The following is a 115343-nucleotide window of genomic DNA, read 5'->3' as shown; positions in this document are numbered from 1 at the left end:
GCCTTGACATAGCCTACTGTTTTAGAAAATACGCCTTTCACTATGGGGAAATATTTTTTCAGATTTTCGACTTCCACTAACGGTTCCCTCATGATATGTTCCCCTCCCCATACAGCCAGCAGGCTACCCGGTGGTTTTCACTGACCGTTATCAGCGGCGGTTCCTGTTCTTGGCATTTTGCACAAGCTTTCCCGCACCGGGGCGAGAAGTGGCAATCTGCGGGAAGATTGAGCGGATTGGGAACCTGTCCGGGAATCGAATACAGCCTCTCGGTATCCTGATGAATGGCCGGTTTGGACTCTAGCAGCCCGGTAGTATAGGGGTGCAGCGGCTGGGCGAAAAGTTCCCTGACCGGAGCCGCTTCGACCACCTTGCCGCAGTACATGACCACCACATAGTCCGCCATTTCGGCAATAACCCCCAAATCATGAGTTATCAGCATAATCGCGGAATTCAATTGTTCTTTTAAGCCGCGCATCAAATCGAGTATCTGGGCCTGAATCGTTACATCCAGCGCGGTAGTGGGTTCATCGGCAATTAACAGCTTCGGATTACAGGCTACCGCCATGGCAATCATCGCCCGCTGCCGCATGCCGCCGCTGAGTTCGTGAGGATAGCAATTCACGATTTCCTCCGCCCGGGGTATCCCAACAAGCTTCAGTATTTCCACGGCCTTCTGGGTAGCTGCCGCAGGACTCATGTTTTGATGCAGAATCAACACTTCGCCAATCTGCTCGCCAATCGTAAATACGGGATTGAGCGAGGTCATGGGTTCCTGAAATATCACCGAAATGTCATTGCCGCGAATTGAACGCATTTCCTCCTCACTTAGGTCCAGCACATTTTTTCCCTCAAATACGATTTGTCCGTCAATAATCTGGCCGGGAGGGTTGGGAATCAGCCGCAACAGCGACATAGCGGCGACACTTTTGCCACAGCCCGATTCACCAACTACGCCCAGGGTTTGTCCTTTTTGTATCGTAAAACTAACATCATCTACGGCTTTGACGGTGCCCTCTTCCGTAAAAAAATAGGTCTTTACATTTTTAAACTCCACTAAATTTTCAGCCATTGCCCTTCCCCCTACTTCTTCAACTTAGGATCAAGAGCGTCTCTTAACCCGTCACCGAACAGATTAATGGCCATTACCGTCAATAAGATACAGACTCCCGGCGGTATCCATAGCCAGGAATAATGCTGAATCGAATACAGGTCATTCACCACCTGGATCATATTGCCCCAGGATGCGGTCGGCGGCATAACTCCCAAACCCAGAAAGCTTAACGCGGATTCGGTGAGAATGGCTGAACCGATCCCTAACGTAGCGGCAACAATAATCGCCGGAAAGGTGTTGGGCAGCAAATGATGAAAAATTTTTCGCCTGTCCTTTAAGCCCACCGCCTCCGTTGCCTGCATAAATTCCTGTTCCCGCAGCGATAAAATCTGCCCGCGGACAACACGGCAGATGACCGGCCAGGCAACTAGCCCCAAAATTAACATGACCATATAGATCCGGTACTGGGGCGAAACCTTGAAATCGGAAAGTATGGCGCCTAATACAATGAGCAGCGGTAAAAACGGCAGACATAAGAATATATCAACAACACGCATAATCAGCCCATCAACTTTCCCGCCATAAAAACCGGCGACAGCCCCCAGGCCGCCGCCAATGATCACTTCGATGAGCACAGCGACAATGCCAATCGTTAAGGAGATTCTCCCGGCATACATCAGCCGGGTAAATACATCCCGTCCCAGGTGGTCGGTGCCCAGTAGATGCGCGCCGCTGGGTCCTGTAAGCCTGCTGGAAAAATCCATGGATTCCATGGTATAGGGCGAACACCAGGGCCCAGCCACAGATACGACAGCGATAGCCAGTAAAATAACCAGGCCGCTGACCGCTAATTTATTTTTCCTAAGACGGTTCCAGACAAGCCTGCCGGGACTTACCGCCTGTTCCTGCTTACAAGCCGGGTTGGACTGTACTCTAACTTCTACCTTTGCCTCCATCCTTCTCTCCCCTTACTTAAGCCTAATTCTTGGATCTGCCAGGGCATAAGCAACATCTGCCAGCAGGTTCCCTACCAGGGTCAACACCGCCAATAGCATGTTAATGCCCATCAGCAAGGGGTAATCCCGGTTATTCACTGCCAATAACGTGACCGGTCCGATGCCGGGCCAGGAAAAGATGGTTTCGGTGATGATCGCCCCCGCGAACAACACCGGCAACGAAATCCCCAACAGGGTAATGATGGGAATCAAGGCATTTTTCATCGCATGCTTATAGATAACAACCTTTTCCCCAAGTCCTTTGGCCCTTGCCGTCCGGATATAGTCCTGCCGGATAACTTCCAGCATGCTTGTCCGGGTGTAACGCATGAACATGGCGACCTCCATAAACGTCAGGACAAAGAAGGGCAGCGCCATATGATAGATAACATCGATAAATTTGGCAAACCCGGTCGCGCTGCTGCCGGTGGTAATCATGCCGCCGACCGGAAAAATCGGCAGATCAATCGCCAGCCATTTGATCAGCAGCATGGTCATGAAAAAGGAAGGGATGGATATCCCGACCATGGCCACTACCGTAAAAAAGTAATCAAAACCGGAATACTGCCTGGTCGCTGACAACACACCAATCGGAATCGCACATAGCACCGCCGCTACCAGCGACGCCAGTCCCAGATAGAAAGAATTCCAAATATAGCTGTTCATCACTTTGCCGACAGGCTGCTTATATTTATAAGAATCACCGAAATCGCCCTGAATTGCCCCCAGGGCCCAATAGCCGTATTGCACGATCTGAGGCTCGTCCAAATGGTATAAATGCCGTAGCTGCTCCTGTTTTTCTATCGACATCTTCGGATTGCTTTGCACCATATTGGTAACCACATCGCCTGGAGCCATCGTAAACAGAGTATACAGAATGATCGACACACCAAACAGTACAGGGATCATCTGCAGCACCCTGCGTATTATGTACTGCCGCACGTCCTCCCACCTTTCCTTACACGTATACCCAAAACCAGACTTACCGGCTTATAATAATTCAGCCTGCCATAAGTCATAAGTAAAGTTCCGGTATGGTGATATGCTGATCCCCTTCACCCTGGCATTAATCGGATACATATCCCGGCGCTGGTACATAAAAATGTACGGAAGGTCTTCATTCAGCTCCTTATACAGTTCCTGGTACACTTGCTTGCGCTCTGCCAGATTGGTGGTGGCTAAACCTTTTTCCAGCAAGGCATCCACCTTGGCATTGCTATAATGCAAATAATTCTGTGTGCCCCTGGTTTTGAATATCGTCGTGCTATCCGGGTCGGTATTCAGACCCCAGGCCATAAAGAACATTTCCGCCTCACCGGATTTTTGTTTCCTTACTACTCCGTTGAATTCCATCTGTTCCGGCACAAACTGAATCCCCAACTGTTCATAATTCTGCTTGGCAACAGGAATCAGCGCATCATTTACCGGATTGGGACTGGAAGCAGTGAAATGAATGATAAATTTCCTGCCATCCTTTTCCCGGATACCGTCTGCCCCTTTTATCCAGCCCGCTTCGTCCAGCATCCGGGCCGCTTTTTCCAGATTATATTCATAGGGATTGACATCAGGATTAAACGCCCAGCCAACCTTGGACTCCGGCTCGTTGGACACATCGGCATAGCCTTCGTACACGGCATCCACCACCTGTTTGCGGTTAAGGCCATACGCTAACGCCTGCCGTACCTTGCGGTCACTGAACATGGGATTGGCTATGTTCATGGCAATGTAGCCGTACCCATTGGTCGGATGCATCTGAATGGTAAGAAAACCGGCTGATTTTAACTGCGCAACATTTCTGGCATTTACCGTGACCTCGTCCAGATCGATTTCACCGCTGCTCAGCATCTGAATTCTGGTATTTTCATTGGTCGCTTTGTAAATAACATTCTTTATTTTGGGTTTGCCTCGCCAATAACTCTCATTCGCAGTCAGAATCGTTTCGATGCCTTCCTTATATTGAACAAACTTATACGGTCCGCTGCCCATGGGTGCGCGGTGCAATTTTTTTATCCCCTCGGTATTGCCTTGTTTGTAATCCTTGCCATAATAGGCTTTGGATAATATTGGGGAAAAGTACTCCGTGAAGCTGTATATAACAGAAGCATTCGGTTTCTCCAAAACAAACTTAATGGTATACGGATCAATAATTTGGATTCCTTCAATCGTCGTGGCCTTGCCGTCATGATAGGCCTTACATCCCTTGATGAAATAAGAAAACACATCCGCGGGTCCGTCATAACTGCTGTCAGACAATATGTAATAACTGAAGGCAACATCCTCCGCCGTCACCGGACTTCCATCGTGAAAGGCGGCATTTTTGCGCAGATGAAAGGTATATTCCAACCCGTCGGCGGAAACCTCCCACTTTTCGGCCACGCCAGGCACCGGCTGCCCCTGCGGGTCCTTGCCCAGAAGATAATCAAAGATAACGGTATTGATCCGGTTATCATAATCCGAGTCTGCATATAAGGGGTTTAGTACCCCATCCGGTGTATTTACCCCGATAATTAACGTATCCTTGCGGCTTTTCGCCAGGTCGGGATTCTTTTCCGGCTGTTCCGCCTGCATCACCTCGGTGAGCTTACTTGATAAATCACCTTTTTGCTGCACCGTTTTGGTGGTTTGGCTGCCGCCGCATCCGGTCATGGCTACCACCAGCGCCAGCATGGCTGCCAGTGCAATACTCAACTTTCCTCTTTTCATGTTTATAAACATTCCTTTCGCGGCTTTCAGGCACAACACGTTAGGAAACGGCGGCCTGAGCCTTTGACGCTCCCTGCCAAGTACGGCAACATTACAACAGATTTTCCGGATTTAACCCCGCTAGTTCCGGGATGACAAACAGGCCGTCTTTACGGATGAGCCGGTCGTCAAACCAGATTTCCCCGCCGCCGAACTCCGGTGTCTGGATACAGATCAGATCCCAGTGGATGGCGGAACGGTTGCCGTTATAGGCGTCCTGATAACAACTTCCCGCGGTGAAATGGAAGCTGCCCCGGATCTTTTCATCAAACAGCGTATCTTTCATGGGGGTGGTGATATAGGGATTGACGCCCAGCGCAAATTCGCCAATATAGCGGGCGCCCTCGTCGGTATCCAGTACTTTATTCAATTTTTCCGTATCATTCGCCGTGGCTTGTACAATTTTGCCATTGACGAACTCGAAGCGGACTTGTTCATAAGTAAACCCACCCTGCAGGGACGGCGTATTATAGGTGAGATACCCGTTGACGGAATCCTTTACCGGTGCCGTATACACTTCCCCGTCGGGAATATTCATCCGGCCAGCGCATTTCACCGCCGGAATGCCCTTGATCGAGAAATACAAATCGGTCCCCGGGCCGACAATATGAACCTTATCGGTTAGCGCCAGCAAATGGATTAACGGCTCCATGGCCTGGTCCATCCTGCCATAATCGAGATTGCACACGTTGAAATAGAAATTCTCAAACGCTTCCTGGCTGGTATTCGCAATCTGCGCCATCGAGCTATTGGGATAACGCAGCACGCACCACTTGGTTTTCGGCACGCGGATGTCGGTATGCACCGCCTTAGTCCAGTATTGCTTGTACCATTGCATCTGCTCGCCGGGTACATCGGACAGCTCGCAGATATTCGGAGCGGCGCGCACGCCAATATAGGCATCCATACTCTCCATCCGCCGCGCTTCCCACTCAGCGATCATTGTCAGTTGCTCAATGGTTGCCTCTCGTAATAGTTGACGAAGAATTCTGTCATTTTTAACGGTAACAAACGGCATCCCGCCGACCCGGTAGGCTTCTTTCACCAAGGCCTGCGCCAGCGGCAAGCCCTCATCAAATACTTCGATGAGGATTTTTTCCTGTGGTTGCAGGCGCACTGAATACCTAATCAGATTTTTCGCTAACTCGCGGACTCTTTGATCCATGGTTAACCCTCCTGTTTTTTATGGGAATCATGATATGGTTGCATTGATTTAGGCAGTTGTATTTACGGTTTGAAGTGGATAGGCTATAATATAATAGGTGTAAAATTTTTCTTGTGCGCTGTAATGCTTTACCGCATTTTGGGCGCACGAAATCGGCAGCATGTTGCTTGGTAGGCTTGTGATGCTGCTATTGGGGGTTGGGTGTCTCACCTCGCTTTTTATTTGGTTTTGAAGGACAAGTTAATTTGTATCACCTTTCTTTCTTGTTCCCAGATTAATAAATATCTGGGCATCTTAAATTTCAAAAAACTTTATTAGGGAATACTCAAGAAGCTTTCAGTTTTAGTGCAATAATATTGCACCCACATTGTTTATTATAGTGCAGTAAAATTGCACTGTCAATGATTTTTTATGAATTGGTGTGATTCTATGCCTTCTTTTGGTGAACGCTTAAACTACTTAAGAAAAACAAAAAACTTAAAAGCTGAAGACTTAGCCGAAATAGTTGGCGTAAAACGCCGAATTATATTTATGTATGAGAAAAACGAAGCAAAACCAAGTTTTGACGTTCTCATTGCACTTGCTGATTACTTTAACGTATCTCTTGATTATCTAGTAGGAAGATCAAATAAAGCTGAATGAATAAAAAATCCATGACAAGTCGTTCGTTTTTGCAGTTGGATTTACGTTTTAAAGTGGATAAGCTATAATAAATAGGTGTAAAATTCTTCTTTTGCTCTGTAATGCCACACCGCATTTTTGGCGCACGAAACCAGCAGTATGTGTGCTCGGCGACTTGCAATGCTGCTTTTTTGGGTAGATGGTTCACCTCTCTTTTTTAGTTTTGAAGGCCAAACTATTAGGGGGTAACTCCTTTCTTAATAATGTGATTTTAAGTCTAAAGTGTTTTAATAAAAACAAAGTATCACCTATAGGTTTTAATTATCTTTAATAATATCACCTTTAGGTAATATTATCAAGTATTTTTATATCTTATAGGTAATATTTTTTTGTTGTTTCATAACACATTTTATTAAAACCTTTAATTTTTGGGAGGATATAGTAAGATGATAAACATTGGTGAAAGAATTAGGGAATTACGAAAATCAAAAAATATAACTGCTAGTTCGCTTGCCAACCAAATTGGAGTAGCCCAAAGTTTTATATCATCAATAGAAAACGGAACCAAAAAATGCTCTTTAGAAACTTTAGACGCAATATGTACTGCTCTCAACGTTTCACTTGCCGATTTTTTTAAAGAAGATACATCTGAAATAAGTCCAGAGATGCAACGATTACTTGATGCTAGTAAGAACTTAACTCAAAAACAGCGTGACTTAATTACTGAGTTTTTAGAGGCATTAAAATAAATTTGAGTCAAAATAAGCGAAGAATTCCAGCATTAAGGAATTCTTCGCTTTTATAATATAAATATGAAGTTTTCTCATTTTCACAACGTGGAAACAGTGACACGTACTATAGCCGCAACTAAAAAATATGGGTTTGTTCTCTTCCCGCGCCTTGGCAAACGCTTCTTCGCCCCACGGATACCAATCTATCGGATTATGTACATGCTGCAATAAATTGAATATTCTTGTGCGATGAAATCGCAGTTCCGGAAACAAGGAAATCATGAGTCCGGAACTGGAAATCATACTTTGGTAGTCCAATGCCTTAATTTATTCGCTTAGTCGTTTATCTAATCCATAAACCTCTCTCATCGATAAATCTTTCGTTGGATCAATGCTTTCGATATTTATCTTGTACGAATCATGAACGATTCGATCAAGAATGGCATCAGCCAGAGGTGAAGCATCACCGCCAAGTTGATCATACCAACCTTCATGCCTGTATTGAGAACAAAAGATTGTAGATGAACGTTTTCTTCGTCGATGAAGGAGTTCGAAAATGTCCTTTGCTTCATTTTGAGTAGGTTTCAAAAGTAGCCATTCATCAATTATCAGAAGAACGGGATTAGAGTATTTCATCATTACTTTTTTATAAGTGCCTTCATCCCTTGCATGTTCGAGATCTAGAAGTAGATCCGGCAGACGAACATACTGTGTTTTGTAGTAATGCTTACAGGCTTCCATGCCAAAGGCATTGGCAAGATATGTTTTACCACAGCCTGTTGCACCAGTGATGAAAATATTTCTGAATTCTGCGATGTACTCGCAAGTCGCAAGGCGTTTGATCAAATCTTTGTTGATTTTTCGTCCTGATGAATAGTTGATTCCCATAATACTGGCATCCGGTTGCTCAAACTCAGCATTTTTAATGAGGCGATTCAAGCGATTGTTTTTTCTTCTGGTATATTCAATATCAACCACCATGCCCATACGGTCTTCGAAGTCAATCTCCTTCATCTTAGGATCAGAGACTTGTTGCAGATAAGCTTCGGCCATTGCAGTTAAACGCATTTCTATAAGTTTATCAATTGTTGGATTATTTATCATTGCCTTTACCTCCATAGTAATTTGCACCGCGTGTTACGCCATAATTGTTTTTCGGGGGATTCTCTGTGCCTGGTTTTAAGCTCTCTTTAATTCCTGTGGTAAGAATATTTTTGATACTCTTATAACTTGGACTTGCTGTGTAGCTCAAAACTTTCTCACAAGCCGATTCAAGACGTGATTCTGAATGTCTTTCGGCTAACTTGAGTAATCCCATGCAACTTTTATAGGTTTGTTGTTCCACGCGGCTGGAGGATAGGATGGCAATAATGACTTTATGAGTATTAGTCCCAATTTTTTTGGCCCAATGCTTAAAGCGATCTCCATTCCATTCTAGATACTTCTGATGATCCGGCGGCATATGTTCCAGAATAGTATTGTATTGCCCCTTGCGGCCGTAAAGGCGTTTATGAGATGCAATACGATTGTGATTGTAAAAGATTTCTAAGACTCTATCAGTTACCCTCACATCGACTTTGAGTTTGATGTATTCATATGGAACAGAATATAGCATTCCTTCGAGTGATATGTGATAATTAAACTGAACGGTGGCTTGTTTCCAGTCCGCCAGTTCGTAAAAGGTAGCTGGTAGGGGGCTTAGGAAAGGCAACTCTTCGTGGTGGAAGAGGCTCCATCTGCTACCTTCTTTCTTTTGAAAAGTTCTTAAGTTAAATGCTTCGAGTTTTTCTCGGATTGCAGCATTAAGTTCATCCAAAGAGAAGAATTGTTCATTTCTAAGCGCAGCGGTTATCCATGTGGAAATGTTGCCAACAGTACCTTCAACATTTGCTTTATCTTTAGGTTTTCTAATCCTAGCTGGAATAATGGCAGTGCCATAATGTTCAGCCATTTCATGATAAGTTACATTAAGTTTAGGTGTATACCAATCTTTTGTATGAACTACAGCAGTTTTGCAGTTATCTGGAACAAGAATTTTTGCAACACCGCCGAAGTAGTTGTACATATGGACATGAGCCGTAATCCAAGCACGCTGCTTTTCATTGATAAAAGCCTCCACATAGGCGTACTGGCTATATGTCATAACACCGACAAAAAGATAAGCTTCAGTAACCTCACCAGTATCAGGATCAATAATCTTTGCTGGATCTCCAGCCCAATCTACTTCGACCTGTTCAGCTGGTTTGCGGCTAATATGCATCGTAGCACGACGTTTTTGCTCATCTTGCAAAAGGTAATGGCAGAACTGCGAGTACATAAGCGGTTCATCGCCGTTTAGTCGGCAGTCTTCTAAATATTCAGTCCATAATAATTTTTTACTTACACCATTTTTAAGCAATTCCTTACGAGTGTGGACTAAATCGGGGAGTCGTTTATTCCCAAAGTTTTTCTGTTCTTTTGGAAACATCAAGTTTTCCAAAGATTTGTCGGTCATTGATTCGTCTAAAGGCCATGATATTCCTAGCTCTTTAGCACGGCGTTGAATCTTTACGACAGTTTTCTGAGCAACACCACAACTTTGCATGATATTACGTTGTGAGAATCCTAGGCTTGTCAGCCTAAGGATTTCTCTGTACTTGGTCATAAATTTGACCCTCCTAATAATGAATTTACATCATTCGATGTATAAATTCATTATAGGACAAGCAATTATTGATTTCTGTTTGCCGGTATGTTGATTTCCATTTAGTCGGTATACTGATTTCCAATCACCGGTCAGGTGATGACTTTGAGACCGGAATACTCATAAATACGAATTCTTCTCATTCGCCAGGTGGTTAACGTGCTTCTCAGACCTTCGCTTCACCTCGTTTGTTTGCTACCTTTTAGGATTCGCTTGGTTGAGGTTTTACATATGTTGGATAATAGATAATTGTTATTTATTAGGATTAATTTTATTGTAATTGGTGTGGGAAGTCAAGAAAAAAGAAAAATCAGCATCACATAATGCTGATAACAAAATCCAATATATAGCGCCATCGTTTTAACAGGATTAGCGCTAATCAGTAACTACCTACGGATGGGTGGTTACACATTTACCTTTGTCCATCCCTTCCAGCATGTTGGGCTTCACTAATACTCTATCGCCAAGCTATATAAACTGCGACATGCCGCCTAAATAGTCAAGTAATCTGCCTTGGCTTGCTCTACTACCTGTGTATCGTATGAATCCGCTTTTACGACTACTACTCTTGTCATAAGATTATAGCCTCCCAATCCTCTTTAAATTTAGAAAGAAGAAACTCTTTAACATATTTTCTATAACCTTCATTAGAAATTATTCTATCTATCTCAAAACTAATATTTTTTTCATACCCTTTTTCATAAAAATCCGATCTACATTTTTTAGTTTCTCGAATTTCTTTTGCACATACATTTTCTGTTAGTAAGTCAATATAATCTTCTGGATACCACACCTTTTTTTTCTGATTATCTATAATTTCCCCTGGAAACATAGCACCAAAAATCAGATTAGAAAGAACATTAGAATCCACATCGTAACCCAGGTTAGCAACTCCTACTTTTTCAAAAAAATAAATAATATGCTTAAATTCATATCTTGATTTCTCCCATCCCCAATTCCATTCACGTCCAATGGGGATATATCTATAAATTGGATGTTTGTCAACTGTTGCAATTTGATACCGTAAAAATAAAGTCAACCGTTGGGTTCTTTCTGAATTACAGTCAAGCTCTGTCGACTTAAGGAAATAGGCTTCCACATTCTTGTCTTTTATAAATTTTATTTCTATCACCAGATTAAATAATTCTTGTAGGCTGAGATAATTTTTACACCGATAAATGGATTTGGAAGTTCCATCTAACCAATCTATTTGTACGTTAAAAAAAGAGCTAGTCCATTTTAACAATTCTGGACTAATAACATCCATTATCGATTCATTATCACTAAAATTTTTCATTTTTAACCCAAATTCAGAGGGAATCACCTTTATAATTTTGGTTTTTGATATTCCATGAATTTTATAAATATTAATAAAATTATTAATCATTATATCAAATTCATTAATTGACCTTGATTCTTCTATAAGTCTATTAATTTCATGACTATGATCAGCAAACCACTTCTTTAATTCCCTAACAAATTGTTGCCTAATTCGTTCATCTATTTTATTAGTAGTTAAATTCTCAAATAATTTTATTATATCTTGATGAGGTTCCTTGGTATTTATAGATGATGATACACAAATTTGTTCAAAGTACTTCTGTGCTTCATCCTCATTGCTAAAAAAGGGTCGAATTTGAGAAACAAATGACGTTCCTAATTTTTTGAAAATATCGTATGTCGCTCCCTCGACAATTGTTTTTCCAATATCAAATATAAGATTAGGATCTTTAACCCATGTATAAAATGCCATAAAAGCCGAACTTGTATCCATGATTTTATTCCTCCTTCCGAAATTATCGACAGTATCCAATTTAAAACATTAGACAATGTTTTTTCAAAAGTGCTCTGTTGTAACAAGCAGCTATAAGATGCAATAATTAGAATCACACTGAACGCCTAGAAGCACCAAAACAGTATGGTTAATATAAATATATAAAACACCACAGATCAAGCCATTCTCCATTAGACGGATACCGCTTGCTCCATTACATGCAAGAATTTTGTTCCACTACATGTCTTAGAACTAAAATCTATATATCTTTAAATCTTACGTTTGTTTCCGTAAGACTAGGATATTAGCTTGACACTTTCTACCTTAATTTCTGTGCGTTTCAATCCACCAGCTTATCTTTTTACATCAGTTAAGAATTCATGGTAATCCAAGGTAATAAAAGTACCATGCTAAATATTGCGGTCTTCAATTGTTCCGGTAATTCCTCAAAGGGTTGTTGTGACTTTATGATGTCTTCAATAACTTCAGCTTTTTTCAAAGAAGCAATCACGAGATCAAAGAGTTCTGCTACATCAACTTCTTCCGTATTTGATAGAATACCTATACCCGGCTCCATAAATTTTGAAATACTTGTAATCGTATCAATAATATCCTTTAGAAATTCTTGCAAATAAATCACAAAACCTTGCTCACTAGTGTCAGACTCGTCAGATATATGCTTTACCACATCGTTATACTGAATGAGCAATAATCTTAATTTTCCCATATGGCTGACAGCCTTGAGCCATAGCTCTATCTTAGAAAAATCTATATCCAACTGATGATAAATTTCTACCGGGATTTCTGTTGGAAGCCAAGCTGTAACAATCTGATCTTCGTCAACATCCAGAATTTTATACAAAGGCATCTGAAACCCGACGGACATAGGTAACCCTTTATACAAAGGTACGAAAACCATCTTTGGCCATTGAGTCTCCAGATACCATCTCATACTTTGAAATCCTGTAGCATCTTTCCATTGCTCTCGGAATTTTAAACATACATTCTTAATCACATTTTCAATTGGAATTTGCTGAAACGGATCATAATCTTGCAACAAGTATACTGCTTTGCTATCTTTAACAGCAGATTTATCCACAATAACAGCCCTTCCCATTGTGGAAACACCTTTATCAAAGCCTTCTCTAACAAGATTAGCTGTTTTCCGATAATATTGCTTAGCATTATAGGAGACTGCATCTCCGCGGGGTGGGTTGCTTAATACATGATGCCATAAGTTTAGAAGCGTAAGCATCTTTTCTTGCTCATTTTGTTCAAATGAAAGATAGTCGTTTGTAGCATAGGACAGAAATAACCGGTTATATTCCTGTTGCATTTGAAAAAGAGCTCGGGAAGCATCGCACAAATTAATAAGCGTCTGTCTTGGATTTTTCGATTGATTAATTTCCTCTCTTTTAATTCGCGAAGCCAAGATATCTTGAAATTCATTCAAAAAATCATCAAAATAGCGGTATGTATCATTAAAGTTCTTTCTGAAATCCTCATATAAGTGTAGAGCAACCCCCGATATAGTAGGTAGCTTCGTATTCATTAACTTGTTAAGATCGTTATTGTTTGAGACCATATTTTCTCTATAAAGACAATAAGGATCAACTACATTTTTCGGAAGAAGGAGTTCATCGTGCATCAACCCTTTGAACGAGGAAATTGCTTTTTGTAATTTCCCAATTCGTTCTTGATCAATAAAGCTTTTTTTATATAAATAATCTATTGTCCTAATGATAATATAAACTAAATCCAATGCATTCTGGCGTATGGCGTCTACTCGTTGAACATACTCTTTCCAGTCTTCAGGTCTTTTCCTATAAACTAAACGAGACGATAACCAAGAATTCACTTCAATTATCCATGCATATGGCAAATAGGATCGATTAATTCTCTTACGATAATCCATTGCCGATATTCCCAAATCGCTTAATAAATCAACCCCAATTAGTTCGGCTCCAATATATTGTTTATCTGGATATAGCTTGCTCAAAATATCTACCATATTCATAACCCAAAAATGATTGAAATTTTCCGGCATAGGGCTATTCTTATTATCAACAAAATATGGTGATACAAATGCACAGGTTACTTCAGTTTCTGTCACTGTCATTTTAATTACACGGTAATGCTGTATAATACGTTCCCTTAAAACCGCCTCGCACATAACATAACAATCGAAATCCTGAAAATAAAGGCCTGCTGCCAAATCAGCCTTAGTCTGTATGTCACCAATTTCAGTTGCTTCCCGTATTGTCTCGAGTAGAAATGACAACTGAATTATTCGTTTTCTTTTGGCTAACCAAAATAATGAGTATCCAAGATCAGACCATTCTGTATCCGATTTTGGCACATTGCGCGGAATATCAGAATTTTTCACCCACAAGTCCGTAGCTTCATAGGTAATAACCGCACTGGTTAGTGAATTTCTCATCCAGTTAATATCTTTTCGTATTGCTTCCGCCATTTTAGGAAATTTTTCTTTAAGGGTTTCAAAAATAAATTCATTTGGTCTTAACTCACCAGAAATATCAAGAGGTGAAAAAGTCAGCCATCCATTGCCTTTCTTTGTAATAAGTTCGTCATAAACCTCGTGATTACGTTCCGCATACAATTTCACGTCAAGCCAAAGCATTGTGTTTAGCATACAGGCATACATTGTCCAATTACGGCAAAAAACAGAAGCAAGTTTACTTATTACTAATGGATCAAATGAGTAGTGCGTAAAATAATCCAATAAGATTAACTGTGGATAGCGATTTTCAACACATCTTATAACCATTATTAGTAAATCGTTAGGATTGTAAACAATTTTTTCTTGAAGAATATTATAAATAATCGCTGCCCTCAAAGGATGCAGTGCTTCAATATAGCGACCATCATCAGAATTTCTTAATAAATACTCCTTACTCATTCTATCCAAAGCAGCAATCGCTGTATCGCAACTACATTCCCGTTTAGCATCCTCATATAGAACGGGACACCCTATTTTACCGGCATAACAAACCAGGTTTAAGAGCATAAACCAGGAATCAGGATTTTTCTCACTGATTAATCGTTCTAGCTGTACAAGCAGTCGTTGACGTAGGGTCTGGTTATGATTGAGAAGATAAACAAATTCTAGAAAGGGGCCTCCTTCTCCAAACCGCTGCCATGCTTCCTCAAAACTCCGAAAATTTGGATGCGGATTTTCCAATGTCAACGCCTTATAAATATTTTCTGCTTCCATTTGAGAAAAATATAATTCAATTACATCTATAGATATTGCGCTTCGATCTACTTTCGATAATTTGAAATCTTCTTCTCGAATAGATACTAAAATAGGGACTGAAACCCCTCTCGCCTGCAGTTCTTGGAGCAGTAGGGTCCAATTGCCTTCTCCTGAATTAACATCAATATATAAAATGATATCCCGGGTATGCTTGACAATCCCTTGCAAGGCACTTACTAGGTTTTCAGCCTGCTGGGTGGATTGTACATGCCGAACGCAAAACACAAGTTGCTCAGGATAATTATCCAAAAGAAATCTGTGACATAAGGCAGTTTTCCCTTGACCGGACACGCCCACGATGATTACGGCTTTATGATTGTTCAGTGCCACACCGATTTTTTCAAACCATTCATTACGAACAAAGTCCAAATTATTGCGGATATGTGCAGGATGAGTAGAAACCCCCTGAGAAAATTCTTGTCGGAGTATATCTATCGACTTATCTGAAGTCATGTCACACAACCGAATGAGCGATTTTTGATATTCTTTATAATAGCCGTCCATAGCAGCAATATCTGTACCAATTTTATATATTTTTTCCTGCCAGAGGGCTAATGAGGTATGACCTTTAGTTTTAGACAGTTCAGAAATATATTGAACCAAAAGAGTTCGTGCCAACTCAGGTGCAGCCATTGTAGGGATATATAATTGTAACTGTTTTAATATTTTTTCTTCCAGCAATTGGGTGTCAACCTTTTGAAAATCGATTCTGGTTAAAATCCATAATGCCTCATCGTTTGATAGTCCATGGTCTTTTATGAGCTTATCTTTGATTTTATTTTGGACAAAAATATTCCCAGATGAAAGTTCTTGTAACTCCTGCCCCAATTCCCCAAAATACACAATGCGCAGTGTTTGAAGCATGGGTTCGGAATTACGCAAACTGCATGTTCTCTTGAAGAAACCCTCTTCACTTCTTGATGCTTTGGTTGAGGCTAGGTCCGATATAGTAAGTGTATCTGATAAATCCTTCACTTGTACAACTTCAATAACTTGTCCAGCGCGCTTAATCAACAAATCTTCCAAGTGTTCTGGATAGTACTCATCGGTTGCAGTTGCACCCATTATCCTTGAAGCAATATATAAGGTCTGAGATGAATATCCCTTCCAAGCCGATTGTGCGCCAATATCCGATTTTGTAAAGGACATGTATAATCAACCTCCATAATGAACCTTAGCCAAAGTTCAAAACATTTTATTCCATTCTTGTCCACAACTACAATATCTTTACAAATTCCTCTGAAACCCACAAAACCATATTTTCGGCGCAACGAACAATTAATCGATAATTTAGTCACTTGTGTACGACTTAATTCTCGGATAGAATAGCTAAAATTTGAGAACGAAGTTACACATTTATCCTTTGTCCACCCTTCCAGCATGTTGGGCTTCACTAATACTCTATCACCAGGCTGTATAACCTGCGACATGCCGCCTAAATGGTTAAGTATTCCTGCATCGCTTGTTCTACGATTGTATCGTATGAATCGGCTTTTATAATTACTACTTTCGCCATAGTATAAGTACCTCATCCTCTATAGGCATTTATGCATATCGAAAATCATTTATCCCAGCATTCTGGGCTGCAAGCATCAAAAAACAAAATCTCAATTGATCTTTTATTATGTTTGTTATACTTTTCTATTTTCTTAATAAATTCCAATTGCGTCGATTTTGAATCTATCTCATTCGAACTAAAGATTGAAATTGCAATTGTTTTGAGACATTTATTCATTTTACAAATATGCTCTAGAATATATTCATCTTGTTTTGCTATGCTCCATCCATAAATCACAATATTTTCCGTTAAACTTCTAAGAACTTCATTAAAAACTACACTTAAATAAAGACTTCTTTTAATCGCATTCCTCTTCTGATTAGAATCTCCTTCGCTAGCAAAGAGAGGAATCCAATAGGTCGGCGCTTCGCTTCTACCCCTTCAACAGTTTCAGAAGGGACAAAGATTTTGGGACTGCAGTATTCGTTAATTCCTTCTGACCTCTAGGTTTGCTTGCTACCCAGACTGTTCCGACCGAATGTTCTCTGTGTAACACTGGCCGCTGTGGCGTTTACATCCAGGCACACCGTGATTCGTCACCTCCTCACGTTCTGGATATACTAGTCGTCCGAATCGGTCAATTGACGACAGGAGACTTCCACTCCATAAGATTCCCAGCCTTGACGGCTGCTCCGCAGGTTCATTGTCCCACACAAAACAAATCACCTAACCCAAAATCGCTTTGATAATTAAAAACTTTTCCAGCGGTCTTGCCGGATCTCATCGAGTCCAATACACTACTCTATTCCCTATTTTGAAATATTTGTTCCACAAACCCAAACTCGTGCCAAATTAATACAAATTTAACAGGAGTTTCTCTTTAGTTACTTCTATTCGATTTATTGCAAAATATCGGGGACTATAGGCACGTTAGAAATTCATGGCTTTATCAGTAACCTCAACTATTTCGTTCTTAGAATCCTAGGTTGTCGAGAATTTTTTTAGCCATCAAGCTATAATCTAAGCTCAACATAAGTTCATGATTAAATGCTGGAGGTAGATGATTCGGCTTTATTTCCCAGTTTCTAGCATCTAATTCTGAAGCAAGTTCTGCAGATCGTCCTCCTACGGATCCTATGAGAAAAACAGGTAAACCTATGGCTTTCGCCAATTCAATTTCTTCATCTACACCTGGAGAAATTCCTGGCCGTGCTGACTTCCCTCCCATAACAATCATACATATAGCTTCCGTATCTTGAATCATAGCTTTTCTCATTAACGTTAAACTTTTCGCTCGATCCTTTTCTGCCTCGGTCGCGATTGTTAAAGCATGCGCTCTGAACTCATCAACAGCAGCATCGGTAACAAAATACTTTGAAGCATATAAGTGAACAGACTGTACAAAGTCATCCGGCCTTCTTTGTTTAGCCATATCAAAAATAAGATGTTGAAATGTTGGATGAGCCCCGAAAATAACAATTCCCTCCCGATCCATAATCGCCTGTGTAAAGGAATAAACAGCATCTGTTAAATGCTGTTGGTGTTCCGGTTCACAATCAGGGAATGCACCTGAAATAATAATTCCCCGCTTAGAAGTAGTTGACTGCTGGGATAATGAGCGCAGATAGTTTTCTAAGCTACTCACATATTCAGCACAAGAATCTACTAAATGCGGTTCCCGCACCAAATGTTGATCATTCTGTAATGATACTGGTGCTAGCATCAGAGCAGTATCATAAAAGTACCCCCAAACTGGGTGTGGCTTACATCCAAGTTGCTCCAAATTATTTAAAAAGACTCGCTGGTCCTCATCCTTGGGAGCACGACCATAAAAACCGACCACATGTGTCATAGGCCTCTGAAAATATCGGAACTTCCGCCTTGGAATCTGGATTTGATATGTCAAATAGTTATTATTTAACTCTCTCAATTCAATACAACCTTCGTTAGCCAGAGCTCGAAGCTGTCGTAAATGTCCAAACACACTTTTGGCGTACTCCCTTGAAATTTCAAATGCTTTTTGAATAACATTATCAACAAACAAAGATTCCACATTGCGGGTTCTCATGTCAATATCCGGTTGATTGAAGTGAGGTTCACCAACTGGAAGAATCGCCAACTTTTCACGTTTATCATCAGGACCTATTTTGATCCATATTATTGGTATATGAAGTGTAAGTGCAGTCCTCAATTCAAGTTCCACCCATTTTGATGCTCCACAGCTAGGGGTATCAAAAAAAATAACCGCATCACTTTTGCGAAGATTACGCTCGATTATCTCTTGTGCTTCTTGTCCAACTAGCACCGCATTAATATCACGAAATGCATTCTGCATCCTAATTTGTAACTGATCATGAAAAGCTCCGGCAATTTTTTCCCCGTCAGAACGACGATAGCTCAAAAAAAGTTGCAAATTATCCTTTGTCAATGATGGCTGCAGATAAGAGATAACTGTTCTTGCCAATGCAACGGCTACTGTTTCAATCTGCAAACTAGTAAGTTTACGTTGTTGAAGTTGTTCGGCAACATCGTAACTTTGGGACGAGGAAACACTCTCCGGAGGATACCGATGATTCTCCGATATTGCGATTGGATAAACACCGCATCCTTTCCGCAAGACATCCTGTAAAAAAGAAATAAAGTAGTCTGGATAAGTTTGATCCGTACGATTAAAAAATATCAGAACATCCTGATCTGTTGGATTAGTAGTTTCCATAACTATTCGATTTATAATGGACGTCATTTCAACATGTTGCTCGAGTTCAGTTCGACACGCATTATAAAATTTTGAAGCAACTACATCATTTCCAAGTATTATATTTGGATCTACTATATACGCTTTCACAAAATTCATCTCCACACATATCGTTAATAGAAGCATGACACTCTATCTAACTTTTATTGTTTCATATCATTAAATTTTCGACTTTTTTCAAAGCCATTGTCTATATACTTCTTCGAAGTGTTTTCGCTCATATGAGGTGAGATAATGACTATGATTTACAGAAGTTTCCCTAAACATATCCTTTAGCTTCTTTTTTTATATTTTCAATAGAGTATCAGCTAAATTTGGATAACCGCTAGTTTCCCCTATATAAAAGTGCGTCGACTCCAAGAGCGTTTATGATACCATCACGCTTTTACTTAGTATTTTTAGTCAACTACCCATAACATAATTTCTAAATGTTATGGGTAGTTGACTATTCATATATATTTTAATATGAATTTTTATTCGTAATAGCGTCCTCAATTAGCTGCTCAAGGTTTTCTTTTATATCATCATATACATACTTACTAGAATTATACGAAGAATCGAAACAAGTTACATATTTTGATAATCGTTCTCTATCTTTACCAATAAAAATATTGTAGAAAGGATTACTACCTTTTGTAGTTTGTTTTCCTTCACTATTTTCCAGCTTATGTATATATATCCCAACAATACCTTTATTTAATTCATACGCTTTTTCTATCTCATAATTAATCCACTTTCTTCCACTTGTTGTTGCACCTATCAAAACAACTAAACAAGATCGCATTTTCAGCTGCGAATCAATCCATTCTTTAATTTTACTATCACTTTTTTCTTTTACTTCTTCCCAATCATTATCAGAAAAAGTGGAGCTACTATCTACCTTTCCCATATTTCGTACTTGTCCTGCTCGCCAGTTGTCCTTATTATACTCAAAACTGAAAAAAACTTGTCTTTTTGACATAATTTATCTCCCCTTCAACTATTAATACTCTTGTTAATTCTTCGCTTACATTAGTCAATTTAGCGGTAGTATTTTACCTCATAAACGCCCAATAAATATAAATTAACAAAGCTATTAGTCCATAAAAAGGCAGAAGAGTTTTTGAAACAGCCACCTTCCAGAAATTCGGCACTTCATTTTCAAAGCGACTGGTCGAAAAATCAAACAAATATTCACTCGTGTTTAAACGGTGTTTAATAATCCAACAATGCAATCTACGAAACAATTTTTCTTGGCGTAAATAATAAGTATCAAGAAACCAAAACATAACAAGTGGAATGCAGGCGAGAGGAACCTGATTTACGACTTTATGATCAACCTTAAATAATAATGCTGCTACAACTAATGTCAATGTCCAACCTTTAATCAGAAATGAATTCCCACTCATTCTTTTCGTAATATCCTGAACTAATTTTATCTCTTCAATCATAACCCTCTCGAGGTTGTCTTTATCCATAATTATTCCTCACTAAATTGACTTTAAAATTCAACGTTTAACATGAAAACCGCAAAATCAATAAGAATTATATCTATCTCTTATTAAGTTTTAAAAACTAATGAAAAAACAAACGATTTAAGAGGAAAACCGCTCGGAACACTGTAAAAAAATGTAATCTTTTTTTACAGTTTATCTAACTACTTAAAGCAATACTCATTTAGACGATCTCAAGGTTTTAAAAGTGTTTAATATTGTCTAGTTAGTAATCCATTTTTCAAAATTATCATATCCATTGTCATTTACCCAATCATATACCTTGTAATATTTCGATAACTTATAAGATTTTCCCCAGTCCTTCTTATCAACATTGGAAATATTCCATCCATCTAAATCACTATAATTAACCCATTTATTATTTTTGTATTCAATAAGACTCACTCTCTTACCATCATCACTAAAACTTACACCTAAATAGTCAAATGGGTTAGCCCCATTATCTTTTGTTTTTTTATCTTTACATTTTATCGAATTCACATGAATACCTAATAAATAATTTCCTTTTTCTAAACTTTTCATAATTTCATATCTAACCCATCTTCTTGCATAAGTTTCACTTCCAATAAGCACTGCCGTAACAGAAGTATTTTTCAACTCACTGTTTATTAGTCGCTTCAACGCAAGATCGCTTTCTTTCTTTGCATCTTCCCAAATAGAGGCATCAAAATATCCTGCACCTTCATACTTTGTCATTTTGTGATTCCTAACAACGTTTGCCCTAAAATCAATAACATCTTGATAATGGAAACTGAAAAAAACTCTTTTTGCCATCACAAACCCCTCCTAGTTTCTTACCCAAAATTGCTTCGATAATTAAAAAACTTTTCCAGCGGTCTTGCCGTTGGATCTTATCGAGTCCAATACACAACTCTATTCCCTATTGTAAAATATTTGCTACACAAACCCAAACTCCTGCCAAATTAATACAAATTTAGCAGGAGTTTGGGGTTAATTACTTCTATTCGATTAATTGCAATCAAAATATCGGGGACGATAGACACGTTTCAAATTTCTTGGTTTTGAAAGAGGGACAAGGGGACAGGTTCATTGTCCCTCCCAAAACAAATCACCTGACCATCCATCGCTTTTATAATAAGTACTTTTCCAGCATGGTTTACATACGTCGAATAACGGATAGCAATCATTATTTAAATATTGTTTTGTTTTAATTGGAATATTGTGGTGAGTCAATGTGAATTTATAAAAAAGAATCGGACTAGGGGACGGTGGTGCTGTCTTAATTTATTTTTTCAATAAACCCTTTCCTCAAGACATGCCATCTCTTATCGTGTACGACTGCAATTTTAAATCTCGATTCTTACAAGATCCAAAAGGAACAGTTCTACTGTTTCCTACGCCTTCTAGTACTCGGGATGGTGGTACTCCACAAGACACAACCACTGTCCCTGTGCTGTTCCTAAACACCTTTTACCCAGCAACCACCGCCAGATAATAGCGGCAACTAAGGCGAAACAGTTATGTTTTAGTTAAATTCCTTACCACAGTTATGACAAAATTGATGCGACCTTTTGCATGTGATTGTCAAACAACGCGAGCAAGATTTATACAGTAACCGTGTAAGCAAACATGCCAGGATCGCCATAAAACATACGATGAAAAATGAAGTCTTGCCCATAACAGCTGTCACAAGTAAGGCCCATGTAAAATACAACAACTCCAAGGACCATTTATATATAAAGCCATGTGTTTCAGTTCTCATGTTCGGGCGATTATCCGTTCCGCAATGGGGGCAATGCTTGTATATAATTTCTATTCGACCAAAGTTTCCTACAAGTTTGTTATTACACTTATGGCATACTGCACGTAAATTCAACAATGTCTAACCTCTCAACTAAATCCTTATTTGTTTTCTAATTTTCGGTATATATCTTATTAATACAATTCAAGCAGGAGTTTTTCCTTTACTCTGGGAAAATGAACCTGTCCCCTCTATCCATTTAATAAATGGAAAAAGAGCTACTTTTCAGCAACCATCTTGATTATCTTCTTTGAATATAAAGAAACACTATTAACTGGTGTTAGTTTAGCTCTTTTTGTTTTCTCTATTCCATACTATTTATGACATCCTGAGTTACATCAATTCCACCAAAGGCAACAGAACCTTTATAAAGTATTATTATTAGATTCTTTTCTCTAGTAACCTTAAACATTGCTTCTTTTACTTTTACTTCTAATTGTTCTTCTAAATCACGCTTTAACTTCAAAAAAGTTCCATAGGCCTCATCATGCTTTTTTTGATATTCATCCTTTGAGAGATTAGCTTTATCAGCTTCCAATTGATCACCTAACTCTTTACCTTTTTCTTTTAGTTGCCTCTGACATTCCCTTCCTAGCGGACTTTGCATCATTACAGTATTTATATCAATAACTCCAATTCGATTCATTTCCATTGAAGGTTCTGCTGCTAATGCTGTTCCAATAGCCATGAGGGTAACTACTATAAAGCTTACTATTATTTTTTTCATTTAAATCTCCTTTTCTTGTATTGAATAGAACGAATCGCGGGGACGGTTCCGTCGAACCAAATACACAACCCTATTCCTTATTTTGAAATATTTGCTACACAAACCCAAACTCCTGCCAAATTAATACAAATTTAGCAGGAGCTTCTCTTTCGTTACTTCAACGAATCGCGGGGACGGTTCCATCGAACCAAACAAACAACCCTATTATAGTATCTACACAAGCTATAATTATCTAGATTTTAAAAAAGTATGATATCTCCTATTTTATAAGCATCGTTGTTTCCCAACGTGCTTATATCAATTATTTTTTTCGCATAAGAATCATATCAATCAAATATCCAATAAAAATCCACAATATAGACCATATCACAAAATGAATTACGCTCCTGTTAAAACTGATCACTGCATAGTCAATTTGAATACAATCCTCAACATTTATTGATATGATAGATACAACAACAGCTTGTATTAAAGTTTTTGTGAACATTCTTTTACTCATAATTTCACACCAATTCTTTCACAACATTTATCGCTATTAAATTTTTTTCGAATTAACGTGCTCGAAAACTTCGGAAGCTGTTTATTTTTGGTTTACCCTTAAAGGTTGTTTATAATCAACTTATTTAATTGTTTTTCAGTAGAAATAATTAGCACGCTCCGCTCTCCCAATCACCGCAAGAACTGGGGTCATAAGTACCAGGATCTAGATATTGTACATCAGTCACTATACCAATAAAAACTCCAACTGCAGTGAACGAATCGCGCGAATCGCGGGGACGGTTCCATCGAACCAAACAAACAACCCTATTCCATATTTTGAAATATTTGCTACACAAGCCCAAACTCCTGCCAAATTAATACAAATTTAGCAGGAGTTTCTCTTTAATTACTTCTATTCGATTAATTGCAACCAAAATATCAGGGACGATAGAAACGTTTGAAATTCTTGGTTTTGGGAGAATTCCTCCTCAGATATTTTCCCTTACTCCCGGGACAAGCAACCTGTCCCCTCTGTCCCTCCTAAAAGACCGCAATCTCATCTATTGTTATCTCCGGATGATGATACCGAGTTTTTCCGATTGTATGTTCATCCATTTCCACCGCTCGTTGAGGACACCAGTGAAAACAAGCCAAACAAAATATACAATGACTTCCCCAAAAACGATACAACGGGACGGTTCTACTGTTTCCTACGCAGAACAAACCCTTATGACATTACTCAATAAGCTTCACCTTTATCATTAAAATGAACTGACGCTCCGGCTCTATAGGTTTTAACGCTTCCGTCGATAGAACATAGATTAGTGTCATTTAGTAATGTACCTTCAATTACTTCACCTTTCATGTTAAATCTAATATATGTATTACCTTTAAAAGAGATATAGCCAGCTTGATCATTAATAGCGTTGTTAATTGAATATCCTACAGGGCGAAAATCTGAATTGTTGACCAACGTACCTAATGACCCACCATCTTTAAATGTTACTACTGTATTGGACTTATACTTTACCGTTCCCTCTTTACCATCAACCAGTAAGAATTCAGTATCATTTGCTAAAGTTCCCACAGTTACTTTACCCTTTTCATCAAAGGAAACCTCGCTACCGCCCTTAAAAAGTACAAATCCATCACTTGTCCCATAGAATATAGCTTCACCAACAGGACGTAATGCTGTAAAACCTTCAAGTGTACCTGAAATCACTTCATTTCTCTCATTAAAAGTAACAGGTCTATTTCCCCTAAATAAAATATATCCAGCTGACCAACCAACGGGGTGTAACTTTATCATTCCATCGTATGTTTTTATTACCGCAGCCTCTACAGGAATTATAGAATATAAAAAAATAAATTGGCTTAATATTAATAAGACTATAAAGTTTTTAAAATTTAAATTAGCCATTTAATATCCTCCTCCCCTGTGATAAATGATCTCGCAATTATTACCATACTATTTCTCAAGAGAATATTATGGGACAAGGTGGGACAGGTTCATTGTCCCATGCAGAACAAATCACCTGACCGAATTCCCTATTTTGAAATATTTGCCACACAAACCTAAACTCCTGCCAAATTAATACAAATTTAGCAGGAGTTTCTCTTTTCGTTACTTCTATTCGATTTGTTGCAAAAAAGGGACAGGGGGGCAGGATTCAGACACAAGGGACGTACTCCAGGAAAGTCTGAATTATAATCCCTGTCCTACTGTTAGTTTTTATACAGGAATATATTGGATTTTGTCGAATATTACCTTTGAGAGGAAGTGACAGATATGTCAGCTTATGATGAAGCGGTAAATCTATTAAAGCAAATGCATTCAATTATTTGTAAGAATAATTTGAGATCTTATAACATTAGTCGTGACACTTTTATGGCATTAGATAATAATGTTCGCACAGAGCTAGAAAGAAACATTAAGTTCATGCGGGAAGAAGGATGGATAGTTCCTTTTACCATTTGTTCCGGGCTTCCTGTTAGCTATACTTTAACTTCACAAGGAATTAAAGTCGCAGAAGATATTGTTCAAAATCAAGTTATTCAGCACACCAATTACAATATTGGTGTGGCAAATAACAGTATTGTTGGAGATAACGCACACGATAACATAATCAATATTGGAATTTCTTTCGATGAATTGAAGTCGCTGATTGAACAAAATTTCCCTGATCAGTTTGTGAGAAATGAAATTTTAGATGTCATTAAAAGTTTACAAGATAAAATGACATCTAATCAGCCACTTGAGAAGGGATTTCTGTCTAAAATCAATGATAAATTTGAAAGCTGCTCATGGCTTAGTTCAGGGGTAGCCTCACTAGTGCTTCAATATCTATCTACGCTTGCCAAAGGATAATTTTTTAGTTCTATAAATAGCCATTATATTGAGGTAATACTTCTATCGTATTAATCTAGGGGGTATTCATGCTTAACTTAAAAGCTTTAGAGTATTTAATCTCTCTTAGAAAAAAGATTACAACGTATTCAGATATCTTGCAATTTACTAATCTAACGCTATTTGACCTTGATCTTTTTAGCACAATATCTGAAATTAAGATTCAACTTGAACTATTACAAACCCATGACCTAGTCAAGATAAGCCAACAAAATGACATAATGTTTATAAATCTAACTAGTCAAGCGTTTAACGAGCTTGCAAATCTAAATACACCATACCCTGAACCAGCATTACTCCAACAGCTTCAAGATATTTATAGATTCCAAACATTAGGACATAACTTTGTCTCAATCGACATTGGCAATAATGAAACAGACTTTTACTTTATGATCCTTAAACCGTATTGGCAGCTCCAGCTACGTGGCCTTGGCGTACTTACGCAAAATGATAGTAGTTTATCCATCTGCCTCACTAATGAAGGAATGAAAGTAGCTAAGAAAAATGATCCTCTTACAGCCGAAGGAAGTGCCTTACCTACAACATTACAGTTTAATAACTGTGATATTGGTGTAGCTACTACAACGGCTTCCAATTTTACAGTTTCAGTTGGGATGAACTTTACTGATATTGAAAAACTTATAAAACAGAACCTGCAAAATGTTACAGAAAAAGAAACTTTGATGGATGCAATTAATGTTTTAAAAAATATGATAGAATGTCAGAAGCCTATTGAAAAGGGCGGTTTAGCGGCAATTAGTCCGTTTTTGGAAAAGCACTCGTGGCTATCCAGTCCTATAGCCTCTATTCTTTTGCAATATGCATTGACTCTGTCGAAGTAACACTTTACGAGGGACTTCAGGACAGTAGCATATAGACAAAACGAAGTACCACCTCGAAGGACTTTGAGTATTACCAGAATATGGAAATAAGGATTAGGGCAAAAAGCACTAGCTTTTTTATCTGGAGTCAGAGGACGGTTCGAAACCACTGAAAAAGTCAGTCTTCAAAAATTTATAAACAAAGCAAAGGCTTTTGAGTCATAAAACGGCATATAACGATCGTTTTGCTTCGTTATACATTTTATTACCCCAGAAAAATTATGATTTAAAAAAACAGGTACTTTTTCGCGACTCACGTGTCTTCTTTGAACTATATTCTACTAACGACAAATATCTCTGCTCTTTGACGCACAGATAAATTTGACTTGCCTTTAAGACGATACACCGGGACGGTTCCGCTGTTTCCTAAGCTTTAGCAACAACATTAAACGTGAGACCAGTTATTCTCGCTACTTGTCTAATTGATATTCCCTCATTTTCTTTAAGTTTCCTTAAATAACCATCTCTCTTTTCTTTTTCCATAGTTAGTAGTTCATTCCACTCTAAATTACCCAATATTTGCTTCATTATTTGTTTTGCTTCTTCATCGGTTAGCCTGTATTTGGTTTTCAATTCAAAAACATTGTCCCCGCTTTCATCCATATACTCCATAAATAATTTTCTTGCTTTTTCAGCGTTGGGCGAAAATATCTCAAGAACAACAGTTGTATCTGCTATACCGCTTTGCCCTATATATTCGGCATAACTGCTCCATTGATATTCTCCCATGGCAGTTGTGATATTTGCTTTAATAGGATTTTGGTGTATGTATCGTATTACCGACAATAAATAGCTATCATCTTCAATAACTTGACTTTTATATCTATCTTGAAATAAATGGCCAATTCGCTTGTATTTCAAATTATACCAATATACGTAGCTTACTCCTATTCGCTTCATTATGTTCTCTAATGGCTCATTATTTTCTTTTATCATAAGGTGGACATGATTATCCATAAGACAATAAGCAAAAATGCTAAATCCACATTTTTGCTTATAATTCCTTAAGGTCTCGATAAATTTAATTCTATCCTCATCATCTTCAAATATAGTTTGTCTGTTTATTCCTCTTAGCATTATATGATATATTCCGCTATTACTTTTCTTCCGGGCAGTTCTTGGCATTTTGTCACCTTCTTTAACACTTTACCCATATTATAACATGTTATTGAGGAAACATAAGAACCGTCCCTTTGTTTCTAGAACCGTCCCTTTGTTTCTTTGGGTTGTCGCGGGGACAGTTCATGCGATTCAGCAACATCAGCTTTATTCCTTGCTTTAAATATTTGCCACAAAATACAAAACCCCTGCCAAATTAATACAAAATTGGCAGGGGTTTCTCTTTAGTTTACTTCTATTCCATCTATTGGAACAAAATATCGTGGACTATAAGCATGTTAGAAATTCATAGTTTTGGGCGGATTCCTTCTCAGAAATTGTCCCTTTCTTCTGGGACAAGCAACCTGTCCCCTCTGTCCCGCTTCCAGGTCCACCTCGGCGGGGTTAAACGTTTCCCAAATTTCATTCAATATCGCGCAAATCTTAAGCAATGCCGGATCGTTCTTTTTTTCCTTGGGGCACCCAAAACACAGATCAATGCTTAAATCAACGCCCCGCCATATTTTCAGCATGCTCTTCTCGGCAAATTGCTCCGCGATAGGCTCGGCTAACAGCGAGCAGCCAACTTCCTCCTGAACCAGTTTCCCTATCAGCGATTCGTCATCAACATACATGATCTTTTGCAGATCAATACCCTTTTTTCTAAAAAAATCAATCGATTGCTTGTAAAATGGGCAGCCTTTTGTCGACCAGATCCATGGATGTTTTGCAAAAAACTCAAGCGACAGTTCGTCATCATTCACATCCCAGCTTTGAGGATAAACGACAACCATTTTAAATGAATGCAGTTTTACCGCGCTGACAGAAGGATGCACGATTTTTCCGTAAAAAAACCCGGCATCAATTTTCGAATGCTCCAGCGCCTGGGTAAAATCTTCGCTTTTAAGATCTATGAAGTGCAATTCAAGCTGCGGCATGGAATCTGTAATTCGACTAACCATTTGTTTGATGCGGAGCACTTCGTTGTCCGTATTCAAGCCGATTTGAATGGTATCGATCGAGTTTTCATGCAACGCATCGGCCGTGTAATGAAATTCGTCAATGGAATCCAATATACGCACCGCATTTATCAACAGTTTCGATCCTTTCTCGGTCATTGACATGCCTTTTGCATTTCTATGAAAAAGGGCAAACCCCACTTCTTCTTCTAATGCTTTTATTTGAGCGCTTATGGCAGGCTGACTGGCATTAAGCTGCGCAGCGGCTTCTGTAAGGTTTCCGGTTCGGGCAATTTCGATAAACGCTTTTAATTGACGGATTTCCAAGAGAGTCACCATCCTTGTTACAGTATTATTCCGATCCATTTCACTGTAATCAGTTTTATGGATGAACTTAATCCAAACATGCAATTGGACTGATTTATCTTGCTATTTTATACTAAATTTAACAAAGTAAAGAATAATAACTCACGGAGGGTTACAATATGTCTGTTGCATTTGCCATGTTTCTATTTTCGCTATCTATGTCGATTTCTCCTGGACCAGTCAATATGACGTCGCTTTCTTCGGGCGTAAATTACGGGTTTCAAAAAACATTTCCTTTCGTATCCGGCGCAACAATCGGCTTTACAATTCTGCTGGTTGCCGTTGGACTAGGATTAGCGAATATGATCTCACATATCAGTGCGTTTCAAGTGGTATTGGAGTATGTCGGAGCAGGGTATATCGGATACATGGGCTATCAGATCATGTCTTCCAATACCGAAATTGAGGTACAAGATAAAAACTTACCGCGTTTCCATCATGGATTTCTAATGCAATGGCTTAACCCCAAAGCATGGATTGCATGCCTCTCAGGCGTCGTCGCCTTCAATCTGCAGGATTCCTACACGATGCTGTTGGTATTTGTAAGCATATATTTTCCGATCTGCTATCTTTCACTCGTCGCCTGGGCTCTACTTGGATCTAAACTGCAATTTCTAAATGAAATAAAAAACGGCATCAGAACTTTTAATGTGCTTACCGGAGGCTTGCTGATTTTAGTAGCTGTGTATTTATTATACACGACACATACTTGAAAAACCAAGAAAGGATACAACTGGAATCTGATACCGAGCAAGAAATTTGGAAATTATAGCGGCAAGGCAGCTGATAAAAACGTTTATTCGTTTTCATCCTTCAATCCCTCCCGAGATTATTATCTCAGGGTAGTGCGTCAGCACTATGTGGGGACTGATTGACGCTTACGTTTAACAGTCCCGATGCTTCTGGCAAAAAAAATTAAGGGCGTGTCGCAAAACAATTTTTCAATAATTGTTTTGCGACACGTTTTTTTGAACAATAAAAAAGGAAAACGCGATTAAATCGAATTTAAAAGGCAAGCTGTAGCCGAATTACGAGCATAACAAAACAGAGGAAGTACCTTCCCCTAAAAAAAATCTGCATGCGGTTATCAGGATGCTTTTGGCATATGCAAATAGTTTCCACAGCGACCGCTTTGGATTTTGTTGTGGAATTTATTTAGGTTGTATCCCATGCACAGTAGTAGGAATTCGGTTTGCACTTTTATTTGCCCCCGCAACAAAAATCTACGGAAGCCCATGTCCTCTTTAAGGACGCCAAAAGCTCCCTCAACTTGAATTGAACGGTTCACGCGCAATACGATTCCTTCTTCGCTTTGAATACGTTTCTCCATTTCTTCACGCTGTCTGAGAAAAACTTTGAAGGATACAACGGGACGGTTCTACTGTTTCCTCACGCTTTAGCTACAACATTAAAAGTAAGACCGGTTATTCTTGCTATTTGTCTAATTGGTATCCGTCCATTTTTCTTTAAGCTGCCTTAGATAACCGTCTCTTTTTTCTTTTTCCATAGTTAGTAGTTGATTAGCTGCTAAATTACCCAACAATTGCCTTACTGTTTGTTTTGCCTCATCATCGCTTAATCTGTCTTTGCTTTTCAATTCATGAACTTCTTCTCCATTCTCATCCATATACTCCACAAATAGTTCTCTTGCTTTCTCAGGGCTGGGGGAGAATATCTCAAGCACAAAGTTTATATCTGTTATGCTGGAATGCCCTACATATTCGACATAGCTGCTCCATGGGTACTCTCCCATGGCAGTTGTGATATTTGCTTTAATAGGATTTTGGTGTAGATAGGACTAGGGGACGGTGGTACTGTCTTGCTTTATCTTTTCAATAAATCCTTCCTTAGACGAAACCACCGCCCTGGAAGCAAAGGGACGTTCTGAAACCAATGATATATCCATGTTTTTTTAGCTTATCTGCATAAATAGCGGAGTCAATCTGCAATATGCTATAAAATTGGCCATCTGTTTCCCAAACACATGGCCACAAAAGGATAGTAGTGCTGCTATCCTTTTAAGATTTACGGCTAAAGCCGTTAGCTTGGCTTGCATTGACATGCTTTTTAGACCGTACCCTCGGGCACGATCTAATCCGTGAAAACGCTTCATTTCCCCGTTTTTCCACTCATGACTGGCGCGTTTTTTGTACTTGAGTTTAAACTGATTAGTCTTAGCAAATTGACTATGTTCATAATATATTACCCATTTCACAAAACCATTGATCACTGTCTTTATTGTAAGTAAATCTGCTTTCGTCTATTTTGTAGACGCAAGAATTTACTGGAATGATAGCTTCCACTGAGTCTGTTTGTAGGGTATCTAAAATTGGTTTTCGAAAATAAGCTTTATCTCCATACACCTCTTGTATGGTCAATCCGCATGCTTTACTTCGCTGATAGAGCTCATCAAATTTGCTACCATCTACATAGGCACCGTTATCAACTGTCACTGCGGTAATAATCCTCGTTTCTGGGATCATTGCAAATTCTACTTTATATCCGTAAAAGCTGTCTGTTTGAGATTTGTACCCCACACGGGCATCTTTATCTACAAGTGACCGAATTCCTTTTTGTGCGATAAATTTAGGATCTTGTAATACTTCCTTTGCTTCGTCAACAGCTTTTTGGCTGCTAGGCAGAATGGAGAGATCTACATGGTTTTCAGCTTTACTGATTATGGTTTCTAAATATGTCTTCATAATCTGCTTCGCTTCGTTGTGGTCCTCTATGAGCTTGTAGTTAGGAACTTCGCCAATTAGCTCAGATGGGATTTCTCCGTTTTCTTCCTCAATAGCTTTTATGATTCTTCTGGCTAGATGCTTCATGATTCTTTCTGGCACTTTTTTTATTGTATTTTCATTGGCATGAGTGGCGTCAATGCTCAGGCCGGTCCCATTAATAATACCTTTTTCTATACACTGGCGGACTACTTCCTGAATAATATCATCGACACTTGTTTCTTTTAATCTATGTCTCCTAAACTTGGTAAGTAGACTGGCTTCTGGCAAATCATCTTCGGGATTTAGTCCCAAAAACCACATATAAGCTAAGTTTAGTCTAGCTTCTTCAATGACTTTGACATCGGATAAGTTATATAGATATTGCAAGATAAGTAACTTTGCTAGCATTTCCGGCTCTTTAGCAGGCCGCCCCAGGTGCTTACAATATGAATCCTTCAGTAAATCGTTAATGAAACTAAAATCAACATTGGCTGCGATAGTCTTCAGAATATGGTCGTTGGGAATTCTGTCATATAGCACGCTATATATACTTAATTGGTGAGGCACATGTCTAAGCAAAGCAAATCCCTCCATTCCGGCAAACATCTACAGTTATATTTTACCATAATAGAGGGATGGTTGTTTATTTATTGACTTTTTCAGTGGTTTCGGACGTACATTTTGCTTCTGTCGTGCCAGAACCCGTCCCCCTCCAGAAAGCATTAAATCATGTTATGAAGCAGATTTTGCGCCCCCTTGCTTCATGACCCTCTGGAACGCCCCGAGTGTGGTACAATAAAACTTATCAATTAGAGAACTTATCCTGAAAAGAGAATACAACGGGACGGTTCTACTGTTTCCTCAAGCTACAACCCAAAAATCATACAATAGCGTCTAATCAAAGAACCTCATTCATCTCCTAACCTCTGTTAATTATTCAAGCTCGCTCGTTTCAAACCTTTATAAACCCTTCAGTCCACCATTTTTGGTTGAGTTTATATTTGGAAACGTGGAAGCCATTAGGATATTCCTTGAAGCCTTGAATACTTTTACCAGGACTAGGGGACGGTGGTACTGTCTTACTTTATTTTTTCAATAAATCCTTTCCTCAAGACATAACCACCGGCCCTGCGTCTTTAGTACTTAGAAACTCAAATTAAATTCATCAATTAAATCCATAATTACGTCTGCAGGATCCTCATCACGATATTTTTTCATTAGCATTTCTTTAATATGATCGCTAGTTATAAAAATGATCATTTTTCCATCTTCAATGAAAGAATCTTTTCGCTTTTCAAGAGCGCTTCGCACTGGTTCTTTTCTACTACATATTATCCCGAACTTGCCTATAGTTTTCTTTAGATAATCCCTAATCTGGTTCACTACTTCTTTATCAACTTCATTTCCATCCAAAGAAAAGTTTTTAAACTCAAATAGAATATATTTTGCATCATAATCGTTTCTGATAAATTTCCAATTTTCATTTTCACACCTATTAGGATACAAAGCATCCCGAATATCAATCCCCGACTCTCTTCTCGATTGGATCTTAGGTAAACTTAACGGTGGTACAAATAAATAATTGAAAATCTCAATACAAATATCCTCATAATTCTTCCAACCCTCAAAGCCTGCAGGGCACTTTTCTAACTTTTTTATAAAGTTCTGTATTTCTTCCAACTTAGAGTCTATTATATGTACACACGCATTATCTGGGATTGGCGTAATATTAAAATACTTTTTAAATAATTTAGAGTGTTTATATAATAACTCAACTAAATAAGCTTCATCCCAAACATGAATTTTAATATCAGTTATCTTATCAGAAATAAATTCCTTAGCTAATTTAGATAAACTTGAATTAGTAATAAGTAATAAATAATCCGCTTCAGCAATTTTTGTATAACCATACAATTCAGTTATTTGGCCTAACGATATTTTAGACTCTCTATAAAATTTTGCTTCAATTATCCATTTTTTCTCAATTATTGTATTATCTTGTTCTTCTTTTTTTCTTGCTACGAAATCCAGTTCATGTTTTTTTCTTCCAACTTTTGTTGCCACAAATCCTTCTAATAGAAGTAATTCATAAACTAGATTTTCAAAGTCCTCGCGATTTATAGTATTCCAATTAGGTACAGGATAATTAATCTTTTGAATTCTCATGATTTCAGATATTAATTTCTTCAATGAATAATCTTTATTATCCCTAAAATCTGCATACTTGATAGAGTTTAAAAATAGAGGTAACTCAGCTTCATCAATTTTTATCGGCACTATTCTGACACCATGGTTACTTGCAGCTCTAATTAATGCTGAATTTAACTCATAATTAACCCATACCGATTTTAACGAATTTTTACTTATGATAATTAAAAAAATACTACTAGTTTCTAATCCTTCATTTATTTTTTCAGTAATAGACTCTCCAGCGTATATTTCATTCTGGTCATACCAAACATTAATTCCACTAATAGCTAATTTATGTGACAACCAATCGGCAAATTGTTTGTCCTGGTAAGAATAGCTCAAAAAAACTTTACTGTTCATATAGGCCCCTCTCCAATGGGTTGTATTGTCATGTCACGGGGACGTGGTTTCTGACACACACCTCATGTTTCCAGAACAATTCCTCTATTAATTCCTGCCGTGACACCCCATCTGGGATAGTCTTAACGAATCGCGGGGACGGTTCCGTCGAACCAATAAACAACCCTATTCCCTATTTTGAATATTTGCTACACAAATCCAAACTCCTGCCAAATTAATACAAATTTAGCAGGAGTTTCTCTTTCGTTACTTCTATTCGATTTATTGCAAAATATCAGGGACTATAGGCACGTTAGAAATTCATGGCTTGAGGCAGATTCCGGTATTTTCCCTTACTCCGGGACAAGAAAGCTGTCCCCTCTGTCCCTTAAAGCGGTTTGGACAGGGCGGCGATCCACGACCTTGCAAATCCGCCTTTTTAAAAGGATGCAGAAGAACCGTCACCTTGTATCCTTTTTTTGTTTTCTCTATTCCATACTATTTATAACATCCTGAGTTACATCAATTCCACCAAAGGCAACAGAACCTTTATAAAGTATTATTATTAGATTCTTTTCTCTAGTAACCTTAACCATTGCTTCTTTTACTTTTACTTCTAATTGTTCTTCTACATCACGCTTTAACTTCAAAAAAGTTCCATAAGCCTCATCATTCTTTTTTTGATATTCATCCGTTGAGAGATTAGCTTTATCAACTTGCAATTGATCACCTAACTCTTTACCTTTTTCTTTTAGTTGCCTCTGAAATTCCTTTCCTAGCGGACTTTGCATCATTACAGTGTTCATATCAATAACTCCAATTCGATTCATTTCCATTGAAGGTTCTGCTGCTAATGCTGTTCCAATTGTCATAAGAGTAATTAGTATAAAATTAACTATTATTTTTTTCATTTAAATCCCCTTTACTTGTATTGAATAAATAAATTAGTTATAAATAAATGATACCGTAAAATCCTTCTTATTAATTCTAATAGGTATAGGCTTTTCAACTTCAACGCCACACCCAAGAACTCGGTAAACACCACCGTAGTTCTTTTTTGCTTTTATCGCATTTATTATTTTTCCTTGTACATCTTGATCAGTTATACCTAACTCCGCAACTTTCTTAATTATCTCTTGACAGGCATTCTCTACTCCTAATTTGCTACTAATTCTAATTTTAGAATCTATATCTTCAAAACTTTCATAAAAACCATATCCTACCGCAATTATTTCCCAATAATAATTGTTTTCCTTAAACTCTCTAATAAAGCTGTTTTTGTTGTTATGATTTTTCTCTATAAATGGATTTACATCTCGGATTTTTTGTTTGTCACATTCAAACTTAAATCTAAAAGTCACATTTAAAATATTTATATTATCTTTTTCAACTTCATATGGTCTTCCATAGTTTCCCGATGTATCCTCTTCTGTAACTTTAGCCAAATCAGTGAAATCAATCATATCCTTAGTAAGTTTAAGTTCTTCAGTTTTAACTATCCTATCTCTAAACATTTGCCTAACCATTATCTTAGAAGACAATATGGCAATGTCTCTGGCCTTGTCTAGAGTTCTACCCGTTAGGTTTACTGTTGTTTCATGCCAGATCGGTATAGCCATTACTTCGTTAAAGATTTCTGCTTTTTCGTTATTACTCAGTTCGCTAGGATTTGCGTAAACAGGAAAACTAAAAAATAATAATACGGAAAACAGCAATAGTATCATATTATTTTTTTTCATATAGTCCCTCCAATTAGTATACAACTCATATACAATATTTCCCTAAATGTTTCCTATTCCCTTGTATATAACAAATGTAGCCCGTATACAAGAAAAACCAGAGGATTACTCCTCTGCTGCCATTCTTTCACATTCCTTCACGCGCTTATAGAATGTTACCTTCTTCATGCCAACTAACTCCATAGCCTTCAAATCGCGGGAACGGTTCCGTCGAACCAAAAGGGTGTCACGGGGATGGGATGCAACGGTGGGATACAACGGGACGGTTCTACTGTTTCCTCACGCTTTAGCTACAACATTAAAAGTAAGACCGGTTATTCTTGCTATTTGTCTAATTGGTATCCGTCCATTTCTCTTTAAGCTGCCTTAGATAACCGTCTCTTTTTTCTTTTTCCATAGTTAGTAGTTGATTAGCTGCTAAATTACCCAACAATTGCCTTACTGTTTGCCTCATCATCGCTTAATCTGTCTTTGCCTTTCAATTCATGAACTTCTTCTCCATTCTCATCCATATACTCCACAAATAGTTCTCTTGCTTTCTCAGGGCTGGGGGAGAATATCTCAAGCACAAAGTTTATATCTGTTATGCTGGAATGCCCTACATATTCGACATAGCTGCTCCATGGGTACTCTCCCATGGCAGTTGTGATATTTGCTTTAATAGGATTTTGGTGTATATATCGTATTACCGACAATAAATAGCTATCGTCTTCAATAACTTGACTTTTATATCTATCCTGAAATAAATGGCCAATTCGTTTGTATTTCAGATTATACCAATAAACATAGCTTACTCCTATTCGCTTCATTAGCTTCTCTATTGGCTCATTATTTTCTTTTAAAATTAGATGGACGTGATTATCCATAAGGCAATAAGCAAAAATGTTAAATCCACATTTTTGCTTATAATGCGTTAAAGTATCAATAAATTTAATTCTATCCTCATCGTCTTCAAATATAGTTTGTCTGTTTATTCCTCTTAGCATTATATGATATATTCCGTTTTTACTTTTCTTCCGGGCAGTTCGTGGCATTTTGCTCACCTCTTTAACACTTTACCCATATTATAACATTTTTTAAGGAAACACAAGAACCGTCCCTTTGTTTCCCCTGCTGTCTTTAGCATTTATCTTGACAATTTGATCGGGTTTTACTTTGCGAAAATAACTTGCATATTTAATTACTTGCCAATGCACGCCTGCGCCCGTATTGAATAATCCGGAGCTGATTACCCTGCCTGTCCGGTCACTGGAAACCGTCATTCCGGTTTAAAAGAAACCAACCCTCCGGTGTTGGAAACCGTTTAAATATATCTTCCTTATAATGTAACCATGCACCAGATGGTGTAAATACATTATAAGGAGGTCATGATATATGACCAAGTATCGTGAAATTCTTAGGCTACATAGCTTAGGATTCAGTCAGCAGAACATTGCATACAGTTGCAGTGTCTCTAAGAAGACGGTGAACATCGTCCTGAAAAAGGCAAAAGAAAATAATATCTCTTGGCCACTTGATGATGGCCAAACAGATGAAGTGCTTGCCGGGATTCTGTTTCCGGCAAAAGGCAAACATTCAGACACATCCAGAAAGCGGATGCCCGACTTCGCCTACATTCGCAAGGAGCTTCTCCGCAATGGTGTAAGCAAAAAACTTCTGTGGACGGAATACATGGAAGACTGTCGCCAGTCAGGCGAAGATCCCCTTATGTATTCACAATTCTGCTATTATATCCAACAAGATGAGCAGAAACGCCGTGCTACCATGCATATCAACCGTAAGCCTGGAGAGCAGATTGAGGTCGACTGGGCTGGCGACCCGGCACAAATCACTGATCCGGATACCGGCGAGATCATTAATGCCTACCTCTTTGTCGGTGTAATGACTTACAGCCAGTATGCCTTTGTCGCAGCATTTATTAATGAGAAGCAGCGGGCATGGATTACAGCCCATGTTCACATGTATGAATTTTTCGGCGGTGTGGCTAAGATTCTGGTACCGGACAACTGTAAAACTGCCGTAATGCATAACAGTAGCTGGTACAATCAGCAGGTCAATGCTGTTTACCATGAGATGGCAGAACACTATGGAACCGCTATTATCCCTGCCCGTGTCAGGACTCCCAAGGATAAGCCTAATGCAGAGGGAACGGTTGGGAATATCTCCACCTGGATTACCGCTGCACTCAGAAATGAGCAGTTTTTCTCCCTTGCCGAACTGAACATAGCAATCAAGGAAAAACTGAAAGCGTTTAATGCACGCCCCTTTCAAAAGAAAGAGGGCAGCCGGCTCAGCGTATTTCTTGGGGAAGAAATGCCCTTGTTGGCACCGTTGCCTGCTACCCGATATGAACTGGCGGAATGGAAACAAGCCACCGTTCAGTTCAATTATCACATATCTGTCGATGCAATGCTGTACTCTGTTCCATTTGAGTACATAAAACGCAAAGTCGACGTCAGGGTAACAGACAAAACAATAGAAATCTTTTACAACCATACTCGTATCGCTTCCCATCCACGTCTTCACGGACGTAAGGGGCAGTATGATACGATTGTGGAGCATATGCCGGAAGACCACCAAAAATATCTGGAGTGGAACGGCAATCGTTTCCGCCAGTGGGCAGAACGGATTGGCAGCAATACGTACAAGGCTGTCGATGCAATCCTTACCTCGAAACCTGTGGAACAGCAGACTTACCGGAGTTGTATGGGACTTCTAAAGCTTATGGACAAGTATTCTGTAGAAGCATTGGAGGCGTCTTGTGCAAAAGCTTTAAGCTATACAGCCTCGCCCAGCTACAAAAGTATCAAAAACATACTCACAACCGGTAGCTACAAGTCTGAGTCGGAAGATAAAAAATCCGAATCCACAAACAGCAATCAGCATGGCATCACCCGTGGTGCCAGCTATTACAGGAGGTAAGCGCATATGACAAACCAGAGTACGATGGATAAGCTAATTGAAATGCGTCTGACCTCAATGGCAGATGCATTCCGCAACCAGATTAATGATCCTAAGATGAAGGAAGTTCCTTTCGATGATCGTGTAGGAATGCTAGTGGACATCGAATACAGCAGCCGCAAGAGCAACCGCCTTAAAAGACTGATTAAGCTTGCTGAATTCGACCAGCCTGAAGCAAGCATGATGGATATCAACTATACTTCAGGCCGCAAGCTGAACAGATCGCTGATTCAGAGATTGTCAACTTGCGAATATATCTCGGAACACCGGAATTTATTCATTACCGGCGCAACAGGCAGTGGGAAGAGCTACATGGCTTGTGCCTTTGGAATGGAAGCCTGCAAGCAGTATCTTAATACCAAGTATGTACGTCTCCCAGATTTGCTCATTGATCTTGAGATGGCCAGAGATGAGGGTACCTACAAAAAGGTCATGGCAAAGTATGCGAACCCGGTTCTACTTATTATTGATGAATGGCTTCTGCTGAAACCATCGGAAAATGAGCAAAAGGATATCTTTGAATTGCTTCATAGAAGACGCAGGAAATCCTCTACAATCTTCTGCTCCCAGTACCGTCCTGATGGATGGTATGAGCAGCTTGGTGGTGATGCCAGCCCTCTGGCTGATGCCATTCTGGATCGTATTGCGCATGATGCCTACAGAATCAACATTGAAAGCATTGATCCTGCAAAGGATGTATCCATGCGTGAGGTATATGGACTAGATAAGTCACAAAGCGAATAAACTCGCACAAAGCGGTTTCCCAGTTCCGGACACTCGGTTTCCGCCTTTCCGGAACTGCGGTTTCACCGCACAAGAATATTCACCCGTATTGAGTATTCCGGTCTCAAAGTCATCACCTGACCGGTGATTGGAAATCAGTATACCGACTAAATGGAAATCAACATACCGGCAAACAGAAATCAATAATTGCTTGTCCTATAATGAATTTATACATCGAATGATGTAAATTCATTATTAGGAGGGTCAAATTTATGACCAAGTACAGAGAAATCCTTAGGCTGACAAGCCTAGGATTCTCACAACGTAATATCATGCAAAGTTGTGGTGTTGCTCAGAAAACTGTCGTAAAGATTCAACGCCGTGCTAAAGAGCTAGGAATATCATGGCCTTTAGACGAATCAATGACCGACAAATCTTTGGAAAACTTGATGTTTCCAAAAGAACAGAAAAACTTTGGGAATAAACGACTCCCCGATTTAGTCCACACTCGTAAGGAATTGCTTAAAAATGGTGTAAGTAAAAAATTATTATGGACTGAATATTTAGAAGACTGCCGACTAAACGGCGATGAACCGCTTATGTACTCGCAGTTCTGCCATTACCTTTTGCAAGATGAGCAAAAACGTCGTGCTACGATGCATATTAGCCGCAAACCAGCTGAACAGGTCGAAGTAGATTGGGCTGGAGATCCAGCAAAGATTATTGATCCTGATACTGGTGAGGTTACTGAAGCTTATCTTTTTGTCGGTGTTATGACATATAGCCAGTACGCCTATGTGGAGGCTTTTATCAATGAAAAGCAGCGTGCTTGGATTACGGCTCATGTCCATATGTACAACTACTTCGGCGGTGTTGCAAAAATTCTTGTTCCAGATAACTGCAAAACTGCTGTAGTTCATACAAAAGATTGGTATACACCTAAACTTAATGTAACTTATCATGAAATGGCTGAACATTATGGCACTGCCATTATTCCAGCTAGGATTAGAAAACCTAAAGATAAAGCAAATGTTGAAGGTACTGTTGGCAACATTTCCACATGGATAACCGCTGCGCTTAGAAATGAACAATTCTTCTCTTTGGATGAACTTAATGCTGCAATCCGAGAAAAACTCGAAGCATTTAACTTAAGAACTTTTCAAAAGAAAGAAGGTAGCAGATGGAGCCTCTTCCACCACGAAGAGTTGCCTTTCCTAAGCCCCCTACCAGCTACCTTTTACGAACTGGCGGACTGGAAACAAGCCACCGTTCAGTTTAATTATCACATATCACTCGAAGGAATGCTATATTCTGTTCCATATGAATACATCAAACTCAAAGTCGATGTGAGGGTAACTGATAGAGTCTTAGAAATCTTTTACAATCACAATCGTATTGCATCTCATAAACGCCTTTACGGCCGCAAGGGGCAATACAATACTATTCTGGAACATATGCCGCCGGATCATCAGAAGTATCTAGAATGGAATGGAGATCGCTTTAAGCATTGGGCCAAAAAAATTGGGACTAATACTCATAAAGTCATTATTGCCATCCTATCCTCCAGCCGCGTGGAACAACAAACCTATAAAAGTTGCATGGGATTACTCAAGTTAGCCGAAAGACATTCAGAATCACGTCTTGAATCGGCTTGTGAGAAAGTTTTGAGCTACACAGCAAGTCCAAGTTATAAGAGTATCAAAAATATTCTTACCACAGGAATTAAAGAGAGCTTAAAACCAGGCACAGAGAATCCCCCGAAAAACAATTATGGCGTAACACGCGGTGCAAATTACTATGGAGGTAAAGGCAATGATAAATAATCCAACAATTGATAAACTTATAGAAATGCGTTTAACTGCAATGGCCGAAGCTTATCTGCAACAAGTCTCTGATCCTAAGATGAAGGAGATTGACTTCGAAGACCGTATGGGCATGGTGGTTGATATTGAATATACCAGAAGAAAAAACAATCGCTTGAATCGCCTCATTAAAAATGCTGAGTTTGAGCAACCGGATGCCAGTATTATGGGAATCAACTATTCATCAGGACGAAAAATCAACAAAGATTTGATCAAACGCCTTGCGACTTGCGAGTACATCGCAGAATTCAGAAATATTTTCATCACTGGTGCAACAGGCTGTGGTAAAACATATCTTGCCAATGCCTTTGGCATGGAAGCCTGTAAGCATTACTACAAAACACAGTATGTTCGTCTGCCGGATCTACTTCTAGATCTCGAACATGCAAGGGATGAAGGCACTTATAAAAAAGTAATGATGAAATACTCTAATCCCGTTCTTCTGATAATTGATGAATGGCTACTTTTGAAACCTACTCAAAATGAAGCAAAGGACATTTTCGAACTCCTTCATCGACGAAGAAAACGTTCATCTACAATCTTTTGTTCTCAATACAGGCATGAAGGTTGGTATGATCAACTTGGCGGTGATGCTTCACCTCTGGCTGATGCCATTCTTGATCGAATCGTTCATGATTCGTACAAGATAAATATCGAAAGCATTGATCCAACGAAAGATTTATCGATGAGAGAGGTTTATGGATTAGATAAACGACTAAGCGAATAAATTAAGGCATTGGACTACCAAAGTATGATTTCCAGTTCCGGACTCATGATTTCCTTGTTTCCGGAACTGCGATTTCATCGCACAAGAATATTCACCCGTATCATCTCTTTTTAGCTCAATGACTACCAAATTCCCTTCACGGTCGAGGGCTAAAAGATCGGTTCTTTCCCTAGTCTTATCAAACTCATTGAACTCTTTGGCAATAATGAAAAGCTCCTCGCCCAGTATATTGGGGTTATCAGCAATCCATTCCTGAATATCATAACGTTCCTTAAAGCCTTCGATACTAAATTCTGTTTCATGTATCACTTCAACTTTTTTTCCGATTCTTTAACTTTATACAATTGACTTGTGCTCATATAATATTACTTTTCCATATTATTCGTGTTCGACAAGGTGATACGCACTCTCTTCCTACCAAAATATTGCAAATTACCATTAGTTCATCAAACAACGCTAATTGGGGTACTGAAGTGAGCGTCAAAGTACCATGCTGTTTTAGTGGAGAAAGAGTTTTATTCATATCGGAATAAAACAACTTGGCTCGCCTGTCTATGAAAGTTTTTTATCGTTCCATGAGCGACCAAAAAGTTCATTTCCAACTGATAGTTCTAAAACTTTAGTTGCCTTCAATATTTCTTGACTTTGCAAAGTATACGCAGATATTTTATCAAAAGAAATAAATATCTGTTTATCAACAGAATTATAAATTAAAAAGATTTTTTCAATAGCTATGTCAGAGATTTGTTTTAATACTATAGAATCATGTATCAAAATTGGTAACTGAGTTAATTCTAAGATACTTAAATCATATACAATCATACTTTTATACGAAGTTCCCGTTCCAGTATCATCCGCAGTAAAAAATATGTATTGATTGTTATTAAATATTATAGTAGGAGGCTTTTTCGTTTCAGAATATATTAGATCATTAATTTCTAACATCTTCGCATTAATTAAAGTCTGGAGATTTTGTAATTGTTCTAATTTCATATTATCCCTGCGCTGCTTCGCATCAATTTTTGCTTCAGTTAATGATCCTAACTTTTCAAAAGATTTATTCTCATTTTCTAAGGTTTCAATTTGTTTTTGAATGTTTGAATATTTCATCAATACCACCTTAGATAAATTTGAAGATTGTGAAACTGCCTTGACCGATTCTTCTAAATTATCTATATGGCTTTGTGCAATTGATATTAATCGCTCCAATTCAGATTTTTTCTGTTTTAATTCAGACTTTAAGACTAACCCAATTTCTTTATGAAACTGTTCAATTTCAGATATTCTTTTAATGGATACATTAGGAAAGAATATCTGTAAATCATCAAATTTCTCTGATTTTAAATTCATATTTTCATCAATATTTAAACTAATCATTCGTAATTGAGAATAAAGTCTGCTACGATGTCTCTTTGCAATTGATATTTCGTTTTTCAGCTTTAATAATTCATCAGTTTTTATAGAATCTAAATCCAACAAATTTTCGTCTAAGTCTTTTGCTAACTGCTCTTTCCCATTAAATAATAATTCCAATTCTTTTATATTTTGTATGTATTTTCTTTTACCAATAGAAGATACATATTGATATCTTTGTGCTTTTTTATATGTATCAAGTTCCGATTCTTTTCTTTTTAAGAGCTTATCTAACTCTTCAATAAATCTATATAAATCAAATAATTTTAGTAATGCGTTAGTTGGATCACCTGCTTTTTCATTATGAACTCTATGCAATGGGTGCTTCTCATCTAAGTTTTCTTTTCCATATACTCTTGAATAACGTCCAACAATATCACGAAAACTAATATTCTCCAACGAAATTTTATACATATTTTTTAAAAATGCACAATAGCTGTCCCGCGAAGTAACCATTTTAACTCTATATTTTTCATCACAATTATTGACATTCTCAAAATCATCAGTACTTCTTGAAAAAAAATACTTGACTCCATTAAAAATAAAACAATATTTTATTAAATGATTTCCAATATTTTTCTGCACATCTGATGATAACATAACATAATCTTTTCCACCAAATACAAAATCAATAATCATTAAAAAAGTTGATTTGCCAATCGAATTGCTACCAAAATTATCACCCAAAACAGTATTGAGTCCTGCATGAAATTCTACACGTTTTTGTTTAAATTCATCACATATAATTTCATACAGCATATCTTAGTCTCCTCAATTTATAGTCATAATCAATCTTTCCTAATGAATAAAGACAATCTAACGTATAAAAAAATTCAGTAATATCATCAAATTGATCGATTACACATATATATAATTGATAAATTGTGATGTCCTTTTTTTTACTTATTACTCCTAAAACCATAGGAAATTTACTAATAATACTTTGATTATATGAAAATAATTTATTAGGTAATTTCATGAAACACCTCGCAATTTTGTACAAAAAAACAAACGACAATTTCACAAGATTCTAAAGAAACTCTTGCCTTTATTTTTGATCGCAACCAATTTACTAACGTATTAAATATGTCACTTTTATCGATCTTTTCGTTTTCACACTTTAAAAAACTTGTCTTTATTTCATTTGCAATAATATTAAAATTAATTTGATCATTTTGCTCTAATTGTTGAAAAATTTCTCTTATGAAAAAATAATAACTACAAACATATGATTCAATTTTACTTTTCAATATTGTATAGTTGCTTTCAAATTTATCTGCTATTTTTACACCATTATATTTCAAATTTACTTCTTTTAATGTATTCATATCTACTGTACTAAGAGAATTTATTACTAAGATAATTTCATCCTCTAAAGGTTGATGCGAAATAACTTCTTTTGCATTAGCTATACTCAATAGTTCTCTTTTTATTTTCACCAAATTCAGATATTCATCTTTAGTTACATCATCATCATACAGACCATGACAATCTTTACATAATGCAATTTTATTTTCAAAATCTTCACAATTCGTTCCTAGTCGCTCTAGTCCATATAATTCTTTTACTTGCTTTGAAGAAGGGCTATTGGGATAAATATGAGCTATTTGGTAAAGTTTACTCTTGTTTCTTCCTTTAGTAGCCAATAAATTTTTTCCACATAGCGGACATAGCCCCTCTACTTCCAATAAATATGCATGATCCATATTTTTAGCAATAGGGATTCTGTCTATTAAATAAGGATCGACCTCTTTCGCTTGTTGCAAATAGGCCTCCTCCCTTCAAACATATATTAACTAAATGAAGGAATTTTATTTATTATATTTGCTCGCAGATTCTTTAGGCTTAGCATCTATAATTATTACTTCCGGAACGTTTTCTTTGTTTTCTTTCTTCAATTCATATATTTTTATAACTTCTTCAATTCTAGTTTTAGGACCACCATTATCAATTATCAAAAATATCTTATTTTCCGTCTTTTCGGCTTTTGCATATTCTTCAATCTGAACCTTAAATCCATGCACAACATTAGGGTTAGATGTTAGTTTTATTTCTACAATGGTTTTATCTAAACCATTGCTCATTTTAAAATCTACTGGTCCCCTCCCAGCATCAGATTCAGGGCTTACATCTAGATTATTGGCTTCACAATAACTCTCTGCCACGCATAAAAAAGCTCGTTGAACAATTTTTTCTCCACGGGGTTTTTCGTCAGAATATAACAGTTCATAAACTTTATTATTTTCAACCAAATCTTTAAATTTATTAACTATCAACATTGAAATTTCTTTAGAATTTTTTGGTATACTTGCAATTTCTAAAGGATATTCTGCAGGTAATTTTCTAGCTCTCTTTGCTACTAAATAATCACCACCGCTATCTTTATTAAAATCATATGCCTCCACTTTAGTCTTTCTATAATCTTCTAAAAAGCGATTTAAAGTGTCAGACCTTTTAAATATATATTTTTTTATATATTCTTTTTTTACATGCGTTGCAAGTTTTCCCCATTGTTCGCCAACCATTTCATTTATTTCAGCTCTTATTACTGCGTTTTCACGACAAACTCTATCAATGTCATCCCAATCCCTAGCAATCGGCAGTTCATGCAAAACATCTTTTGGTAAAAGTAATATCTTACATTTTTTATAAGGATTATATATTATACCTTCATTATCGAATTTCAAATATGGGTACTGTGAAGGGATTATATTTAATGCTTTATTAATTCTAATTGTATATTCAAAAATGTTGGGATAAATAATACGGGCTATCATATCACTTAATCTGTCAGGCCCTACATTATTCTCAAACAAACCTATTAAATGGAAAATTTCCGGCTGATTAGATGCTATTGTAATAATTTCCTTTGCATCATGTATTATGATCCTCTTCAGCTCATCCCCAAAACCTGATCCATGTTTTCCTTTAGAGAAACCCAGTCCTATTCCATTTACTTCCGGAAAATTAAATTTTTGTAGCGCTGTTTTATAAGCTCTATCTGTTTCACTCTTTGATGCTAGAAGTAAAATACCTATTTGCCTAAAATACTCATTAATTTCATTGTACGAGTTAACGAATTCTGGTATATTCGTTTCTTTTAAACGTTTTATATTTATAAAATAATTACTATCAATATCTAGTAAAAGATCAAAGGCTCCAATATCATCAATTTCATTTTGCAACCCTAATTCAGTTGATAAAAATCTAGGCATATCTACACCTTCCATAATATAAATCTAGAATTTTCAAATTCAAAGAGGACAACGGGGACGGCAGACTGTTTGAAAACTAACTTGCCTATTTTTCATTCCCCACTTTGCTCTTGAAAATCATCTAATTAATGTCTTGCGAAAGCTAGGAATGAAGGAACAAGGGGACAGGTTCATTGTCCCACACATAACAAATCACCTGGCCGACAATCGCGTCTTACTCAAAATCATTTTAATAATCCAATTACTATTCCAGCGTTCTACCGGATCTCATCGAGTCCAATACACAACTCTATTCCCTATTTGAAATATTTGCTAGACAAACCCAAACTCCTGCCAAATTAATACAAATTTAGCAGGAGTTTCTCTTTTATTATATCTATTCGATTAATTGCAATCAAAATATCGGGGACTATAGGCGCGTTTGAAAAGCGGTTTGGAAATATGAAACTCTCAATCGTTAAAAATAAAGCAATTATTATTACTATCCGATAAAGCTGATTTTTGATAAGTCCGGCTCGTGAGGCGTCCCTGCTTCATTCGCGTGCCCCAGCAATACGCCTATCCCGATTTCATATCCTTCTGGGAAACCAAGTCTGCGCTTAAACTCTACGCCCTTTGCGCCGGCAAACGGCAAAGCCGCGAGGCCGCATATCAGGTTATCTACGCCTATTGAAGTAGCGGCAAGCGCAGCAGTCTGGGCAAGGATGGCGCAGTCAAAAATCTCAGCGCCGGCCGGTTCTACTTTTGTGACAGCCACGACCAATAAGGCGGGTGCACGATAGAAAATCCCACCAAGTGACTTGATATGCTCGCAAAATGATTTGTCCGGGAAACCCGAGAGGACTTCCATTCCGGCATCGTTCATTTCCTGAATGAGCGTCCTGTCCTTTATGACTATAACCCTATACGGCTGTCGGTTTCTGCCGCTCGGGGCTGCAAGGGACGCTTCGGCAATCAGCCTCAAATCGTCATCGGATACCTGCTTTTCGCCAAAACTCCGACACGACTACCGCGCGCGTATTGTCTGTAAAACTTGATTGTCTTTCATTTTGCTACTCCCCGTTTTTGAATTTTTGTGCTGGGATCACCACACTAGGGATGAGTCACAGTGCTAACGCATGGCCTGCCCCTTTCCTGCCAAACACACATATAACCCTAATGGAAATACAGATCAATCTTTATTTAGGATAGCCAAATACAGGGTTGCTTATGAAGCTCTGGTGGAGGCGAACGCTATGTTCCTTGGTGTAGGCTTGAACTTTTATTAGCGCAAAGGCTCTAGCGAATTACTTTAATCCATCCTTCTGGTGCTGTAATTCGTCCCATTTGGATGCCTGTCAAAGTTTCATAGAGCTTTTTGGTTACAGTACCCATTTCGTTCATACCGCTTGGGAAGCAAATTTCTTCTCCATGATTCACAATCTTTCCGACGGGTGAGATAACTGCTGCCGTACCGCATAAGCCGCATTCAGCAAAGTCTTTCAGTTCATCCACAAGTACTTCTCTTTCTTCTACTTCCATTCCAAGATATTCCTTTGCAACATATAGCAAAGAACGTCTGGTAATAGAAGGCAGGATACTTTCTGATTTAGGTGTTACAACCTTGTTATCCTTTGTTACAAAAACAAAATTTGCACCGCCCGTCTCTTCGACTTTTGTTCTTGTTGCCGGATCCAGAAACATATTTTCGTCATACCCTTCTGCATGGGCTGTGACGGAAGCATGAAGGCTCATAGCATAGTTTAATCCGGCTTTAACATGACCTGTACCATGCGGAGCGGCCCGGTCAAAATTAGTTATGCGAAGAGTAAGCGGCCTTACACCTCCTTTGAAGTATGGACCAACTGGAGTCGTGAAAATTCTAAACTGGTACTCATTGGCTGGTTTTACACCGATTACAGGATTTGTTCCCATCATATAGGGGCGAATATATAACGTAGCCCCCGAGCCGTAAGGCGGTACATATGCCGCGTTCGCTTCGACAGTTTTTACAACAGCGTCTACGAAACGTTCCACTGGAAATATTGGCATTTCCAATGCTCTGGCAGATTCCTCCATCCGCTTTCCATTTAAATCAGGACGGAAAATTACGATATGACCATCCATAGTAGTATAAGCCTTCAGACCTTCAAAACATGTCTGTGCATATTGGAAAACGCACGCACATTCATTTAGTACAATATTTGCATCTGAAGTAAGCGTGCCCGCATCCCATGCACCATTCTTGAAATTGGATACATATCTCTTATCTGTAGAAATGTATCCAAAGCCAAGATTTTCCCAATCCAATTGTTTCTTTTCCATAAGAATGACTCCCTTCAATTGTATGTAGAAGTATTTTTTACAAATAAAACCTCTTGCCCCTACGTAAAGGGGCAAGAGGTTAATCTCGCGGTACCACCCTTGTTGTACCTAGCAATTAATAAAAAATAATATTGCATAGATACATCTCATCATCTAACAACTTTGCATATAACGGTGCACTCACAAGAAGTCGTTACCGGCGCAGCCTACTAAATCGTTCAGCTTTGCAGTTCAGGAATGACACTTGCATCGTTCTGTACCGGTTCACACCACCCACCGACTCTCTGAAGCATACTACATGCAAACATTTCCGTCATTACTTTTCAAGTTACTATATTAACTTTCTTGATAAATACATTAATATCTAAATTGATTTTAGTATAAGTCTAAAAAGACTACATGTCAAACCTAATGCTACCCCAAAATGCAATACCTGGGGAGCATGCCACAGTACAAGGCGGTTTAAGCTGTTAGTTGCTACTGCTGCCACTAGTTAGCCGCCACTTCCTATAGCCATACTTGCCGTTTATCTTTACGGCAGCCAGTCCTTCGCTGAAGTAATCCACACCATCAAACTGTGCCGGAATAAGTTTCTCAAGTATCTTGGTTAAAATTTCTATTTATGCCATTTGTGGCGAAGTTTAGGCTTCTTGTTGTGAAACGTTCCTCTCCCACCGCCGTCTTTATAAATAAGCCAACCGATAAAAGCCAACGACAAGACATTAGCAAACATCCCGCTGATAAGACCAATATCAGCTAGTATGCTGATGACTGTGATGACACTTAAAAATATCATGGACTGCCTCATATCAACCCAATATCTGCGGCGAAGAATCAGATAGCACACAGCAAGCACCGCAAGGTCAATCGATACCCAAATAATTTGGCCAAATACGAATCCTTTGACAATGCTACCAACAATCATAACGGCCATTAAGTAAAGCCAGGTAGTACTAAGCAAAATCATCACCCCACTATTTCATATATCCGATTAAACGATACAACGGCAACGATAACCTTTTACTGCTACTTTTGGAAGGAGCGGAAAATAAAATAGATCAGGGGCAGACGACCCTAGCCCAAAGTAAGGCTTGTACTTGTCCCACCAATTAACCCAATGTTCTTTTGGTATTGCACGCCTAGTTACCAGATAATGAGTTGCAGGTTGCGGAATAATAAATCCCCCCATTTCCTAAGTTATCAAAGATGTCTGTCCGAGGTTATTGACATCTTTCCAGCAAGTTCGATTCTTTTACTCTATAAATATACATTTCCTAAAAACCGCAAAACTCCTGCCAAATTCATACAAATTTAGCAGGAGTTTCTCTTTCAAGACTAGGTTGTTTTATTTTTTCAATAAAACTTCTTACATCTTGGAAAGATTAAGAACACAGGCGGCAAGTAGTTTGGCACGCTCGAACAATGTCTCCACAATAGCGAACTCTTCCGGGCTATGATTGCGGCCGCCTTTTACCCCCATCGCGCAGACGGTGGGCACCCCAGCGACAACCGTATAGGCCGAGTCCGACCCTCCGCCCACCAATTTTTCATATGGCTCGCCGAAACCATTTTCGGCGCAAGTCTCCTTGACTAGGGCAAACAGCCGCTTTACCCCCTCGGTAGTCCGCATCGCCTCGAGATTGGCACCGCATGTCAGCGTGGTCGTTGTGCCAGGCACATATGTCTTGGCGGCAATAGCTTCAATATCTTTGGTAAATTTGGCTCTGGCGCTCTCAGCCACGAACCGGACGTCAATCTTGATCTTGGCGTAGTCAGGCGTGGCGTTTGGCACAGTGCCACCTTCTATAACACCGACATTAAATGTGGTGCCTTCCTGCCAATCGGTGAGTTTATCGATCTCCAGCAGTTTGTGAGCAATCTCCACTATGGCGCTACGCCCATTTTCCGGGTCGTTGCCCACATGGGCGGCAACTCCCCGCACCGTCAGCTCAAACTGGGAGACTCCCTTGCGGCCGACAATAATTGCATCGTCAACAAACCCGGTCTCACAGTTGAACGCCGCGACGGCACCAGTAGCTTCGTCGACAATAATTTCGGCCGCGTTCGATTTAGCGTGAGCGACCTCCTCGTCGCCAGCAAGTAGTACTTTAATAGGCCGCTCCGCGAAGCCTGCGGCGTTTAAAGCTTTGATGGCGTAGAGAAAAGCTACCACGCCGCCCTTCATATCCAGCACACCCGGCCCGTAGGCCTTATCGCCCTTGATAGTGAACGGCCGCTCCCGCGCGGCGCCGGTCTTGAACACCGTATCAACGTGGCCCAGAAAAATCACCGGCGGTTTCGCCCGCTCGCCGCCGATCTCGGTGATAAGCATATTCCCCGCCTGTTCATACTTAACCATCCGGACAGTTGCTCCCTCGGCTTCCAGGACACCTTTGACCACAACCTGGAGTTCATCGACCCCGGCCTTGTCGGCCGGGCCGCTGTCCCGATTGACCAAATCGCGCCACAAAGCCAGCATCTCATTCCGATGGGCGTCAATATAGGAAAATACCTTTTCTTTCTGCATCTTCAACATCACCTCGATTCATTGGGTAATCGTGGTCATTTAATTACACCCCGGCGATCAAATCACCGCAGAAGTTCTTTCTTCTCATAAGTAAACTTATCCACCATCTCCGGAATAAGGTCAAATCCGATACCCGGCCTGGCCGGGACTTCAACCATGGCGTTCTTATCGATAGTGATCGGAGGCGTAATAATGTCTTGATGCCAGTAGCGGGTCGAAGCGGGCAAATCACCGGGGAATTTGTAGTTCGGCAAAGAAGCTATGGCTATATTATGCGCCCGGGCAAGCCCAGTGTCCAGCATCCCGCCGCACCATACCGGAATATTATGGGCCTCGCACAGGTCATGGATTCTCTTGGCCTGAGTCAGTCCGCCGACCCGCCCGACTTTAATATTGATGGTCTTGGTGCTGCCCAGCTCGATCGCGTGGCGAGCATCATCCACCGAATGAATGCTCTCATCCAGGCAAATTCTGGTCTTCATGACCGCCTGCAGCTTGGCGTGATCGACAATATCGTCATGGGACAATGGCTGTTCAATCATGATCATGCCCAAGTCGTCCATTTCCTTGAACACGTCTATATCCTTCAGTGTATAGGCGGAATTGGCGTCGGCCATGAGCATGATGTCGCCGAAGCGCTTGCGGACGGCTTCCAGGTATTTAATGTCCTTTCCAGGTTTTATTTTTACTTTGACCCGGCGATAGCCTTCGGCCATAAACTGCTCCACAACCCGCAGCAGGTCATCGGGGCTTTTTTGGATTCCAATGCTTATTCCAGTTTCAACCTTATCCCGCATCCCGCCCAAAGCCTGGGACAGAGTGATATTTCTTTCCTTGGCGTACAAATCCCACAGCGCACAGTCCAAAGCAGACTTGGCCATATTGTTCCGCCGGATTTGGGAAAAAGGCTCGGTAAGTTCCGACGGATGGCTAATATCACCTAGGTCAAAAAGTATGGGAATGAGAAAATCATTGAGCATGTGCCAGCCAGTGGTGATCGTCTCTTCGCTGTACCACGGGCTACCAAAAGCGGGACAGTCAGCATAGCCGACATGATCCTTGGTATGGAGCGCGGCCAGAATGAAATGCTTTTCCGCCATCGCCCCAAAGCTGGTTTCAAAAGGGGTTTTAAAAGTAATCTTCATTTTGCGTAAAACTATTTTTTCTACTTTCACTGCAATCCCTCCATTATTTACTATCTCACCTGTGCTAAATGCTTAGCTCCTGTCCGGTTTTTAATACCTTATCTATCGTGATACCCGGAGAAGCCATTTCATTTACCTTTTATTTAATAACTTCCCTACTGACCATCAAGCGGTCAATAGCTTTTTCATCTACCTCATAATGAATACCGTTGGTATCGTCCGGAACGATGAGCGTACATCTGGAAGTAATATTAACGACAGGGATCGTAATATCTTCAGCAAAATACCGGTTGCTTGCGGCAATGTCGTGGGCAAGAAGGGCAAAATTCGGTAAACTGGCAAAAGATATGTTCTGTACCCGGCCAATACCTAGCTCGGTCATACCTCCAACCCAAATGGGAATATTATGTTTCATGCAAAGATTATGAATCCTGATTGATTCACATAACCCGCCGCACCGGCTGGATTTGATATTAATAATTTTACAACTACCGAGTTCAATGGCATGACGGGCAGTGTCAACAGAAACAATGCTTTCATCCAAGCAAATGGGGGTTTTTATCGCTTTCTGCAGTACCGCGTGATCGACAATATCATCTTCCGCCAACGGTTGTTCAATATATTGCAGGTTTAGATCGTCCATCGCCCGAAACAGTTCAATATCCGCCAGGGTATAATCAGAATTGGCGTCCACCGTCAATACAATATCGGGATAATGCCGGCGGATTTCCCTTAGAACATCGATATCCCAACCGGGCTTGATCTTAACTTTGGTCCGGTGATATCCTTCAGCCAAGTATTTTTCGATTTTGCCCAGCAGTACCTGAATATTAGGCTCGATTCCTAGACTGACGCCCACCTTGACTTCGTCCTGCGTTCCGCCGATCAAGGTTTTAAGTGACTTTCCATCTCGCTGGGATTTGATTTCCCATAGAGCATTTTCCACACTGGCTATGGCCAGTCGGTTGCCGCGGATGAAGGACACCAGCCGCATAAATTCTTCCGGTCCCTCTATATCCTTGTGCAGTATAACTGGCGCAATTATGTTTTTGATGATATGAAAACATGTTCCGTTATCCTCGGGATTGTACAGTGGCCCGTAAAAGGCTTTGCATTCTCCATAACCAATCAATCCTTCAGAATAGACCTTGACGATCAGAGCATCTCGCTCCTCAAAGCGGGTGAAGCTTGTTTCAAAGGGATGTACAAAGGGAACTTTCACCCGGATAATGTCGATGCGGTCAATTTTCATCTTTTACACCATCCTTAGTCGGCATTAGCCGCTATCTGATATTACTTTTCTTCTCGTAAGCGAGGACTGCGCTCAGTTTGGGAAGCGACTCAAAGCCAATGCCCGGTACTTAAAAATACCGATAGCCATCAGGCTCCATTTCGGTATTCCCAACTTGGGCGCGAAGGCGACCACCGCGGTATTTCAATAATTGCAATTATTTTAACTAATGTTATTATATAATTAAATCTCTTGACTAAAAATCGACTAAAATATGTCCAAAATACCTTTTGAATAGTGAGGTTAAGTTATGAAATTAGGTGTTGTCGGGCCACTAGAAATCGTCGAAAAAATTAACCAGATCATTAAAAGTGAATTTCATCAAATCAAACCCAAAATATATAGTTACACTTCAGTTCCAGAAATACCTAAATTGCTTTGTGATGAACAGCCGTTCCTTGATGCTATCCTGTTTGCTGGTGAAACCCTTCTTTCCTATACTGAAAAGCACAGCAAACCGATAATACCTTGGGAGTTCATTCCTCGAAGCGGAAGCTCCCTTCTTCAGGTATTGCTAAAGATCGCTCTTTCGCAACATAGCATTTATCGAATCAGTTCTGACTTATACGACGAAAGCACATTATTGGAAACCTATAGGGAAATTGGTATTAAAGAAGATCAGTATCAAATATACACAGTTAATAAACGGCCGTTCGACGACGACTTTATAAATCATGTATGTTATTTTCATGAATACAATTATCTAAATAACCGCGTAACTTGTTGTATTACGGCGTTACACAATGTATATGAAAAACTGACATCTAAAAACATCCCGTGTTTTAGAGTCGATCCTACATCCAACGTTATTCGCCAAACACTAAATAAGATGCAGCTATATCATCTTATGCAAGTCTCTCAAGGAAGCCAAATTGTCGCCATTTCAATCAAAATAGACTCCCCTAGTGAATACTCAGTCTTTACTGATGATGAGTATCAGTACATCATAGATACGACGAATGTTGCCAAACAAATATATTGGTTTGCAAAACGGATACAAGCCGCTGTTATCGAATTGGGGAAGCAAGAATTTCTTCTTTTCTCAACGAAAAAAATATTGGAAAATGCAACCGCAAATTTTGAAAACATTGATTTACTTTTGGCGGTGAAAAAAAATACTTCAAGTACAGTAAGCATTGGAATCGGTTACGGCTCAACTGCTCAAGGGGCAAAGTATAGCGCCATCCTCGGCATGGAAAAAGCAAGTAGATTGGGCGGTAACTCAGCGTTTATTGTATATGACCATAATAAAATAATTGGCCCAATCCATGCGGCCGATAGTAAAAGGCAAGTAAATTTGGATCAAAAGATAGACAAAAAATTCCTTATTATCTCTGAAAAAGCTGGCATCAGCATCAATACCGTATTTAATTTATATAGCATTTTAGAGCAACAAGGAAAAACACGTTTCACCACTGCCGAGTTGGCTAACTTGGCTGGAGTATCTGTGAGAACCATGAACAGGCTACTGACAAAACTGGAAAGGCACGGCTTTTGTTTTGAAGTAGGAAAGAGGGTAATGACTGGGGCCGGCAGGCCGAGCAGGATAGTAGAGATTATTATTCATAATCATTAGGCTTGGTTACATGAAAGAGCTGTCTCAAAATAAGTGACCCTCTTTTTTGCCTAAAATGCAAAAGCTAGGTTCCGAAGAACCCAGCTTTTGGTGTAAAAAAATCGCTTTTATAATTAAAAACTTTTTCCAGCGGTCTTACCGAGTCTCATCAAGTCTACTACACCGCTATTCCCTATCTTGACTTTACCCAGATTTGATGGACATGGAGAATACCCCCTAAACGAATCGCGGGGACGATAGGCACGTTAGAGATTCATGGTTTTGGGCGGATTCCGGTATTTTTCCTTACTCCGGAACAAGAAACCTGTCCCCGGACATGCCGATACCCCGTCAGCTCCGGCTTTTATAATGCAATTTTTACCGCCTGTTGTCGCCGGACTTGTTTAGGTACATTGCAGATTGCAGTAATTGTTTTGGGGATTTCTATATGCTGTTAGTCGGCGCGGCTACACTTCTTGTATTGGGCCTGATTACCAATAAAAAAACCTCTGAGCGCAGAAACCTGATAGCGGCGCTCAGAGGTTGTCACTGGCTGGCGTTTTCTTAAAAGATATTCAGCCGTTCATAATCTTTTTCCAGTTCTTCCATGCCTTGCCGGTAAAGTTGATGATAGTCAGTGGTAAGTTGCGTTAACAGAATATCGCATAATGCCATGGCTGCGCTAAGCGACTGATTAAAGTATAAGGATTTGGAAGCTGCCAGTAACACTATATCGGCTGGTTTGGCAATGGGAGATGACAAACAATCGGTAATGGCGACAATCGGACATTGCTGTTCTTTGGCTAGGTATACGGCCGTTTTCGTCAGCTGCGTATAGCGGGGAAAACTGATGGCGATTAGTAAGTCCTGTTTGTCCAAAGACCGAATATCTTCTAACAGCGAGTAATCGTTCGTGATTTGCTTGATCTTTTTCGTCATCATATTAAGATTAAAGCCAAGGTAATGAACAAGGGTTGCTGACGAACGCATACCGACAACGTAAACTTTTCTGGCGTTGACGATGTATTCAATGGTCTGCCGGATGTGCTTAGGGTTAGAAGCATTGATCGTTTGTCGCAAATTCATTTCTTGCAAGTGACGAATCTTCAGTAGTGTCGTTTCAATATTAGGGTTTACAACTTCTGTTTGTTCTAATCGATCTACGAAAGATAATTGGCGCTGTATGATCAAGTGTAAAGCATTCTGTAATTCCGGGAAACTATTGAATCCCAACGTTTTAGTAGTACGGATAACACTAGACTGACTAATTTCTAGATTTTTGGCAATTTCAACAGATGACTGGTGAGGTATATTCTTCCAGTTTTCTAAAATATACTTGGCAACAACTTTTTGCTTCTTGCTTAGATTTGATATGTTTTTGCTGATTTGTTCGAGTATATCCATAGAAGCTCCTTATTTAAGTCTTATAAAGTAGACTTAGCTTCAGATGGGGCTTTAACCCCACCTGAAGGTTAGTCGCCCAACTTCCAGGGAATCCGCTCTAAAACTCCCGCTTGGAGAAGAGGGAGTCTTAGAGCGGGTTAGTCATCGGATAAATAGTAACGCGGAGAGCATCATTAAATTTAGCTTAATAGTTAATTATACTATGTTTTTACATATTGAAAAAGTTGCCTGCCTTTACAGGGATGAAAAGTATTTAAAATAATTGCCTGGGCATGCAGGAATCAAAATTTGCAAAAAGAAATATAACTAGTATACGCTATTTTTATATTAAAATGACTTGTTTTAGTTATTCAGTAGAAAAGGGTGAATTGTCTATGGATAAAGTTGATATCATTATTGTTGGCGCAGGTGTTATTGGTCTCGCCGTCGCCGAGGCGGTCAGCCGTACCTATCCGGATAAAGATATTATTTTATTGGAAAAACATGAAAAATTCGGGCAGGAAACCTCCAGTCGTAACAGTGAAGTAATCCATGCCGGCATGTACTATCCAACCGGCTCGTTAAAAGCAAGATTGTGTGTTGAAGGAAATAAACTGCTTTATGATTTCTGTAATGAAAACAAGGTCCCCCATCAACGGATTGGCAAAATCATTATTACCAGAAACGCCGACGAAGAAGCTGCCGTCAAGGATATTTATGAGCAGGGTACGAAAAATAATGTACCCGGCCTGCGCTATTTGACGCAAGCCGAAGTAAACGAAATGGAACCGCATGTTTTGGCTACCGGCGCCCTCTATTCCGAAACAACCGGTATTATCGACACGCATACCCTTATGGCCAAACTTGAAAGCCTGGCCAAGGAAAACGGCGTCATGTTTGCTTATAAACACGAGGTCAAAAAAGCAGAGAAAAGTGCCGATGGCTATGCCGTATATTTTACCAATTCGAGCGGCGAAGACGATGCCTTAGAAACCACCTATATTTTTAACTGTGCCGGTCTGTACAGTGACTTCATTCCCGAACAGCTTGGCATTGCGGTAGATCAGGAAGGATACCGGATTTATCCGGTAAAAGGAGAATATTTCTCCGTTTGTGGCGGCAAATCCAAACTTACATCACACCTCATCTATCCACCGCCGCTTAAAGATTTAAAAGGCCTGGGCACTCATACAACGAAAAGTCTGGACGGCATGGCTAAGTTAGGGCCCAGCGCCTTCTATGTTGATCGCAAAGACGATTATGATGTTGAGCCGGATCATTTGGAGGAATTCTATCAGGCAGCACACAGTTTTCTGCCCTTTATTGAACGCGAAGACCTGCAACCCGATATGGCCGGTATCAGGGCTAAAAACCAAGCCCCCGGCGCTCCGTGGGCCGATTTTATTATTTGCAATGAATTAGCTAAAGGACTCCCTGGACTTATCAATTTAGTGGGAATCGAATCACCAGGTGTTACCGCTTGCCTTTCCATCGCCAAATATGCTGTATCCTTAATGAAATAACATTTTAACATAGGAAAACCAAGAACTAGCCTTTAAGCCAAGGCTAGTTCTTGGTTTTTCCGGAAAGGGTCAAGGGGACAGGCCCACACAAGCGATTCCCAACCCAATTCTTGGGTCACCTTATTTATCCTTATCCAGGAGACAAAATTACGCTTTTAAAATATCAATCTTGTAAATATTTATTATTTTGTTGACAAATCCTTTATTAATGTAATAATATAATAATTACTTCGTCCTGCAGGCGTGTAGTGTTTACAAAAAATTTAATTTGATTTAAAAATAATGATTGGGAAAAAGCAACTATTGTTCTGTTTCAGAGATCCGGTGGCAGGTGAAAACCGGTACAGATATGGTTTGCAAAACTCACCCATGAATTCTTTTGCTGAACGAAAGGAATTCTTTAGGCAAAAGCGTGTGTCCACGTTAAAGGATACCAGCCATTCTATTTAGTATGGCTGAATTACGAGCCTAATGTAGGGTGGTACCGCGATATTGTCGCCCCTATTGACATGTGTCAATAGGGGCTTTTCTATATCCAAATATCCTTTGGCGAATATCATTTTTCCGTTCACAAAATTGAAAATAATAAAGGGAGGACAATCCTTATGGAAACTCAGAAATCCAGTCCGCTAAGTATATCGTTTGCTATGGCCGCCGTATGGTTTGCAACACATAGCGGCGGAGGCTTTGCTACCGGCAACCAGGAAGTTAATTATTTTGTAAAGTACGGCTGGTACTCCGTTTTCCTCCCATTAGTTGCTATGCTGCTCTTAGGCTGGGGCCATCGGAATGCACTTGTCCTGGCTAAAGATTATAAGACCTACGATTATAAAAGCTTCGGCGATGCTCTTTTTCATCCTTATGAAAAATATTTCTCCCTTGTCTTTGAATTGGGCTTTATCATGCTGATTATCTGTGGCGTAAGCACATCCATAGCAGGTTCGGGAGCCCTATTAAAAAGTTCCCTGGGAATTCCGTATGGAATGGGCATTGTAGTTGTCGGAACAGCTCTGCTGCTGCTAACCATATTTGGCAGTGAGCTAATTGTTAAGGTTTTAAATCTCAAAACTTATTTTATAATCATTACCCTCCTCATCCTCTGCGTATTAGGCATTCAAATGGGAGCTTTTAATTTTCAACGTGTGCTGGCTACGCAAGAAACCTTTGGCACCGGTTTGTCAGATGCGATTTGGTATATGCTGATCTATATTGGTTTTCAAGCCTTTACGGTACTGCCTATCATCTCCGTCTCACAAAATATTAAGACCACTAAGGACTGCAATCGTTTTATGCTGTTTGGCACGCTTCTCAACGGCGCTTTTCTGGCAATCATCTGTATCATGCTGTTAGGTTTTTCCCCGGAAGTTCTTAACGAAACGCTGCCGGTATATTTTGTCACTACCAAGCTTGCCCTGCCTTGGTTAAAGATCTTATACAGTGTCATCCTATTTGTGGCATTGTTAGGCACAGCGATATCATTGATCTTTTCTACAGTTGCACGTTTTGAGCCTGTGCTGATTAAAAAAAATATCTTTAAGAGCCTGAAAACCCGCAGAATTGCCATTTCTCTCGCTACTATCATAGTATGCACAAGCATTTCAGTATTCGGGCTAACGAATATTGTTGTTAAGGGATATGGTTCTGTCGGCTATATCGGCTTATTCTTTGTTTTGCTTCCGGAGATTGTTATCGGTACTATTAAGATCAGAAAAAATGCTCAGCTACGAAAAGAGCAGATACTCGATAAAGCCGTCTAACAGAACAAAAAAAGACTTACCAGCTTTTAAACTATGTAAAGGAGTGACCTTCTAGAAGGCCACTCCTTTACGGTATTTTCCCTTATTCCGGGACAAGAAACCTGTCCCCTCTGTCCCAAAAGGAACGGTTCTACTGCAATAAAAAATTAATAGTCAATCGCGACCAAGCTAAGCGTCTGTCCGTAAATCGCGAAGATGAATTAAGTCATCAACGGTAAGGGCAAATGAAAACTGATATCCAGCGATAACTTCTGTCGGGCGCAAATCCGGAAGTTCAATATATGGGTGATCAAATATTTTAATTGCTGCATCCCCTTTCCAAATAGGAGATACCTTAACATCACGCGATTTAAGCTGAACAATTTCATGCACAGCAGGTTTATCATGCTTTCCTAAAGCAAGCTCCGGGAAATATCTAACATTGACGGCTTTTGCAAAATTAGGAGATGGTAATGAGTCGCTTATTTCACTAAGAGTAATTTGTGCTTCGACTAAACGATGGTCTCTGACGGCTAAAGTCGCCCCAAACTTTCCACCCGGTCCTACAACCGGACTAGCCTTTGATGGCAAATCATACGCTCGGGTAATCCACGTTGATCCAAATTGTTTAGGCCACCCCTGCACAAGACCTCGCATCAGGGAAACATCTTGGTCAACCCAAATAAATGGGCAATAAGCCACAGGTTGTTCTTCAAATTTCGCCGACAATAGGATAATGGTTTCGTGATATTGACTGCGAACCGGGTCTAAGTACTCTTCGGCGTTCTCACTGGAATACTGCCATTCAATAAAATATGCAGCGCATTGATTTGAAGCTAACTCTAGGCCATCAGGCAAAAAAGCGGCTGCCGCTGCTGGATCCACCTCATATTCAACAGCAAGAGCATTACCGACATAATGCCACGGCGGGTTCGGCGCAAGACTTGATGTACCACGAGGTGTTCGGGGAAGTGTATACCCTTTTAGCATTATAAAAAGCCTCCTTTCATATTTATTAAATGGTAACAAATCAAAACTACTTTGCATTGTAAAAAATTGACGACGCCTAATAATAGTGTCGTCAATCAAGTAGATTTTTGAACTCAACCGCCAAGATATGCTTTGCTTGGGAAATACTTACCCAGGATTTTGTCTTTTCGATAAATGCTTCAACCACAGGAAGCTTGTCTTGATTGCGTCTATTAGCCAATGCAAGCTTGCGATACACCGGTGAACGGAAGAACGGCAATTTGCAAAATGACCAAGTGTACGAAAAAATTTGGGCATTGAGAATGACCGTTACCGTCAATATCACAGCACATTTTCATACCTCCTCATTTTACACAGAATGAATAATTCTTCAGTTAAAGATCCTCAAGCCCGCTCTACAATTTCAGATTTTACCTGCCTATTTTTACTCACCACGGAAATAATAACATGGGAGGTGAGTTAATTTGGAAGAAACAGTTTTTAGCGGCAGTAAGTTATCCCGCCTGATAGCCTTAAAACGCGGCCCGGCAAATACTCCCCAAAACGATAAAAGGGTAAAACGCGATATTCGCAATGCCCGCGCACGAACCAAATAAGCCAAATCCTTTCTTGGGAGTAATCTCTTTGGCTGAAAGATCAAGGTTATTTACCAAAATATTGAAATAGAGGTTGTCCATAGGTTTGAGCACTTATGGACAACCTCTATTTTTGCATATTCACTGAAAGACTAGGGGACGATGGTTTTGTCTTATCTCACTCTTTCAAGGGACAGGTTCCTCGCCCACAGGCACCTACACTCTATCTACTGGGGCAAGGTACCTGTCCCTTTATTCCACCTAACCGCTACTAAAAAACACTGGCTTATCACCTGTGGACACAAATTCTTCTGTAGAATATCTAATCTCTAACTGATAACGCCGGTATTGGCACCTATATTCACAAAGCATGCCGCCTTACCTATATGATCAAATTTATTCCCTGTGCTATTCTGCTGCCAAATTCACTATCTGTCCTCAAAAAATGTTCAATCATTCTCCTTTGAATAGGCTCATAAGCTTGACTTAAACTTTCTACGATATTGGAAATCAAATGTTTCTTTTCCAGCACAGACATAGTTCGATATCTACACCTGGCTTGATAATAATTGTCGCCTTCTATTTCTTTCCGAGCTACACTACCTGAAACAAAGTTCTCAGCAGGTCTCCCTTTTTCAGGTGCCGGCGCGGGCATCCCCCCACCTAATGTATTGGGGTAATAATTAACACTACCTTCGCTATACATGGTTCGCATAGCTCCGTCCTGCATATTATTATCAACCCGTTTCTTAGGCATATTGGTAGGAAGTTCTAAATAATTGACTCCTATACGATATCTTTGCGTATCTCCATAGGGAAAGATACGGCCTTGCAGTATTCTATCATTTGAAAAATCTATACCTGGTACAATAGCCGCAGGAGAAAATGCAGACTGCTCAACTTCAACAAAAAAATTCTCAGGATTTTCATTTAATACCATTCTGCCTACCGGCATTAATGGAAATAACTCTTCCGGCCAAATTTTAGTGGGGTCCAAGGGATCAAATGGCTGCTCACATTCATCTTCAACGTTCATGATTTGTACGAACATCTCATATTCAACAGTATGCCCTGCAGCAATGGTATCAAACAAATCTCTAGATGCTATGTCAGGGTCCATACCTGCAAGTTGAGCGGCTGTCTTGCTATCTATGTATTCAATACCTGCACAGGGTTCCCAATGATACCTGACATATACCTCTTCTCCGCAGAAATTAACCCACTTATATGTGTTAACTCCAAAGCCTTGAATTGTTCTATAGCTTTTGACAGTCCCATTATCTGCAAACAGATAGGTAAGAAAATTCATAGACTCCGGTCTTAAAGACATGAAATCCCAGAAACGACTAGCTGCTACCGGCCCCCCTCGGGCATTAGTAACCGGGTCCGGTTTCAAGGCATGAAACAAATCCGGAAACTGAAGCGGATCTCTAAGCGGAAACACTGGAATATGGTTGCCAACAAGATCGTAGTTACCTTCATCTGTATAAAATTTCACAGCAAATCCTCTAATATCCCGCACGGTGTCCGCACTGCCCACGGAGCTGCCTGCTATCGAAAATCTAACAAAAACAGGTGTTTTCTTCTCGGGATCTTCTAGAAAATTTGCCTTGGTCAATGAAGCCATTGATTGATAGGGTATAAAAAAACCAAAAGCTCCGGCTCCTTTAGCATGTACTACTCTTTCAGGAATTCTCTCCCTATCAAAATGTGAAATCTTTTCGAGAAAAACTATGTCCTCAAGTAATATTGGTCCCCTTTCACCTACACTTAATGAATTTTGATCATCGATAACAGGAGCTCCCTGGTTGCTGGTAAGATAGCGTTTCGCCATAATCCGTCTCCTCCTAAATCATAAATCCTATTATGATTTATATTAATTTAAGGAGTATTTATGAACTGCCTTCGCAAAAGCTTCTTCACCTCAGGGATACCAGTCTACAAGAAAATCCGCCGTTATCCCTAAAATACGAAAACGGCGGATTTTTTGTGTCCAATATAACATCTTCACTCTGCATGGTGTCACGGTGACGGGGTTGTCACCACCAGGATTCCCCTGGAGAACTTAGAACTTACATGAGTCAAGGAACCGTCCCCCGACTCACTTCTTGCCTGCCAGCTGCCGATAGGTGGCCAGCCGTTCTTTAGCATCTTGCTCGGTTTTATCAAATAACTGATCGGCCGTTTCGGGGAATTGCTTTTTCAGAGCCGAGTAGCGAACTTCGCCCATCAGGAATTCTTTGAAGTCGGCAGTTGGTTCTTTGGAATCCAGGGTGAAGGCATTTTTGCCTGCCTCTTTGGCCTCTGGATTATACCGGTATAGAGCCCAGTAACCACTGTCCACAGCACGTTTCGCCTCTTGTTGGCTTGCGCCCATCCCGGCTTTCAGACCATGATTAATGCACGGCGCGTAGGCAATGATCAGGGATGGCCCCGGATAGGCCTCGGCTTCGGCAATCGCCTTCAAGGTTTGATTTTTGTCAGCCCCCATGGCAATTTGCGCGACATAGACATACCCATAACTCATAGCAATCATGCCCAGGTCTTTTTTCTTAACCCGTTTGCCACTGGCCGCAAATTTGGCAATGGCTGCGGTCGGCGTAGCTTTGGAGGACTGACCGCCGGTATTGGAATAGACTTCGGTATCAAATACCAGTACATTGACATTTTCGCCGGAGGCTAAGACATGGTCTAACCCGCCAAAGCCAATGTCGTAGGCCCAGCCGTCGCCGCCAAATATCCATTGAGACCGTTTGACCAGGAAATCCCGGTTTTGATAGATTTCTTTGAGTAGGTCATCCTGGTCTTTTATTGGTTCTAGCGCGGCTATCAGACGATCGGCTCGCTCCCGTGATCCTTCGCCGGTATCCTGATGCGCTAACCACTCTTGACAGGCCAGTTGCCATTCTTGTCCTAAGTTAAGTTTGGCTGCTTTTTCTATATCCATGGCTAATTTTTTCCGTACTTGTTTGACAGCTAAAAGCATGCCCAAACCGAATTCGGCGTTGTCTTCGAATAGGGAGTTGGCCCAGGCCGGGCCATGGCCGCGGTGGTTGGTGGTATAAGGTACGGAGGGTGTGCTGCCGGCCCACACGGAGGAGCAGCCGGTAGCATTGGCGATCATCATTCTGTCACCATATAGTTGGGTGACTAGTTTGGCATACGGAGTTTCACCGCAACCGGCACAGGCGCCGGAGAATTCTAACAGCGGTTGTTCGAATTGGCTGCCTTTGACGGTGGTTTTGCTTGCCGGATTGGCTTTGGGGCTGAGCGTCAGGGCATACTCCCATAGTTTATCCTGGGCAAGCTGGGTATCGAGGGGTTTCATTATGAGCGCTGGTTGTTTGGCCGGACAGATCTGGGCACAGTTGCCACAGCCGGTGCAGTCCAGCGGGGATATGGCGATGCGGAAGTTTAGTTGTTTGGCCCCGGTAGCTTGTTTCGTGGTAAAACCTGCCGGTGCTTGTTTGATTTCGTCTTGATCGGCAAGTACGGGCCGAATGGCGGCGTGCGGGCACACATAGGCGCACTGGTTACACTGAATGCAGGCCTCGGCTTGCCATTCTGGTACGTTAATGGCAATACCCCGTTTTTCATAGGCAGCCGTGCCTAAGGGATAGGTACCGTCTTCGACACTGAGGAAGGCGCTTACGGGCAGTTTGTCGCCTTCTTGGCGGTTCATAGGCGCAAGTATGTTGTTGATAAAGGCCGGGACGTTTTTGGCCGTATCCGGTTCTGTCTGGGTATTGGCCCAGGCAGCAGGTACAGTTATTTTGACGCTGGCGGCTACGCCGGCATCGATGGCGGCATGGTTCATGGCGACCACTTTTTCGCCTTTTTTGCCGTAGGATTGGACAACGGCTTGTTTGAGGTAGTGGGTAGCTTCTTCTAGCGGAATGATAGCGGCGATTTTGAAGAAGGCCGCTTGCATAATCATGTTGATCCGGCCGCCAAGACCTATTTTCTGCGCAATACCAACCGCATCGATGGTATAGAGGTTGATTTTGTTTTCGAAAATATAGTGTTTCAGCGCCGCCGGCAGATTTTTGCCCAGTTCTTCTTGGTTCCAGGTGCAGTTGAGGAGGAAGCTGCCGCCCGGCTTTAGGCCTTCTACTAGGTCGTATTTGTCTACATAGGACTGGTTGTGGCAGGCGATGAAATCAGCGCTGTTAATGAGGTACGGGGCTTTTATCGGCTGTTTGCCAAATCGTAGGTGGGAGATGGTGACACCGCCGGATTTTTTGGAGTCGTAGGCAAAGTAGGCTTGTGCGTACATGTCGGTATGGTCACCGATGATTTTGATGGCACTTTTGTTGGCGCCTACGGTTCCGTCAGAACCAAGTCCCCAGAATTTGCAGGCTTTGGTTCCTGCCGGCGTGGTGTCAATGTCTTTACCGAATGGCAATGAGGTATTGGTGACGTCATCTATGATGCCCACGGTAAAGTTGTCTTGGGGTTGCTCCTGCTTGAGGCTTTGATATACGGCCTGTATATGTCTTGGCATGACGTCTTTGCCGCCAACACCACAGCGTCCGCCGACAATAACGGGACGCCAGTCGGTGTTATAGAAGGCTGTTTTTACGTCAAGGTATAAGGGTTCGGCTAAGGAACCCATTTCTTTGGTTCTGTCTAAGACGGCGATTTTTTTGACTGTTTTGGGTATGTATTTAAAGAAGTGTTTTATGGAGAAGGGCCGGTAGAGATGAACGGTCAATAGGCCCACTTTTTCGCCCTGCGAGTTGAGATGATCAACTACTTCTTCGATGGCCCCGCACATGGAACCCATGGCAATAATGATTCTGTCGGCGTCGGCCGCACCATGGTAGTTGAAGAGATGATATTCCCGGCCGGTGAGTTTGCTGATTTGGCCCATGTATTCTTCGACGATATCGGGCAGGGCCTGATAGTAGCGGTTGGTTACTTCGCGTTGCTGGAAGTGGATGTCGGAGTTCTGAACGGTTCCCCGTAATACGGGGTGATCAGGGTTCAAACCCCGCCGTCTAAATTGGTTCAGTGCCTCCCAGTCTATTAGGTTGGCCAGTTCCTCATATTCTAGGAGCTCAATTTTTTGGATTTCGTGCGAGGTCCGGAAACCATCAAAGAAGTTAAGGAAGGGCACTCTGCCTTTGATGGCCGACAGATGGGCGACGGCCGCCAGATCCATCACTTGTTGCACGCTGCTTTCGGCGAGTAGGGCAAAGCCGGTTTGTCTTGTGGCCATAACATCGGAATGGTCACCGAAGATGCTGATGGCATTGGCCCCGACCACGCGGGCACTTACGTGAAAGACACCCGGCAAGAGTTCACCGGCAATTTTATACATGTTGGGAATCATCAGTAGTAAGCCCTGGGATGCGGTGTAGGTAGTGGTCAGCGCACCGGCCTGTAAGGAGCCGTGTACTGCGCCGGCGGCACCGCCTTCGGACTGCATTTCTACTACTTCTACTGTCTGCCCGAAGATGTTCTTTCTTCCCTGGGCTACCCATTCATCGACGCTTTCCGCCATGTTCGATGATGGTGTGATCGGGAAGATTGCCGCTACATCGGTGAAGGCATACGAAATGTGTGCGGCGGCCGTGTTTCCGTCCATTGTCTTCATTTTTCTCTTGGTGTTGTTCATATAAATTCCCTTCTTCCCTTATCACAATTATTTAACAAGAAATACAAGGCGCTCATTCGAATTTATTTTACTATTAAATCAAGAGCCTCTTTTAAATCATCTATTATATCTTCTGCATTCTCCAGACCAACAGATAACCTTACCAGGCCATCACTTATGTTAGCAGCCTGTCTTTCTTCCGGTGTATAGGGTGAGTGAGTCATAGAGGCAGGATGCTCAATAAGTGTTTCGGCATCGCCTAAGCTTACTGCCAGTGTTGCTAATTTTAAAGTGTTCATAACTAATGCGCCTTCAGCTACCCCGCCTTTTAATTCAAAAGAAATCATAGCCCCTGGAAGTTTCATTTGCGCTTTAGCAAGGTCATGATATTCGGAACTTTTAAGACCAGGATAATATACTTTGGAAACAGCAGGATGTGCTTCTAAAAATTCAGCAACTTTCATAGCATTTTCACAATGTTTTTCCATTCTTATCGGTAAGGTTTTCATTCCTCTTATAATAAGGTAGGCATTAAAAGGACTCAGTACTGCACCAGTCATATCTTTCAGTCCAAAAAATTTAACTTGATCTATAAATTCTTTTTTACCAACAGCAAATCCGGCAATAACATCGCCATGTCCATTTAAGTATTTAGTTGCCGAGTAAACAACTACATCAGCACCTAATTCCAGCGGTTTTTGAATATAAGGAGTACAGAAGGTATTGTCTACAAATACAAGACAATCCTTATTGTTTTCATGAGCTACAGTTGATATTTTTTTAATATCATTCACTTTTAATGTCGGGTTTGCCGGAGTTTCAAGATAGACAACCTTTGTGTTTGGTTTTAAAGCTTTTTTTACACATTCCATGTTTGTTGCATCAACAAAGGTTACCTCAATACCAAATCTTGTAAGACCATGATTTAAAAGAGCGAAAGTGCATCCATATAAAGTATCTGATGCAACTACATGGTCGCCCGCTTTAAGTGCAGTCCAAAATGCAGCAGAAATTGCTCCCATACCGGATGCAGTAGCTACAGCAGCTTCGCCACCGTCCAGCAAAGCCAATTTTTCTTCAGCTTCTGAACAAGTTGGATTTCCCAGTCTAGAGTATATATATCCATTTTCTTCACCAGCAAATCTTTTTCCACCTTGTTCCGCTGAGTCAAATATGAAAGTTGATGTTTGATAGATTGGAGTTGCTAAAGAACCAAATTGTTTATCACCAACATGACCTCCGTGTATTGCTAACGTGTCAAAACCCATTTTTTTATTATTTTTCATAAAAGTTAGCCTCCCTAAAAAGTTTTTTTATTTACACCAGGAGTATATTGCAAATTTTATGCCAATTGTCTAACATCCAGCTTTCGCCATAATGTGTAAATGTTTTCAACCGTTTTTAAAAAGAAAAATGTAAAGTTTTATTTACACCGTAAATAAAACTTTACATTTTTTTCTGAAAGCTGGCAAAAGAGCTTATTATAAATTAGTGAAAATTTATTCCATACTTGTTCAATTTATTTACTATAGTAGTATGAGATACACCAAGAGCTTTTGCAGCTTTTCTATAGCTTTTATAGTTTTGCATAGCAGAAATAAGCATTTTCTTTTCAGCAGCTTCTACTACATCTTTTAATTTAAAATTAAAGCCGTGGTTTTCTGAATCTATTTCATGGTTTGCAGCCTTTTGAAAATCCATAAGCAAATTTTCTTTTGTAAGAAAATATCCATGACACAAATTCATAGCTCTTTCGACAACATTTTTTAATTCACGTATATTGCCAGGCCAACTTAATTTTACAAGTTCTTCTATAAATTCCATTTCTGTGCCTTTTATATTTTTACCCATTTGTTTATTCAGTATTTTTATAAAAAAGTTAACTAACATTGATATATCTTCAATTCTTTCTCTAAGACTCGGAATATATATAGGTATTACATTTAGTCTATAATATAAATCTTCTCTAAACGTATTTTTTTTAATCATATCTTCTAAATTTCTATTAGTTGCTGCAATGATTCTTACATCTACTTTTTCCTCTACAGTACTACCTATCTTTCTTATAGTGCCTTCCTGTAAAATTCTTAAAAGCTTTGCCTGAAGAGGAAGAGATAGTTCTCCTATTTCATCTAAAAATAAAGTGCCATTATCTGCTGCTTTAAATAAACCATCTTTACCATTTTTTGTTGCACCAGTAAAACTTCCTTCTACATATCCAAAGAGTTCACTTTCTATAAGATTATCTGGAAGAGCAGCACAGTTTATCGCTATAAAATTTCTATCTGCTCTTGAGCTTAATTTATGTATAGCCCTTGCAAATAATTCCTTACCCGTGCCGCTTTCGCCGCGCAGCAGTATGGTTGAGTTGCTTTTGGCCACAGAGCTACATATGTTCTTAGTCTTTACAATAGAGGAACTATTACCTATAATATCTTTGAATACAAATTCCTCTTTTGAAGTAATTGCATTTGACATTTCTATGGCTTCATTGATGTCTTTGAGTGAAGCAACAGCAGCGATAGTTTTTCCTTTATCATCTTTTACAGAACGTCCTGAAGTAATATAGTGAAAACTATTATTGTTATCGTTATTTCTTTTAAAAACTTCTATGTTATTATAGTTTTCCCCCGTTTTTAGAAGGTTAATAATCGGACCATCGAAGCCTAGAAGTTCTTTTATATTTTTCCCAACTATATTTTCTCTTTTGGTATGGAATATTGTTTCGCAGTAATTATTAAAAAGCTCCACTTCCCCCTTTTGGTTTATAGCTAGGATACCATCTTGTACAGCATCTATAATCGCTCGAAGTCTTCTTTCATTTTTTTCACAGGAAAGCAATTCAATATCACGAACTTTCAAAACTCCATTTATACTAAGTAGATTTTTAACAATATTTAATTTTTTCTCTGCTTCTTCTAAAGTTTCTACCTTGATATATACTTTGTTGGGGAAAACTTCAAGAGAATGAATACTTATGTTGTTTTCATAAACCTTTTTTAAAATATCTAACACGATTCCCATGCGATCATGTGAGAGTATTTCAAGTCTTAAGTAAGTTTTCATAAATATCACTTTCCTTTTGAATACAGTAGTGAATTAATTGAAAAATAAATACTTTGCGAAAAAATTGTCTTTTTAGAGTACACTTTTTATAATAGCATTAACTGCAATCGTTTCAAGTAAAATTTTTTTATCTACTCTACATTGATATTGATTGGTAAGTTAAAGCCGTTACCGATTGACATGTGTCATGGTAACGGCTTTTTGAATGACATAATCTGCAGTCAAAAACACAATAATGCTAAAATTAAGTAACAAATTGCCAGATTGTGTATTGTCATAACAGATTTTGTAAATATATTTTTACAGTTGTAAATATATTTTTACGCTTTAATTGGTAAAGCGGTTCAAAAGATTTACATTCTCCGTCTGTTTTTTTCTAAAATTCAAGCTATTTCAACTTTTAAATCTTTTGGCATAATACGTGCATATTCAATATTTTGAAATTTATATAAATTACTTGAGGAGGTTTTCAGATTAATGAATGAAAAAAAGGGCAATGCTATAGCCTTACTACCGTTAGTGGTATTCATGGTACTATTTCTTGGTGTTTCACTTGTAATGAAGGACTTTTATAAAATGCCCGTGGTTGTAGCGCTAATCATTGCATCCACCATAGCCATACTGCAAAACAAAAAAATACCTATCGATCTAAAAGTCGAAAGATTTTGCAAAGGTGCTGGAGATTCTAGTATCATACTTATGTGTTTAATTTTTATTTTGGCAGGTGCTTTTGCTGAAGTCAGCAAAGCTATGGGAGCTGTAGATTCTACTGTAAATTTAGGACTGACTATTTTTCCACATAGCTTTATAGTAGCCGGTATATTTGTAATTGGTTCTTTTTTATCCATGTCACTGGGAACTTCTGTTGGCACAATAGTAACGCTAGCACCTATTGCAGTTGGAATAGCAGAAAAAACAGGTTTGCCTATAGGATTTTTAATTGCTGCTGTAGTTAGTGGCGCTATGTTTGGTGATGGTCTATCCATGATATCAAATTCTACTGTAGCTGCTACTAAAACCCAAGATTGCGAAATGGTAGATAAATTTAAAGCTAATTTAAAGATAGTATCGCCTGCAGCTATCATAACATTATTTATATATGCATTTCTAACTTTAGGTATGGAAGTCAATTCCACAGGAACTTATGACTTTCAATTTATTAAAATATTACCTTACATTGCTGTACTTGCAGTAGCTTTAACAGGCTTAAACGTAGTCTTAGTCTTAGTTGGCGGTATCGTATTAGCATCTATCATAGGTATTATTTATGGTTCCTTTGATATATTTACAGTATTTCAACTTTGTTTAAAAGGTATTGCCAATATGGAGGACATATCTATCATATCCATACTAATAGGTGGTATAGGTGAATTAATAAAATTCAATGGTGGTATAGACTTTATATTAAATGCAATACGAAAAAGAATTCGCTCCAAGAAAGGGGCTGAATTTGGTATTGGTGTATTAGTTAGTTTAGTAGATTTATGTACTGCTAATAACACTGTTTCTATAATTATAGTTGGTTCACTAGCTAAAGATTTATCTGAAAACTATGGTGTAGATAGAAGAAAAACTGCCAGCCTTTTAGATACTTTTGCTTGCTTTATACAAGGATGTATACCTTATGGTGCCCAACTTTTGGTTGCTTCCAGTCTTGCAGCCATTTCACCATTTTTAATAATGAAATATCTTTGTTATCCATATCTGCTAGGCGTTGCCTCAGTAGTGGCGATAATATTTGGAATACCAACGTTTAAAACGCCAGCTAAAGGTTCATTAAAACTAGAAGAAGACGGGGCTTATACTAATGCTTAAAAGCATATCCCTTTATAGTTCATCAATTTACGCTCTTTAACAAAGAATTAAAATAAAAAAAATAAGCAAACTACCTTTGCAGTTTGCTTCAGACCGTAGAAAATAACCTCTGTTGTTATCCAAAACAGAGGTTATTTTCTTCTACTAGTCTTTATCTCTCGAAGACAACGATTAATCTATCGGGTGTTACGCAGCATAGCTCAGTAAAATCAAACTTCTGAAGATGCAGGTACTTCTTTTAGCCAATCCTCACCATTTGTATATCGTTCTATAATCATTGCACCACTTAAATCGCCAGTAACATTAATTGCGGTAGCAGGTGCATCAGTAATTGTACCGATTAAGACCATGACTGGAATGGATACAGCTGGAAAGCCGAACATTGAAATGATGAACAATTCTCCGACATACCCACCAGCAGGAATTGCCCCCATAACCATAGAAGCAAGCGTAGCACAAACAACTGCTTTAAATATAAGCGCTGGATCCATGAAGTTAATACCTAACACACTGCACATAAAGGAAATTTTGAGTATAGTAATCAAACATGCGCCATCTTTATGCAAGTTTGCTCCTAACGGAATTACCAAATCCCTTACATCGTTAGAAATACCACATTTAGTAGCTGCTGTTAAATTGACCGGAATAGAAGCTGCTGATGAACACGTCCCTAATGATGTCAATGTGGGAGGTATACAATATCTGTAATATCTTCTTACACCTTCTGTTCCGCCTCCGATATACGCAAACAGAGTATTGGATATAAAATAATAAGCAACTGCTGCTGCAAAATATACAATCAAGGTTTTAGCCAGAGAACCGGTAAATTCACTACCATACTGCCCTACTAATGTAGCAAAAAGTGCGCCCAGACCTAGCGGAGCGATCTTCATTACATATCCGACCACTTTCATAATCAACTGTGTACCTTCGTCAAACAAAGCAACCAGATTCTTACCTTTTTCGCCCAGTGCCAGAAGTGCAATACCAACCATCATACTAAATACAATCAGTGCCATTAGATTCTTACGTGACCAGAGAAGTGAAAAATCATTTACTGTAAACATAGCAAGAATATTGGTACTGCTGCTCATATCCTTTACTTCCTCAGTCATATTGATCACAGCACCTTTACCCGGCTCAAAGACAGCACATACGCCAACCATGTACACCGAAGCAAACACCTGGGTAATGATGAATAAAATCATCATTATGCTTAACACTTTGCCTAGCTTCTGCAAACTTTTCATGTTAGCAATAGATGAAACTAAGCTGATAAAAATCATAGGAACCACAACGCAGTACAACAAATTCAAAAACAAGTCGGCTAGAGGCTGCAATAGCGCAGCACCTGGTCCCCAGACAGCACCTATCACAGCACCTATAACCATACTTCCCAATAAGAAAAACGATGATTTATTGTTTTTTAAAAATGTCATCTTATATAATTCCTCTCTGTAAATTAATCTTTTAATTACAGTCTTTTGATTTCATCTATAATATTGGCAACTGCTTTTTTTACATATTTAGGGTCTGTTGCCAGATTTAATCTTACGAATCCTTGATAATTCGCTCCAAACCATTCTCCAAAATCGACTGCTAGACGGCATTTGTCCTGGATAAAGATTTTAGTATCTTCCGGATTAATATATTTACGTAAATCCAACAGAACCAGATACGTCCCCTCCAAGGTAGTTACCACAATTTCAGGAGCTTTTTTACCTAGTTCTTCTTTTAAATACTGGTAATTGCCTTTAACTATCTCTAATACACGTTCCAACCATTCTTCGCCATAAGTATAAGCAGCCTGAGTAGCTGTAGCGCCCATGACATTCACTTCTGACTGATTTACCGTTTTTGCATATTCATCATATCTTTCTCTTATTTTTTCATCGCATATTACGATATGGTTATGAAGCAATCCAGCCAGATTAAATGTCTTAGACGCCGAAGAAACAGTTACAAGATTATTCCGGTACTTCCCGTTACCTACAATTCCCGCCGGAATAAACTTTTTATCTCCAATGATAATGTCCTGATGAATTTCATCACTAACAACAAGTACATTATGCTTTTTACAAATACCCATGATTTTATCCAGTTCTTCTTCTGTCCATACTCTTCCCGCAGGGTTATGTGGCGAACACTGAATAAACAACTTCACTTCATTTTCTATAATTGCTTTTTCAACTGCGGCAAAGTCAATTGTGAAATAGCCATTATTATTTACCAAATCTACAGTAATCAGTTTTCTTTTGGTGTCTTTTACCGCATTATGAAATGGATAGTATACTGGAGTAAGAATCATGCAGGCATCTCCCGGCTTCGTAAAAGCATTTATCATCCAGTACAATGTAGTTACTACACCTGTGGAAAATCTGACCCATTCTTTCTCGATGGGAAATCCATGTCTTTTTTCCATCCAATGTGAGAATGCTTTAAAATAATCATCCGGAATATAGGAATATCCAAATACCCCGTGTCTGCAGCGTTCTACCATAGCCTCAATGACTTTTTCACTAGTTTGGAATTCCATATCTGCTACCCACATAGAAAGCAAATCTGGATCACCGAAACGTACATCCAAGGCATCCCATTTTAAGGAATTTGTTTTGTAACGATCAACCGCATACTTTTTCACAAATTCATTCATTTTTATAAACAGCCTCCTTTTTATTGTTAAGCAGCTTAACTATATTTATATTTATATCACATAAAATTATCATTTTCAACAAAAAAACGCTATGTTTTTTAATTTTTTCAACATTTTTTGTTAAGTTGCTTAACTAAAAATAATTTATTTTATTTTCTTTATAAAACAACTTCATAAAATAAATTCTTGTCTAGTTTTCATTAACCATGCTATACTGCTTGATGATATAGGGAGGTTGTACAATATGGAGCGTCAATCAATACAGAAAGACTTAGAATCCTTAGATTTTTTATATAAAACTTTAAACGTGCGTGCTGAAAAATTATATGATTTTGTATACTACTATAACAAATACATGCAGGAAGCTAAGGATTATGGCACTGGTATTTTTATCAGTATGCCAGAAGTTCATATCCTGACTTCGATTGAACACGAACCTGGAGTCACTATTTCTCAACTTTCAAAAAAACGTAACCGCACCCGGTCTGCTATATCTCAGACAGTAAAATCTCTAGAAAAAGCTGGGTATATTTACAAAGCAAAACGAGAAAAAAACAATAAAGAATTGCTATTGTATCCTACTGAACAAGGTAAAGCTTTATCAAGAGCCCATAAACTTTATGATATTGCTGATATTAGCAGTACTACTGATGCTTTGTTAAAAAAATGTACTGTTGAAGATTTAGATACATTTTATCGTGTTTTAGAAATTTACCTGGAACTTTTCCCGAAAGAATAGGCGTATTAATAACAATGTCTGTTAATTCGTAGTTTGCTTACATTTAAAGGAGCTATCGCACTAAAAAAATTAGTACGGCGGTTCCTTTTTTGTATAAAAATAATCCCCGGACTTCAAAAAGTCCGGGGATTGGAATATGGCTCCTTTTATTTTAATAATCCCATTCGGTGCAGGAAAAGGATAATAAATATGCCTTCTCCAATATGATAATACCACTTGGTTTTTTTTATAATCAAGGGTTACTGCGAAATATTTGAGGAAATTATATCCTATAAGGCCTTCAATTGGCACACCATACTCTGTCTTAAGAAACTTCATGTCCAAAGCCAATATTGGCAGCTTATGAACAGTCATCTTACTACTGATAAAAAGTCTGCTTGATAAATCTTTACCTTATCCGTATTGCCGCTTGAGTCAATCCCATCAACCTCTAATTAACGTGAGTCAGGTGAGTCAGGGGACGGTTCCTTGACTCACCATTTTCCGTATTTTTCGGGACAAACGACCTCTCCCCTGTCCCCTATCTATTATATTTCATGCCTTCTTGGTCTTTTTCCACTTTTAAAACTATACAGATAGGCAAAAATAAATGTGATCATGGGTGAAAGATAGCATAACACCGTATATGGCGCATATTCCATAGTTGAAATTCCCGTTATTGTAAAAATAAATAAGGAATTAGCATTCCATGGAATAAGTGGTGCGATAATTGTTCCTGTATCTGCTATAGTTCTAGTCAAAGTAGTATTTTCAATTCCTAATTCTCTATACTTATCACTTAAAAGTTTCCCTGGTAGTATTATACCAACACTTTGGTCACTTATTGTTGTCAATACACCACTTATTAATCCTGTCTTTAAAATTAGGTCTTCACGTAATTTAATTTTTTGCGTTATTCTTCTAATTATAGGTATTATAAGACCGGTTTCTTGAAATATGCTGCTTAGGCTGATTGCACCTGCTATTATAAGCAATATCGATATCATGGACACAATACCGCCACTAACTAATATTTTATTTAATTCAATAGAATTAGTAGTTACACTAAAACCAGTAAACATGGCAAGAATAATATCATTAAAGTTCGCGTTCTGCAAACTAATAGAAACAATTATTCCAGCAACTAATGCTAAAGCTACTGCTTCTACCATTTTCATTCCTAAAAAGGACATAATTATAATGCTTAAGGGCAAAAGTAATAATAATGGTGAAATAACAAAGTTACTATCAATAGCCGATACAAAATTAAATATATTATCATTTGAAAGAACCAAATTATATTGTTCCCCGATAAAATAATATAGTAATCCTGATATAAAAAATGCTGGCAGTAATGTCTTTAGTATGGATATTAAAGCTTCTTTATAACTTATTTTTACAGTTTCAAGTGCAAGATTAAAAAGACCTGATAACGGAGAACTTTTATCTGCTATAAAGGCTCCTGAAACTATAGCCCCTAAAAGGATATAATTAGGTATTCCAAATATATTTGCTAAGCCTAATAATGCAATTCCAACACTGCTTATAGTTCCAAGTGCTGTACCCATAAATATTGAAACTATTGATATAAGAACAAAAGCCGCAAATAAAAAATTCGTGTTCTGCATATATTTCAGTCCATAGTATAGCATTGTTGGTATAACTCCTGAAGCCATCCATATAGAAATCATAGCACCAATTAATGCTATTAAAATAAACAGAGCTTTGCATTCATAGAGCCCACTTTTGATCATATGTAAAAGTTCAATTAGGGAAAATCCACTTTTTATAAGCAGGCCAAAAGCAATAATTATACTTATAAGAAAACCGTAAAATAAAAATATTTTTAGTGTAACACATCCAATAATTGAAATAAGTGCAGAAATTAAAATAATATAAGTATTTTTTTCAGAAACTTTATTTTCTTTCACACATAATTCCCCCTATCGAATGTTAAATCCAATTTTTTAGAATTTAGTCATTCAATAAACCATTCCAATATATTTCCCAGGAGTCAATGCCGCCATATATAATGCCCGCAAATAGTCCATCGAGCAAGGTCATATAAGAAAGGGTAGCTCTTTCGGCCTTTGCTGAAAAAGCCTTTGTATTTAAAAATAATTTATTTAGTAAGTTTTCAAGTTCTAAGAAATATAATTTAAAATTCTGAATAATTTCTTCTCTTAAATGAGCCGGAGGCATATAAGCCAGTAAAAAAGAAATCAAGGCTGAGAATGCACTTAGCTATATTTATGAATATCTTACTTTTTATGTGTTACTATTTATATTTGTTATATAATGGATATAGTAAAACTTAGTTTTATCTATCCGCGATAACGGCGTCGGCCGGTTCCCTGGACGGGCTTCCCTACTGGAAATTATGCTATCCAGTGGATTTAATACTATTATATGAGGAGGTATACTATTGAAGAGAGAGTTAGTCGCCTACTGCGGACTATATTGCGGGGCGTGCAGCTTCAAGTTGGCGGTTGATGATGCTGATTTTGACCATGTACTGAAAATGCCGACAGGATATGATCAGTATAAAAATAAGTCGTTTGATTTATCTTGCCCTGGGTGTAAGTTGGAAAACATATGTGGTCAATGCAATATTCGCGATTGTGCACAGAAAAACCAAATAAACCATTGTGGGCTTTGTAACGAATTTCCTTGCCCCAAAGTGAAGCAACTTAACAATGACGGAGTGCCGCATCATAGTACAGTGATAGACAATCTTTTATTGTTACAAAAAGTGGGCGAGGAACAATGGCTTGAAATTCAACGACAACAATGGACATGTTCCTGTGGTCGGCGGCTCTCATGGTATTATACCGAATGTCCGACCTGTACACGATGAATTCAGAGCTTCACGGAAAAAACAGGGGAAACACTCAAATGACGAAGAGGGACACTCACGAGGAGGTTTTCATATAATATATCGAGTAATTAAAGCTCACAGGACGGAATATCCTGATCCGATTACATTGACCAAGGGACAACAAATCAGCATTGGCGAAAAATACAATGGACCCGAAAACTGGGATAATTGGTATCTTTGCACATCTTTAGATAACAAGCAAGGATGGGTTCCGAAGCAACTTACCGGCTTGAAAAACGAAACAGGATTGGGGTTAGCACTAGATGACTATACTGCTAAAGAATTAAATGTTGATCTAAACGAAACTGTAATTGGTATCAAACAAATTAATGGTTGGATCTGGTGTATAAGAACACTGAATTCTGATGAGGGATGGATTCCCCTAGAGAACTTAGAACCTGCATGAGTCACGGAACAGTCCCCTACATATTACAGGGATGTTCCGTGACTCATCTATATTCTTTGATTTACATTCTGGGAGAAGGGGCGATCCGCGCCTCGACAAATCCACCCTGATCTTGCTATTGAATGATACATTATTTGGCACTATAGATTATATCGATATCCCCATCCACAAAACCAATGCCTATTGCACATGCACTTCTGAGGATGTCAGCATTTCTTCCCTCTATGAGATATTGTTCAACTAACTTTGTGATAAAGCTTAAGCCCTGTTCCCACTGCTCAATTTCCTTAGTTCTTTTGATATAACAAATATCTTCTCCTGATGTATAATAATCAGAACAAGCCCAATCCTCATCATTTTCTCGAATTCATCTGAACCAGTTAATTGTACATCGTAAGTTCCATTCGAGCCTTCATATATATTAAAATTAAATGCTATTATTCCCTTGGGGAGTTCTTGAGATAATATTTTATCCAGCCATTTGGAAACTATCGAAAAATCATTCATATGTATCCTCCATATTATCTAAGAAATAAGTCAGGGGACGTTCGAAACCACTGATATATCCATGTTTTTTTAGCTTATCTGCATAAATAGCGGAGTCAATCTGCAATATGCTATAAAATTGGCCATCTGTTTCCCAAACACATGGCCACAAAAGGATAGTAGTGCTGCTATCTGAGCTTGTAGTTAGGAACTTCGCCAATTAGCTCAGATGGGATTTCTCCGTTTTCTTCCTCAATAGCTTTTATGATTCTTCTGGCTAGATGCTTCATGATTCTTTCTGGCACTTTTTTTATTGTATTTGCATTGGCATGAGTGGCGTCAATGCTCAGGCCGGTCCCATTAATAATACCTTTTTCTATACACTGGCGGACTACTTCCTGAATAATATCATCGACACTTGTTTCTTTTAATCTATGTCTCCTAAACTTGGTAAGTAGACTGGCTTCTGGCAAATCATCTTCGGGATTTAGTCCCAAAAACCACATATAAGCTAAGTTTAGTCTAGCTTCTTCAATGACTTTGACATCGGATAAGTTATATAGATATTGCAAGATAAGTAACTTTGCTAGCATTTCCGGCTCTTTAGCAGGCCGCCCCAGGTGCTTACAATATGAATCCTTCAGTAAATCGTTAATGAAACTAAAATCAACATTGGCTGCGATAGTCTTCAGAATATGGTCGTTGGGAATTTTGTCATAGAGCACGCTATATATACTTAATTGTTGAGGCACATGTCTAAGCAAAGCAAATCCCTCCATTCCGGCAAACATCTACAGTTATATTTTACCATAATGGAGGGAAGATTGCTTATTTATTGACTTTTTCAGTGGTTTCAGAACGGTAACTAACTCCTTCGCCAAAAGGAATCCCAAAAATAACGATATCTGCATCCTTTTCATTTATTTCTGGCTTGTTTAAATTACACCATGCTCCGCTATTTTTAGCAAATTTATCTCTATTTAACATTTCTTTTCCTCCATCCAATTTCTTTAACAGAATTGGAACTATAAATAATCAAAATCAGGTCCATCTAATGTGTTTTCTTATTATTTACCTTTTGTTTTTTTTATAGATTTTTTTTACATTTTTTGATGCAGTCAAATAAAGCATTGGCGGATACTGCATCATAAATTCCAAAACATCTCCTACTTTGATGTTTTGCTTACAATCTTGTATATCTACTATCATATGGTCACTGCTGCTTCCTATTATCTGAATACCATTAAGCATCGGTATTAGCTTATCATGATCTCCTATATCCTGCTTTCCTACAGCTAGGATCGCCCTTTTTCTTATACCACGATCAGTATATACAGGCTTGTTTCCAAAAGCATCGAAAAATATTTCACCTATAGGATAACTGGGCTTATCCTTTACTTCAACTATTTGCGCATTCAAAATAAAATTATCCTGATGTAAGCCTTCAATATTGAACTTCCTTAAATCCTGTAAATCCCGATTCACAAGTATAGCTTCTCCGATCCTTAAATTATTGATTTTTGTAGGCATTTTTCCTTCCAATAGTAAAGTTAGCGAGGTAGTAGCTCCGCCTGAAACAAGTTCCAGGTTTCTGCCTATTTTTTTCTCTATTTCCTCAGCTACAAGACAAAGTTGACTAAGGTTTTCTACGCTTGGGTTAATTGACCCGTAGCAACCTATATTTGTACCTATTCCATAAAGTTTTACATATTGAAGACTATTCTCAATATATAGTGCAAGATTAATAAGCTCTTCAGTATTAAAAAATCCTTCACGTAAGTCTCCAACATCACACATTAAAACTACCTTATGGATCACCTTTTTCTTTTTGCATATTATTTCAATGTTTTCTACGGTTTCCCACTCCGAATTAAGACTAATATCTACATTGCCTACCATATCTTCAAGTTCACTGAGCATTGGAATCCTAACAAGCATTGTTTGCTTGGCTATACCATGCTTTTTGAGTTTAATTAGCTGTTCCAGCCGAGCACTGGCTATATGTTCACAGCCTGCTTTTACAAGTTCTTCTGCTATTTTAGGATCACCATTAAAACCTTTTACAACTCCTGATATACAAATTCCATTTTGATTACACAAATCAACAAGCTTTTTTGAATTATCGTAGATATAATCTAAATTAATCTGAAGTATCGGATATTTATATTTTTTAGCCATATAACTCCTCCTTAAGGCACACTATTACTGATAATTAGCCACTGCCTGCAGAAGACGGATACTGCGGTGAAAAGAAGGCGCATTCTAGGCGGGAACGTCTTTATGTAGGACGTTCGTTTGTTTCAACACCGATAATTTCTTCTTCTTCGCGATGAGGAACAACCAGCTGGCGCAGACCACAGCAACGGCCGCCGTAGTCACGCCGAATATAAAGATATATTTGTAACCGGCATTTTCATAAATATCAAGCCACTTGCCGTACATGGCGAACATGAAAACGTCCGGGCAATAACCGATGACTGAGGCCACACCGATGCAAGTGCCGGCAACCCGCCTTTCCATTCCGATTTCTTCTATCGCCGCGAAACCAATGGAATAGATGCCTACGCTGATGGCTGATACTGCAGCATCAATGGCGATGGCTTCGGTTAGGGTCAGAGTATCGACGAAGACCATGACGAGCAATAGCACCAGCGTCAGCAGCGTCACCCAGACAATAGCTTTGAGCGTTGAGCCGAACCAGTCGGCAATCGTACCCATGATCGGTCCGCAAAAAGCGCCGAGCGGCCCGGTTACCGTAAAAATAATTGCCGCCGACGCGACGCTGAGATTCATCACATCACTAAAATAAGGGGTAAAGTAAGTTACAATGTTTGTCATTCCATACAGACAAAACATAACGAATGCGAACAGCCAGGTTTCTTTGCGCGTCAAAACATATTTCAGATCTTTCAAGCATATTTTTCCATCGTCATTTTCGTCCGCGTCCGTTTTTACTTTTGAGATTTGATGCAGGGGCACCCATTTCCAGACGATGATAGCGGCAACGAAGTTAAGTGCACCGAGGAAAATTATGTAATACTTGAAGCCAAGCAACACGCTTGCACTGAAGGCTACCAACAGAGCCGAACCGACGGCATTGGCGCCGGCCGTGCACAAATTGTTGACGCAATAAAAATAACCGTATGCCTTGCCCTGCTCATCAGGATCAGTATTCACTCTTACGATTTTCATTCCCGCCGACCAGTACAGCAAAGCGCCGGCGATGCTCATGATTATCCACATGGCGCAATATACGGTATAGTTGACAAAAATAGTGCAAACGAAGACACAAATGCCGGTTATCACCAAGCCGGATATTATCAGTTTTTTAGGATTGACTCTATCGGCGACCCAACCGCCTGGTAAAAAGCATAATACTGCCATGATACCCATTAAAGACATGAGAAAACCAAGCTGTTCATTGGTGCACTGCAACGAATCCTGCAGCGGTTTATAAAAACCAAAGGTTACATATGGAAACATAAAGATGGCGCACTGCGCGAATCCCACAATGGAGGCGATTAGCATTTTATCGAAACTGAGAACTATCTTGCTTTTCTTCAATTTCATCATTCCTTCTTTTTTTATAAGAGGTATGCCCAATCCAGGGATACCCAGCTTAATTGGTCGCCGGAAAAGCCTTGGCGTAGGTTGAGCCCTAGCCCGTCATACTCACCCGCAAAATTCCCCCTGGCTGGTCATATCCCAGCATGGCTGCAGTCGTCGCCAATCGACGCTCTAGCGCCGGCTCACCGCACAATTTGTGCGTCTTATTTTCTAATGGTTTTCCCTAGTTTTCCATTAACTATCGCAGACTGTCTTAGGGCTACTTTGCCCCCCATCAATACAAGGTCTATCCCTTCTGGTTCTCTTAGCGGGTTTTGGTAGGTGGCTTGATCTTTAATTTTATTCAAATCAAATATTGTAATATCGGCGTCTGATCCAACTTTCAGAGTTCCCTTAGGAAGACCGTATCTTTGAGCCGGAAGGAATGTCATTTTTTCAAGCGCTTGTTCAATGCTTAATAACTTTTTATTTTTTACATGCTCACTAATAAATCTAGGGAAAGTTCCAATCCCCCTCGGATGACCCTGTCCGTTAATAAAATCCACGTCACTTCCGATAATACAGGCCGGATGGGATAGTGCCATGTCTACTTCATTCTCATTCATCAGATGGCCTATTAATAAGGTGTTCGGCTCAGATTCTCTCAGTTTCATAAAAAGTTCTTTGGTGCATCGAGTTCCGGCATATTTTCCGATAGCGACTTCAAGCCTAAAATAGCCATCATCTGAAAGTTCATAGCCTTCCATAAAACCATCATCAAAGGCAGCAGAGCCTATATCAGTGCAATATGCAGCGTAAGGATAGCAATCAAATGATATATTTAGTCCCTTTGCTCTGCTTGCGTCAATTATTGCAAGAGCTCTTTCCATTTGTCCATAACCACACATACTACCAATATGAGAAATTTGCAGTGTTGCATTTTCCAATTCTGCAGCCTTAATCATCTCATAAAGAGATGAAATTGACTTCTTCGCACCGTCTCTCATATGAATCGCCGTTACGCATCCAAAGCGGGATGCAACCTTCATCATCGCTTCAATTTCTTCGGAACTAGTCCCTGGCATATATTCAATCCCCATCGAAACTCCATAGCAGCCATGCTTTAAATGGTCTTCCAAAACGTTAGCCATCGTACTAATTTCTTCTTTACTGGCAGTTTGATATTCATCAACTATCCCAACTGCTTTTCTTAAGGAGTACTGAGGAGAAAGCATTGCCAGATTTATTGGAAATCTTATCCTGTCAACTACTTCCAGATATTTGACAGGATCGTCACAGCCTGTCGGAATTCCGCAATTTCCTGCAATGGCAGTCGTGACACCCATTTTCAGCAAAGCATTTGAGTTTTCTAATGTGCATTCATCTTTGGATTCGTTATATTCATCTTCATGTATATGGATATCAATAAATCCGGGAGAAACAATCCTCCCTTTAGCGTCAATTTCATTGATGCCAGCTAAAAGTTCATCAGAGATATGTACGATTTTCCCTCCCGCTATCCCGATATTAAGTTTAGCACTGATTTTACTAGCAGGGTCAATTACGTGTCCATTATTGATTACAGTCTCAAACATTTCTTTACCCTCTCCCCATATTCTGTAAGGCGTGGTTTGGTGAGGCCCTTTAAGTGCATATTACCGGCCGTACCTGAAGAGGCATGTCTATACGGGCTTCCTTATTGAAGGCCTTTATGCCAGAACAGTCGTTTCGTATAGCGCAGACCCTACGCTGTAGCCACGCCGAATATAAAGATATATTTATACCGAGGTTTTTATAAGTATAAAGCTCCTTGCCGGAATTGAACAGGCGTTAACGATTAAAGACAATATTGCCTTTTTAGTCCGGCCAAACATATGGCAAAATAACTTGCAGATTCTGGTAATGCGCTCCAGGAGTTCGTCCACGGCCGCATTTGGTGGTGGGCCACCTTCCTTTTAACGGCCGGCAACATGTTTCCTATTTAATCAAGCTTGTTATATATCGATGGTGTCAAACTTCTCCAACTTACGATCATCTTTTGGCCATCCAGGGTGATACTGCAGCCCTCTTCCGTAATGAAGCCTCCCTCAATTGAAGGAAAAAGCTCCTCTGTTTCACCGAATTCCCTCCCGGCGACATACAGTTTACCGTCCTTCAGAATTATCTCGTTGTCATTCTCGTACTTTCCGCAAAAAGCTGGGTATTTTGAGGTATCAAGATCATTATGATCCACAAGTTCATCAAATGTTTTGATTGGCCTCGGCGTCTGTCCTTTTACAATATCCTGAAGCCCCTCTTCGAAGGTAGCCCTACCCCACGCATCTAAAGGATCTTTGTTCATCAGATAAATCAAAGTCAGGTCTTTGTCCGTATAGCGGAAGATTCTCGTAGAATATCCCGGCCATCCGCCCGAATGAGTAAGAATTCGTCCCATTTGCACGTCATTACCGATAACCCATCCATAACCATAACTGCATTCTTCTCCGTGGCCGTATCGTGTGGGCTTATACATCTCTTCCTGGCTTTTTTGACTTAAGAATTTGTACTGTTGTAATGCCAGGCTCCATTTGAGCAGGTCATAAACATTGGAATTAACGCAGCCGTCCCCTTCAATCCCGTCCACGACGATAACAAAATTGTTGTTTTTAGAATTATCAGGCAATATGTACTGCCCGTTGTCCAAGACATAGCCATATGCGTAGTTTTGAATCTTATCTCCGTCAAGATGTCTGTGGTATACGCATGTTTTATCCATCCCGGCAGGTTCGAATATCTTTTTTTCTAGAAATTCTCCATAAGATCTCCCCGTTACTTTTTCCACGATGCGCGCAAGCAGTGCATATCCCGTATTGCAATAGCTCCATTCTGCATTAGGGGCAAAAAGCGCCGGTGTTCCTGACTTCACGACGAATTCATCCATAATCGTATTATTGGGAATACCGCCGCGCTCACTGGCCTTTTGCACTACCCAGTCCGAATAGTCGGGAAGCCCGCTGGTATGATTTAAAAGATTTTGAATCGTTATCCCCTTATAGGGAGTTCCCGGAAAATATTTTTCCAGCTTATCCGAAAGCGATAGCTGGCCCCGGTCGTGTAACATCATAATTGCCTCTGCCGTGAACTGTTTGCTGACAGATGCGAGTTCACAAACAGTGCCGATATCGAGCTTTCTTCCTGTCTCCATGTCTGCCACGCCCATTGCGTTTTCATACAAAATCTTATCGCCCTGGGCCAAAAGAATGCATCCGTTGAAAAATCCGCGCGTATAAGCTTTGTTTACATATCTATCCATCATTTTTTTTACATTTGATTGGTCTACGTTATAAGAACCGGTAGTCGCTGGAGCGGATCCCGCCGTGCCGCCGGCGAATGCGGTTGTAATAAGGGACACTACGAGAACGGGAACAAAAACTGACAACTTAAAGAGTCTTTCCATTTACTATCCTCCTTCATTTTATCCAAGCTGTTTTAATATCGTCGGACCAAAACTAACTCTTTACAATTATCGAGAATCCATTAAATCCGTATTCCCTCAATTTAGTTCCATCCTCAAGATAGGTATGAGCCGCTTTTGTCTCAGCTGCGGTATCTGCATAGTTACTCATTATATTTTTCAAAGCCACTGCCGTTTCATAAATTTTAATCGGATCTACGATAAAATCATTGTGTGAGCAATAAAGGGCTTTAACATCAGGGCATCTTTCCAAGAGACCATTCATTGTTTTATAAAATTCCTCTATATTTGATTTTCCAAACTCTTTACAGTCGAAATGAGCGTATAAAGCTCCTAAATAAAAGGTATCTCCTGTAAAAAGGATTTTATTTCTGCCATCAAATAGCATAATGCTGTCATTGGTGTGTCCCGGCGTATGAATAACCTCCAGGCTCCTATTTCCTAAGTCAAATCTGTGCCCACCAGTAATCAACTTTGTTTTATAAGGTAGAATTTTAAATTTATTAGGCTCAAAGCCCTTTGGATAATCGTACAAAAACATATCCTGATCCAATTGATTTCCTAAGCCTTCTTTTCCTAGTCCAGTTTCAGCTATTGCCTTTGCATAAGGATCATCAAAAATATGCACTTCATCGAATTTATAATTATCCCCGATATGGTCAAAGTGAAAATGACTATTCACCACCTCAACCTCCCCCTGATAAAGTTCCCTGACAACTGCCCTAATGTCACAGATTCCCATACCAGTATCAAATAGCAGGCTCCGATCCTGTCCTATGATTAAGTAAGCGTTAACTTCTTGAAAATGTTGCGGCTCAGAGATTGCAAATACATCTCCCGGCAGCCGGTAAACATCAAACCATCCTTGATGATTTTCTATGTTTACCTTTTCATATTTGCTGTAATATTCCCTCAAAGTTTCATCTCTCCACTTCATTTAACTCTCCCCTTCAAAGCTTATTACCATTTTTTTTAGCTGCAGCTATCTCATATATAAGCAAATATAATGCCAACTAAAAAAAGCAATAAAATAAGTATTTTTTCTAAATATTTGGATATTTTTGTTCAAATTCTATTTACAAGAAGTAAAATTCTATTTACAATTTTGTAAATAGAATTTTACTTTTTTTCAAAATAGTAATAATATCCTAAGTAAATAAGCAAATTTTATATTCCGTTATCCCGTTCCCCAAGAGTGAGTCAATGACTTCCGGCCACTTGCCCGGTAAAAATTAGTCAAGAGGAGGAGATCTTTGTGACAACTCCGGAAGATGTGCCCTCCAAACGATGTACAGTCCAGCGTGGCACAGTGCATGTTAATGAGTCTGACCGTCTCTTGGCGATTGATTTAACAAAAATATGCTGCGGCAAGACAAATGGGGTTCTTTCAGGCCGAAAAAACGATTACTATGTAGATAAAATTTTACAACGCGGAGCGTATCCACTCCGCGTTGAGGTGTAGATCTTATATAGAATTTAGGCAGCTATTCTGGAAGTTTGCAACTTAAATCTGTCTCATTTTAGGGGACATTACATCATAGCCTGCGTGTTAGCTTAAATAAGAACTTAAGTTTCGTGCCTGAGCACAGCGGAAGGAATGATAGTAAAAATGTACAGCCAAATTGCTTCTTCCATATTTGCTATACAAAACTTTTTCGATGAAATCGCCATAATTGACATGAATGGTATTATACAATATTGTATGATTTTCGTACCTAATGTATATAGTTTTACATCTGATGAAGTTATAGGAAAGCACATTTTTGAAATATTTACTTCTTCAAACGAAGAAAATAGTGAGATCTATCAAGTATTAAAGACAGGGAAACCGATAAGCTTCTTTCAGGAAAATTGCATCACATACAAAGGAGATATCATCAAAGGATATAGTAGCATATATCCAATTTTCAGGAACAAAAAACAAATAGGTGCTGCCGTTGCTTTAAAGTTTATAGATTTTGGCTTTCAAAGTGAATTTATTCAATTATTTGATAATAATAGCGGTATTAGAAGTCGTGGTACTGATAATTATACACTTGATGATATTATTACTGCCGACCCTTACATGCTAGATGTCAAAAATAAGATACAGAAGGTAGCAAAAAGTAATTCTTATGTATTAATACAAGGAAAGACCGGTACTGGAAAGGAAATTGTAGCTCAATCCTTGCATTTCGCCAGCAATAGGGCCAGTAAGCCCTTCATTTCACAGAATTGCTCTGCAATTCCAACAAATTTGTTAGAAAGCACTCTTTTCGGTACAGAAAAGGGTAGCTTTACCGGCGCCACTACAAGCAAAGGCCTTTTTGAATTAGCAAATGGAGGTTCTGTATTTTTAGATGAAATTAACTCTATGGATATTTCACTTCAAAGTAAACTATTAAAAGCTATTGAAGATAGATACATTAGGAGGTTAGGAGGCCATGAAAATATAAATATAGATATCCGCATAATAGCAGCAATAAATGAAGACCCCTTTGTTGCCGTCAACGGAAACCGACTACGTGAAGATTTATTTTATCGCCTTAATGTAGTTTGGCTAAAGCTTTCCACCTTAAAGGATAGAAAAAACGATGTATCACTGCTCACCAGCTACTACATCTCTTATTTTAATCGAATTATGAAAAAAAATATCTTAGGATTGCACTCTGATGTAGAAGATATCTTTTTGAGACATATTTGGCCCGGAAATATACGCGAGCTGCGAAATGTCATTGAAGGGGCCTTTAATCTTGTAGAAGGAAAATATATCACACTAAAGGATATCCCTGATTATTTAAAAGATACACTCAGTATTGAAAATCACGCTTCGGAGTCCTCCTCCCTGATAGAGGATACATCGCTTACAAACACAAAAAAAGGCGATTATGCCTCTCTAGTAGCATCTTACGAAAAAAGTCTACTTACGCACGCACTGGCTACCTCTAGAAACAAAGCAGAAGCTGCAAAAAAACTCCATATGTCAAGGCAGGCATTTAACAATAAGTTGAATAGATTCAACTTAAAATGAATATCTCATTTCCTTTTTTGAGCCAATTTAATTTATATATGGGTTAAGTACATCAGCACCACCCGTCCAACGGGTGGTGCTGATGTAAAAAAAAACAGACGTGGGGACGATGGTTGCATCTTGATCAGACAGTACCACCGCCCTCACGTCTTTCCGGAAAGTTTTATCAGTATGTATACTAGTTGGTTAAAGCGTTAACTATAAAAAGTATCCTGAAAAGATAATTTGGGTATAGTAAAGGATACGATAATAGCTGTTAACAGGAACGGAGATCCCGAAACATATGAAGCAAGATTGCCAAAACAATGAAAGTTTGCTTGACGGCATTAAATATAAGCTGCGAAACCTGCAGTCACTGATTAATCATGCCCAGGAGGCCGAGGCCGATGGACAAATGATTGTCAATAGCCTGCGGGATACCTATAAACTTCCCGGAAGTTATCTGTTGGACAAAGATATCACAATCAACCTCGGCAGTATCCGGGATATATTTAATCAAAATGATGATATCTACATCAGAGAGTTTACGATTACCGCCCTGGGATTAAAAGCAGCCATCGCTTATATTGAGGGCATGGTTGACAAAGAAATAATCAGTCAGACTGTTATCCACCAATTGCTATCACCCAAGCTGGGCGAAACCTGCACAGATACCAGGCAATTATTTGAATGTATTCATACTTCGCTTACTTCCGCGGCAGTTAAAATTGAGACCAAAATGGAGGCAATTGTCAAAAGCATGTTATCAGGCGATACGGCATTGTTTGTGGATAACAATGCCGCCGCTGTGATTATTGCCACCCGTAAGTTTGAATTACGGGCTATTTCTGAGCCGATGAATGAATCTACTGTCCGGGGGCCGCGGGATAGCTTTACTGAGAATTTACAAGTGAATATCACCTTATTGCGCCGAAGGTTGGTTAATCCGAATTTTATTGTAAAAAAAATGGCTATTGGCATGCGCTGTGAGGTTGATGTTGCCTTGGTCTATTTCCGGGGTATTACCAATCCAAGTTTGGTTTACCAGGCAGAGCAGCGGTTAAAAGGGTTAAAGGTGGATATGGTAAGCAGTAGCGGGATGGTTGAGAACCTGATTAATGATCATCCATTTTCACCTTTTCCCACCATTTATGCCACTGAGCGCCCGGATAAAATAGTTGCCGGTATGATGGCCGGGAAAATCGCGATCCTGGTAGACGGGACACCCTTTGTGCTGTTGGCTCCAGCAACTTTAATTGACTATATGCAGGCAGGCGATGATTATTATGAAAACTGGCTGGTGGGTTCGCTGCTTAGACTGACCCGCTGCTTGGCTGCGGTATTTGCCATGACTACGCCGGCATTATATGTTGCGGTGACAACTTTCCACCCGGCCTTAATTCCCATACCGTTGATGTTAACAATTGCAACCGCCCGAATTGGTATACCCTTTCCGGCCTTCCTTGAAGGACTGCTGATGGAAGTGTTACTGGAGATTCTGCAGGAGGCAGGCGTAAGGTTGCCCAAAACAATCGGACCGGCAATATCGATTGTTGGCGGGCTGGTTTTAGGCGATTCTGCCGTACGGGCCGGTTTAGTTAGTGCCCCAATGGTAGTGATTATTTCTTTTACCGCTATTGTTTCGTTTGCCTTGGGCAGTTACCGGATATCAATGCCGCTGCGCCTGTTTAGAGTGGCGCTAATGATTGCCGGGGCTGCTCTGGGTATGTTCGGGGTAATAATGGGCGTAATTGCCATTATCATCCATCTTAGTACGTTGGAATGCTTTGGCGAGCCCTATCTTGCGCCGCTGACCCCCAAAAATAGTGCGCGACTGAGTGATCTAAAAGATACTGTTATTGTTGCGCCACCGCTAGCTATGAAAAGCAGGCCGGCCTACCTGGAGCAAGTGGACAGCGAAAAACTGGAAGACAAGTAATAGGGCGTGATAGTATGAATCAGAGGGCAGGCATTTCCCTGCTGCAGTTGTTTATAATTTATATTAGTACTGCGTTTGGCGCTGGTATCTTGTCTTTACCCCGCGCGGTTGGCACTGTGGCCAAAGAGGATATGTGGCTGTCAGTGTTTTTAGCCAGTCTGGTTATGGGATTTTCCCTATGGTGTGCCATAACCTTAAGTGAGCGGTTTCCGGAAGTCACTTTGATAGAATATCACCGTTTGCTGTTGGGACCGCTAGGAGGGCAACTGCTTAATATATGTTACGTGCTGATACTGGTTATTTTAGGCGCAGCAGCACTGCATATGTTTACATCTGCTGTAAAACTATTTCTATTCGATTTAACACCACCTTATATTTTGGTGGTTGGTCTTTTGGTTACTGCTGCTTATGCCGGCCAGTATGGTATTGCGCCGCTTATTCGCATGCAGCAGTTTATGGTATTTTATGTTGGCCCTTTTTATATAACTCTTGTTTTATCCGGGTTTCTGCGGATGGATTCCACTCATCTTCAGCCCTTTTTGGCAAGCGGAATTATACCGGTGCTTAAAGGGGTAGTGCCGGGTGCATTTGCCTACACCGGGCCGGAACTTGTAACCGGCTTGCTTTTTCCTTTTGTCACTCGCAAAAAGCAAGTTTTTAAGACCGGGTTGTATAGTACGGCTATGCTGGCAGTACTATACACGGTGATTACTGTTATTGTCCAGGGCGCGCTGGGGCCAGATGAAATCAATGTCACGACCTTTCCGACAATTACCGCTTATCGGGAGGTAGATATTCCCGGCACTTTTATTGAACGGATGGATGGCTACCTGCTAATAGTTCAGATAATATTTTACTTTTTATCGCTGGCTAATTTACTGTATTTTTCGGCGTTTGGCTGTTCGCGGCTGCTGCAAGGTGAATATAGCAGACCCTTTGTCGTCTTATTAATACCGGTTTTCTTTTTTGTTGTGACGTTGCCCCAAAATGCGGAACAAATTAACCACTTTTACCGCCTGGGCAATTATCTGGCGCTTACGTGGGGAGTGCTGATTTTGCCCGGTTTGTTGCTGATTGCTAAGCTGCGTAATCTCTACGGCAGCAAATCATAGAGTTTTATTTGCTGGATTTCGGCTAGGGGGGATTAAGTAAGGTGGTTGTGCATAAACGCTTAGTGCTGGCCGTATCTCTGGTTATTATTGTTTTATTCACAGGCGGCTGCTGGGATAGAACAGAGATGGAAAACAGGGGATATGTACTGGGAGGGGCGATTGATGCTGTTTTGCCGGAAGCCAAGGGCCGCTATGATCTTGAGAAGGCTTTTCAAGACACAGGAACGCGCCGGTACCGCCTGAGTTATAGCTTGCGAAAGTTCAGGACGGGTGGAGGTGAGAAAGCTGGCGGCAGCAAGGAGGAAAGCATTGTGTATTCCGCAGAGGGGGACTCCATGTTTGCGGCTACCCGGGCTATGTGGGCTGAGGCTGATTTTGGCATGTTCCTGGAAGGTATGCAGGTCCTGCTGGTAAACGAAGAGGTAGCGAGCCAAGGGGTTAGGGAAGTATTTGACTTCTTTGCCCGTAATCCTGAAATGCGCCGCCGGGCAAAAATCTATGTTACTAAAGGGCGGGCCGAGGATTTTTTACGAACTAACTCCAAAAACGGTGAAATTAGAAGTCTTTCCTTGGCTAAACTGAATGACAAGAAAGTTCAAACCTTTACCACGGCCAGCGAATTTGGTTATGTCTCGGAGGCCCTTCATAGTAAACGGGGATTTGTAGTCCCTGTTATTTATCTGGAAGGAGATGTATTTAAAGCAGCCGGCACGGCAATCTTTAACGGCAAAGGGCAGATGATGGGGGTAGCTGGTGAGTCTGAGGCAATCGGCGGCAAGATGTGGCGCAGAACAATAAAGCAAGGGCAAATCGTGGTGCCTAATCCGGAGAAGCCGGACGGTCTTGTAGTGTTCGAATTACTTGAGTCAAAGGTTAGAGTAAAGCCTGATTTTCAGGGCGACACCATTCGCTTTATTCTTGAGGGCGAATTTGATGGCAATATTGGTGAATGTTTACCGATGGGCGAAGAGGCACTTAATGATAAATTTCTGCAAATGACCGCCCAAGCAGTGACCGAGGAGCTTACCAGGCATGCCTATGCCGCTTTTCAGAGAATGAAGGATGTGCGGGCCGAGGGGGCGGAATTAGGCGATATTATCCGCCGGAAAAATCCGCAGTATTGGGAACAAATAAAAGACCGGTGGGATGATGAGGTATTTCCTACTACTGAGGCTGATGTTACCATCAAGGTAAAAATTAGAGGTACCGGCATGATCCGTTAGAATAAATTCATAGTCAGGATAGCAGCTGCTAGCACTATATAAAGCCACCCGCCGACGCGGGCGGCTTTTTCGGCTTTTTGATGATTTTTAACGCGGGCATCCTTTATACAAAAAACAAGTGAATAACCGGCTGTTAGCAGCAGGAATAAAGCTAGCTGGGGATTTAATGATGCTTGCAAAGCTTCCATTAGGCGTTGCGTATTCATGTTAGTGTCATCCTGCTTCACTCCAATACAATGATCGTTATCTGCTTATTTTCCAGAAAAACAGGCGTAATATACCTGTCTGCCTTATTGGGGGGCAGGATATTTTTTGTGAACCAGATAAAAGGAAAGATGGAATAAGCTTCTAAAGATTATGCTCATACGCTCCAGCTCTGATTATTGATGAAATATATCTCATTGTCAGTCCATTCACCGTCTTCCAGGATGAATGCTTTACGTATGCATTCATACAGCATTCCCGCCTTAATCGACACTCGCTTTGACGCGGGATTGTCCAAATTTATGTGCGCTTCAAGACGATGAAAGTTTAATTGTTCAAATCCAATCCTTATAAGACCCTTTAATGCTTCAGTAGCGTATCCGTTCCCCCAATACTGATTATGTATGGTATAGCCAACGCGCGCATATTGGAAGTCGTCACGCATATGTGTGGTTATATCACAATTGCCTATAGATTTTCCATCGCTGCTACAAAAGATATTGAACATATAACAAATATCCTGTGTACTTAAATTTTCTCGTACTTTTAACTCCTGCAAGAACCAAGTTTCTGTTAAGAATTTTGTCTCAAGCCAGCCTTCATCAAAACGAGATTTTGAAGGCTCTTGACCACAATACCCTTCTAGCCATACCTTATAATCGTCACTAAAAAGAGGTCTTATTACAAGTCTATTTGTTTCTATCGTTAATTTTGAATACTTGATCAAGGACACACCTCCCTCATAAAATAAAAATAATCTGTTTGTATTATTCTCAAACAAGGCTTAATTGGTGACTAGCTTTTCTACTTCGCCAGTTGGCAGAATAACGTTAATGATTCGAACTGTTAAAGTCTTATTTTTATGAATAAGCGTGATAAGTTGCATGTATTCTCTCCCTTGAAAGACACGTGAGGACTTTTAAAAATTCCCTTGTATCTCTTCTTCCAATCTTTCCATAAATGATTGAAAATAAGCTATTCTTTCTTCAGCTATTTTCTTTGCCTTTTCAGTATATAACAAATCAGACATATGCTTTAGTTTAATATCAAATTCAATTTGGGCACTATGTAAATGCTTGTCTTGTATTTTTCCATTCCATTTTCCGCTCATGTTGGCCATAATATATGCCTCTAAATCATCAGGTCTATAAAATATTCTACAGCCATGTTTTCCGACCCATCCAAAAGTACGAGCTATACCAATCGCACCTACTGAATCCAGTTTATCTGCATCAAAAAGGATTTTCTCTTCAATTGATTCTGGTTTCATATTAGTTCTAAACCTATGTACACGGATACATTTTTCTACACTACGAATTTTATCTATAGGAAATTCTGTTGTTCCCAGGAACTTCCCTGCCATTACTGCTCCTAAGTCCGCATGATTAGTATTACCTGTATTATCAGCATCCTCTTTGATACGGGCAATATCATGCAACAAAACAGCAGCCCTTAACACATCTAAGTCAACATTATCATTTTCAGATATTTTTAAAGCCAAGTTGTATACGCGAAATACATGCTCAAGGTCGTGAGCAGAACAAGATAATTGTTCTTCGACATATTTAATTATTTTGTTTTCTAGTTCATTTGTCATATCTATACCTCCACCAAATTTCAACCTCACTCAAAAGATACATTGTCGAGTTGAAGCGCACCTCACTGATCCGGACTTGCCCTAGTCGGGAGGGCTTGGCTCATGTAATCGATGGTCGCACCTTACCCAAAATCGCTTTTTAACTAAGTATTTTTTCAGCGGTTTGGGCGGATTCCATCGATTCAAATACACTACTCTATTCCCTATTTTGAAATATTTGCTGCACAAACCTAAACCCCTGCTAAATTAATACAAATTTAGCAGGGGTTCTTCTATGCTCGGGACTAGGAGACGGTGGTAAGGAGAACAATTCAGTGTTTGCGCTCACGATTCCATAGCCTGCTTGTCCGCAAACATAACGGTAAATGGTTATTGATACATACGTTTCGCTATAGTATTAAAGACTCTTGATTTGGTTGAACACCTCTGTAATATCCGGTAATTCAGGAATAGAATAAAGGTTGACCCACAGCACTTTACCATTCTCGTCAATCAACACATTGGCGCGTTCCGAAAAGCCTTCCTGCTCACGAAACAGGCCGTATTTACCAGCGATTTCACCGTGCGGCCAAAAGTCTGCCAGCAGTTTTACCCGGGCAATACCCAGTTCTTTCGCCCAGGCATTTTTGCACGGATAGGAGTCAATACTCAGTCCAAGCGGCACAACATTATATTTTTCAAACTCTGCTAAATTGTCTTCCAATGCTTTCATCTGTTGGGCACAAACTCTGGTCCAGGCCAGGGGATGCCACGATAACAGCACTTTCTGGCCTTTATAGTCTGATAGACGAATCTCATCGCCGCGATTGTCCTTTAAAACAAAATCAGGTGCATAGTCTCCAACCGTAATCAGGTTCATAATGATCGCCTCCATTTATTTAGGTAAAAGCCAAGTACAAACAAAATAATCAGCCAACTACTTGCCTTTGATAACCTCAACCATCGTTCGTCTCGGCTGACAGAGCAATTCTTTAACACTTTCTCTAAATTGCTCATGTGTTACATGGGCGTCATGGGTTCCAATTATAACATCAATATTAGGAAAGTGCTCATTGATTAATGCGCGATATTTTGTTTTATAAGGGCATAACGCATCCATACAGTAAGAAAAGTGGATAGCATCTACCCTAAATTCTACTAATGAACGAATTCGATTCAATAGTTTTTCCGGGCCGGCTAACGTTGGACAACCTGCACAATTGATGATACCGATTAGGTCCAGACTCTCATCGTTAGCATACCTGCTGAATTCTCCCTTTCTCTTTCTTAAATCATGAAGACAGCTGACTGACGAGCAGCCAGACTCCTGTGTTGCTGCAGAGCAAGTTAAAATACCAATTCTCACGACTATACACTCCCTTTCCTGAGCAGCTTTACTATTCCAAAATCACATTATCTTAAGTACTTTTCCAGTGATTTCGGCGCTTCCCTTAATTGAAATATTTGCAATCAAACCCTAAAACTCCTGCCTAAAATAATACCAATTAGGCAGGAGTTTCTCTCATTTCTTGATTATTTCCTTTTATATATGACTGTTGTTAATATCTACTTTTAAATTCAGTACGTCGGTAAAAAATTCTACCGGAACCAGTGTTTTGCCATTAACGATTTCAGGTGCATAGTCTAATCGAATAGCCATTTTTAACTTGCCATAATCTTTACTACCTATTGTCACGGTGGCCATTGTGCGTGACCCATTTTGTAGATCGACGGTTCTGGTATCACTGTTCCAAACTACATCATAGCCCAGGTTTTCTGCTATAACGCCCAAAGGAAGCATTACCGTATCGCCATTGGTTTTAAGAATATCATTTTCACTTAACGCTAATTCTCTTCCGTTCAAAATAATAGTGCCTGCCCCGATATGAACTTTTATATCAGCTTTGACAGGAAGTAGTACCACCTTGGTTGCTGTGGCCTGTCCGGGCATGCTCATAGTCATGATGTCATACCACACAACTAATTCAGAGCCCTCTTTGATATCGGAAGTGTGTGCAAATATCTCCGGTCTAATTGTCACAAGTCTATCAGAATTTGTGCAAAGTACCTTTATACTTCCGTCTTGATTGTGTTCTAAATTGGCAACCTTCATGTACATTCCTGCACTACCTTTATTGGGTGTACCCACAATTAAAGCGATCGCATTGCCTTGCGGCGGAATACTTTTTGTAACTTTAGGACCATAGTAAGCGGTTACTGTATCGCCACTTTTCAAGTCTTTAAATGGGATTTGTGTACCATCCTCTGCATTAAGAATATAGGCACTGTCTTGTACATGTAAAACAATTTCGTTATATGCACCTTCGCCTAAAACTCTTACTTGATTTTTGTTGATTTCTATAATTTTTCCGTTTGTAGATATTACATTGTATACAGGTCTCTCGATTATTGGCATTGCAGATATAGCACTTATCTCCTGGGCAAACACTATTGACATATTTAGAATCACTGCAATTGCTACTATTGCTGATAAAAGCTTTTTCATTATTTTACCTCCTGTTTTTATGTAGTGGTTAAATGCTTACCATTCTTTATTTCTGGGGTTCTATTTTATTCCCACGCAATTAACATCTACATATTATTTAACGCTATACCAGCAAAAAAGTAACGCTAGATCGCGTTACTCAAAACGATAAATTACGAAAAGCAACCTCAACTCCTCATTATGCAAAGGTTTAGCAATTTTTCGCCCAAAACGCGCCCTTGGCGGACATCACACTATTAGTATTAAGTACATAACATATTATGGAAAGTCAGATTGTAAGGGAGGACTCGATATGGGATTTTATATTAAAGTAGAATCAGACGTAAAAATTTATGTAGAGGATCTTAATCCCAGTGGCTGCAAGACGATTCTATTTCTCCATGGTTGGCCTGCAGACCATACGATGTTTGAGTATCAGTTTAATCAATTGCCTAATATGGGCTATCGCTGTGTAGGAATTGACCAAAGAGGCTTCGGAAAATCCGATAAGCCTTGGACGGGATATGACTATGATACATTATCGGATGACATTCGCTGTGTGGTTGATGCTCTCGATTTACATGATTTCACACTCGGCGGTCATTCCACCGGGGGCGCAATTGCCATTCGTTACATGGCTCGCCATCAAGGATACGGTGTATCCAAACTGGCCCTTTTTGCCGCTGCAGCACCTAGTCTTATTCAGCGTCCATATTTTCCTTACGGCCTAAAAAGAGAAGATGTAATTAAAATCATTCAAGGAACAAATACCGATCGTCCGGAAATGCTGAGGGAGTTTGGGGATACATTTTTCTTTCAGCATGTAACTCAGGCTTTTTCCGATTGGTTTTTCCAAATGGGCCTACAGGCGGCAGGTTGGTCCACTGCGGCAATTGCAAATACTTGGCTAGATGAAGAAAAGTTATTTGAGGATCTCGAAAAAATACATGTGCCTACTCTAATTCTCCATGGCATTCATGATAAAGTTTGTTTGTTTCCATTAGCGCTGGCCCAACATGACGGAATTAGAAATTCCATACTTGTGCCGTTCAAATTTAGCGGTCACGGAGTGTTCTACGACGAACGCGATGAATTCAACAAAGAACTAACCAAATTTATAGAGGAGTAAAGTTACAAAATCGGGGTTCCCACATTAAACTCGAAACTGATATCGCGATAATAGTAGTACCCTCGCCATAAACTGGCGAGGGTACTTTGCTGCAAAATTAAAAATTATACTTTAAAGGAATTACGATTCTTCCACATATGCATTGGTAATCTTTTTGCATAACTGGATAAAACAATTCAACTCTGTTTCCGTTAATGTATTCTCAATTAAATTCATGATTTCATTTCTGAACTGCTCTGATCTTACAAGAAAATCCTTGCCCGCGGGAGTAATGAGGATGTCATAGGCTCTCCGGTCAATCTCCTGCCGTTGTTGTATGATATAGTTTTTCTCTAACAGTCGTTTGGTTAGCTTGGACATTCCCGCTTGGGTGATTCCACGAATCTCGGCCAACTCTTTAGTAGTTTTAGAACCTTGTTTATCCAAGATATCCAATACCATATATTGTGCTGTTGTCACTCCCTGAATATTAAAGCGGTTAATATTGCTGATAATCATACATTGAAAAGGGATATAATATTCTTCCAACTCTTTTTTTGCCATAAATATTCTCCCTACCTCGTAATATATTCTTTTAAATATTGTCCTGTAATAGAAGAATTACAGTTTATTAACTCCTTTGGTAAGCCTGCGAACATTACATTACCGCCATTTTCTCCGGCAGAAGGTCCGAGATCAATAACCCAATCGGCCTGACTAATAACATCTAAATTATGTTCTACCACAATTACGGTACTTTCTTGTTCAACAAGGCGGTCTAAAATTTTTAGAAGCAAAGATATGTCCGACATGTGAAGTCCGGTAGTCGGTTCGTCCAACACATAAACATTCCCCCGGCTTTCCAGCTCAGCAGCAAGTTTCACTCTTTGCAATTCACCGCCAGATAAAGTATTTAACGATTGGCCAAGTGTAATATAAGTCAAGCCTGTATCTTCCAGCCTTTTTAAGGTTGCTGCTATTTCTTCTTCACGGAAAAAAGTTAAGGCTTCATCAACCGTCATGTTTAGCACTTCGTTTATGTTTTTGCCGCGTAGTTTGTAATGTAATACTTCCTTCATAAACCGGTTGCCTTGACAAACCTCACACATAGTTACCACCGTATCCATGAATGCCAAATCCGTATATATTACTCCTGTCCCCTTACAATTTGGGCAAGCCCCTTGTGAGTTAAAACTAAATAAAGCGGGTTTTACATGGTTCTCTCCTGAAAATAGTTCTCTTATTTTATCAAATATCCCTGTAAAGGTAGCAATATTGGACCGCTTTGAAACCTGAACCGGCTTCTGATCGATAAGAATCGTATTAGGGTAAAATTTAGGCAACACCTGATTGACTAAGGAACTTTTTCCTGAACCGGCAACTCCCGTTACTACTGTCATAACCCCCTGGGGAATATTCACACTAATATTTTTAAGGTTATGCAATTGCGCATTTTTCAGTGATAACCAGGTACCTGATTTTCTCACGTTTTCTTTTAATCTTGTCTGGCTGCGTAAATATTTGCCGGTTAGTGTATTTGATTGTGCCAAACCAGCAAAACTGCCTTGATACGAAATTTTTCCGCCGTTTACTCCCGCTTTAGGCCCCATATCAATAATATAGTCAGCAATTTTTATAATGTCCGGATCGTGCTCAACAATGAGTACGGTATTCCCCCTGTCACGTAACATTTTCAACAAATCATTAATTTTATTTACATCGTGAGGATGTAACCCAATGCTCGGCTCATCAAATATATAGGTAATATCTGTTAAGCTGCTGCCTAACTGTCGAACCATTTTTATTCGCTGTGATTCTCCGCCCGAAAGAGTTGAAGTTTCACGGTTTAGGCTCAAATAACCTAAACCAATTGAATTTAAATGTTCGAGCCGATTGCTTATCGCCATGACCACAGTTGCTGCGCGAGGAACGGTAATGGTCCGGATGAAATCCAGCAAATCAGCAATTTGCATTTCAACGCATTCGGCTATATTTTTATTGTTTATTTTGCACTCTAAAGCAGCAGGATGTAACCGGGTGCCACCGCAACCAGGACATACTCCTTTAGCAACAATCTTAGTTACCGCGTCTTTATATTTGGCCGCTTCTCCCTCCTCTTTTTTCAGGAAGCTTCTTTCAATTCTTGGTATAAGCCCCTCATAGAGGGAGGTTTTCGGCCATTCAGGATCAGTAGTAGTTACTTTAATATCTGATTTAAACAAAAGCAATTCTAATTCTTCCTTAGTATAATCACGTATTCTTTTATCGTTATCAAAAAATCCCGAGTGAATATATCTTTTTAATCTCCAACCTCCCGGTTCGAAAGTTGGAAATAAAATAGCACCTTCGTTAAGGGATTTATCTTTATCCAGCAAGCGTTCAATGTTTACCGTATCAACTTTTCCCAATCCTTCACATTCAGAACACATCCCCAACGGATTATTAAATGAAAAAGCATTAGAGTAGCCAATAAAGGGATTCCCTACGCGTGAGAATAATAATCTTAGCAACGAATATATATCTGTAATCGTTCCAACGGTTGACCTCGCATTTCCCCCTATTCGCTTTTGATCGATAATAATTGCAACAGGTAAGTTTTCAATACCATCTACATGTGGCTGTCCATAATGCGGCAGCCGGTGACGAATAAAACTAGAATACGTTTCATTTAACTGTCTTTGTGATTCTGCTGCTATTGTATCAAATACTAACGAAGATTTACCTGAACCCGAAACACCGGTAAAAACCGTAATTCTCTTCTTGGGGATCTTTACATTAATATTTTTAAGGTTTTTTTCTCTCGCGCCAATTACCTGGATATATTCTTTAACATTTTTCGTATCCATAAAATCACCTTTCCCAAAAGCTATTATCCTAAAGTAAAATACATTACCGTGTAAATATTTAACTAGGTTAAGTATATGTTACTACTTTTCTTTTGGGATTGCAAAAGAAACTCTTGCCTATTCCGCAAGAGTTATTTATTACTCTAGAAGTATTTACGATATGTCCAATCAAATCTATAATGATCATGTACGAGGCAGTTCCCTGTCGCAAAGAAGAAATGGCTATGGAACACTGCCACCAGTTTAGCCGGAGGATGTATTATCATGTATATGTTAGATCATAGAAGCTCCCTCCCTTTATATACTCAACTCTATCAACAAGTTCGCTCTAAAATTCTTGAGGGCAGCCTTCCCCCTGGAACCAAAATGCCCTCCAGCCGTAAACTGTCCCAGGATTTATGTGTAAGCCGAAATACCGTGGGAATGGCCTATGACCAGTTGTATTCCGAAGGCTTTCTTGCCTGTAAGGCTCGAAGCGGTTTTTATGTAGAGGATTTAGGTTTGGCCGGACTGAAAAACACTTCGCTGCATCTCAATGAACCCCCGGAGCCAGAAACAGAAACAAAAGATATCCAATATGACTTTACCTATGGAAAGCTGAGTCCAAAATCCTTCCCCTTTGCTAAATGGCAACAAGTAACGAACGAATGTCTGCGCTGCTATCAGAACCAAATGCTAAATTATAGCCATTTTCCGGGAGAAGCGGGACTACGAAGACAAATCTTACATTACCTGCGGGAATATAGAAATATCCAATGTACCCTAGATCAGCTGATCATTGCTCCAGGAACCCAGCATTGCCTGCTCTTAGCAGGCCAGCTTCTGAAACCCCAAACTTCCACGATAGCCATCGAAGACCCCGGTTTTAGCGGAGCCTATGCTGCCTTTACCAATCAGGACTTTCGTATCCACCCCATCCCCTTAGATCACCATGGTCTGAAAGTAAAAACCTTGAACCATTCTGCCGCGAAAGCAGTCTATGTAACCCCCTCTCATCAATTCCCCACTGGGTGTATTATGTCCATCACAAGACGAATCCGCCTTATAGAATGGGCCAATAAACAGGATGCTTATATCATCGAAGACGATTACAGCTCCTATCTCCGCTATGATGTGAAACCTATCCAACCCCTGCAAGCACTAGCTCCAGATCGAGTCATCTATATCAGCAGTTTTTCCAAAATACTCTCTCCTGCCATTCGCATAGCCTATATGGTGCTGCCGGAGAGCTTGGCACAGGAAATTCATACACTATACCAAAGTGTCCCCTCACCTGTCCCTTTCCTCATGCAAAAACCGCTTGAACTGTTTTTCCAGCAAGGCCATTGGGATAGTCACCTACGGAAAACCACCCGGTTTTTTAAGAAAAACCATGACGCCCTCCTCCGGGCACTACAACAAGAATTTGGTGATACCCTATCCATATCCGGCAAAAACGCAGGCCTGCACCTGCTGCTGCAAATCAAATGGCCCATGACTACCGCAGAATTAGTCTCCCGAGCCTATCAGGCTGGTATCAAGATACTTCCCGCAGATAAACTCTGGGTTCAATCGGAACCTAATGCAGCTTCCATTCTTCTAGGATTTGGCGGCATCGCACTGGATGACATTCCTACCGCTGTCCGGTTGTTGCGAAAAGCGTGGCTTCCTTGATTAGGAATAAGCAGTATAAAAAGTACCACCAGGCAGGCTAGAAACTATTGTTTCAACCCGTCTGGTGGTACATTTTTCATAATAGACTTCTTACATAATCATACCCTGTTGGTAAGCCTTACTCTCATACTCCATAATTTTTATCGCATGAGAAACAGCAGACTCGCCAAATAAACGTGATACAACATGTAACGACACATCAATTCCCGCGGAAATTCCGGCAGCAGTGATGATTTTCCCGGTATCCACAAAGCGTACATTCTCCTTAACGTCTACCGTGGCATCCAGCTCGGCCAGTTTGTTTAGAAAATGTCCATGGGTAGTGGCAGGCAGGCCTTGAAGTAAACCTGCTTTGGCAAGGAACATCGCCCCATTGCAGACCGAAAGGGTGATTTCGGTTTTTTCAGACATTCTTGCAATCCACTTGCTGATATTCTCGTTAGCCACAATCTCCGGACGGACATTACCTCCCGGAATCACCAATATATCTACCTGCGGGCAATCGTCAAAACCGTAATGGGTATTCACCGTCAAACCATTGCTGGTACATATCTCCCCTTTGCTTTCACTTACTGAAAACACTTCAAAATACTGCTGTGGTGCTTCTAAATTCACAATGGTGAACACTTCATACGGCCCTGCGAAATCCATTAATTCTACCCCGTCAAATAAGAAAATCCCTACTTTTTTCATTTGTTCCATAGCAGCCTCCCGGCAATCTTTTTCATCCGTGCACGTGATACCTTTATTACAACATGTAAACTGGTTTTGAAAAAGAGCCAGATTTCAATCTCTTAACACATCCAGTTGATGTGCTCGGATTATGAAATGCCGATAATTTTAAACCAGGTAAATATCGCCGCACTGATGACAACCGCACCCACGAAGCAGGTTACAATTGCATATTTTACCTGATCCAGCACGGAGAAATAGCCGGATGCGAAATACAGGGTATTTACTTTGGAGTGAGGCGGCAGCGTAATCGTAAACGTCATCGTCATCGCTGAGGCCAGACCAAGTGCTACCGGGTTCATGCCCAAAGTTTTGGCAAGAGCGATGAAAGCAGGGATTAGAATGGTTACTCGTACAGTTTTGCTAGTAAAAATAAGATGGCTGTACATGCTGAGAAATACCACAAGGACATATACCCAGAAATGGCTCATATTCTGAAGTCCCAACCCGGCAACCAGCTGCTTGATTATCCATTCGGCGCCCTTGGATTTGTCCAGCGCGCCGCCAACGGCGTAAGCACCGGCGGCAAAAATCATCAGATCCCACTTAATGTTTGCTTCCTTCCACGTAAGCAGCCCTATTTTTGGCAGAAGACAGAGAAGCGCGGCAAGAACAGCAGTCTGCTCTGTACTGATTGCAAAACCGAACCATTGCTTATGATAATCTCCCGTTGCCCATAACACGACTGTCAAAAAGAAAATAACCATGGCCTTCTTCTCCTGAGGGGAGAAGGCTCCGAGCTTTCTCAGTTCTTCCTCCAATGTACCGATAGCGTTTTTGAAATTAAACTCATCCTTAATCGAAAAGATTTTGAGTCCAAGGAAAAAAACGATGACCATTGTAATAATCGCCGCTGGCATGGAAGCTAATAACCACTGCATATAGCCGATATGTCCCCCTGCCTGCGAGTTAATAAATCCAACAGCAATAATGTTTCCGGCTGTAGCCGTCATAATACCAGAGGTGGCCAAAGCATCTGCCTGCAGGCCCTGCAGCATCATAACCCTGCCAAAGTTACTTTCGCCGGGAATGGCCTTATATACATCTAACAATATTAGACAAATAGGAACCATTAATGTGGCGCGGGCCGTTGTGGACGGAACGAAAAAGGCGAGCGCAAAATTAATGACAATCAGTGTAAAGAGCGTCATCTTAGGTGTCTTTCCAAATTTCGTTACCATCCATAACGCAAATCTTCTTCCCAGATTGGACTTGATAATAGCAGATGTAAGAACAAATGCGGACACCATAAGCCAGATAACATCAAACCCCAATGTTGCGAAAGCCTCTGACTGCTTCTTAACTGCGCCGACCAGCGGCAGCAGCAAAATCGCCATAATCGAAGTCAGGTAAATGGGAATAGGTGTCGTGATCCAAAGGACAAGAGCAGATGCAAACACAGCTAATGAGCGTTGTGCCTGCACCCCTAGACCTTGCGGTGTAGGCATCAGAAACAAAATCAGGAACACTGCAAGGGCAACAGGAATCCCCCATTTTTTCATTAGTGCTTCATACTTTCCTTTCTTTTTTTCTGGCGAATCACCAGAAACTTTGCCTATTACTGGTTGACTCATTGCATAATCTCCTTACTTTTTTGTATTCTACCCACCTTGAAAACTAAGCACCTAGTTTTTGTGAAAAACCCATAAGATCTATTAAGATATGAAAAAAATCTTTCCCTGTAATTCTTCCGAGACCACCGGCAGAACAAGAAGTTTCACCATATGCCAATTGTTTATCTGCCCGAACTCCCTTGCCCCAAATTACTACCGGAACGGGGTCCCCACTATGCTCCCCTACTTCACAAGGAGTAGAATGATCTGCAGTTATTGCAATGAGAGTATCAGGAGGAATCTTCGCCTTAATAACTGCTACCATATTGTCTATCTGTTCAATAATTGACTTTTTACTATCCCACTTCCCATCGTGGCCAGCTAAATCTGTAGCTTTCACGTGTACGAGCACTAAGTCATTATCGTTCAACAGTTCAATGGCAAAACTGGCTTTAAGCTGGCCGTTAAAATCATATGACCCTGTAATGCCCGGATGAGTAACGATTTGCATTCCAGCCATTTTTGCTATTGCCTGCACGGTGGCTTCGCCTGATACCGCTGCGCAACGTATGCCATTAAATCGCTCCTGTAGCGGAATACATTTAGTAGCAATACCACCACTGCGGGTTAGTATAGCGTTTGCTGGTAACTGTCCTGACATTATACGTTTCAAATTAATAGGATGCTGGTTAAGCAATCCTCTTGCAATCGCAAGAAATTGTTGCAATGCTTCTGCAGTCTTTAGCGCCGCTTCGGATTCATCAAGTGGACGTATTGGCTGAATGGGCATACCTTCATTTTTGCCCCCGGGATCCGAATCCGAAACAAGTGGCGATAGCCCTGCCCCTCTCAAAACTAATACGGCTCTGTGTTCTGTAGCAGGTGCAAAATTTGCAATTACATTGTTGTTAAGGGTAATATTGTTCAGAATAGCCGCTAATTCAGCTACTCCCTCCCTTATTCTTCCTGCCCGTCTATCCCGAACGATGCCATTATGGTCTATGGTCGCAAAATTACATCTAAAAGCGACATCACCAGGAAATATTTCAAACCCAGCCCCCAGTGCCTCGATCGGTCCACGACCTGAATACACTTCTTTCGTATCATACCCAAGCATGCATAAATGCCCTACATCAGTCCCACATGGTACACCTGGAGCATACGGATCAACCAGGCCGACCATCCCCTCACCGGCCAGAATGTCAAATGTGTGTGTTGTCGCAGCTTCTAATGGGGTAAGTCCCCCTAATTCGTGTAAAGGTCTATCTCCTAATCCATCAATACTGACTATTATCGCTTTGCGTCTCAATATTATTTTCCCTCCTGCCTTAGCTCGCAGCACATCCCTACTTCCTTTTCCCTCCCTGTAATTTGTTAATTTAATTTTAGCGGAAGGAATATATCCAAGCCATGCATAATAACTAACCATACTGATAAGGTAAATATTATCAAAGGAGACAGCAAGATGACTATACAGCAGCTCAGGACCTTTTGTTCTGTCGTAGAAGAAAAATCTTTTCACAGAGCAGCCGAACGTTTGTATATGGCGCAGGCTTCCGTAAGCCAGCAAATAGCTGCTTTAGAAAAATATTATTCGGTTATCCTCTTCATCCGTAACGGTCGGTCTTTTTCCATTACGCCGGAAGGTCTTTTCCTTTACAAATGGGCGAAAGAAATTCTATCCTTAGTTGATATGGTTCCAGATAAAATTAAGGAATTACATAAACAATCGGAAGGAAAGCTAGTCCTTGGTGCATCTACCCTTGCCGGAAACTATATCCTCCCGCCGATCCTCAAAAAGTATAAAGAAATCTATCCCAAAGTGGAATTATCAGTTCATACCGGATACGGTAACGAAATGGTCGATCGGGTACGAAATGGAACTGCAAATTTAGCTCTAGTCGGCAAAAACTTAAACTGGGTTAATGAACCCAATGTAAAATTTCAACCAATTGCAATTGATAAACTATCTTTAATCGTTTCTCGGGGACATCCCTTAGCTGAACGAGAAATAGTTTATCCTCAGGAACTTGTTGGACCGCATACATTTATCCATTCCCGCCCTGGTTCTGCTATGAGGTCAATGGTTGAAGATTATTTGAAGCAGGAGAATGTCACCCCTGAGTCGATATTAGAGATGGGAAACCACGAAACAATCAAAAGGGCAGTAGAGCAAGGACTTGGCATTGCCCTTATAAGTACAGTTTGTATTGCACATGAAATTGCAACCGGTCAATTGGTGAATATCCCGTTACTTAATCTTAATAAAATTTCTAGACAGTTTATCCTGGTATCGAAGCGAATGCAGGAGTATAACTATCTAGAGAAATCGTTTGTTGACACTTTGATCAGCCTAATCCCCCCTGCTATCAAAGCATAATGACATACCAAAAGGCTACGGTCAGTATCCGTAGCCTTTTATCTCTTGTTATAAAGTCTTTATACTTATGGTAATGTTTTTAGTTTACAACGAAAATTTTGCTATTACTACACTAAATAACCAATCGTCATGATAAGACTATTCTAATCTATGCTTGAACACTAAGTTTAGGATGAAGTAAATCAGAGATAACCAAGCCGGGTTTAGAGATAAAAAAGACACAGCAAAGTTAGGGGACATTTCCCTAATTTTTGCTGTGCCTTTTAATGTCACGCTATCTTTTTCTCGTGTAACAGTTGGCCGCATCTTTGTTTTTCCTATTTTGCTATGCAGTTTATTAATGTTATTTCCGATGCACCACTTGCTCTTGTCATGGTTAGTTAATGCACAGTCCGCTTCACGGCTAACACGCCATCAATCTTGCCCAGTTGGACAACAATATGATCCAGCTGATGTTTATCCAACAGATGTATGGCCAAAGGAATGAAAATAATCCCAGGCTCACCGTCTTCAATGTTGATTTGCAGTATCTTTACTCCCAGTTGACCGAGGCAGCAGCCGACTTGGCCGATTTGGCCGGGTTTGTCTAATGATTTTATGGTTAATTGTTCGGTAATGGAAGTATCGACATTATAGCTCTTGTCAATCTTAGGCAGGACCTCCAGCACCAAAACGACCAGAACCGTAGTTGCAACCGCCCCGCTAATTGCTCCTACTCCTGTCGCCAGACCAACACTGGCTACTACCCATAAACTGGCGGCAGTTGTCAGGCCTTTGATGGTGGGGCCCTCTTTCATGATGGCCCCGGCACCCAGAAAACCGATGCCGCTAACTACTTGGGCGGCTAAGCGGGCCGGGTCGGCGTTGGTTAATCCCTGAACGCCTACATAGAGATTAACCGACAGAATGGCAACCAGACAGGACCCTAATGAAACAAGAATATGAGTTCTAAGTCCTGCCATTTTGCCACGATGCTGACGTTCAAAACCGATAATTCCGCCGAGAATTACTGCCAAAGCCAGCCTGATTACCATCGTGACATCATCAATCATCACGCCGCATCGCTCCTTTATTTAAGTGACTGGCCATGAATAATATAGTAAACTAACTCCGCAATGTTTGTTGCCCGGTCGCCAACCCGTTCAATATACCTTACAGCAGTCTGATAATCCATTACAACTTCCTGACTCCAGGGATTAATCGAACTAAGGCAGAGCATATCGCGAAACAGCTCCCGGTTTCTTTTGTCGACCTCATCATCCATATCCAGGATTGTATTTACCAGCTCACTATCTAACTTTTCGTAACATACAAGCGACAACCGCACCATATCCACCGATTGTTCTTGCATTTTGGCAACAGATATTTTTAATGAAGCTATTACTTCCGTATTCTGTTTCGATAATTTTTTCTGTTCTATTTTGGCTATTTGATTGGCGTAGTCGCAAATTCTTTCCAGTTCCATAGCAATCTTTAGACTGTTGACAAGAAAATTTATTTTGGTACGGGGATAAAAATTATTGGCAAGCAAATCCAGACAATACTCGTTAATGGAATGATACATTGAGTCTACCTGCTTCTCAGTTTCTCTTACCTTTACTGCAATTGCGGTGTCATTCATTAACATTGCTATAATCGAGTTATCCACTGCCGCCAGCGTTTTACGCCCCATTTCCAATACTGCATTCTGAAGCCAATTATCCTCATGCATGGCAATACCCTTCCTTTCCCTGTCTACTCTTTACCAATAGAAAAAAGATAGCTGCCTTGCTGTTAGGACCGCCAACAGCCATGATAAGGCAGCTATCCATATTTCATCAAAAACCGTCCCAAAGAATCAGGGAATTATGAACGAGTCTCATCTCAGGCTTATCAATCGCTTTTATCCCAAATCCTGCCTGACAGTTTTTTTGGCAGCAGGCCGGTTATCGTCGGTTGAGTTTCTTACAATATCCCGGAACGCATAAAGATAAGCAATTGCAAAGAATATACCCACAACCAGCATCACCGGTGATTTCTTCTCAGGCACGATCTTCAAGCTGATGCTTGATGCATCGCCAAATTTAAGATTTTGGGCTTCTAACGTAAATCCCTGCCGGCTTTCCGCGTTAATAATCTTTACTTGCGCCCCACTGCCTGCCTTCCCCTTAGGCAAGGCCTCCTGAACCGAGTGAACGGTTTCGCCTTCCGGTAAAATGGTTGTTAATCTGTATTGGGCAACAGGCAGCTGTCCTGTATTCAGAAATCGGTAGCTTACAGCCCGTTCATTCCCTGACACTTTTGCGACAGCGGCCGCTTTAGGCGCCAACACATCGAACTCCAAACGCAATGTAAAACTGGCAGGTGCTCCCGCCGGAACCACGACTTTGAGGTATGGATTGTCACCTTTTAATACCGGTTGAATCTGCAGGCCGGCTGGTCCCCCTTCCCACCGTAAATCCTGAATTCCGTTCCAGGTGGAAAGAGGTATGTCAACCGATCCCGGCAGGATGTCCGTCATTTCCAGCTGGGTTGTGACTTTTCCCGAACCGTTTGGTATTACATTCAATTTTTCATTGTAAACTTTAATACTGGGCGCAGCTCCCATTAACACCAGGCTGGCGGCAAGCAGGCAAACCACAAGCAACATATTACGTATTTTCATAGACGTGCTGTGAACGCCGGAGTGATTCCCATCCAATGAAACCAGGTCGCTCCGCCGATGAGCAATAATATATAACCGATAGTACAAGCTGCCAGCCCGTATTTTAAGTTATCCATAACCGAATATTGGCCGGTAGCGAACAGCACTACATTAGGCTTACCGCTGATCGGTAATCCCACGACCCAGTCAATGGCAAAGGCTGCGGGCAATGCCAAGCTTACCGGGTTCCAGCCGATTTGTCTTGCCAACGTGATTATGAGGGGAATCATGATGGTGGCCCGCACTGTTTTGGATGTCAGTAACAGATGCGAATAAATCATTATGGCCATAATGATGGCATATACCACTCCAAACGGCACACCTTGGAAATTCATGTTGCCGAATAACTGCCGTACGGCCCATTCTGCTGCCCCGGTATCATCTAGCGCCAGGCCACCGGCATAGGCTCCGGCGCTAAATAGCAGCAAGTGCCAGGGAATTTCGGCTTCATTCCAGCTCAGAATGCCCCAGCGCGGCATCAGGGTGATTACTACGCCAATCATGGCCGCTACCGGCGCGGCAATATCCAGGCCAAACCACTGCTGGTGCCAGGTATCGGTCGCCCAGAGGAAGATTACCAGCAGGAAAACACCAATACCTTTTTTCTCGGCGATACTCAGCGGTCCCATACTGTCTTTCTGGGCTTTGACCAAATCCATGCCGCCTTGCAATTGGGGATACTTTGCTTCCTGCTGTACCGGGAAAATGAACTTGGGTCCAAGATACCAGACTGCGGCTATAGTCCCGATGGTAATCGGAGCAGCGGCCAGCAGCCACTGATTGTAATAAACCCGGTAGTCGGCCATCTTCTGAATGAAGCCAACGGCCTGCATATCGGCCGGACTACCGGTCATGGTAGTCGAAGACAGAATACTGATACTGGCCAAGTTTAACAGCAGCAGATTGCGGCCAAAGTTATTCGGCGTGTCCCCGGTGGAACCATAAATGGCTGCTACCACAATCATCAGCGGCAAAGTTATGACGCATCTGGCGGTGGTGGACGGAATAAAAGGGGCTAAGGCCAGTTGGATTATGACGAAGGCAAACAAGGCCCAACTGGCATTTTTGCCAAACTTCAATATCAGGCTCAAGGCCAAGCGTTTAGCCAAACGGGTCTTAACCAGAATAGAGCTCAAAATAAAGGACATGATGTTCAGCCAGATAACATCCATACCAAGAACATCAAGGATAGGCTTTAGCTCCCAGGTCCTAGTCAAGGCCAGCAGAATCATTAACAGGAAGGATGTCACATAAGTGGGTACTGGTTCAGTGACCCACCACACAAGCGCCATGAGAAAGCATGCGGCTGCTGATTGGGCAGAAGCAGTAAGACCGGCCCCGGTAGGCATATAATAAATAAGTAAGAACACCAAAATGCCACCAGGGAAACCGAGATACTTCATCCAGCGCTCAGTATTGGTCCGGGCTGCCCGCGAATCTGAAGATAGACTCATCTTCTCCATGTTCAGAAGTTCCTGAACCCGCTCTAAGCTGCCCGTATTCATGGCGGCAGATGCTTGTGACACTATCCACGCCCCCATTTTTCATAAGGATTTTGGATCAAATTGGAGTTAAAGTAACGGGGATCGGAAGAAACTTCCTCACCTACCCAGTTGGGTAATTCTAAAAGCTCAGTCTCGTCCTTAAGCTCGACCTCGGCAACAATCAGCCCCAGGTTACTGCCAAAAAATACATCAATCTCCCAGGTATGGTTACCGCAAACCTCTTTATATCTCGTCTTCTCGATAAGCGGTTGTTCACACAGATTGGTGAGCAGAGGATCGGCGTCCTCTACCGGAATTTGATATTCAAATTCGGAGCGGGAGATTCCCTTGGTGATTCCTTTAATTGTGATAAAGGCTTTTTCTCCTTTGGTCCGTACCCGGACTACCCGCTCCTTAACTGACGAAAGATATCCTTGCCGAATTGTCGTACCCTTATCTTTAGGTTGCCACGCACCCTCTTTTACCAGAAATTTTCGTTCAATTTCTTTCCCCATTGCAACTCCTCCTCTACACCAGACCTACGGTCTTTTTCATCGCTTTAATGTAATTGATATTTTCTAACCCGACCAAGCCCAGTTCCTGCACAGTCTTTATAACGTTGGCCGGATCAACATGCTCGACACAGGCTGTTTTCCAGGGAACGCCGTTAAACTCGGTTTCGGCAAATTCCACGATACAATCATTCACACTGTAGATATATCTGACTTTCTTTACATTCACTACCTTTAGGGCTTCATTGGGTGTAATCACTTCAGACAGAAACTGCTCATAAGTATATTCCTCCCGGGCAAATTCCGGAGCTACTACACCAAAAACCTTGAACAACTCTGTCAGATTGTCTTTACCGATCGGAAATCCTGCCTTAAGGGTGGGATTCCATTGTTCGAGCTTATTTTCATCAACTGCCTGGAGTGATTTAATATCAATAAGATCTTCCCTGATTTTAGTATTGTCATCTCTCACTTTGGAAAGTATATAAACTTCTTCACTCTTCCTGATGTTCGGCCGCCCATAGTTAGTAATTGTTTCAGCAAATTCAGCTAAGTCGTTGTTAAAAGTTCTCCATTCCCAACGGGGTATAATTGTTGCCATAAATAAAACCTCCCAAAATATATACTTTACCTCTAAAAACGGCTGTCACACGCTGTTCCTAAAGGTTGTACCACTCCCCCTCTCTTTTCTTGTTCTCAATAATAAAAGGCAAAAAAGTTAAGACTTTTTTGCCTTTGCAACACAAAGAATATGACTATTTATTTTTATGTTGAGCAAAAGCAGAATAACCACACAATTCTCCCTTTAGGAAACATTTGTGAAGCCAATTATTCTGCTTTGTCAAAGAACCATTAAATTATCGTAATATTACTATTATTATAACTATTCACCAAAAATATGGCAATAGCTTTATGAACTTTTTTCATTTTAGTCCCTTATCTTTTACTGGGACACGATGGCGGCATACAGAGTAGACCGTACGGGTTCAAACAGTGTTTTCAACGCTTTAACATAATTGACATTCCGCTGCTGTTCCAGGCCCAGTTCTCTCACTGTACGTAAAACAATCTCCGGATCGGTAAACTCCACACATATGGATTTGAACGGAATACCGGCAAAACCCACTTCAGCAATCTCAACAATGCATTGGTTAATGACATAAATATTGCGATGTTTCTTCACTTTTACCACTTTTAGCAGTTTACTATACTGAGTCAATTCCTGCAACAACTGGTTGCGGGTATAATGATTTTGCCGCAAGTTAATAGGTATAGAACCAATATGTTTAAATAATTCGGGCAGAGAGGCAGCCGAAATGGGCAAGCGTTGTCTGGCGGCAGGACTCCACTGTTCCAAGCCATGTTCATTGATTGCCTGTAATACTTTAACCTCTACTACATCCTCCCGGATTTTAATATTGTCATTTTTCAGCCGGGAAAGAATATAGAACTCTTCACTCTTTTTGATGTTGCCCAAAGGGTACTTTTTTATCGCGGACTCGGCTGACGCAAAATCTTTGCCAAATATTCGCCATTCCCATCGCGATACAATCGTTTTAGGCATTTGCTCCCCTCCTTTACCGAAATATTATCTGGCGTATCAAAAAACCTGTCACTATTTATAATCGTAGACAAATTGAACTTTCGTTTGCCCCGGATATAACGTTGACTGGGTATTGTTTTGCAGTTGGTTAAAGAAATCCCGGCATTTCTCCAGACTTTTGCCGGAGGCATTTATTAAATCCACCTCATAGGAAAACTCCGCAGCTATCAACTTAGAGCTATTTTCATCATACCATAGGGAAATAGTGACTTCACCTTTTAACCCATCCCCAAAATCAAGCTCACCGGGAG

General features: G+C 40.1%; 98 protein-coding genes, 4 pseudogenes and 1 other annotated feature (2 of these 103 only partly in view). Of the genes and pseudogenes, 25 read left to right on the top strand and 77 right to left on the bottom strand.

The window, feature by feature from the left end; translation table 11 throughout:
* The 6 genes from SRRS_RS07610 to SRRS_RS07585 form a co-directional block, all read right to left on the bottom strand.
* Positions 1–95, bottom strand: partial view of an ABC transporter ATP-binding protein gene (locus tag SRRS_RS07610; RefSeq protein ID WP_371369749.1) — the 5' portion only. The gene continues 874 nt to the left of window position 1, outside the view; 95 of the gene's 969 nt are visible here — the first part of the coding sequence; the start codon lies at positions 93–95; its stop codon lies beyond the left edge, outside the window.
* Complete coding sequence (locus SRRS_RS07605; RefSeq protein ID WP_371367675.1) at positions 89–1072, bottom strand: ABC transporter ATP-binding protein; 984 nt, start codon at positions 1070–1072, stop codon at positions 89–91. The genes SRRS_RS07610 and SRRS_RS07605 overlap by 7 nt, the downstream gene beginning before the upstream one ends.
* 11 nt (positions 1073–1083) lie before the next feature.
* A complete protein-coding gene (opp4C, locus tag SRRS_RS07600) occupies positions 1084–2010 on the bottom strand; it encodes an oligopeptide ABC transporter permease (RefSeq protein ID WP_371367673.1) in 927 nt (308 codons plus the stop codon).
* A gap of 12 nt (positions 2011–2022) precedes the next feature.
* Positions 2023–2991, bottom strand: coding sequence for an ABC transporter permease (locus tag SRRS_RS07595; protein WP_371367671.1), 969 nt, complete (start codon positions 2989–2991; stop codon positions 2023–2025).
* Positions 2992–3039: 48 nt separating this feature from the next.
* On the bottom strand, positions 3040–4752 hold the full coding sequence (locus SRRS_RS07590) for an ABC transporter substrate-binding protein (protein ID WP_371367670.1): 1713 nt from the start codon (positions 4750–4752) through the stop codon (positions 3040–3042).
* Positions 4753–4843: 91 nt separating this feature from the next.
* Positions 4844–5956 carry an aminopeptidase gene (locus tag SRRS_RS07585; RefSeq protein ID WP_371367668.1) on the bottom strand — a complete coding sequence of 371 codons (1113 nt, stop codon included), beginning with the start codon at positions 5954–5956 and terminating at the stop codon, positions 4844–4846.
* Positions 5957–6385: 429 nt separating this feature from the next.
* On the opposite strand from SRRS_RS07585, the gene SRRS_RS07580 reads away from it, so the two are divergent.
* Together SRRS_RS07580 and SRRS_RS07575 are read left to right on the top strand one after the other, a co-directional pair.
* Positions 6386–6598: a helix-turn-helix domain-containing protein gene (locus SRRS_RS07580; RefSeq protein WP_371367666.1), complete on the top strand. Its 213-nt coding sequence runs from the start codon at positions 6386–6388 to the stop codon at positions 6596–6598.
* A 425-nt stretch (positions 6599–7023) separates the two neighbouring features.
* On the top strand, positions 7024–7326 hold the full coding sequence (locus SRRS_RS07575; RefSeq protein WP_371367664.1) for a helix-turn-helix domain-containing protein: 303 nt from the start codon (positions 7024–7026) through the stop codon (positions 7324–7326).
* On the opposite strand, the gene SRRS_RS07570 is transcribed toward SRRS_RS07575, so the two are convergent.
* The 12 genes from SRRS_RS07570 to SRRS_RS07515 all read right to left on the bottom strand — a co-directional run bounded on the left by SRRS_RS07570 (position 7318) and on the right by SRRS_RS07515 (position 25177).
* Positions 7318–7590, bottom strand: coding sequence for a DUF255 domain-containing protein (locus SRRS_RS07570; RefSeq protein ID WP_371369747.1), 273 nt, complete (start codon positions 7588–7590; stop codon positions 7318–7320). The genes SRRS_RS07575 and SRRS_RS07570 overlap by 9 nt on opposite strands.
* A 45-nt stretch (positions 7591–7635) precedes the next feature.
* On the bottom strand, positions 7636–8412 hold the full coding sequence (gene istB / locus SRRS_RS07565; protein WP_371363668.1) for an IS21-like element helper ATPase IstB: 777 nt from the start codon (positions 8410–8412) through the stop codon (positions 7636–7638).
* Positions 8402–9952 carry an IS21 family transposase gene (gene istA, locus SRRS_RS07560; protein WP_371363667.1) on the bottom strand — a complete coding sequence of 517 codons (1551 nt, stop codon included), beginning with the start codon at positions 9950–9952 and terminating at the stop codon, positions 8402–8404. Before istA (SRRS_RS07560) ends, istB (SRRS_RS07565) begins: the two co-directional genes overlap by 11 nt.
* 610 nt (positions 9953–10562) lie before the next feature.
* The gene (locus tag SRRS_RS07555) at positions 10563–11765 is read right to left on the bottom strand and encodes a hypothetical protein (RefSeq protein ID WP_371367662.1); all 1203 of its coding nucleotides are present in this window, start codon (positions 11763–11765) and stop codon (positions 10563–10565) included.
* A 370-nt stretch (positions 11766–12135) separates the two neighbouring features.
* The gene (locus SRRS_RS07550; RefSeq protein WP_371367661.1) at positions 12136–16191 is read right to left on the bottom strand and encodes a hypothetical protein; all 4056 of its coding nucleotides are present in this window, start codon (positions 16189–16191) and stop codon (positions 12136–12138) included.
* Between the two features lie 412 nt (positions 16192–16603).
* Positions 16604–16951, bottom strand: coding sequence for a DUF4917 family protein (locus tag SRRS_RS07545; protein WP_371369745.1), 348 nt, complete (start codon positions 16949–16951; stop codon positions 16604–16606).
* Between the two features lie 562 nt (positions 16952–17513).
* Positions 17514–19385, bottom strand: a complete 1872-nt coding sequence (locus SRRS_RS07540) for a TIR domain-containing protein (protein WP_371367659.1) — start codon at positions 19383–19385, stop codon at positions 17514–17516.
* 370 nt (positions 19386–19755) lie between these two features.
* Positions 19756–20256 (bottom strand): TIR domain-containing protein, encoded by a 501-nt coding sequence (locus SRRS_RS07535; protein WP_371367658.1) that lies wholly within the window; start codon positions 20254–20256, stop codon positions 19756–19758.
* Positions 20257–20329: 73 nt separating this feature from the next.
* Positions 20330–20752: a hypothetical protein gene (locus tag SRRS_RS07530; RefSeq protein WP_371367656.1), complete on the bottom strand. Its 423-nt coding sequence runs from the start codon at positions 20750–20752 to the stop codon at positions 20330–20332.
* 237 nt (positions 20753–20989) lie between these two features.
* Entirely contained in the window at positions 20990–21562 is a 573-nt protein-coding gene (locus SRRS_RS07525; protein WP_371367654.1) for a TIR domain-containing protein, read from the bottom strand.
* Positions 21563–22854: 1292 nt separating this feature from the next.
* On the bottom strand, positions 22855–23277 hold the full coding sequence (locus SRRS_RS07520) for an OmpH family outer membrane protein (protein ID WP_371367652.1): 423 nt from the start codon (positions 23275–23277) through the stop codon (positions 22855–22857).
* Between the two features lie 1219 nt (positions 23278–24496).
* Positions 24497–25177 carry a hypothetical protein gene (locus SRRS_RS07515; RefSeq protein WP_371367650.1) on the bottom strand — a complete coding sequence of 227 codons (681 nt, stop codon included), beginning with the start codon at positions 25175–25177 and terminating at the stop codon, positions 24497–24499.
* Between the two features lie 369 nt (positions 25178–25546).
* Between SRRS_RS07515 and SRRS_RS07510 the strand changes: the two genes are divergently transcribed.
* Both SRRS_RS07510 and SRRS_RS07505 read left to right on the top strand, forming a co-directional pair.
* Positions 25547–26125 carry a hypothetical protein gene (locus SRRS_RS07510; protein ID WP_371367648.1) on the top strand — a complete coding sequence of 193 codons (579 nt, stop codon included), beginning with the start codon at positions 25547–25549 and terminating at the stop codon, positions 26123–26125.
* 68 nt (positions 26126–26193) lie between these two features.
* Positions 26194–27006 carry a hypothetical protein gene (locus tag SRRS_RS07505; protein WP_371367646.1) on the top strand — a complete coding sequence of 271 codons (813 nt, stop codon included), beginning with the start codon at positions 26194–26196 and terminating at the stop codon, positions 27004–27006.
* A gap of 405 nt (positions 27007–27411) precedes the next feature.
* Here the strand turns inward: SRRS_RS07505 and SRRS_RS07500 are convergent, their stop codons facing one another.
* The gene (locus tag SRRS_RS07500; RefSeq protein ID WP_371367644.1) at positions 27412–28170 is read right to left on the bottom strand and encodes a transposase; all 759 of its coding nucleotides are present in this window, start codon (positions 28168–28170) and stop codon (positions 27412–27414) included.
* Between the two features lie 272 nt (positions 28171–28442).
* A complete protein-coding gene (locus SRRS_RS07495) occupies positions 28443–29429 on the bottom strand; it encodes a LysR family transcriptional regulator (protein ID WP_371367642.1) in 987 nt (328 codons plus the stop codon).
* Between the two features lie 158 nt (positions 29430–29587).
* Here SRRS_RS07495 and SRRS_RS07490 point away from each other — a divergent pair, with 158 nt between their 5' ends.
* Positions 29588–30181: a LysE family translocator gene (locus SRRS_RS07490; RefSeq protein ID WP_371367641.1), complete on the top strand. Its 594-nt coding sequence runs from the start codon at positions 29588–29590 to the stop codon at positions 30179–30181.
* 374 nt (positions 30182–30555) lie between these two features.
* On the opposite strand, the pseudogene SRRS_RS07485 reads toward SRRS_RS07490, so the two are convergent.
* The 7 genes and pseudogenes from SRRS_RS07485 to SRRS_RS07455 all read right to left on the bottom strand — a co-directional run.
* Positions 30556–30801, bottom strand: a pseudogene (locus tag SRRS_RS07485) (transposase); the annotation flags it as partial.
* Between the two features lie 108 nt (positions 30802–30909).
* The gene (locus tag SRRS_RS07480; protein WP_371367640.1) at positions 30910–31104 is read right to left on the bottom strand and encodes a hypothetical protein; all 195 of its coding nucleotides are present in this window, start codon (positions 31102–31104) and stop codon (positions 30910–30912) included.
* 276 nt (positions 31105–31380) lie between these two features.
* Positions 31381–32770: pseudogene (locus SRRS_RS07475) on the bottom strand (transposase).
* A 564-nt stretch (positions 32771–33334) separates the two neighbouring features.
* Positions 33335–34741 carry a TIR domain-containing protein gene (locus SRRS_RS07470; protein ID WP_371367639.1) on the bottom strand — a complete coding sequence of 469 codons (1407 nt, stop codon included), beginning with the start codon at positions 34739–34741 and terminating at the stop codon, positions 33335–33337.
* 467 nt (positions 34742–35208) lie between these two features.
* Positions 35209–35631 (bottom strand): OmpH family outer membrane protein, encoded by a 423-nt coding sequence (locus SRRS_RS07465; RefSeq protein WP_371367637.1) that lies wholly within the window; start codon positions 35629–35631, stop codon positions 35209–35211.
* 33 nt (positions 35632–35664) lie between these two features.
* Positions 35665–36459, bottom strand: coding sequence for a hypothetical protein (locus SRRS_RS07460; protein WP_371367635.1), 795 nt, complete (start codon positions 36457–36459; stop codon positions 35665–35667).
* Positions 36460–36881: 422 nt separating this feature from the next.
* A complete protein-coding gene (locus tag SRRS_RS07455; RefSeq protein WP_371367633.1) occupies positions 36882–37493 on the bottom strand; it encodes a transposase in 612 nt (203 codons plus the stop codon).
* Positions 37494–37833: 340 nt separating this feature from the next.
* On the opposite strand from SRRS_RS07455, the gene istA (SRRS_RS07450) reads away from it, so the two are divergent.
* The 4 genes from istA (SRRS_RS07450) to istB (SRRS_RS07435) all read left to right on the top strand — a co-directional run bounded on the left by istA (SRRS_RS07450) (position 37834) and on the right by istB (SRRS_RS07435) (position 42732).
* On the top strand, positions 37834–39381 hold the full coding sequence (gene istA, locus SRRS_RS07450; protein WP_371367631.1) for an IS21 family transposase: 1548 nt from the start codon (positions 37834–37836) through the stop codon (positions 39379–39381).
* Positions 39382–39387: 6 nt separating this feature from the next.
* A complete protein-coding gene (locus SRRS_RS07445) occupies positions 39388–40164 on the top strand; it encodes an ATP-binding protein (RefSeq protein WP_371367629.1) in 777 nt (258 codons plus the stop codon).
* A 251-nt stretch (positions 40165–40415) separates the two neighbouring features.
* Complete coding sequence (gene istA, locus SRRS_RS07440; RefSeq protein WP_371363667.1) at positions 40416–41966, top strand: IS21 family transposase; 1551 nt, start codon at positions 40416–40418, stop codon at positions 41964–41966.
* Positions 41956–42732, top strand: coding sequence for an IS21-like element helper ATPase IstB (gene istB / locus SRRS_RS07435; RefSeq protein ID WP_371363668.1), 777 nt, complete (start codon positions 41956–41958; stop codon positions 42730–42732). Before istA (SRRS_RS07440) ends, istB (SRRS_RS07435) begins: the two co-directional genes overlap by 11 nt.
* On the opposite strand, the gene SRRS_RS07430 is transcribed toward istB (SRRS_RS07435), so the two are convergent.
* The 12 genes and pseudogenes from SRRS_RS07430 to menC (SRRS_RS07375) all read right to left on the bottom strand — a co-directional run bounded on the left by SRRS_RS07430 (position 42721) and on the right by menC (SRRS_RS07375) (position 54588).
* A complete protein-coding gene (locus SRRS_RS07430; RefSeq protein ID WP_371367627.1) occupies positions 42721–43041 on the bottom strand; it encodes a hypothetical protein in 321 nt (106 codons plus the stop codon). The genes istB (SRRS_RS07435) and SRRS_RS07430 overlap by 12 nt on opposite strands.
* Positions 43042–43284: 243 nt before the next feature.
* Positions 43285–44904, bottom strand: coding sequence for a DUF2326 domain-containing protein (locus SRRS_RS07425; RefSeq protein ID WP_371367625.1), 1620 nt, complete (start codon positions 44902–44904; stop codon positions 43285–43287).
* Entirely contained in the window at positions 44894–45067 is a 174-nt protein-coding gene (locus SRRS_RS07420; protein ID WP_371369743.1) for an ABC-three component system middle component 7, read from the bottom strand. Before SRRS_RS07420 ends, SRRS_RS07425 begins: the two co-directional genes overlap by 11 nt.
* 43 nt (positions 45068–45110) lie before the next feature.
* Complete coding sequence (locus SRRS_RS07415; protein ID WP_371367623.1) at positions 45111–45911, bottom strand: ABC-three component system protein; 801 nt, start codon at positions 45909–45911, stop codon at positions 45111–45113.
* A gap of 45 nt (positions 45912–45956) precedes the next feature.
* Complete coding sequence (locus SRRS_RS07410) at positions 45957–47360, bottom strand: hypothetical protein (RefSeq protein ID WP_371367621.1); 1404 nt, start codon at positions 47358–47360, stop codon at positions 45957–45959.
* A 481-nt stretch (positions 47361–47841) separates the two neighbouring features.
* Positions 47842–48354 (bottom strand): annotated as a pseudogene (locus tag SRRS_RS07405) (nitroreductase family protein); the annotation flags it as partial.
* 284 nt (positions 48355–48638) lie between these two features.
* Positions 48639–49664 carry a branched-chain amino acid aminotransferase gene (locus tag SRRS_RS07400; protein ID WP_371367619.1) on the bottom strand — a complete coding sequence of 342 codons (1026 nt, stop codon included), beginning with the start codon at positions 49662–49664 and terminating at the stop codon, positions 48639–48641.
* A 470-nt stretch (positions 49665–50134) separates the two neighbouring features.
* Positions 50135–50251: a WG repeat-containing protein gene (locus tag SRRS_RS07395; protein ID WP_371369741.1), complete on the bottom strand. Its 117-nt coding sequence runs from the start codon at positions 50249–50251 to the stop codon at positions 50135–50137.
* Between the two features lie 29 nt (positions 50252–50280).
* Positions 50281–50625: a hypothetical protein gene (locus SRRS_RS07390; RefSeq protein WP_371367618.1), complete on the bottom strand. Its 345-nt coding sequence runs from the start codon at positions 50623–50625 to the stop codon at positions 50281–50283.
* 405 nt (positions 50626–51030) lie between these two features.
* Positions 51031–52191 (bottom strand): M20 family metallopeptidase, encoded by a 1161-nt coding sequence (locus SRRS_RS07385; protein WP_371367616.1) that lies wholly within the window; start codon positions 52189–52191, stop codon positions 51031–51033.
* A 62-nt stretch (positions 52192–52253) separates the two neighbouring features.
* Positions 52254–53366 (bottom strand): o-succinylbenzoate synthase, encoded by a 1113-nt coding sequence (gene menC, locus SRRS_RS07380; protein WP_371367614.1) that lies wholly within the window; start codon positions 53364–53366, stop codon positions 52254–52256.
* A gap of 109 nt (positions 53367–53475) precedes the next feature.
* Positions 53476–54588: an o-succinylbenzoate synthase gene (gene menC / locus SRRS_RS07375; protein WP_371367612.1), complete on the bottom strand. Its 1113-nt coding sequence runs from the start codon at positions 54586–54588 to the stop codon at positions 53476–53478.
* A gap of 289 nt (positions 54589–54877) precedes the next feature.
* Between menC (SRRS_RS07375) and SRRS_RS07370 the strand changes: the two genes are divergently transcribed.
* Entirely contained in the window at positions 54878–56203 is a 1326-nt protein-coding gene (locus SRRS_RS07370) for a helix-turn-helix domain-containing protein (RefSeq protein WP_371367610.1), read from the top strand.
* 543 nt (positions 56204–56746) lie between these two features.
* Here SRRS_RS07370 and SRRS_RS07365 read toward each other — a convergent pair.
* On the bottom strand, positions 56747–57586 hold the full coding sequence (locus SRRS_RS07365; protein ID WP_371367608.1) for a MurR/RpiR family transcriptional regulator: 840 nt from the start codon (positions 57584–57586) through the stop codon (positions 56747–56749).
* Positions 57587–57960: 374 nt separating this feature from the next.
* Here SRRS_RS07365 and SRRS_RS07360 point away from each other — a divergent pair, with 374 nt between their 5' ends.
* Positions 57961–59088: an NAD(P)/FAD-dependent oxidoreductase gene (locus SRRS_RS07360; RefSeq protein ID WP_371367606.1), complete on the top strand. Its 1128-nt coding sequence runs from the start codon at positions 57961–57963 to the stop codon at positions 59086–59088.
* A 273-nt stretch (positions 59089–59361) separates the two neighbouring features.
* Positions 59362–59594, top strand: a binding site (T-box leader).
* A gap of 99 nt (positions 59595–59693) precedes the next feature.
* Positions 59694–60845 carry a hypothetical protein gene (locus SRRS_RS07355; protein ID WP_371367604.1) on the top strand — a complete coding sequence of 384 codons (1152 nt, stop codon included), beginning with the start codon at positions 59694–59696 and terminating at the stop codon, positions 60843–60845.
* A 168-nt stretch (positions 60846–61013) separates the two neighbouring features.
* Here the strand turns inward: SRRS_RS07355 and SRRS_RS07350 are convergent, their stop codons facing one another.
* Together SRRS_RS07350 and SRRS_RS07345 are read right to left on the bottom strand one after the other, a co-directional pair.
* Positions 61014–61814 carry an acetoacetate decarboxylase family protein gene (locus SRRS_RS07350; protein ID WP_371367602.1) on the bottom strand — a complete coding sequence of 267 codons (801 nt, stop codon included), beginning with the start codon at positions 61812–61814 and terminating at the stop codon, positions 61014–61016.
* A gap of 91 nt (positions 61815–61905) precedes the next feature.
* Positions 61906–62139 (bottom strand): hypothetical protein, encoded by a 234-nt coding sequence (locus tag SRRS_RS07345; RefSeq protein ID WP_371367601.1) that lies wholly within the window; start codon positions 62137–62139, stop codon positions 61906–61908.
* A gap of 139 nt (positions 62140–62278) precedes the next feature.
* Here SRRS_RS07345 and SRRS_RS07340 point away from each other — a divergent pair, with 139 nt between their 5' ends.
* On the top strand, positions 62279–62410 hold the full coding sequence (locus SRRS_RS07340; RefSeq protein ID WP_371367599.1) for a hypothetical protein: 132 nt from the start codon (positions 62279–62281) through the stop codon (positions 62408–62410).
* A gap of 361 nt (positions 62411–62771) precedes the next feature.
* Here SRRS_RS07340 and SRRS_RS07335 read toward each other — a convergent pair whose 3' ends face one another.
* The 4 genes from SRRS_RS07335 to SRRS_RS07320 form a co-directional block, all read right to left on the bottom strand.
* Complete coding sequence (locus SRRS_RS07335; protein ID WP_371367598.1) at positions 62772–64223, bottom strand: catalase; 1452 nt, start codon at positions 64221–64223, stop codon at positions 62772–62774.
* 267 nt (positions 64224–64490) lie between these two features.
* Positions 64491–68009: a pyruvate:ferredoxin (flavodoxin) oxidoreductase gene (gene nifJ, locus SRRS_RS07330; RefSeq protein ID WP_371367596.1), complete on the bottom strand. Its 3519-nt coding sequence runs from the start codon at positions 68007–68009 to the stop codon at positions 64491–64493.
* Between the two features lie 62 nt (positions 68010–68071).
* Positions 68072–69274, bottom strand: coding sequence for a methionine gamma-lyase (gene megL / locus SRRS_RS07325; RefSeq protein WP_371367595.1), 1203 nt, complete (start codon positions 69272–69274; stop codon positions 68072–68074).
* Positions 69275–69476: 202 nt separating this feature from the next.
* Positions 69477–71054, bottom strand: a complete 1578-nt coding sequence (locus SRRS_RS07320; RefSeq protein WP_371367594.1) for a sigma 54-interacting transcriptional regulator — start codon at positions 71052–71054, stop codon at positions 69477–69479.
* A 477-nt stretch (positions 71055–71531) separates the two neighbouring features.
* On the opposite strand from SRRS_RS07320, the gene SRRS_RS07315 reads away from it, so the two are divergent.
* Positions 71532–72869, top strand: a complete 1338-nt coding sequence (locus tag SRRS_RS07315; RefSeq protein WP_371367593.1) for a Na+/H+ antiporter NhaC family protein — start codon at positions 71532–71534, stop codon at positions 72867–72869.
* 209 nt (positions 72870–73078) lie between these two features.
* Here SRRS_RS07315 and SRRS_RS07310 read toward each other — a convergent pair whose 3' ends face one another.
* Entirely contained in the window at positions 73079–74308 is a 1230-nt protein-coding gene (locus SRRS_RS07310) for a dicarboxylate/amino acid:cation symporter (protein ID WP_371367591.1), read from the bottom strand.
* A gap of 35 nt (positions 74309–74343) precedes the next feature.
* Entirely contained in the window at positions 74344–75522 is a 1179-nt protein-coding gene (locus SRRS_RS07305) for a MalY/PatB family protein (RefSeq protein WP_371367589.1), read from the bottom strand.
* A gap of 244 nt (positions 75523–75766) precedes the next feature.
* Between SRRS_RS07305 and SRRS_RS07300 the strand changes: the two genes are divergently transcribed.
* Positions 75767–76261, top strand: coding sequence for a MarR family winged helix-turn-helix transcriptional regulator (locus SRRS_RS07300; protein WP_371367587.1), 495 nt, complete (start codon positions 75767–75769; stop codon positions 76259–76261).
* Between the two features lie 527 nt (positions 76262–76788).
* On the opposite strand, the gene SRRS_RS07295 is transcribed toward SRRS_RS07300, so the two are convergent.
* Positions 76789–78171: a Na+/H+ antiporter NhaC family protein gene (locus SRRS_RS07295; protein WP_371367586.1), complete on the bottom strand. Its 1383-nt coding sequence runs from the start codon at positions 78169–78171 to the stop codon at positions 76789–76791.
* 43 nt (positions 78172–78214) lie between these two features.
* Positions 78215–78466, bottom strand: a complete 252-nt coding sequence (locus tag SRRS_RS07290; RefSeq protein WP_371367584.1) for a hypothetical protein — start codon at positions 78464–78466, stop codon at positions 78215–78217.
* 199 nt (positions 78467–78665) lie between these two features.
* Between SRRS_RS07290 and SRRS_RS07285 the strand changes: the two genes are divergently transcribed.
* Positions 78666–79097 (top strand): DUF3795 domain-containing protein, encoded by a 432-nt coding sequence (locus SRRS_RS07285; protein ID WP_371367582.1) that lies wholly within the window; start codon positions 78666–78668, stop codon positions 79095–79097.
* Positions 79012–79524, top strand: a complete 513-nt coding sequence (locus SRRS_RS07280; RefSeq protein ID WP_371367580.1) for an SH3 domain-containing protein — start codon at positions 79012–79014, stop codon at positions 79522–79524. The genes SRRS_RS07285 and SRRS_RS07280 overlap by 86 nt, the downstream gene beginning before the upstream one ends.
* Positions 79525–79782: 258 nt before the next feature.
* Here SRRS_RS07280 and SRRS_RS07275 read toward each other — a convergent pair whose 3' ends face one another.
* The 8 genes and pseudogenes from SRRS_RS07275 to SRRS_RS07240 form a co-directional block, all read right to left on the bottom strand.
* Complete coding sequence (locus SRRS_RS07275; RefSeq protein ID WP_371367578.1) at positions 79783–80031, bottom strand: hypothetical protein; 249 nt, start codon at positions 80029–80031, stop codon at positions 79783–79785.
* A 176-nt stretch (positions 80032–80207) separates the two neighbouring features.
* Positions 80208–80774, bottom strand: a pseudogene (locus SRRS_RS07270) (transposase); the annotation flags it as partial.
* 64 nt (positions 80775–80838) lie between these two features.
* Positions 80839–80997, bottom strand: a complete 159-nt coding sequence (locus SRRS_RS07265) for a hypothetical protein (protein ID WP_371367576.1) — start codon at positions 80995–80997, stop codon at positions 80839–80841.
* A gap of 84 nt (positions 80998–81081) precedes the next feature.
* On the bottom strand, positions 81082–82188 hold the full coding sequence (locus tag SRRS_RS07260; RefSeq protein WP_371367574.1) for an alanine/ornithine racemase family PLP-dependent enzyme: 1107 nt from the start codon (positions 82186–82188) through the stop codon (positions 81082–81084).
* Positions 82189–82272: 84 nt separating this feature from the next.
* Positions 82273–83574 carry an MFS transporter gene (locus SRRS_RS07255; RefSeq protein WP_371367572.1) on the bottom strand — a complete coding sequence of 434 codons (1302 nt, stop codon included), beginning with the start codon at positions 83572–83574 and terminating at the stop codon, positions 82273–82275.
* Positions 83575–83780: 206 nt separating this feature from the next.
* Positions 83781–85151, bottom strand: coding sequence for an amidohydrolase family protein (locus SRRS_RS07250; protein WP_371367571.1), 1371 nt, complete (start codon positions 85149–85151; stop codon positions 83781–83783).
* A gap of 386 nt (positions 85152–85537) precedes the next feature.
* On the bottom strand, positions 85538–86992 hold the full coding sequence (locus tag SRRS_RS07245; RefSeq protein ID WP_371367569.1) for a serine hydrolase domain-containing protein: 1455 nt from the start codon (positions 86990–86992) through the stop codon (positions 85538–85540).
* Positions 86993–87044: 52 nt separating this feature from the next.
* Positions 87045–87947, bottom strand: coding sequence for an MBL fold metallo-hydrolase (locus tag SRRS_RS07240; protein WP_371367567.1), 903 nt, complete (start codon positions 87945–87947; stop codon positions 87045–87047).
* A 318-nt stretch (positions 87948–88265) separates the two neighbouring features.
* Here SRRS_RS07240 and SRRS_RS07235 point away from each other — a divergent pair, with 318 nt between their 5' ends.
* The 5 genes from SRRS_RS07235 (at position 88266) to SRRS_RS07215 (ending at position 94273) form a co-directional block, all read left to right on the top strand.
* A complete protein-coding gene (locus tag SRRS_RS07235; RefSeq protein WP_371367565.1) occupies positions 88266–88472 on the top strand; it encodes a hypothetical protein in 207 nt (68 codons plus the stop codon).
* A 135-nt stretch (positions 88473–88607) separates the two neighbouring features.
* Positions 88608–90020, top strand: a complete 1413-nt coding sequence (locus tag SRRS_RS07230) for a sigma-54 interaction domain-containing protein (protein ID WP_371367563.1) — start codon at positions 88608–88610, stop codon at positions 90018–90020.
* Positions 90021–90303: 283 nt separating this feature from the next.
* Entirely contained in the window at positions 90304–91938 is a 1635-nt protein-coding gene (locus SRRS_RS07225) for a spore germination protein (protein WP_371367562.1), read from the top strand.
* A gap of 14 nt (positions 91939–91952) precedes the next feature.
* On the top strand, positions 91953–93050 hold the full coding sequence (locus SRRS_RS07220; protein WP_371367560.1) for an endospore germination permease: 1098 nt from the start codon (positions 91953–91955) through the stop codon (positions 93048–93050).
* 41 nt (positions 93051–93091) lie between these two features.
* Positions 93092–94273: a Ger(x)C family spore germination protein gene (locus SRRS_RS07215; protein ID WP_371367558.1), complete on the top strand. Its 1182-nt coding sequence runs from the start codon at positions 93092–93094 to the stop codon at positions 94271–94273.
* Here SRRS_RS07215 and SRRS_RS07210 read toward each other — a convergent pair.
* From SRRS_RS07210 to SRRS_RS07185, 6 genes are all read right to left on the bottom strand, one after another.
* Entirely contained in the window at positions 94270–94479 is a 210-nt protein-coding gene (locus SRRS_RS07210) for a CLC_0170 family protein (RefSeq protein ID WP_371367556.1), read from the bottom strand. The genes SRRS_RS07215 and SRRS_RS07210 overlap by 4 nt on opposite strands.
* 155 nt (positions 94480–94634) lie before the next feature.
* Positions 94635–95204: a GNAT family N-acetyltransferase gene (locus SRRS_RS07205; RefSeq protein WP_371367554.1), complete on the bottom strand. Its 570-nt coding sequence runs from the start codon at positions 95202–95204 to the stop codon at positions 94635–94637.
* 192 nt (positions 95205–95396) lie between these two features.
* Positions 95397–96074 (bottom strand): HD domain-containing protein, encoded by a 678-nt coding sequence (locus SRRS_RS07200; protein WP_371367552.1) that lies wholly within the window; start codon positions 96072–96074, stop codon positions 95397–95399.
* A 397-nt stretch (positions 96075–96471) separates the two neighbouring features.
* Positions 96472–96933: a peroxiredoxin gene (locus SRRS_RS07195; protein ID WP_371367550.1), complete on the bottom strand. Its 462-nt coding sequence runs from the start codon at positions 96931–96933 to the stop codon at positions 96472–96474.
* A gap of 57 nt (positions 96934–96990) precedes the next feature.
* Positions 96991–97419, bottom strand: coding sequence for a CGGC domain-containing protein (locus tag SRRS_RS07190; RefSeq protein WP_371367548.1), 429 nt, complete (start codon positions 97417–97419; stop codon positions 96991–96993).
* A gap of 177 nt (positions 97420–97596) precedes the next feature.
* Entirely contained in the window at positions 97597–98559 is a 963-nt protein-coding gene (locus tag SRRS_RS07185) for a copper amine oxidase N-terminal domain-containing protein (protein ID WP_371367546.1), read from the bottom strand.
* Positions 98560–98851: 292 nt separating this feature from the next.
* On the opposite strand from SRRS_RS07185, the gene SRRS_RS07180 reads away from it, so the two are divergent.
* Positions 98852–99667: an alpha/beta fold hydrolase gene (locus tag SRRS_RS07180; RefSeq protein WP_371367544.1), complete on the top strand. Its 816-nt coding sequence runs from the start codon at positions 98852–98854 to the stop codon at positions 99665–99667.
* Between the two features lie 120 nt (positions 99668–99787).
* Here SRRS_RS07180 and SRRS_RS07175 read toward each other — a convergent pair whose 3' ends face one another.
* Positions 99788–100210 (bottom strand): MarR family winged helix-turn-helix transcriptional regulator, encoded by a 423-nt coding sequence (locus tag SRRS_RS07175; RefSeq protein WP_371367542.1) that lies wholly within the window; start codon positions 100208–100210, stop codon positions 99788–99790.
* Positions 100211–100221: 11 nt separating this feature from the next.
* Entirely contained in the window at positions 100222–102492 is a 2271-nt protein-coding gene (locus SRRS_RS07170) for an ATP-binding cassette domain-containing protein (RefSeq protein WP_371367540.1), read from the bottom strand.
* A gap of 264 nt (positions 102493–102756) precedes the next feature.
* Between SRRS_RS07170 and SRRS_RS07165 the strand changes: the two genes are divergently transcribed.
* Positions 102757–104145, top strand: coding sequence for a PLP-dependent aminotransferase family protein (locus SRRS_RS07165; protein ID WP_371367538.1), 1389 nt, complete (start codon positions 102757–102759; stop codon positions 104143–104145).
* A 90-nt stretch (positions 104146–104235) separates the two neighbouring features.
* Here the strand turns inward: SRRS_RS07165 and SRRS_RS07160 are convergent, their stop codons facing one another.
* From SRRS_RS07160 to apgM, 3 genes are all read right to left on the bottom strand, one after another.
* Positions 104236–104847, bottom strand: a complete 612-nt coding sequence (locus SRRS_RS07160) for a DJ-1/PfpI family protein (RefSeq protein ID WP_371367536.1) — start codon at positions 104845–104847, stop codon at positions 104236–104238.
* Positions 104848–104966: 119 nt separating this feature from the next.
* Complete coding sequence (locus tag SRRS_RS07155) at positions 104967–106451, bottom strand: DASS family sodium-coupled anion symporter (protein ID WP_371367534.1); 1485 nt, start codon at positions 106449–106451, stop codon at positions 104967–104969.
* A gap of 43 nt (positions 106452–106494) precedes the next feature.
* Positions 106495–107739 carry a 2,3-bisphosphoglycerate-independent phosphoglycerate mutase gene (gene apgM / locus SRRS_RS07150; protein WP_371367532.1) on the bottom strand — a complete coding sequence of 415 codons (1245 nt, stop codon included), beginning with the start codon at positions 107737–107739 and terminating at the stop codon, positions 106495–106497.
* A 156-nt stretch (positions 107740–107895) separates the two neighbouring features.
* Between apgM and SRRS_RS07145 the strand changes: the two genes are divergently transcribed.
* Positions 107896–108810, top strand: coding sequence for a LysR substrate-binding domain-containing protein (locus SRRS_RS07145; protein WP_371367530.1), 915 nt, complete (start codon positions 107896–107898; stop codon positions 108808–108810).
* 380 nt (positions 108811–109190) lie between these two features.
* Here SRRS_RS07145 and SRRS_RS07140 read toward each other — a convergent pair whose 3' ends face one another.
* The 8 genes from SRRS_RS07140 to SRRS_RS07105 all read right to left on the bottom strand — a co-directional run.
* Positions 109191–109862 (bottom strand): MgtC/SapB family protein, encoded by a 672-nt coding sequence (locus tag SRRS_RS07140; protein WP_371369739.1) that lies wholly within the window; start codon positions 109860–109862, stop codon positions 109191–109193.
* 17 nt (positions 109863–109879) lie between these two features.
* Positions 109880–110521, bottom strand: a complete 642-nt coding sequence (locus SRRS_RS07135; protein ID WP_371367529.1) for a phosphate uptake regulator PhoU — start codon at positions 110519–110521, stop codon at positions 109880–109882.
* A 171-nt stretch (positions 110522–110692) separates the two neighbouring features.
* Positions 110693–111454, bottom strand: a complete 762-nt coding sequence (locus SRRS_RS07130; RefSeq protein ID WP_371367528.1) for a hypothetical protein — start codon at positions 111452–111454, stop codon at positions 110693–110695.
* Entirely contained in the window at positions 111451–113019 is a 1569-nt protein-coding gene (locus SRRS_RS07125) for an SLC13 family permease (protein WP_371367526.1), read from the bottom strand. The genes SRRS_RS07130 and SRRS_RS07125 overlap by 4 nt, the downstream gene beginning before the upstream one ends.
* Complete coding sequence (locus SRRS_RS07120) at positions 113019–113492, bottom strand: CYTH domain-containing protein (protein ID WP_371367524.1); 474 nt, start codon at positions 113490–113492, stop codon at positions 113019–113021. Before SRRS_RS07120 ends, SRRS_RS07125 begins: the two co-directional genes overlap by 1 nt.
* A gap of 13 nt (positions 113493–113505) precedes the next feature.
* On the bottom strand, positions 113506–114090 hold the full coding sequence (locus SRRS_RS07115) for a hypothetical protein (RefSeq protein ID WP_371367522.1): 585 nt from the start codon (positions 114088–114090) through the stop codon (positions 113506–113508).
* A 342-nt stretch (positions 114091–114432) separates the two neighbouring features.
* The gene (locus SRRS_RS07110) at positions 114433–115053 is read right to left on the bottom strand and encodes a hypothetical protein (protein ID WP_371367521.1); all 621 of its coding nucleotides are present in this window, start codon (positions 115051–115053) and stop codon (positions 114433–114435) included.
* A 51-nt stretch (positions 115054–115104) separates the two neighbouring features.
* Positions 115105–115343: the final stretch of a hypothetical protein gene (locus SRRS_RS07105; protein ID WP_371367519.1), read on the bottom strand. Its footprint extends 664 nt past the window's final position; only the last 239 of its 903 coding nucleotides appear in the window; its start codon lies off the right edge, out of view; its stop codon occupies positions 115105–115107.

The sequence above is a fragment of the Sporomusa rhizae genome (assembly GCF_041428845.1).
Classification (GTDB): Bacteria; Bacillota; Negativicutes; order Sporomusales; family Sporomusaceae; genus Sporomusa; species Sporomusa rhizae.
This window is presented reverse-complemented; position numbering and strand designations above follow the sequence as displayed.

Coding starts and splice junctions, on each gene's coding strand:
- SRRS_RS07605 (WP_371367675.1), bottom strand. CDS start 1,072: ATGGCTGAAAATTTAGTGGAGTTTAAAAATGTAAAGACCTATTTTTTT.
- opp4C (WP_371367673.1), bottom strand. CDS start 2,010: ATGGAGGCAAAGGTAGAAGTTAGAGTACAGTCCAACCCGGCTTGTAAG.
- SRRS_RS07590 (WP_371367670.1), bottom strand. CDS start 4,752: ATGAAAAGAGGAAAGTTGAGTATTGCACTGGCAGCCATGCTGGCGCTG.
- SRRS_RS07585 (WP_371367668.1), bottom strand. CDS start 5,956: ATGGATCAAAGAGTCCGCGAGTTAGCGAAAAATCTGATTAGGTATTCA.
- SRRS_RS07580 (WP_371367666.1), top strand. CDS start 6,386: ATGCCTTCTTTTGGTGAACGCTTAAACTACTTAAGAAAAACAAAAAAC.
- SRRS_RS07575 (WP_371367664.1), top strand. CDS start 7,024: ATGATAAACATTGGTGAAAGAATTAGGGAATTACGAAAATCAAAAAAT.
- SRRS_RS07570 (WP_371369747.1), bottom strand. CDS start 7,590: ATGATTTCCTTGTTTCCGGAACTGCGATTTCATCGCACAAGAATATTC.
- istB (WP_371363668.1), bottom strand. CDS start 8,412: ATGATAAATAATCCAACAATTGATAAACTTATAGAAATGCGTTTAACT.
- istA (WP_371363667.1), bottom strand. CDS start 9,952: ATGACCAAGTACAGAGAAATCCTTAGGCTGACAAGCCTAGGATTCTCA.
- SRRS_RS07555 (WP_371367662.1), bottom strand. CDS start 11,765: ATGGATACAAGTTCGGCTTTTATGGCATTTTATACATGGGTTAAAGAT.
- SRRS_RS07550 (WP_371367661.1), bottom strand. CDS start 16,191: ATGTCCTTTACAAAATCGGATATTGGCGCACAATCGGCTTGGAAGGGA.
- SRRS_RS07535 (WP_371367658.1), bottom strand. CDS start 20,256: ATGTCAAAAAGACAAGTTTTTTTCAGTTTTGAGTATAATAAGGACAAC.
- SRRS_RS07530 (WP_371367656.1), bottom strand. CDS start 20,752: ATGGATAAAGACAACCTCGAGAGGGTTATGATTGAAGAGATAAAATTA.
- SRRS_RS07525 (WP_371367654.1), bottom strand. CDS start 21,562: ATGGCAAAAAGAGTTTTTTTCAGTTTCCATTATCAAGATGTTATTGAT.
- SRRS_RS07520 (WP_371367652.1), bottom strand. CDS start 23,277: ATGAAAAAAATAATAGTAAGCTTTATAGTAGTTACCCTCATGGCTATT.
- SRRS_RS07515 (WP_371367650.1), bottom strand. CDS start 25,177: ATGGCTAATTTAAATTTTAAAAACTTTATAGTCTTATTAATATTAAGC.
- SRRS_RS07510 (WP_371367648.1), top strand. CDS start 25,547: ATGTCAGCTTATGATGAAGCGGTAAATCTATTAAAGCAAATGCATTCA.
- SRRS_RS07505 (WP_371367646.1), top strand. CDS start 26,194: ATGCTTAACTTAAAAGCTTTAGAGTATTTAATCTCTCTTAGAAAAAAG.
- SRRS_RS07500 (WP_371367644.1), bottom strand. CDS start 28,170: ATGCCAAGAACTGCCCGGAAGAAAAGTAATAGCGGAATATATCATATA.
- SRRS_RS07490 (WP_371367641.1), top strand. CDS start 29,588: ATGTCTGTTGCATTTGCCATGTTTCTATTTTCGCTATCTATGTCGATT.
- SRRS_RS07470 (WP_371367639.1), bottom strand. CDS start 34,741: ATGAACAGTAAAGTTTTTTTGAGCTATTCTTACCAGGACAAACAATTT.
- SRRS_RS07465 (WP_371367637.1), bottom strand. CDS start 35,631: ATGAAAAAAATAATAGTTAATTTTATACTAATTACTCTTATGACAATT.
- SRRS_RS07460 (WP_371367635.1), bottom strand. CDS start 36,459: ATGAAAAAAAATAATATGATACTATTGCTGTTTTCCGTATTATTATTT.
- SRRS_RS07455 (WP_371367633.1), bottom strand. CDS start 37,493: ATGCCACGAACTGCCCGGAAGAAAAGTAAAAACGGAATATATCATATA.
- istA (WP_371367631.1), top strand. CDS start 37,834: ATGACCAAGTATCGTGAAATTCTTAGGCTACATAGCTTAGGATTCAGT.
- SRRS_RS07445 (WP_371367629.1), top strand. CDS start 39,388: ATGACAAACCAGAGTACGATGGATAAGCTAATTGAAATGCGTCTGACC.
- istA (WP_371363667.1), top strand. CDS start 40,416: ATGACCAAGTACAGAGAAATCCTTAGGCTGACAAGCCTAGGATTCTCA.
- istB (WP_371363668.1), top strand. CDS start 41,956: ATGATAAATAATCCAACAATTGATAAACTTATAGAAATGCGTTTAACT.
- SRRS_RS07425 (WP_371367625.1), bottom strand. CDS start 44,904: ATGCTGTATGAAATTATATGTGATGAATTTAAACAAAAACGTGTAGAA.
- SRRS_RS07420 (WP_371369743.1), bottom strand. CDS start 45,067: ATGGTTTTAGGAGTAATAAGTAAAAAAAAGGACATCACAATTTATCAA.
- SRRS_RS07410 (WP_371367621.1), bottom strand. CDS start 47,360: ATGCCTAGATTTTTATCAACTGAATTAGGGTTGCAAAATGAAATTGAT.
- SRRS_RS07400 (WP_371367619.1), bottom strand. CDS start 49,664: ATGGAAAAGAAACAATTGGATTGGGAAAATCTTGGCTTTGGATACATT.
- SRRS_RS07385 (WP_371367616.1), bottom strand. CDS start 52,191: ATGCAGAAAGAAAAGGTATTTTCCTATATTGACGCCCATCGGAATGAG.
- menC (WP_371367612.1), bottom strand. CDS start 54,588: ATGAAAATTGACCGCATCGACATTATCCGGGTGAAAGTTCCCTTTGTA.
- SRRS_RS07370 (WP_371367610.1), top strand. CDS start 54,878: ATGAAATTAGGTGTTGTCGGGCCACTAGAAATCGTCGAAAAAATTAAC.
- SRRS_RS07365 (WP_371367608.1), bottom strand. CDS start 57,586: ATGGATATACTCGAACAAATCAGCAAAAACATATCAAATCTAAGCAAG.
- SRRS_RS07360 (WP_371367606.1), top strand. CDS start 57,961: ATGGATAAAGTTGATATCATTATTGTTGGCGCAGGTGTTATTGGTCTC.
- SRRS_RS07355 (WP_371367604.1), top strand. CDS start 59,694: ATGGAAACTCAGAAATCCAGTCCGCTAAGTATATCGTTTGCTATGGCC.
- SRRS_RS07350 (WP_371367602.1), bottom strand. CDS start 61,814: ATGCTAAAAGGGTATACACTTCCCCGAACACCTCGTGGTACATCAAGT.
- SRRS_RS07335 (WP_371367598.1), bottom strand. CDS start 64,223: ATGGCGAAACGCTATCTTACCAGCAACCAGGGAGCTCCTGTTATCGAT.
- nifJ (WP_371367596.1), bottom strand. CDS start 68,009: ATGAACAACACCAAGAGAAAAATGAAGACAATGGACGGAAACACGGCC.
- megL (WP_371367595.1), bottom strand. CDS start 69,274: ATGAAAAATAATAAAAAAATGGGTTTTGACACGTTAGCAATACACGGA.
- SRRS_RS07320 (WP_371367594.1), bottom strand. CDS start 71,054: ATGAAAACTTACTTAAGACTTGAAATACTCTCACATGATCGCATGGGA.
- SRRS_RS07315 (WP_371367593.1), top strand. CDS start 71,532: ATGAATGAAAAAAAGGGCAATGCTATAGCCTTACTACCGTTAGTGGTA.
- SRRS_RS07310 (WP_371367591.1), bottom strand. CDS start 74,308: ATGACATTTTTAAAAAACAATAAATCATCGTTTTTCTTATTGGGAAGT.
- SRRS_RS07305 (WP_371367589.1), bottom strand. CDS start 75,522: ATGAATGAATTTGTGAAAAAGTATGCGGTTGATCGTTACAAAACAAAT.
- SRRS_RS07300 (WP_371367587.1), top strand. CDS start 75,767: ATGGAGCGTCAATCAATACAGAAAGACTTAGAATCCTTAGATTTTTTA.
- SRRS_RS07275 (WP_371367578.1), bottom strand. CDS start 80,031: ATGAATGATTTTTCGATAGTTTCCAAATGGCTGGATAAAATATTATCT.
- SRRS_RS07265 (WP_371367576.1), bottom strand. CDS start 80,997: ATGTTAAATAGAGATAAATTTGCTAAAAATAGCGGAGCATGGTGTAAT.
- SRRS_RS07260 (WP_371367574.1), bottom strand. CDS start 82,188: ATGGCTAAAAAATATAAATATCCGATACTTCAGATTAATTTAGATTAT.
- SRRS_RS07250 (WP_371367571.1), bottom strand. CDS start 85,151: ATGTTTGAGACTGTAATCAATAATGGACACGTAATTGACCCTGCTAGT.
- SRRS_RS07245 (WP_371367569.1), bottom strand. CDS start 86,992: ATGGAAAGACTCTTTAAGTTGTCAGTTTTTGTTCCCGTTCTCGTAGTG.
- SRRS_RS07240 (WP_371367567.1), bottom strand. CDS start 87,947: ATGAAGTGGAGAGATGAAACTTTGAGGGAATATTACAGCAAATATGAA.
- SRRS_RS07230 (WP_371367563.1), top strand. CDS start 88,608: ATGATAGTAAAAATGTACAGCCAAATTGCTTCTTCCATATTTGCTATA.
- SRRS_RS07225 (WP_371367562.1), top strand. CDS start 90,304: ATGAAGCAAGATTGCCAAAACAATGAAAGTTTGCTTGACGGCATTAAA.
- SRRS_RS07220 (WP_371367560.1), top strand. CDS start 91,953: ATGAATCAGAGGGCAGGCATTTCCCTGCTGCAGTTGTTTATAATTTAT.
- SRRS_RS07210 (WP_371367556.1), bottom strand. CDS start 94,479: ATGAATACGCAACGCCTAATGGAAGCTTTGCAAGCATCATTAAATCCC.
- SRRS_RS07200 (WP_371367552.1), bottom strand. CDS start 96,074: ATGACAAATGAACTAGAAAACAAAATAATTAAATATGTCGAAGAACAA.
- SRRS_RS07195 (WP_371367550.1), bottom strand. CDS start 96,933: ATGAACCTGATTACGGTTGGAGACTATGCACCTGATTTTGTTTTAAAG.
- SRRS_RS07185 (WP_371367546.1), bottom strand. CDS start 98,559: ATGAAAAAGCTTTTATCAGCAATAGTAGCAATTGCAGTGATTCTAAAT.
- SRRS_RS07180 (WP_371367544.1), top strand. CDS start 98,852: ATGGGATTTTATATTAAAGTAGAATCAGACGTAAAAATTTATGTAGAG.
- SRRS_RS07175 (WP_371367542.1), bottom strand. CDS start 100,210: ATGGCAAAAAAAGAGTTGGAAGAATATTATATCCCTTTTCAATGTATG.
- SRRS_RS07170 (WP_371367540.1), bottom strand. CDS start 102,492: ATGGATACGAAAAATGTTAAAGAATATATCCAGGTAATTGGCGCGAGA.
- SRRS_RS07165 (WP_371367538.1), top strand. CDS start 102,757: ATGTATATGTTAGATCATAGAAGCTCCCTCCCTTTATATACTCAACTC.
- SRRS_RS07160 (WP_371367536.1), bottom strand. CDS start 104,847: ATGGAACAAATGAAAAAAGTAGGGATTTTCTTATTTGACGGGGTAGAA.
- SRRS_RS07155 (WP_371367534.1), bottom strand. CDS start 106,451: ATGAGTCAACCAGTAATAGGCAAAGTTTCTGGTGATTCGCCAGAAAAA.
- SRRS_RS07145 (WP_371367530.1), top strand. CDS start 107,896: ATGACTATACAGCAGCTCAGGACCTTTTGTTCTGTCGTAGAAGAAAAA.
- SRRS_RS07140 (WP_371369739.1), bottom strand. CDS start 109,862: ATGATTGATGATGTCACGATGGTAATCAGGCTGGCTTTGGCAGTAATT.
- SRRS_RS07135 (WP_371367529.1), bottom strand. CDS start 110,521: ATGCATGAGGATAATTGGCTTCAGAATGCAGTATTGGAAATGGGGCGT.
- SRRS_RS07130 (WP_371367528.1), bottom strand. CDS start 111,454: ATGAAAATACGTAATATGTTGCTTGTGGTTTGCCTGCTTGCCGCCAGC.
- SRRS_RS07120 (WP_371367524.1), bottom strand. CDS start 113,492: ATGGGGAAAGAAATTGAACGAAAATTTCTGGTAAAAGAGGGTGCGTGG.
- SRRS_RS07115 (WP_371367522.1), bottom strand. CDS start 114,090: ATGGCAACAATTATACCCCGTTGGGAATGGAGAACTTTTAACAACGAC.
- SRRS_RS07110 (WP_371367521.1), bottom strand. CDS start 115,053: ATGCCTAAAACGATTGTATCGCGATGGGAATGGCGAATATTTGGCAAA.